Annotated in this window: 108 protein-coding genes, 3 tRNA genes and 4 pseudogenes (2 of these 115 only partly in view); 66 read left to right on the plus strand and 49 right to left on the minus strand. The window is 63.8% G+C overall.

Annotated elements, in window-relative coordinates:
* Together rnpA and rpmH are read right to left on the minus strand one after the other, a co-directional pair.
* Positions 1–401, minus strand: the 5' portion of a protein-coding gene (rnpA, locus tag XH80_RS41080; protein WP_271603544.1) for a ribonuclease P protein component. 10 nt of this gene lie to the left of the window's left edge; only the first 401 of its 411 coding nucleotides appear in the window; its start codon is at positions 399–401; its stop codon lies beyond the left edge, outside the window.
* Positions 402–429: 28 nt separating this feature from the next.
* On the minus strand, positions 430–564 hold the full coding sequence (gene rpmH / locus XH80_RS41085; RefSeq protein WP_008542748.1) for a 50S ribosomal protein L34: 135 nt from the start codon (positions 562–564) through the stop codon (positions 430–432).
* 382 nt (positions 565–946) lie between these two features.
* Between rpmH and XH80_RS41090 the strand changes: the two genes are divergently transcribed.
* Together XH80_RS41090 and XH80_RS41095 are read left to right on the plus strand one after the other, a co-directional pair.
* Entirely contained in the window at positions 947–2,485 is a 1,539-nt protein-coding gene (locus tag XH80_RS41090; RefSeq protein ID WP_083514284.1) for a sensor histidine kinase, read from the plus strand.
* A 297-nt stretch (positions 2,486–2,782) separates the two neighbouring features.
* Positions 2,783–2,859: transfer RNA gene (locus XH80_RS41095), tRNA-Arg, on the plus strand.
* Positions 2,860–2,888: 29 nt separating this feature from the next.
* On the opposite strand, the gene XH80_RS41100 is transcribed toward XH80_RS41095, so the two are convergent.
* The 6 genes from XH80_RS41100 to XH80_RS41125 form a co-directional block, all read right to left on the minus strand.
* On the minus strand, positions 2,889–3,272 hold the full coding sequence (locus XH80_RS41100) for a hypothetical protein (protein ID WP_271603545.1): 384 nt from the start codon (positions 3,270–3,272) through the stop codon (positions 2,889–2,891).
* A 35-nt stretch (positions 3,273–3,307) separates the two neighbouring features.
* Positions 3,308–8,131: an NAD-glutamate dehydrogenase gene (locus XH80_RS41105; RefSeq protein WP_271603546.1), complete on the minus strand. Its 4,824-nt coding sequence runs from the start codon at positions 8,129–8,131 to the stop codon at positions 3,308–3,310.
* Positions 8,132–8,442: 311 nt separating this feature from the next.
* Positions 8,443–8,727, minus strand: coding sequence for a GYD domain-containing protein (locus tag XH80_RS41110; protein WP_271603547.1), 285 nt, complete (start codon positions 8,725–8,727; stop codon positions 8,443–8,445).
* A gap of 266 nt (positions 8,728–8,993) precedes the next feature.
* Positions 8,994–9,929, minus strand: coding sequence for a sensor domain-containing diguanylate cyclase (locus XH80_RS41115; RefSeq protein ID WP_271603548.1), 936 nt, complete (start codon positions 9,927–9,929; stop codon positions 8,994–8,996).
* A 222-nt stretch (positions 9,930–10,151) separates the two neighbouring features.
* Entirely contained in the window at positions 10,152–11,819 is a 1,668-nt protein-coding gene (locus tag XH80_RS41120) for a tetratricopeptide repeat-containing glycosyltransferase family protein (protein ID WP_271603549.1), read from the minus strand.
* Positions 11,816–11,959, minus strand: a complete 144-nt coding sequence (locus XH80_RS41125; RefSeq protein ID WP_271603550.1) for a hypothetical protein — start codon at positions 11,957–11,959, stop codon at positions 11,816–11,818. The genes XH80_RS41120 and XH80_RS41125 overlap by 4 nt, the downstream gene beginning before the upstream one ends.
* 128 nt (positions 11,960–12,087) lie before the next feature.
* On the opposite strand from XH80_RS41125, the gene XH80_RS41130 reads away from it, so the two are divergent.
* A complete protein-coding gene (locus tag XH80_RS41130; protein ID WP_271603551.1) occupies positions 12,088–13,776 on the plus strand; it encodes a methyl-accepting chemotaxis protein in 1,689 nt (562 codons plus the stop codon).
* A gap of 12 nt (positions 13,777–13,788) precedes the next feature.
* Here the strand turns inward: XH80_RS41130 and XH80_RS41135 are convergent, their stop codons facing one another.
* From XH80_RS41135 to XH80_RS41155, 5 genes are all read right to left on the minus strand, one after another.
* Entirely contained in the window at positions 13,789–16,920 is a 3,132-nt protein-coding gene (locus tag XH80_RS41135; RefSeq protein ID WP_271603552.1) for an efflux RND transporter permease subunit, read from the minus strand.
* Positions 16,917–20,102 carry an efflux RND transporter permease subunit gene (locus XH80_RS41140; protein WP_271603553.1) on the minus strand — a complete coding sequence of 1,062 codons (3,186 nt, stop codon included), beginning with the start codon at positions 20,100–20,102 and terminating at the stop codon, positions 16,917–16,919. The genes XH80_RS41135 and XH80_RS41140 overlap by 4 nt, the downstream gene beginning before the upstream one ends.
* A gap of 8 nt (positions 20,103–20,110) precedes the next feature.
* The gene (locus XH80_RS41145) at positions 20,111–21,343 is read right to left on the minus strand and encodes an efflux RND transporter periplasmic adaptor subunit (protein ID WP_271603954.1); all 1,233 of its coding nucleotides are present in this window, start codon (positions 21,341–21,343) and stop codon (positions 20,111–20,113) included.
* A gap of 210 nt (positions 21,344–21,553) precedes the next feature.
* Positions 21,554–22,651 (minus strand): glycoside hydrolase family 3 N-terminal domain-containing protein, encoded by a 1,098-nt coding sequence (locus XH80_RS41150; RefSeq protein ID WP_271603554.1) that lies wholly within the window; start codon positions 22,649–22,651, stop codon positions 21,554–21,556.
* Positions 22,652–22,852: 201 nt separating this feature from the next.
* Entirely contained in the window at positions 22,853–24,163 is a 1,311-nt protein-coding gene (locus XH80_RS41155; protein WP_271603555.1) for an MFS transporter, read from the minus strand.
* Positions 24,164–24,250: 87 nt separating this feature from the next.
* On the opposite strand from XH80_RS41155, the gene XH80_RS41160 reads away from it, so the two are divergent.
* The 3 genes from XH80_RS41160 to XH80_RS41170 all read left to right on the plus strand — a co-directional run bounded on the left by XH80_RS41160 (position 24,251) and on the right by XH80_RS41170 (position 25,803).
* Entirely contained in the window at positions 24,251–24,847 is a 597-nt protein-coding gene (locus tag XH80_RS41160; protein ID WP_271603556.1) for a TetR/AcrR family transcriptional regulator, read from the plus strand.
* A 265-nt stretch (positions 24,848–25,112) separates the two neighbouring features.
* Positions 25,113–25,334, plus strand: coding sequence for a hypothetical protein (locus tag XH80_RS41165; RefSeq protein WP_271603557.1), 222 nt, complete (start codon positions 25,113–25,115; stop codon positions 25,332–25,334).
* A gap of 7 nt (positions 25,335–25,341) precedes the next feature.
* The gene (locus XH80_RS41170) at positions 25,342–25,803 is read left to right on the plus strand and encodes a hypothetical protein (RefSeq protein WP_271603558.1); all 462 of its coding nucleotides are present in this window, start codon (positions 25,342–25,344) and stop codon (positions 25,801–25,803) included.
* A gap of 68 nt (positions 25,804–25,871) precedes the next feature.
* Here XH80_RS41170 and XH80_RS41175 read toward each other — a convergent pair whose 3' ends face one another.
* From XH80_RS41175 to XH80_RS41205, 8 genes and pseudogenes are all read right to left on the minus strand, one after another.
* Positions 25,872–26,300, minus strand: a complete 429-nt coding sequence (locus tag XH80_RS41175) for a hypothetical protein (RefSeq protein ID WP_271603559.1) — start codon at positions 26,298–26,300, stop codon at positions 25,872–25,874.
* Between the two features lie 20 nt (positions 26,301–26,320).
* Positions 26,321–26,674: a hypothetical protein gene (locus XH80_RS41180; RefSeq protein WP_271603560.1), complete on the minus strand. Its 354-nt coding sequence runs from the start codon at positions 26,672–26,674 to the stop codon at positions 26,321–26,323.
* A gap of 61 nt (positions 26,675–26,735) precedes the next feature.
* Positions 26,736–27,272: a hypothetical protein gene (locus XH80_RS41185; protein WP_271603561.1), complete on the minus strand. Its 537-nt coding sequence runs from the start codon at positions 27,270–27,272 to the stop codon at positions 26,736–26,738.
* Positions 27,269–27,430, minus strand: a complete 162-nt coding sequence (locus XH80_RS41190; protein ID WP_271603562.1) for a hypothetical protein — start codon at positions 27,428–27,430, stop codon at positions 27,269–27,271. Before XH80_RS41190 ends, XH80_RS41185 begins: the two co-directional genes overlap by 4 nt.
* 235 nt (positions 27,431–27,665) lie before the next feature.
* Positions 27,666–27,777: pseudogene (locus XH80_RS44180) on the minus strand (LLM class flavin-dependent oxidoreductase); the annotation flags it as partial.
* Between the two features lie 14 nt (positions 27,778–27,791).
* Positions 27,792–28,403: a pentapeptide repeat-containing protein gene (locus XH80_RS41195; protein WP_271603563.1), complete on the minus strand. Its 612-nt coding sequence runs from the start codon at positions 28,401–28,403 to the stop codon at positions 27,792–27,794.
* Positions 28,404–28,666: 263 nt separating this feature from the next.
* Positions 28,667–29,689, minus strand: coding sequence for an LLM class flavin-dependent oxidoreductase (locus XH80_RS41200; protein ID WP_271603955.1), 1,023 nt, complete (start codon positions 29,687–29,689; stop codon positions 28,667–28,669).
* A 120-nt stretch (positions 29,690–29,809) separates the two neighbouring features.
* Positions 29,810–30,025: a hypothetical protein gene (locus XH80_RS41205; protein WP_271603564.1), complete on the minus strand. Its 216-nt coding sequence runs from the start codon at positions 30,023–30,025 to the stop codon at positions 29,810–29,812.
* A gap of 476 nt (positions 30,026–30,501) precedes the next feature.
* Between XH80_RS41205 and XH80_RS41210 the strand changes: the two genes are divergently transcribed.
* The gene (locus tag XH80_RS41210; RefSeq protein WP_271603565.1) at positions 30,502–30,978 is read left to right on the plus strand and encodes a histidine phosphatase family protein; all 477 of its coding nucleotides are present in this window, start codon (positions 30,502–30,504) and stop codon (positions 30,976–30,978) included.
* Between the two features lie 73 nt (positions 30,979–31,051).
* Positions 31,052–32,215 carry a hypothetical protein gene (locus XH80_RS41215; protein ID WP_271603566.1) on the plus strand — a complete coding sequence of 388 codons (1,164 nt, stop codon included), beginning with the start codon at positions 31,052–31,054 and terminating at the stop codon, positions 32,213–32,215.
* Between the two features lie 68 nt (positions 32,216–32,283).
* On the opposite strand, the gene XH80_RS41220 is transcribed toward XH80_RS41215, so the two are convergent.
* Both XH80_RS41220 and XH80_RS41225 read right to left on the minus strand, forming a co-directional pair.
* Positions 32,284–33,639: a hypothetical protein gene (locus tag XH80_RS41220; RefSeq protein WP_271603567.1), complete on the minus strand. Its 1,356-nt coding sequence runs from the start codon at positions 33,637–33,639 to the stop codon at positions 32,284–32,286.
* 208 nt (positions 33,640–33,847) lie between these two features.
* A complete protein-coding gene (locus XH80_RS41225; RefSeq protein WP_271603568.1) occupies positions 33,848–34,525 on the minus strand; it encodes a hypothetical protein in 678 nt (225 codons plus the stop codon).
* Positions 34,526–34,783: 258 nt separating this feature from the next.
* Here XH80_RS41225 and XH80_RS41230 point away from each other — a divergent pair, with 258 nt between their 5' ends.
* Positions 34,784–35,872 (plus strand): FAD-dependent oxidoreductase, encoded by a 1,089-nt coding sequence (locus XH80_RS41230; protein ID WP_271603569.1) that lies wholly within the window; start codon positions 34,784–34,786, stop codon positions 35,870–35,872.
* 150 nt (positions 35,873–36,022) lie between these two features.
* On the opposite strand, the gene XH80_RS41235 is transcribed toward XH80_RS41230, so the two are convergent.
* The 4 genes from XH80_RS41235 to XH80_RS41250 all read right to left on the minus strand — a co-directional run bounded on the left by XH80_RS41235 (position 36,023) and on the right by XH80_RS41250 (position 39,737).
* Complete coding sequence (locus XH80_RS41235; protein WP_271603570.1) at positions 36,023–36,847, minus strand: class I SAM-dependent methyltransferase; 825 nt, start codon at positions 36,845–36,847, stop codon at positions 36,023–36,025.
* A 179-nt stretch (positions 36,848–37,026) separates the two neighbouring features.
* Positions 37,027–37,545 carry a nuclear transport factor 2 family protein gene (locus tag XH80_RS41240; protein WP_271603571.1) on the minus strand — a complete coding sequence of 173 codons (519 nt, stop codon included), beginning with the start codon at positions 37,543–37,545 and terminating at the stop codon, positions 37,027–37,029.
* A 118-nt stretch (positions 37,546–37,663) separates the two neighbouring features.
* Complete coding sequence (locus XH80_RS41245) at positions 37,664–38,656, minus strand: cysteine synthase A (protein WP_271603572.1); 993 nt, start codon at positions 38,654–38,656, stop codon at positions 37,664–37,666.
* 487 nt (positions 38,657–39,143) lie between these two features.
* Positions 39,144–39,737, minus strand: a complete 594-nt coding sequence (locus XH80_RS41250; protein WP_271603573.1) for a hypothetical protein — start codon at positions 39,735–39,737, stop codon at positions 39,144–39,146.
* Positions 39,738–40,274: 537 nt separating this feature from the next.
* Here XH80_RS41250 and XH80_RS44185 point away from each other — a divergent pair.
* From XH80_RS44185 to XH80_RS41275, 5 genes and pseudogenes are all read left to right on the plus strand, one after another.
* On the plus strand, positions 40,275–40,748 hold the full coding sequence (locus XH80_RS44185) for a class I SAM-dependent methyltransferase (protein WP_442869212.1): 474 nt from the start codon (positions 40,275–40,277) through the stop codon (positions 40,746–40,748).
* 831 nt (positions 40,749–41,579) lie between these two features.
* Positions 41,580–41,834 (plus strand): annotated as a pseudogene (gene fusA, locus XH80_RS41260) (elongation factor G); the annotation flags it as partial.
* Positions 41,835–41,887: 53 nt separating this feature from the next.
* Positions 41,888–42,448: a GNAT family N-acetyltransferase gene (locus tag XH80_RS41265; RefSeq protein WP_271603575.1), complete on the plus strand. Its 561-nt coding sequence runs from the start codon at positions 41,888–41,890 to the stop codon at positions 42,446–42,448.
* A gap of 620 nt (positions 42,449–43,068) precedes the next feature.
* Positions 43,069–43,656 (plus strand): MarR family winged helix-turn-helix transcriptional regulator, encoded by a 588-nt coding sequence (locus XH80_RS41270; RefSeq protein WP_271603576.1) that lies wholly within the window; start codon positions 43,069–43,071, stop codon positions 43,654–43,656.
* Positions 43,657–44,086: 430 nt separating this feature from the next.
* Complete coding sequence (locus tag XH80_RS41275) at positions 44,087–44,380, plus strand: hypothetical protein (RefSeq protein WP_057751877.1); 294 nt, start codon at positions 44,087–44,089, stop codon at positions 44,378–44,380.
* 16 nt (positions 44,381–44,396) lie between these two features.
* Here the strand turns inward: XH80_RS41275 and XH80_RS41280 are convergent, their stop codons facing one another.
* The gene (locus XH80_RS41280; RefSeq protein WP_271603577.1) at positions 44,397–46,418 is read right to left on the minus strand and encodes a YgiQ family radical SAM protein; all 2,022 of its coding nucleotides are present in this window, start codon (positions 46,416–46,418) and stop codon (positions 44,397–44,399) included.
* A 262-nt stretch (positions 46,419–46,680) separates the two neighbouring features.
* On the opposite strand from XH80_RS41280, the gene XH80_RS41285 reads away from it, so the two are divergent.
* The gene (locus XH80_RS41285; RefSeq protein ID WP_271603578.1) at positions 46,681–46,845 is read left to right on the plus strand and encodes a hypothetical protein; all 165 of its coding nucleotides are present in this window, start codon (positions 46,681–46,683) and stop codon (positions 46,843–46,845) included.
* Between the two features lie 7 nt (positions 46,846–46,852).
* Here the strand turns inward: XH80_RS41285 and XH80_RS41290 are convergent, their stop codons facing one another.
* Both XH80_RS41290 and XH80_RS41295 read right to left on the minus strand, forming a co-directional pair.
* A complete protein-coding gene (locus tag XH80_RS41290) occupies positions 46,853–47,530 on the minus strand; it encodes a GntR family transcriptional regulator (protein WP_271603579.1) in 678 nt (225 codons plus the stop codon).
* 8 nt (positions 47,531–47,538) lie between these two features.
* Positions 47,539–48,951 carry an FAD-binding oxidoreductase gene (locus tag XH80_RS41295; RefSeq protein WP_271603580.1) on the minus strand — a complete coding sequence of 471 codons (1,413 nt, stop codon included), beginning with the start codon at positions 48,949–48,951 and terminating at the stop codon, positions 47,539–47,541.
* A 168-nt stretch (positions 48,952–49,119) separates the two neighbouring features.
* On the opposite strand from XH80_RS41295, the gene XH80_RS41300 reads away from it, so the two are divergent.
* On the plus strand, positions 49,120–50,004 hold the full coding sequence (locus tag XH80_RS41300; RefSeq protein WP_271617977.1) for a dihydrodipicolinate synthase family protein: 885 nt from the start codon (positions 49,120–49,122) through the stop codon (positions 50,002–50,004).
* Here XH80_RS41300 and XH80_RS41305 read toward each other — a convergent pair.
* The 4 genes from XH80_RS41305 to XH80_RS41320 are packed head-to-tail and all read right to left on the minus strand — an operon-like array spanning position 50,001 to position 52,634.
* Positions 50,001–51,242, minus strand: coding sequence for an MFS transporter (locus XH80_RS41305; protein ID WP_271603582.1), 1,242 nt, complete (start codon positions 51,240–51,242; stop codon positions 50,001–50,003). The two genes, XH80_RS41300 and XH80_RS41305, sit on opposite strands and share 4 nt — an antisense overlap.
* The gene (locus tag XH80_RS41310) at positions 51,239–51,568 is read right to left on the minus strand and encodes a hypothetical protein (protein WP_271603583.1); all 330 of its coding nucleotides are present in this window, start codon (positions 51,566–51,568) and stop codon (positions 51,239–51,241) included. The genes XH80_RS41305 and XH80_RS41310 overlap by 4 nt, the downstream gene beginning before the upstream one ends.
* On the minus strand, positions 51,565–52,134 hold the full coding sequence (locus tag XH80_RS41315; protein WP_271603584.1) for an isochorismatase family protein: 570 nt from the start codon (positions 52,132–52,134) through the stop codon (positions 51,565–51,567). Before XH80_RS41315 ends, XH80_RS41310 begins: the two co-directional genes overlap by 4 nt.
* Before the next feature lie 35 nt (positions 52,135–52,169).
* On the minus strand, positions 52,170–52,634 hold the full coding sequence (locus XH80_RS41320) for a MarR family winged helix-turn-helix transcriptional regulator (protein ID WP_271603585.1): 465 nt from the start codon (positions 52,632–52,634) through the stop codon (positions 52,170–52,172).
* Positions 52,635–53,023: 389 nt separating this feature from the next.
* Between XH80_RS41320 and XH80_RS41325 the strand changes: the two genes are divergently transcribed.
* Together XH80_RS41325 and XH80_RS41330 are read left to right on the plus strand one after the other, a co-directional pair.
* On the plus strand, positions 53,024–55,357 hold the full coding sequence (locus tag XH80_RS41325; RefSeq protein WP_271603586.1) for a TonB-dependent siderophore receptor: 2,334 nt from the start codon (positions 53,024–53,026) through the stop codon (positions 55,355–55,357).
* Positions 55,358–55,359: 2 nt separating this feature from the next.
* Entirely contained in the window at positions 55,360–56,592 is a 1,233-nt protein-coding gene (locus tag XH80_RS41330) for a PepSY-associated TM helix domain-containing protein (protein ID WP_271603587.1), read from the plus strand.
* On the opposite strand, the gene XH80_RS41335 is transcribed toward XH80_RS41330, so the two are convergent.
* Positions 56,506–57,369, minus strand: a complete 864-nt coding sequence (locus XH80_RS41335; RefSeq protein WP_271603588.1) for a LysR family transcriptional regulator — start codon at positions 57,367–57,369, stop codon at positions 56,506–56,508. The two genes, XH80_RS41330 and XH80_RS41335, sit on opposite strands and share 87 nt — an antisense overlap.
* Before the next feature lie 135 nt (positions 57,370–57,504).
* On the opposite strand from XH80_RS41335, the gene XH80_RS41340 reads away from it, so the two are divergent.
* The 5 genes from XH80_RS41340 (at position 57,505) to XH80_RS41360 (ending at position 63,891) form a co-directional block, all read left to right on the plus strand.
* Positions 57,505–58,404, plus strand: a complete 900-nt coding sequence (locus XH80_RS41340) for an alpha/beta fold hydrolase (RefSeq protein ID WP_271603589.1) — start codon at positions 57,505–57,507, stop codon at positions 58,402–58,404.
* 213 nt (positions 58,405–58,617) lie between these two features.
* Complete coding sequence (locus tag XH80_RS41345) at positions 58,618–59,850, plus strand: rhodanese-like domain-containing protein (protein ID WP_271603590.1); 1,233 nt, start codon at positions 58,618–58,620, stop codon at positions 59,848–59,850.
* 99 nt (positions 59,851–59,949) lie between these two features.
* Positions 59,950–61,194, plus strand: a complete 1,245-nt coding sequence (serA, locus tag XH80_RS41350) for a phosphoglycerate dehydrogenase (RefSeq protein ID WP_271603591.1) — start codon at positions 59,950–59,952, stop codon at positions 61,192–61,194.
* A gap of 219 nt (positions 61,195–61,413) precedes the next feature.
* Entirely contained in the window at positions 61,414–62,433 is a 1,020-nt protein-coding gene (locus XH80_RS41355) for a patatin-like phospholipase family protein (protein WP_271603592.1), read from the plus strand.
* Positions 62,434–62,436: 3 nt separating this feature from the next.
* Entirely contained in the window at positions 62,437–63,891 is a 1,455-nt protein-coding gene (locus XH80_RS41360; protein ID WP_271603593.1) for a GntP family permease, read from the plus strand.
* A gap of 79 nt (positions 63,892–63,970) precedes the next feature.
* On the opposite strand, the gene XH80_RS41365 is transcribed toward XH80_RS41360, so the two are convergent.
* A complete protein-coding gene (locus XH80_RS41365) occupies positions 63,971–65,593 on the minus strand; it encodes an MDR family MFS transporter (protein WP_271603594.1) in 1,623 nt (540 codons plus the stop codon).
* On the minus strand, positions 65,535–66,797 hold the full coding sequence (locus tag XH80_RS41370) for an HlyD family secretion protein (protein ID WP_442869209.1): 1,263 nt from the start codon (positions 66,795–66,797) through the stop codon (positions 65,535–65,537). The genes XH80_RS41365 and XH80_RS41370 overlap by 59 nt, the downstream gene beginning before the upstream one ends.
* Positions 66,798–66,887: 90 nt before the next feature.
* Between XH80_RS41370 and XH80_RS41375 the strand changes: the two genes are divergently transcribed.
* The 7 genes from XH80_RS41375 to XH80_RS41405 all read left to right on the plus strand — a co-directional run bounded on the left by XH80_RS41375 (position 66,888) and on the right by XH80_RS41405 (position 74,529).
* On the plus strand, positions 66,888–67,547 hold the full coding sequence (locus XH80_RS41375) for a TetR/AcrR family transcriptional regulator (protein ID WP_271603595.1): 660 nt from the start codon (positions 66,888–66,890) through the stop codon (positions 67,545–67,547).
* Between the two features lie 47 nt (positions 67,548–67,594).
* Complete coding sequence (locus XH80_RS41380) at positions 67,595–68,068, plus strand: MarR family winged helix-turn-helix transcriptional regulator (RefSeq protein WP_271603596.1); 474 nt, start codon at positions 67,595–67,597, stop codon at positions 68,066–68,068.
* Positions 68,069–68,080: 12 nt separating this feature from the next.
* Positions 68,081–68,851, plus strand: coding sequence for an enoyl-CoA hydratase (locus XH80_RS41385; protein WP_220001485.1), 771 nt, complete (start codon positions 68,081–68,083; stop codon positions 68,849–68,851).
* Between the two features lie 126 nt (positions 68,852–68,977).
* A complete protein-coding gene (locus tag XH80_RS41390) occupies positions 68,978–71,059 on the plus strand; it encodes a methyl-accepting chemotaxis protein (RefSeq protein WP_271603597.1) in 2,082 nt (693 codons plus the stop codon).
* A gap of 112 nt (positions 71,060–71,171) precedes the next feature.
* Complete coding sequence (locus XH80_RS41395; RefSeq protein WP_220001487.1) at positions 71,172–72,110, plus strand: dihydrodipicolinate synthase family protein; 939 nt, start codon at positions 71,172–71,174, stop codon at positions 72,108–72,110.
* Positions 72,111–72,436: 326 nt separating this feature from the next.
* Entirely contained in the window at positions 72,437–73,837 is a 1,401-nt protein-coding gene (locus XH80_RS41400; RefSeq protein ID WP_271603598.1) for a selenium-binding protein SBP56-related protein, read from the plus strand.
* An 83-nt stretch (positions 73,838–73,920) separates the two neighbouring features.
* On the plus strand, positions 73,921–74,529 hold the full coding sequence (locus XH80_RS41405; RefSeq protein ID WP_271603599.1) for a hypothetical protein: 609 nt from the start codon (positions 73,921–73,923) through the stop codon (positions 74,527–74,529).
* Here XH80_RS41405 and XH80_RS41410 read toward each other — a convergent pair.
* The 3 genes and pseudogenes from XH80_RS41410 to XH80_RS41420 all read right to left on the minus strand — a co-directional run.
* Positions 74,507–75,232: a DUF1045 domain-containing protein gene (locus tag XH80_RS41410; RefSeq protein WP_271603600.1), complete on the minus strand. Its 726-nt coding sequence runs from the start codon at positions 75,230–75,232 to the stop codon at positions 74,507–74,509. The genes XH80_RS41405 and XH80_RS41410 overlap by 23 nt on opposite strands.
* Positions 75,233–75,250: 18 nt before the next feature.
* On the minus strand, positions 75,251–76,444 hold the full coding sequence (locus XH80_RS41415; protein ID WP_271603601.1) for an alpha-D-ribose 1-methylphosphonate 5-triphosphate diphosphatase: 1,194 nt from the start codon (positions 76,442–76,444) through the stop codon (positions 75,251–75,253).
* Positions 76,441–76,587, minus strand: a pseudogene (locus tag XH80_RS41420) (chloramphenicol acetyltransferase); the annotation flags it as partial. The gene XH80_RS41415 and the pseudogene XH80_RS41420, both read right to left, overlap by 4 nt.
* 151 nt (positions 76,588–76,738) lie before the next feature.
* Here XH80_RS41420 and phnC point away from each other — a divergent pair.
* From phnC to phnE (XH80_RS41440), 4 genes and pseudogenes are all read left to right on the plus strand, one after another.
* Positions 76,739–77,548, plus strand: coding sequence for a phosphonate ABC transporter ATP-binding protein (phnC, locus tag XH80_RS41425; protein WP_271603602.1), 810 nt, complete (start codon positions 76,739–76,741; stop codon positions 77,546–77,548).
* Between the two features lie 64 nt (positions 77,549–77,612).
* Positions 77,613–78,540, plus strand: a pseudogene (gene phnD, locus XH80_RS41430) (phosphonate ABC transporter substrate-binding protein).
* Between the two features lie 71 nt (positions 78,541–78,611).
* Complete coding sequence (phnE, locus tag XH80_RS41435) at positions 78,612–79,496, plus strand: phosphonate ABC transporter, permease protein PhnE (RefSeq protein ID WP_271603603.1); 885 nt, start codon at positions 78,612–78,614, stop codon at positions 79,494–79,496.
* Positions 79,493–80,338, plus strand: a complete 846-nt coding sequence (gene phnE, locus XH80_RS41440; RefSeq protein WP_271603604.1) for a phosphonate ABC transporter, permease protein PhnE — start codon at positions 79,493–79,495, stop codon at positions 80,336–80,338. Before phnE (XH80_RS41435) ends, phnE (XH80_RS41440) begins: the two co-directional genes overlap by 4 nt.
* 300 nt (positions 80,339–80,638) lie before the next feature.
* Here phnE (XH80_RS41440) and phnF read toward each other — a convergent pair whose 3' ends face one another.
* A complete protein-coding gene (gene phnF / locus XH80_RS41445; RefSeq protein WP_271603605.1) occupies positions 80,639–81,367 on the minus strand; it encodes a phosphonate metabolism transcriptional regulator PhnF in 729 nt (242 codons plus the stop codon).
* Between the two features lie 118 nt (positions 81,368–81,485).
* Here phnF and phnG point away from each other — a divergent pair, with 118 nt between their 5' ends.
* From phnG to XH80_RS41500, 11 genes are all read left to right on the plus strand, one after another.
* Positions 81,486–81,950: a phosphonate C-P lyase system protein PhnG gene (gene phnG, locus XH80_RS41450; protein WP_271603606.1), complete on the plus strand. Its 465-nt coding sequence runs from the start codon at positions 81,486–81,488 to the stop codon at positions 81,948–81,950.
* Between the two features lie 4 nt (positions 81,951–81,954).
* A complete protein-coding gene (gene phnH, locus XH80_RS41455; RefSeq protein WP_271603607.1) occupies positions 81,955–82,563 on the plus strand; it encodes a phosphonate C-P lyase system protein PhnH in 609 nt (202 codons plus the stop codon).
* Positions 82,564–82,567: 4 nt separating this feature from the next.
* On the plus strand, positions 82,568–83,683 hold the full coding sequence (locus tag XH80_RS41460; RefSeq protein WP_271603608.1) for a carbon-phosphorus lyase complex subunit PhnI: 1,116 nt from the start codon (positions 82,568–82,570) through the stop codon (positions 83,681–83,683).
* The gene (locus tag XH80_RS41465) at positions 83,680–84,576 is read left to right on the plus strand and encodes an alpha-D-ribose 1-methylphosphonate 5-phosphate C-P-lyase PhnJ (RefSeq protein ID WP_271603609.1); all 897 of its coding nucleotides are present in this window, start codon (positions 83,680–83,682) and stop codon (positions 84,574–84,576) included. Before XH80_RS41460 ends, XH80_RS41465 begins: the two co-directional genes overlap by 4 nt.
* Positions 84,569–85,366 (plus strand): phosphonate C-P lyase system protein PhnK, encoded by a 798-nt coding sequence (gene phnK / locus XH80_RS41470; RefSeq protein ID WP_271603610.1) that lies wholly within the window; start codon positions 84,569–84,571, stop codon positions 85,364–85,366. Before XH80_RS41465 ends, phnK begins: the two co-directional genes overlap by 8 nt.
* Before the next feature lie 8 nt (positions 85,367–85,374).
* Positions 85,375–86,073, plus strand: coding sequence for a phosphonate C-P lyase system protein PhnL (gene phnL / locus XH80_RS41475; protein WP_271603611.1), 699 nt, complete (start codon positions 85,375–85,377; stop codon positions 86,071–86,073).
* 5 nt (positions 86,074–86,078) lie between these two features.
* Entirely contained in the window at positions 86,079–87,236 is a 1,158-nt protein-coding gene (locus tag XH80_RS41480) for an alpha-D-ribose 1-methylphosphonate 5-triphosphate diphosphatase (RefSeq protein WP_271603612.1), read from the plus strand.
* Positions 87,233–87,829 (plus strand): phosphonate metabolism protein/1,5-bisphosphokinase (PRPP-forming) PhnN, encoded by a 597-nt coding sequence (phnN, locus tag XH80_RS41485; protein ID WP_271603613.1) that lies wholly within the window; start codon positions 87,233–87,235, stop codon positions 87,827–87,829. Before XH80_RS41480 ends, phnN begins: the two co-directional genes overlap by 4 nt.
* A 23-nt stretch (positions 87,830–87,852) precedes the next feature.
* Positions 87,853–88,464: a pyridoxamine 5'-phosphate oxidase family protein gene (locus tag XH80_RS41490; RefSeq protein ID WP_271603614.1), complete on the plus strand. Its 612-nt coding sequence runs from the start codon at positions 87,853–87,855 to the stop codon at positions 88,462–88,464.
* Positions 88,465–89,032: 568 nt separating this feature from the next.
* On the plus strand, positions 89,033–89,227 hold the full coding sequence (locus XH80_RS41495) for a hypothetical protein (protein ID WP_271603957.1): 195 nt from the start codon (positions 89,033–89,035) through the stop codon (positions 89,225–89,227).
* Positions 89,228–89,255: 28 nt separating this feature from the next.
* Positions 89,256–90,209 (plus strand): aliphatic sulfonate ABC transporter substrate-binding protein, encoded by a 954-nt coding sequence (locus tag XH80_RS41500; protein WP_271603615.1) that lies wholly within the window; start codon positions 89,256–89,258, stop codon positions 90,207–90,209.
* 6 nt (positions 90,210–90,215) lie between these two features.
* Here the strand turns inward: XH80_RS41500 and XH80_RS41505 are convergent, their stop codons facing one another.
* The 4 genes from XH80_RS41505 to XH80_RS41520 form a co-directional block, all read right to left on the minus strand.
* Positions 90,216–90,716 carry a DUF6496 domain-containing protein gene (locus tag XH80_RS41505; RefSeq protein ID WP_271603616.1) on the minus strand — a complete coding sequence of 167 codons (501 nt, stop codon included), beginning with the start codon at positions 90,714–90,716 and terminating at the stop codon, positions 90,216–90,218.
* 68 nt (positions 90,717–90,784) lie between these two features.
* Positions 90,785–91,567 carry an alpha/beta fold hydrolase gene (locus XH80_RS41510; protein ID WP_271603617.1) on the minus strand — a complete coding sequence of 261 codons (783 nt, stop codon included), beginning with the start codon at positions 91,565–91,567 and terminating at the stop codon, positions 90,785–90,787.
* Between the two features lie 4 nt (positions 91,568–91,571).
* Positions 91,572–92,867 carry an O-acetylhomoserine aminocarboxypropyltransferase gene (locus XH80_RS41515; RefSeq protein ID WP_271603618.1) on the minus strand — a complete coding sequence of 432 codons (1,296 nt, stop codon included), beginning with the start codon at positions 92,865–92,867 and terminating at the stop codon, positions 91,572–91,574.
* A gap of 262 nt (positions 92,868–93,129) precedes the next feature.
* Positions 93,130–94,137, minus strand: coding sequence for an LLM class flavin-dependent oxidoreductase (locus tag XH80_RS41520; RefSeq protein WP_271603619.1), 1,008 nt, complete (start codon positions 94,135–94,137; stop codon positions 93,130–93,132).
* A gap of 185 nt (positions 94,138–94,322) precedes the next feature.
* On the opposite strand from XH80_RS41520, the gene XH80_RS41525 reads away from it, so the two are divergent.
* Genes XH80_RS41525 through XH80_RS41540 form a run of 4 tightly spaced genes read left to right on the plus strand, consistent with a single transcriptional unit; the run spans position 94,323 to position 96,670 of the window.
* Complete coding sequence (locus tag XH80_RS41525) at positions 94,323–94,823, plus strand: hypothetical protein (RefSeq protein WP_057759808.1); 501 nt, start codon at positions 94,323–94,325, stop codon at positions 94,821–94,823.
* 50 nt (positions 94,824–94,873) lie between these two features.
* Positions 94,874–95,449 carry a ferric reductase-like transmembrane domain-containing protein gene (locus XH80_RS41530; protein ID WP_271603620.1) on the plus strand — a complete coding sequence of 192 codons (576 nt, stop codon included), beginning with the start codon at positions 94,874–94,876 and terminating at the stop codon, positions 95,447–95,449.
* A gap of 46 nt (positions 95,450–95,495) precedes the next feature.
* Positions 95,496–95,984: a Crp/Fnr family transcriptional regulator gene (locus tag XH80_RS41535; RefSeq protein WP_271603621.1), complete on the plus strand. Its 489-nt coding sequence runs from the start codon at positions 95,496–95,498 to the stop codon at positions 95,982–95,984.
* Positions 95,981–96,670 carry an HAD-IA family hydrolase gene (locus tag XH80_RS41540; protein WP_271603622.1) on the plus strand — a complete coding sequence of 230 codons (690 nt, stop codon included), beginning with the start codon at positions 95,981–95,983 and terminating at the stop codon, positions 96,668–96,670. The genes XH80_RS41535 and XH80_RS41540 overlap by 4 nt, the downstream gene beginning before the upstream one ends.
* A 1,085-nt stretch (positions 96,671–97,755) precedes the next feature.
* On the opposite strand, the gene XH80_RS41545 is transcribed toward XH80_RS41540, so the two are convergent.
* Positions 97,756–97,830, minus strand: a tRNA-Thr gene (locus XH80_RS41545).
* A 315-nt stretch (positions 97,831–98,145) separates the two neighbouring features.
* Here XH80_RS41545 and XH80_RS41550 point away from each other — a divergent pair.
* The 15 genes from XH80_RS41550 to XH80_RS41615 all read left to right on the plus strand — a co-directional run bounded on the left by XH80_RS41550 (position 98,146) and on the right by XH80_RS41615 (position 109,060).
* Positions 98,146–98,328, plus strand: a complete 183-nt coding sequence (locus XH80_RS41550) for a hypothetical protein (RefSeq protein ID WP_271603623.1) — start codon at positions 98,146–98,148, stop codon at positions 98,326–98,328.
* 88 nt (positions 98,329–98,416) lie between these two features.
* The gene (locus XH80_RS41555) at positions 98,417–100,081 is read left to right on the plus strand and encodes an FAD-dependent oxidoreductase (RefSeq protein WP_271603624.1); all 1,665 of its coding nucleotides are present in this window, start codon (positions 98,417–98,419) and stop codon (positions 100,079–100,081) included.
* Between the two features lie 114 nt (positions 100,082–100,195).
* A complete protein-coding gene (locus XH80_RS41560) occupies positions 100,196–100,504 on the plus strand; it encodes an EthD family reductase (RefSeq protein ID WP_271603625.1) in 309 nt (102 codons plus the stop codon).
* Positions 100,505–100,689: 185 nt separating this feature from the next.
* Positions 100,690–101,199, plus strand: a complete 510-nt coding sequence (locus XH80_RS41565; protein ID WP_271603626.1) for a hypothetical protein — start codon at positions 100,690–100,692, stop codon at positions 101,197–101,199.
* 136 nt (positions 101,200–101,335) lie between these two features.
* Positions 101,336–102,160 carry an alpha/beta fold hydrolase gene (locus XH80_RS41570; RefSeq protein WP_271603627.1) on the plus strand — a complete coding sequence of 275 codons (825 nt, stop codon included), beginning with the start codon at positions 101,336–101,338 and terminating at the stop codon, positions 102,158–102,160.
* A gap of 157 nt (positions 102,161–102,317) precedes the next feature.
* Positions 102,318–102,767, plus strand: a complete 450-nt coding sequence (locus XH80_RS41575; protein WP_271603628.1) for a DUF2948 family protein — start codon at positions 102,318–102,320, stop codon at positions 102,765–102,767.
* Between the two features lie 148 nt (positions 102,768–102,915).
* Positions 102,916–104,211 (plus strand): histidinol dehydrogenase, encoded by a 1,296-nt coding sequence (gene hisD, locus XH80_RS41580; protein WP_271603629.1) that lies wholly within the window; start codon positions 102,916–102,918, stop codon positions 104,209–104,211.
* Entirely contained in the window at positions 104,208–104,705 is a 498-nt protein-coding gene (locus XH80_RS41585) for a UPF0262 family protein (RefSeq protein WP_271603630.1), read from the plus strand. The genes hisD and XH80_RS41585 overlap by 4 nt, the downstream gene beginning before the upstream one ends.
* Positions 104,706–104,710: 5 nt before the next feature.
* Positions 104,711–105,178 carry an arsenate-mycothiol transferase ArsC gene (locus XH80_RS41590; protein WP_271603631.1) on the plus strand — a complete coding sequence of 156 codons (468 nt, stop codon included), beginning with the start codon at positions 104,711–104,713 and terminating at the stop codon, positions 105,176–105,178.
* Between the two features lie 147 nt (positions 105,179–105,325).
* Positions 105,326–105,955: a Maf-like protein gene (locus XH80_RS41595; RefSeq protein ID WP_057759775.1), complete on the plus strand. Its 630-nt coding sequence runs from the start codon at positions 105,326–105,328 to the stop codon at positions 105,953–105,955.
* A 126-nt stretch (positions 105,956–106,081) separates the two neighbouring features.
* On the plus strand, positions 106,082–106,264 hold the full coding sequence (gene yacG, locus XH80_RS41600; protein ID WP_271603632.1) for a DNA gyrase inhibitor YacG: 183 nt from the start codon (positions 106,082–106,084) through the stop codon (positions 106,262–106,264).
* 174 nt (positions 106,265–106,438) lie between these two features.
* Positions 106,439–106,514, plus strand: a tRNA-Phe gene (locus XH80_RS41605).
* A 16-nt stretch (positions 106,515–106,530) separates the two neighbouring features.
* Positions 106,531–106,713: a phage integrase central domain-containing protein gene (locus XH80_RS44190; RefSeq protein ID WP_442869213.1), complete on the plus strand. Its 183-nt coding sequence runs from the start codon at positions 106,531–106,533 to the stop codon at positions 106,711–106,713.
* Between the two features lie 132 nt (positions 106,714–106,845).
* Complete coding sequence (locus tag XH80_RS41610) at positions 106,846–107,961, plus strand: ion channel (RefSeq protein ID WP_271603633.1); 1,116 nt, start codon at positions 106,846–106,848, stop codon at positions 107,959–107,961.
* Positions 107,962–108,427: 466 nt separating this feature from the next.
* Positions 108,428–109,060 (plus strand): LabA-like NYN domain-containing protein, encoded by a 633-nt coding sequence (locus tag XH80_RS41615; RefSeq protein ID WP_271603958.1) that lies wholly within the window; start codon positions 108,428–108,430, stop codon positions 109,058–109,060.
* Positions 109,061–109,807: 747 nt separating this feature from the next.
* Here XH80_RS41615 and XH80_RS41620 read toward each other — a convergent pair.
* Entirely contained in the window at positions 109,808–110,533 is a 726-nt protein-coding gene (locus XH80_RS41620; RefSeq protein WP_271603634.1) for a hypothetical protein, read from the minus strand.
* A gap of 342 nt (positions 110,534–110,875) precedes the next feature.
* Between XH80_RS41620 and XH80_RS41625 the strand changes: the two genes are divergently transcribed.
* A complete protein-coding gene (locus XH80_RS41625; RefSeq protein WP_057759758.1) occupies positions 110,876–111,214 on the plus strand; it encodes an H-NS histone family protein in 339 nt (112 codons plus the stop codon).
* A gap of 200 nt (positions 111,215–111,414) precedes the next feature.
* Here the strand turns inward: XH80_RS41625 and XH80_RS41630 are convergent, their stop codons facing one another.
* Entirely contained in the window at positions 111,415–111,705 is a 291-nt protein-coding gene (locus XH80_RS41630; RefSeq protein WP_271603635.1) for a hypothetical protein, read from the minus strand.
* A 130-nt stretch (positions 111,706–111,835) separates the two neighbouring features.
* On the opposite strand from XH80_RS41630, the gene XH80_RS44195 reads away from it, so the two are divergent.
* Positions 111,836–112,213 (plus strand): phage integrase central domain-containing protein, encoded by a 378-nt coding sequence (locus XH80_RS44195; RefSeq protein ID WP_442869210.1) that lies wholly within the window; start codon positions 111,836–111,838, stop codon positions 112,211–112,213.
* Here the strand turns inward: XH80_RS44195 and XH80_RS41635 are convergent.
* On the minus strand, positions 112,203–112,479 hold the final stretch of the coding sequence (locus XH80_RS41635) for an ABC transporter substrate-binding protein (protein ID WP_271603636.1). It continues 698 nt past the right edge of the window; 277 of the gene's 975 nt are visible here — the last part of the coding sequence; the start codon falls outside the window, past its right edge; it ends in the stop codon at positions 112,203–112,205. The genes XH80_RS44195 and XH80_RS41635 overlap by 11 nt on opposite strands.

Consider the following 112,479-nt stretch of genomic DNA (forward strand, 5'->3'; position numbering starts at 1 on the left):
TTGCGGCTGGCGGCTGGGCCGGGCCTTGGATTTGGCCGGCGTCCCTTGTCAGATCCGTTGTCAGATCCTTTGGCCGTATGCCGCGCGGGCTTCGTGATCGCTATGCGCAGATCGTCGAGCATGGTCGTGAAGTCGCGCGAGAGCGCGCCCCTGCGTCCGACCAGCACGTAATCATGATGGGGTTGCATCGATACCGGGTCGAGCCGCTTCACCAATTCGCGAAGTCGGCGCCGGATGCGATTGCGTTCGGGAGCGTTGCCGTTCTTTTTGGTAACGGTGAAGCCGATCCTGACAGGACCGAGGTCGTCGCGACGCCGGCTTTGCAGGACGAACGCGGGACTGTTCACCCGCGCGCCATTGGCAACGGCGAGGAAATCCGCTCGCTGCCTCAGCCGATCCATAATGAAATCCCGGTAAAGGGGGTCCGGCTCAGGCGCTCAGACGCTTGCGGCCGCGGGCGCGGCGGGCGGCGAGAACCTTGCGGCCGCCGGCAGTGGCGAGACGAGCACGGAAACCGTGACGGCGCTTGCGCACCAGTTTGCTGGGTTGATAAGTCCGCTTCACGGGTTTTTCTCCGCTGACCGGGCAATTTGCCTGTAGAATTGATGATAAAGTCCGTAAAGATGCGGCCCAAAACGGGCCGTTTCCGGCCCCAGAAGAGCCGCTCCCGGTGTCGCACCGGGTCATCGCGGACAATTTGCGCGGCTTATAAGGGAGCGTCTTGTTTTCGTCAACGCCGCAGGACCGCGCAGTTCCGGTGAATATCGCTGTTTCCTTCCTGTTTCCTTCCTGTTTCCCTTGGGGTTTTTAACCCTTGAGGTGGCGGATAGCGATATCAGCGCCTACATCCCACCTTGGCAGATTAGCGATCTGTAATTTGACCGCCCCGGGGGGCGGTCGCATCCTCCATCACCAAGCTCTCAGAAGGCCAGCAGGGGCGAACTTCGTGGAAGCGACGGACCTTCAGCAGCCGGCCCAGAATCCGGATCAAAGCCTGGATCGAGATCTGGATCGGCCAGAGGACCAGCCGGGTTCGCCGGCGACGCGGTCCCGTGGCCCGGGCGGGCTTGGGCTATCGGGCAAGCTGCTGCTGCTGACCGTCCCCCTGGTCATGATCGCAGCCGTGCTGCTTTACGTCCCCGCGATCGCCAACTTCTGGGTCAACCGCCTCAACGACCGCGTTGCGGCGGCCAACACCGCGGCACTGGTGCTCGACGCGGCGCCGCTTGGCATGGTGCCGGACTCGCTGTCGCGGGAAATCCTCAAAAGCATCAATGCGCGCGCCGTCGCGATCAAGATGGGCCAGCAGCGCCGGCTGCTTGCCAGCGACAATCTGCCGTCCGCGATCGAGCATGACGTCGATTTGCGCGACATGACCGTGTGGGAGGCGATCACCGGCTCGTTCCAGATGATGCTTGAGACCGGCAACCAGCCGATCCGCATCGTCGGTCCCGGTGTCGGCAATGCCCAGTTCGTCGAGATCGTGACCGACGAATTGCCGCTGCGGCAGTCGATGTACCGCTTCTCCCGCAACGTCGTGGTGGTCGCGCTGATCATCGGTGTTTTGACCGCGGGTCTCGTCTATCTCGCCCTGCACTATCTCTTCGTGCGGCCGATGCGGCGGCTGACCGCGAGCCTGGTCGGCTTCCACGAGAATCCGGAAAGCTCGGCCCGGATCATCGTGCCGAGCCAGCGCAGCGACGAGATCGGCGTCGCCGAGCGCGAATTGTCCGACATGCAGCGCGACCTGATGTCGATGCTGCATCAGAAGAGCCGGCTCGCCGCGCTCGGTCTTGCCGTCTCCAAGATCAACCATGATCTGCGCAACCTGCTGGCTTCGGCGCAGCTCTTGTCGGATCAGCTCGCCAGCGTGCCCGATCCCCGGGTGCAGCGCTTCGCGCCGAAGCTGGTGCGCTCGCTCGAACGCGCCATCGCGTTCTGCCAGTCGACGCTATCCTATGGCCGCGCCCAGGAGGCCGCGCCCGACCGCCGCATGTTGCTGGTCGAGCCCGTCGTGCTCGAGGTGCGCGAGACCGCCGGTCTTGCCAACGACGCCACGATCGCCTGGGTCGCCGCGATCGAGCGCGGCCTTTCGGTCGACGCCGATCCCGACCAGCTGTTTCGCGTGCTGCTCAACCTCGTGCGCAACGCCGCCCAGGCGCTGGAGAGCCATGCCTCCGGCGACGGCGGCCCGCAGCAGATCCGGATCACCGGCAAACGCGAGGGCGCCGTCGCCATCCTCGAGGTGTCCGATACCGGCCCCGGCGTACCCCAGAAGACCCGGGAACACCTGTTCGAGGCCTTCCAGACCTCCGGCCGCCCCGGCGGCAGCGGGCTGGGCCTCGCCATCGCCGCTGAGCTCGTCCGTGCCCATGGCGGCGACATCCACCTCGTCGAAGGCACCATCGGCGCCACCTTCCGGATCGTCATCCCCGACCGCCCGGTGGAACTCCTCTCCATCCGCAGCGAGCGGCAGCGGGCGTAGGTCGGCCAAAGGCCGACTGAGCTGCCAGGGGGCCAACCCCTCATCCGTCATTCCGGGGCGCGACGAAGTCGCGAGCCCGGAATCCATCGGGCCGCATACGCTGAGGCGCAATGGATTCCGGGCTCGCCGCTTCGCGTCGCCCCGGAATGACGGAGATAGGCACGAAAATACGCCAAAATCTCTCCCTCCCAGACCTTGCCAACGCCGGCAAGAGCAGTTAGTCAGAGCGCTCTTCGCACCCCTCCGGCGCTGTCCGGAGGCTGCGTGCGGGCCTGGCCCGCACGAGCAGCGAAAAACGCGCCCGTAGCTCAGCTGGATAGAGCATCAGACTACGAATCTGAGGGTCGGACGTTCGAATCGTTCCGGGCGCGCCATTTTTGGCCATTCGTTGCGAGGCCCTCTCCTAGCGTTGACCACGGCTCTGGTTCGGAATTCTTGCCGCGACGTTCGGCCGGTTTTTCTCGAGCCAGGCCACGGCTTCGGGTCCGTTGACGACGCACTCGAACGTTTCCCAGGCCGGGTCCTCGATCTTGTCGGGTTGCAGTCGCTTCGCCGCATATTCAACGAGATCATGCAGGCCTTCGTATCCGCGTCGGCGCTCGAGGGAGTCGACAATCGCCGTGCTGGCCCAGCCTCGTTGGGCCAAATCGACAATGCTCGGAACGTCAGCCTCGCTGAACCAGGGCGTAGCATCGAACTCGAGGCAGCGGATGTTGTCGGCGGTATGGCAAGTCGCGTGGATCATCGGGTCCCTCCATTCGCTGGCTGACAACCATTCACCTGACATTGCATTCCAGATTCGCTCGTGCAGCCGTGCGCCCGTCAGCCTTTGACCAGGTCGCTCAGCAAGTTGGCCGCCACCATCAGCTTGGCAAGCGTCAGGCCACCAGCGGCAATCTCCTCGACCGCTCGGCGGATGCGCGTGGCTTCAGGATGAGCCACAAGCCACGTCTCGGCAGCCTGCTGACCGGATTGGCCGATGGTCAGCATGTCTGCGGCCAGTCGTCTTTCGGCAGCTGCGATCAGGTCGACGGCACGGTCGATGGCGAGGCGTTCGAAATGATCGCTTGCCGGCACGTTGCGCGCAGCGGCGGTGATGCGGTCGAGACGGAAATTGGCCTCGGCGGCAAAGAACGTCGCTGCGGCATCGCCGATGCTGCGACCGGTACCCTCGGCGACGGTCACGATATCAGGCGCCGAGTGCAGGGCATCGAGGTCGGCAAGATCTCCGGCGAGTCCGCTCGGGACGCCGGCATCGGTCAGCTCCTGCCGGCGCTTGGCTCGCGCGGCCTGCATGTCCGGCGGCAGGGCGTCGTCGAGCGAGGCTGCAACGTCGCGGACGGCAGGGCCAAACCGGGCGATGATTGCGCTCAGCCCATCCTTGAAATCGACGTTGCGCACATACCAGACCATGCGGGAGAGCAGCAGATCCTGGATCGCCGCGTAGAGGCTGAGCTGCAACTGCCCGTCGATGAGGGTGTCGAGCGCGTCGATCCCGTCGTTGAGCCGCCTGAGCTCGTAGATCGCGTCCACCGCAACCTGCGCCATGACGATGGTCGAGACATCGGCGTCGGTTTCGTCGGTCAGGCGCACGATGCAGGCTGGGCCGCCGCGATTGATCACGGCATTGACGAGACTGGTCGCGATGATCTCGCGTCGCAGGCGATGGAGCTCGACCGCGGTCGGGAATTTATCGAGAACTTCGCGCGGAAAATACAGGGACAGTCTGCGGGCGAGATAGGGATCATCAGGCACGCCCGTGACGAGCAGGTCCTCGTAGAGCGTCAGCTTGGCGTAGGCGAGCAGCACTGCAAGCTCGGGCCGTGTCAGGGCCTGGCCGCGCCGCGTGCGCTCAGCGATCGCGGCGTCGTCGGGCAGGAATTCGACGGCACGGCTGAGCAGGCCGCGCTGCTCGAGCGACTGCATCAGGCGGGTGAGGAAGCCGGTCTCAGCCATGCCCTTGCGTTCGGCGAGCGAGAGCGCCAGCGTCTGCAGATAGTTGTTGCGCAGCACCAGCGTGCCGACCTCGTCGGTCATTGCGGCAAGCAGGTTGTTGCGGTCGGCGAAGCTGAGGCGTCCCTCGCGTTCGGGGCGTGCCAGCGCGATCTTGATGTTGACCTCGACGTCGGACGTGTTCACGCCGGCCGAATTGTCGATGGCGTCGGTGTTGAGCTTGACGCCCTTCTGCGCCGCTTCGATGCGGCCGCGCTGGGTGACGCCGAGATTGGCACCTTCGCCGATGACCTTGGCGCGAACCTCGGTCCCGGTGATGCGGATCGGATCGTTGGCGCGGTCGCCGGCCTGATCGTCGCTTTCCGTCGACGCGCGGATGTAGGTGCCGATGCCGCCGAACCACAAGAGGTCGGCGCGCGCCTTCAGGATCGCCGTCATCACCTCGAAGGGCGTTGCCTGCTCCTTGTCGAGATCGAGCAGGCTGCGCACTTCCGGCGCGAGCGGGATCGCCTTGAGCGAGCGCGAGAACACGCCACCTCCTTCCGAGATCAGCGATTTGTCGTAGTCCTGCCAGCTCGATCGCGGCAGGTCGAACAGGCGCTTGCGCTCAGCGAAGCTGGTCGCGGGGTCGGGGGATGGATCGATGAAGATGTCGCGGTGATCGAACGCCGCAACGAGCTTCGTCGCCGGCGAGAGCAGCATGCCGTTGCCGAAGACGTCGCCGGACATGTCGCCGACGCCGACCACGGTGAACGGCATGGTCTGAATGTCGGTGCCGAGCTCGCGGAAGTGGCGCTTGACCGCCTCCCAGGCGCCGCGCGCCGTGATCCCCATCTTCTTGTGGTCGTAGCCCTGGCTGCCGCCGGAGGCGAAGGCATCGCCGAGCCAATGGTTGTTCTCGGCCGAGATCGCATTGGCGACGTCGGAGAAGGTGGCGGTGCCCTTGTCGGCGGCGACGACCAGATAGGGATCGTCGCCGTCGTGCCGCATGGTCAGGTCGGGCGGCACCACGATGTCGCCGTCAAGATTGTCGGTGAGTTCGAGCAGCGAGCGCACGAAGATGCGATAGGCTTCGGTGCCCTCCGCGAGCCACGCCTCGCGATCGGAGGGCGGCGGCAGGTGCTTGGGCACGAAGCCGCCCTTGGCGCCGACCGGCACGATCACGGCGTTCTTGACTTGCTGCGCTTTCACGAGGCCGAGGATCTCTGTACGGAAATCCTGCGGCCGATCGGACCAGCGCAAGCCACCGCGCGCAACCTTGCCGAAGCGCAGGTGAATGCCTTCGACGCGCGGTGAATAGACGAAGATTTCGTAGAGCGGTCGCGGCGCCGGCAAATCGTCGATCTTGCGCGCGTCGAACTTGAAGGAGATCACCGGGCGCGGATGTCCATCCGGGCCGAGCTGCCACAAATTGGTGCGGATGGTCGATTGCACCAGATTGGTGAAACGGCGCAGGATGCGGTCTTCATCGAGCGAGGCGACGGATTTGAGCTGCTCCTCGATCTCGGCAACGAGAGTTATCTCGCGCGCCGAACGCTCGCGATCGGTCAGGACAAGGCGCGGATCAAGGCGCGTCTGGAACAGCGCGACGAGGTTCGCCGTGATGGCGGCGTTCTTGCGCACCGTCTCCCACATGTAATCCTGGGTGAACGGCGTGCGAATCTGGTGCAGATAACGCGACAGCGCCCGGATAGACGAGACTTCCCGCCAGCCGAGCGCAGTGCGCAGGATCAAGGCATTGTATCCGTCGGATTCGGCGCGGTCGGTGACAACAGCCATGATCGAGGCCTCCAGGCGATGGCTGAAGTCCCGGCTGATCTCGATCGGCTGGCCGTCGCTGGTCTCAATCGTCATGTCGTGCAGCCAGACCGGCTCGGGCCTGTTGCCGGGCACGATCTGATAGGTGCGTTCGTTGACCACGCGCAGGCCGTGATTTTCGATCACGGGCACGCGGTAGGACAGCGATAGAGGCGCGGCATCCGAAAACACCCTGAGGCCGAAGCGCCTGGGATCGTCCTTCTCGAAGCGGTGAACCGAAATCGTCACCGGGCGGGCTGGTGTGAGCTTCTCGATAGTGGCGATGTCGGCGACCGCCTGTTCGGCCGTGGAAGCCTCGGTATAGCCGCCGCTGAAGGCCTGAGCGTAGCGATTTGCGAGCATGCGCGCCCGCATGCCGTCGGTCGACGCAGCCAGCGCCGCCTTCAGCTTGTCGGCCCAGGTCGCGGCAATGGCGCTGATCCCGGCTTCAAGCGTGGCGCGCTCGACGGCGGGAGTCTTACCTTCATAGCGTCCGATGATGAATTGGACTCGCGCCAGGGCGCCTTCCGGGAACGAGACGTAGGAAGCGGACAGGGTCCCCTTGTAGGCCTGCGCCAGGAAGGCTCCGACACGCGTACGGACGTCGGTGTCGTATTTATCGCGCGGAATGAAGGTGAGGATGGAGACGAAGCGATCGAACTTGTCGACCCGCGCCAGCGCCCGGACGCGGGGACGCTCATAGAGAATCAGGATCTCCATGACGAAATTGAAGAGGGTATCGACGTCGATCTGGAAAAGTTCGTCGCGTGGGTATTCCTCGAGAATATGCTGGAGAGCTTTGCCCGAATGGCTGTTCGGGTCGAAGCCGGCGCGCTGGAGCACCCGCGATACCTTGTGGCGAACATAGGGGATCTGTCGTGCCGAGCGCGTATAGGCACCCGAGGTGAACAGACCGACGACTCGCAATTCACCCTCGAGCCGGCCGTCGGGCGTATAGAGCTTGATGCCGACGTAATCCATCCGGATGCGGCGATGAACGCGGCTGCTCACATTGGCCTTGATGACAATGAGCAGGGTCGGCTCGCGCATGAACTCGCGAATCTCCGACGTCATCACCACCATTTCGCTGCCGCGGCGCAGGACCTTTACGTCGGGATCGCGGAGGATACCGAGGCCCTCGCCGGTCGTGATGTCGTCCGACGCATCCCGCCCTGGCAGGAAGCGATATTCGCGCACGCCGAGAAAGGTGAAATTGTCCGCGCACAGCCATTGCAGGAACTGGTTGGCTTCGGCGACCTCGTCGATCGGCAGCGGCGGCGGATTGGACGAGAACGTCTTGACCGCGTCCTCGACGCGGTCGCGCATGGCGCGCCAGTCCGCGACGCAGGCGCGCACGTCGCCGAGCGTCCTGGTCAGGCCGTCAATCAGCCTCTCGCGGTCCGCGTCGGCGTCCAGGCGGGTGATGTGGAGATGAATCAGGCTCTCTCGCGCGCCCTTTTCCCCTTCCGGCAGTGCCTCGCCGTAGAAGCGCAGGAGCTTGCCCTGCTCATCGCGCTCCACCGCGATGATGGGGTGAGCGACGAGGGTGACTTCGATGCCCTGCTCGGTGAGCTCCGCCATGGTGGAATCGAACAGGAAGGGCATGTTGTCGTTGAGGATTTCGAGCACTGAGATCTCGCGCCCGTCCGGCATCAGCGGATTGACGACGCGGATATCGGCACGCCCCGCCGTGCGCCGCTGCACATGCTCCCAGGCTTGCTCCGCCAGGAAGGCAAGCGAGGAGGCATCGTGACTGGCGAGATCCTCGACATTGGTGAAGGCGAACAAAAGCTCGGCAAAGCTTCGGGGGGCCTTTCCCGGCTGCACGCTTCCTGCCGCCTCGCGGATCAGAGTTGCCCGGGCCTTGTCGTCACGCCACGCCATCGCGTCCTCCATCTCCCACCGACGATCCGCAATGACGGTCGGGCATTGTGTTCTTGGAGTGCGCCTCTTCGAGCGCATCTTCTTGACCGTGTTTCAATCGCCTCGGCGAAATCTTCGGTCCTGCGGCTTCCGCGATATTAGCATTCCGCAGCCGTCATGGCGCGCGGAGTTGTGGGGCGCGCTTTGGGGCGGAACCGGTGCCGACGACCATCGTGCCGTTGGGTGCCCTGCAAAATGACGAGGAATCTCAATTGCGTCAAAGTAGCTTGAACGGCCGGGCCGTTTCGGCTGCCCGGCCGTCGCCTCCGTGAGCCAGCAAGCGCTCAGCCCGCTGCGTTCTTGATCGCGGTTTCGAAGCTCTTTGCGTCGAAGGCCGGCATACTTTGGATCCGCCCTAGACCTTGGGTCGAGTACCAGACGGAGAACGCGAGCACCGCTTCCGCATTCGGGGCATCAACGACGTCGACGAAATCGTAGTAGCCCTGCGTGTAGTGGATCGACTCGATCTTGATACCCAGATTGTCGAGCCTTGCCTTGGCCTTGCCGATCCGTTCCGATTGCCTGCTCGCCCACTCCGGGCTCAGATTGCCAAGCAGTACATATTTCATTGGCCACCTCCACGTCATGTTGATCATCGCGCGCGAAGGAACCTGACAACTATACGCCTTCCCGCGCCCTGCGTACATGCCGTTCCGTGGCGAAGGCGGCATGGGAGCCGGGCCTGGGAGGAGATTGCCCGATGACCCCTGGTGCAAATTCGAAGACTAGCCCTGCCATTGGCGACCGGACCGTGTCCCAGGCCACAACATCATAGCGCAACAGCGAGCACGCAGTGCCCATCTTCATCGGCCGTGGCGCGCCATTTCAATCTGCGCTAAGCCGCCAGGCCCCGCTTCTCGTCCCCGATCAGGTGGACCCGGTTACGGCCGGCGGCCTTGGCGTCATAGAGCGCGATGTCAGCTTCGGCGAACAGTTCGGCGATCGGCCGGCGGTGCGGGCGGCCGATCAGGGCAGCTCCGATCGAGGCGCCGACTTCGAGGCGAAGACCGTTCCAGAACAGCGGGCGGCTCAGCATCATTAGGGTCTTTTGCAACACACGTGCGATCCGCGCAGGGTCCTTCGGGGCGCGCAGGATGATCGCGAATTCATCGCCACCGAGCCGGCCGACCAGGCCGGCATTGTGGAAGGCCCGCCGCAAACGCTGCGCGACCTCGCACAGGCATGCGTCTCCGGCCAGATGGCCGAATGTATCGTTGAGCTGCTTGAAGCCATCGAGGTCGATCAGCACCAGCGCCGAGGCGAATCCGTGATTTAGGCTGTCGTTGACCACCTCGCGATAGCGGGCCTGAAAAACCGAACGATTGGCGAGACCGGTCAGCGGATCGGTTTCGGCTTGCTGCCGCATGCTCTCGAGAGCCTGCCGGTCGGAGGTGACGTCCTGCTTGCAGCCGAAGATCCGCACCGGCCGGCCGCCCTCGTGCACCGCGTTGATCGAGAGGCGCATCCAGCGCCGTTCGCCGCGCCAGGTTCGGATCTGGGCATCGAGCGTCACAGGCGAGCCGCTCCGGATCACTTCGGCTCGCGCGAGCTCCATGTGGCGCCTGGATTCGTCGATGTAGAGGTCAACGATGTCAGCGCGCCGCAGCGGGTTGCTCTCGGGAAAGCCGAAGATGTCGTAGACGCCCTGGGTCCAGCTCAGGCGCTCGGTCTCGAGCACGCATTCCCACGCGCCGATGCGCGCGGCATTCAGGGCCTGATCATAGAGTCGTACGCGAACCTCGTCCGGCAAGGTCGCATGGTCTTCTGTCATCGACGGTCCGGCAGCGTATCGCGATTTTGCCCAAAGACTTAAGGAAGCGCTCAAAGGCTAGGGCGTCTGCGTTAACGAATTCTGTATGTCGATGGGAGCAGGCCAAGGGAGCAGGCCAAGGGAGCAGGCCAAGGGAGCAGGCCAAGGGAGCAGGCCAAGGGAGCAGGCAAAGGGAGCCACAAACATGTGCCGGCCGGCGACGTGCGCCGCCTCTCGGGGGACTCAACCTCCGAATGCGGCGGCGAGGACCCGCAATTCGTCCCTGAGGCGATCAAGCACGGTCTCATAGTCACGCGTCTCGGTCTGGCGAAACAGCCGCACGCTCGGATACCAGGGGCTGTCGGTGCGATCGAGCAGCCAGCGGTAGTCGGGCGTCCATGGCAGCAGGATCCAGGTCGGTCGACCAAGGGCGCCGGCGAGATGGGCGACGCTGGTGTCGACCGTGATGACGAGATCGAGACAGCTGATCAAGGCGGCAGTCTCGGTGAAGTCGGTGAGTTCTGCGGTCAGGTCGAGAATGTCGCTTCTCTCGCGCAACACCGCCGCATCGTGCGGCCGCGGCGCCTTTTGCAGGCTGACAAAGCTGACATCGACGTCGAGGATGCGCGACAGCGTTCGCAACGGAATCGAGCGCGTCTCGTCGTTCACGTGCGAAGGATCGCCGGACCAGACCAGGCCGACCCGGAGCCTGGTGCGAGGACCAAGCCTGCTGTCCCAGGCCTGAACGCGGCTCTCCGGCGGAGTGGGCAGATACTGTCCGGACGGGATCGTGTCGAGACGGGTGTTGAAGGCGAGGGGAAGGCTCGAGATCGGGCAGTGCAGATCGAAATCAGGCAGCGTGCCCGTCGCCGACATCGGCACGCAGACAGATGCACCGCTCAAGTCAGACATCAGCCGATGCAGCGGATCCTGAACGGCAAGGAGAACGCGCGCACCGCGCGCGGCCAGCATCGGGACGTAGCGGGCGAAGTGAATGGTGTCGCCCAATCCCTCGTCCGCAGCGATCAGGATCGTCTTGCCTTCAACGTTCTCGTCACCAAGCCACATCGGTTGCGGAAAGGGAGGATATTTTGACGAAGGCAGCTTCGACCGCGTCTGGTGCCCGAGCCAGCCGGCTTCGAAATTGCCGGTCAGGAGCTGGGCCAGCGACACATTCCACGCGGTCACCTCATTGCTTAAGCCCAGCGAAATCATGCGGTCGGACAGCGCGAACAGCTCGTCGAAGCGATGAAGGTGAAACAGCGCGACCAGTCTGTTGTCGAAGGCATCGGCAAAGCGCGGCGCCAGCGCGATGGCCTTTTCGAACCAGACAAGCGCCTCTTCGTTGCGGCGAAGCCGCCTGAGCGCAAGGCCGAGATTGTTGCAGATCTCGGCATCACCGGGGTCGAGCCGGTGCGCCCGCGCGCCTTCGGTCGCGGACTCCTCGTACCGCTTCAGGCCATAGAGAACCCATGCACGCGTCCGCAGCGTCTGGGCATGGTCCGGCAACAGCCTGACGCTCTCGTCAAGACGCGCAAGAGCCTCCTCGCTGCGCCCGAGCTTGTGGAGCAGAATTCCGCTTTGGCCCCATAGGCCAGCATCCTCACGCCGAAGCTGGATAGCCTTGTCGAGCACCGCCAGTGCTTCGTCGCAACGTCCATGCAGCTGCAGCACGGTTGCGAAGCTCGCGAGATATTCCGCCTTGGGGGCGCGCCGGATAGCGCGGACGATCCATTCCAGGGCGTCGTTGTATTGCCGGGCCTGAAGATGCAGCAGCCCCATGAGATGCTGGGCGTCGGTATGCTCGGCATCGATTCCGAGGGCCTGCTGGTAGCAGGCACGCGCGTCGAGATGCCGTCCGGCCTGGAAATGCGCAAGGCCCGCTTCGCAGAAGGCGGCGGCTGTGCTCATTGCTGCTCGGTCCCATGAATGGCGAATGGCCACCTCAGCAGCACGAGATTGCGCGAGGCTTGCGGCCGCTCCGGACGGTCGATTGCGGCCATCGTCTCCCGCGCCGCCGACAAAAGCGACAACAGCGACGCGGCGCTCATGCGGATTTATCCACGAGGACGGACCAATTCTCAATCGCTCTCGAGGGTGGAAGTCGTATCCTTAACGTAGATGTAATGAGTGCTCCATATTGGTTCTCGCGCCACAAACCTGGCACCGGAGCGCAATGATGAAACTGATCAACAATCTCCCGATCGCGGCAAAATTGGGCGGGCTTATCGTCCTCGCATTGCTGGGCTTGGGGGTTGCGGGTCTCCAAGCTGCTCGCCTGATGAGCGACCAGCTCCTGGCCGACCGGACTGAGCAAGCGCGCACGATCGTGGATATCGCCAAGAATGTCGCGCTGGAGCTCCAGAAGCAGGTCGATGCCGGTCGGATGACCAAGGAGCAGGCGATCCAGGAATTTGCCAAGCGCACGGCAAGCATGACCTACGACAAAGGCGAAGGTTACCTCTTCGTGTACACGATGGACGGCGTGCTGCTGGCGCATCCTGACTTGAAGCTGATCGGCACCGATCGGCTGGATGCCGTGACTGGCGGGCGCAAGCTGATTCGCGAGTTGCGCGACGGCGTGGCCTCCAAGGGCGAAGTCACCTTGAGCTATGAGCACACAAAGACGGGCGAGACCCGGCTGTCGCGCAAGTTGACGTATGCGGCCGGCATTCCGGCATGGAGCGTGTTCGTCGGCACAGGCGCTTACCTCGACGATTTGGAGGCCAAGCTTTGGCCGATCATCCGATCGTTGGGCTTCTCGATGCTCGTGATTGCCTGCGTCACCGGGCTCGCCGCCTGGCTCACCGCACGCGGGATTACCGTTCCACTCGGGCTGCTGCGAGACAGCATGCGCAAACTCGCGAGCGGCGATCTTCAGGTAACGGTTTCCAACGGGGGGCGGCGTGACGAGATCGGCTCGATGGCCGAGACCGTTCAGGTGTTCAAGGACAACGCCATCCGTATCCGAGGGCTTGAGCAGAAGGAGGCTGAAGCGCAGCAGCAAGCCATCGCCGATCGCCGTGCGGCCATGGCGGCGCTTGCCGACGGGTTCGAACGCAGTGTCGACGGCGTGGTGCGCGCTGTCGGCCTCTCCGCGGGTGAAATGCAGACCGCCGCAGAATCCATGACGGCGACTGCCGGCGACGCCAGCCAGCGCGCGGCTACCGTAGGTCAGGCTTCGGAAAAGGCACTCGGCAACGTACAAGCCGTTGCTGCGGCGGCCGAGGAGCTTTCGGCCTCCGTCGCCGAGATCTCACGCCAAATGCTGCAATCGAGCGAGATCGCGCGCCGTGCTGTCAGCGAGGCTGAGCAGACCAATTCGACGGTGCAGCAATTGTCGGGTGGCGCCGAGAAAATCGGAGCGGTCGTCCAACTGATCCAAAACATTGCCGAGCAGACCAATTTGCTGGCACTCAACGCCACCATCGAGGCTGCGCGCGCCGGCGATGCCGGCCGGGGCTTCGCGGTGGTCGCATCCGAGGTCAAGGCACTGGCCACTCAGACCGCCAAGGCGACGGAGGAAATCTCGACCCAAGTGTCGAGCATGCAGGCGACAACCGGCGAAGCGGTCGTGGCGATCAATGGTATTGCAGGGACCATTGGCAAGATGAGCGAGATTGCGATCGCGATCTCATCTGCGGTGGAAGAACAAGGCGCGGCGACGCAGGAGATCGCTCGCAACATTCAATCCGCCGCGCAGGGCTCGAGCGAGATCACGAGCCATATCGGCGGGGTGAGCAAAGCGGCCACGGCTACCGGCTCCGCTGCGTCCGAAGTGTTGCGCGGCGCGCGCGAACTCGACCAGCAGGCCGGAACGCTGCGCATGGCGGTTGACGGATTCCTGCGCCAGGTTCGAGCGAGCTGAAAAGCTGAGGCGTCAGGTCTGAGGGCGCGCCGCGGTTCCGACCTGGTCAACTGGACGCGCGGCATCGAAAGTTTGGCCGTCCATTCCGAGGTCCTGACCCGCGCGCATCTTCTTTCGCCGGAGCCCGTCCAGGATCAGGTACATCGCCGGCGTCGAGTACAGCGTGAACAGCTGGGCGACGACCAGGCCGCCCATGATGGTGATGCCGAGCGGCTGGCGGATCTCGAAGCCGGGGCCGGTGCCGAGCGCGATCGGGACGGCGCTTAAGAAAGCCGCCAGCATCGTCATGGTGATGGGGCGCGCCCGCAGCCGTGCCGCGAGCAGGATGGCGTCGCGCGCAGCGAGGCCGCGATTTCGCTCCGCATCGAGCGCATAGTCGACCATCATGATCGCGTTCTTCATCACCATGCCGACCAAAAGGATGCAGGCGATGGTGGTCACCAGCGTGAACTGCGTTTTGGTCGCCCACAGCGCGACCAGTGCGCCGAAGGCGGTCGGCGGCAAGGTCGAGAGAATCGTCAGCGGATGGACATAGCTTTCGTAGAGCATGCCGAGCGCGAGGTAGATCGTGATCAGCGCTGCCGCGAACAGCGCCGCCTGCTTGACGATCGATTTGTCCGCTTCCTTGGCCTCGCCGCGGAATTCGGCCTTGATGTCGTCGGGCAGTTTTGCAGCAAGCTCTTCCTTGCGGATCGAGGCGATCGCGTCGCCGATCGAGGTGCCGGGCTTGATGTCGAACGAGATCGTCGCGGCCGGAAACTGGGCGCTGTGACGGACCCACATCGCCGCATGCGCGCGCTGCGGCCGGGTCAGGGCCGTCAGCGGCACCGCTTTGCCGCTGGCGCTCGGCACGTAGATCTGGCTGATGGACTCGGGGCCGGTTGCTGCCCGCGGCTCGACCTCGAAGATCACGCGCGAATAATTGGTCGGCAAGAACAACAGATTGACCTGTCTCTGGCCGAAGGCGTCATTGAGCGTGTTGTCGATCGCAACAGGCGTGACGCCGAGCATTGCGGCGCGAACGCGGTCGATGGTCAGCCCGGCCTGCAAGCCGCCGGTTTCCCAGCTCGGGATGATGTCGATGATTTGAGGTATGCCGCGGACGCGGCGGATCATGTTTTCCGCGGCGCGTATCACCTCGTCCTCGTCGATGCCCCAGAGCGTATATTGATAACGCGAGCCGCTGGACTGAACGCCGAGATTGAGATCCTGCAGCGGCACGAAGAAGACGCGGACGCCGTCGATCCGGTCCATGCGCTCGCGCAAGCGCGCGATCACCTGCTGGATCGACAGCTTGCGCACGTCGGGCGCCTTGAGCGCAACCAGCATCTGCCCGACGCTGAGCGCATTGCCATTGCCCTCGCCGATGAAGGACGTCAGGCCCGATATCGCGGGATCCTGCAGGATCGCCTCGCCGACGGCGCGCTGCCGGTCCTCCATGGACAGGAACGAGATGTTGGAAGGAGCCACCGTCCGCACGAACATCACGCCGGTGTCCTGGGTCGGCATGAAACCTTTCGGCAGTTGCAGATAGAGCCAGACGCTGGCCCCGGTCAGGGCTGTGATCACAAGGGCGGTGAGAAAACGATGACGCAGCGTCCAGTCGAGGCTGCGCGCATAGAAGGTGCGTCGCTCGGGGAGCGCGTCGGGATTGTGCAGCCGCCGCCGGCCGCGATCGAGCAGATGACCGCACATCATCGGCGTCAGCGTCAGCGAGATCACCGCGGAGGATACGATGGCGACAACCAGCGTCACGCCGAACTCGCGGAAATAGCGCCCGACCACGTCGGGCATGAACAGGATCGGGATCAGCGCCGCGATCAACGCGACGGTAATGGCAACGACCGTGAACGCCATCTGTCGCGCGCCGTTGATGGCAGCCTGCAGCGCCGGCTCGCCCTCGGACATGCGGCGGATGATGTTCTCGATCATGACGATGGCGTCGTCCACGACGAAGCCGGCGGCGATGGTCAGCGCCATCAGCGACAGATTGTCGAGGCTGAAGCCGCACAGGCTCATCACGAACAGGGTCGCGGCCAGCGAGACTGGAATGGTGACGCTCGGGATCACGGTCGCCCAGAACCGCCGCAGGAACAGCGCGATGACCAGCACGACCAGCACTGATGCGATCACCAGCGTGAGCTTGACGTCGTTCACGGCGGCCCGGATCAGCGTGGTGCGGTCGTAGACCGTGTGCAGCTTGATGCCGGGCGGCAGCCAGCGCTGGATTTCCGGCAGCTCGGCCTTGATGGCATCGACGGTCTCGACGATGTTGGCGTCCGATTGCTTGTAGACGAACAGGACGATGCCGCGCTCGGTGCCGTACCATCCGGCAAGGCGATTGTTGATGACGCTGTCGGTGACCGATGCGACGTCGCCGAGTTTGACAGGGGCGCCGTTGCGCCAGGCCAGCACGATGTCGCGATAGTCGGACGCCTGAAGCAACTGGTCGTTGGCCTCGATGGTCAGGCGCTGACCGTCGACCGACACGGCGCCCTTCGGCAGGTTCTGCGATGCATTGAGGACCGCGATGCGCGCCGCTTCCAGCGACAGGTTCATCGCGGCGAGCCGGGCCGGTGACGCCTGGACGCGCACCGCGCTTCGCTCGGCGCCGCTGACGACGATGCGCGCGACGCCCGGAAGCTGCGACAGTTTTGGCGAGATCACGCCGTCGGCGAGACTGTACACTTCGCCCGGCGTGAACACGTCGCTGGTCAAGGCGAGTGCCACGACTGCAGCGCCCGCCGGGTTCGCCTTCCAATAGGTCGGCGGCCACGGTCCCTTCGGCAGGTTGGGACCCGCCGCGTTGATAGCGGCCTGGACCGCGCCGGCGGCGGCGTCGAGGTCGACCGAGAGCTCGAACTGCACCGTGATGCTGGTGCCGCCCATGGCGCTGAACGAGGTGATTTCGGTGACGCCGGGGATCAGCGCGAGCGTGGTCTCGAGCGGCTGCGACAGCGCATTCGCAACCGTTGCCGGGCTGGCGCCGGGGAACGGTGCGTAGATCCCGATCGTAGGCCGCTCCACCGCCGGCACGGAGGCGATCGGCAGGCGGAAATAGGCGACGCAGCCGAGCAGGAACACGCCGATCATCAGCAGCGTCGTCGCCACCGGCCGCAGCACGAATTGTGCGGTGATGCTCACGGCACCGGCCGCTCCGCCTGCGGCAGCGCCGCCGGACTATCGGCGGGTGCGGAACGCCATCCGAACCGGGTGCGCAGCGAGGCAAATGCCAGATAGACAACGGGCGTCGTATAGAGCGTGAGGATCTGGGAGACGATCAGTCCGCCCACGATGGAAATGCCGAGCGGCTGGCGCAGCTCCGAGCCCGTGCCCGCGCCGATCGCCAGCGGCAGCGCGCCGAACAGCGCCGCCATCGTCGTCATCATGATCGGACGGAAACGGAGGATGCAGGCCTGCCTGATCGCGTCGAACGAGGACGCGCCCTCCTCGCGCTCGGCCGCGAGCGCGAAGTCCACCATCATGATGGCGTTCTTCTTGACGATGCCGATCAGGAGGATGATGCCGATCAGCGAGATCAGATTGAGATCCTGCCGGTACAGCATCAGCGCCAGCAATGCGCCGATGCCGGCCGACGGCAATGTCGACAGGATCGTGATCGGATGGATGTAGCTCTCATAGAGCATGCCGAGGATCAGGTAGACGGTCACGATCGCGGCCAGCAGCAGCCACTTCTCGTCGCTGAGCGAGTTGGCGAACTCGGCGGCGGTGCCGATCAGCTTGGTCGTGACCGCATCCGGCAGTCCGATGTCGCGCTCGGTCTTGCGCAGCGCCTCCGTCGCCTGGCTCAGCGACACGCCGTCGGCCAGGTTGAAGGAAATCGTCGTGGCGGGAAACAGGCCCTGGTGCGAGATCAATAGTGGGGCGTGCTGCCGCTCGATCCGCGCGAAAGCCGACAGCGGCACCGGCGCGGAGGCCTTGCTGAAGGCGCCGCTGAAGCCGCCGGTCTGCTGATCGATGGTGCTGGCCTGGGCCGCGGCCGCAGTCAGATAGATCTTGCCGAGGATATCAGGATCGTTGCGCAGCGCCGGATCGACCTCGATGATCACGTGGTACTGCGTCAGCGGTCCGAATACCGTTGCGATCTGGCGCTGGCCGAAGGCGTCATACAGCGTCTGGTCGATCGTGTTGAGGCTGACGCCGTAGCTCGCCGCGAGCTGGCGGTCGATGGTGACGGACATCTGCAGGCCTTCGTCCTGGCGATCGTCGGCGACGTCGGCGAGCTCAGGGCGCTTGCGTAAGCCGTCGACCAGGCGGCGGCTCCAGAGCCGGAGCTCGTCCTCGTCGAGATCCTGCAGCGCATATTGGTATTGCGTGCGTGCGACGCGCGACTCGATCTGAAGGTCCTGCGCCGGCTGCAAATGCAGCGTGATGCCGTGAACGCCCTCGACAGCATGTTGCAGCCGCGCCATCACGGCCGCCGCGGACGATTTCCGCGCGTCGGGGCTGCCGATATCGATATAGAGCCGGCCGCTGTTCAAGGTCGTGTTGACCGAGCCGATGCCGACGAAGCTGCCGACGGTGACGACGTCGCCATCGCGCGCGATCACGGCGGCGAGCTGTTGCTGCCGCTCGGCCATCGCCGCAAAGGAGATGTCCTGGGCCGCATCGGTGGTGCCGATCAGAAGACCCGTGTCCTGCAGGGGCAAGAAGCCCTTGGGGATCGCGACGTACAGCATTCCTGTCGCGACCAGCGTGAGCACGGTGAAGACCAGCGTGAGGCCACGGTGCCGCAGCACCCAATCGAGCCCCCAGAGATAAAAGCCAGCGGAGGCGTCGAAGCCGCGCTCGCTGATCCGGTACAGCAAGCCGTGACGTGCATCGGGGTCCTCGCGTCGCAACAGCTGTGCGCACATCATCGGGGTCAGGGTCAGCGAGACGAGGCCTGAGATGACGACGGCAATGGACAGCGTGATGGCGAATTCCCGGAACAGCCGGCCGACCACGCCGCCCATCAGCAACAGAGGGATGAACACGGCGATCAGCGAGATCGTCAGCGAGACGATGGTGAAGCCGATCTGCCGCGCGCCCTTCAAGGCTGCTTGCAGCGGCTCCTCCCCGTCCTCGACATAGCGCGCGATGTTCTCGATCATCACGATGGCGTCGTCGACAACGAAGCCTGACGCAATCGTCAGCGCCATCAGCGAAAGATTGTCGAGGCTGAAGCCGCACAGCGCCATGACGCCGAAGGTCGCGATCAGCGACACCGGCAGCGTGACGCTCGGGATCACCGTCGCCCACAGCTTGCGCAGAAAGATGAAGATGACAAGCACCACCAGTGCGACGGTCAGCACCAGCGTGAACTGCACGTCGTGGATTGCGGCGCGGATCGTCGTGGTGCGGTCGCTGACGACGGAGATCTTCAGCGCTGCGGGCAAGGAATCCTGCAGCTTCGGCAAGACGCTCTTGATCGCGTCCACGACCTCGATCGTGTTGGCGCCGGGCTGGCGCTGGATGTCCAGCAGCACGGCGCGCTCGCCCTGGAACCAGGCCGCCTGCTCGGAATCCTCGACACTGTCGATGGCGGTGCCGACATCGCGCAGCAGCACCGGCGCGCCGTTGCGATAGGCGATCACCGCGTCCTGATAAGCCTCCGCCGTAAAGAGCTGGTCGTTGGTGTCGACGTGAAACGCCTGCCTCGGACCATCGAGCGAGCCCTTGGGATTGTCTGCGGTGGTCGCGGCGATGCCGCGGCGGACGTCGTCGAGCGAGAGGCCGAGCCCGGCCAGCCGGGTCGGGTTCATTTGCAGGCGCACCGCGCGGGTCTGCCCGCCCTCGATGCTGACGGCGCCGACGCCCGGAATCTGCGACAGCTTCGGCACCAGAATGGTCGCGGCGTGATCATTCGCCTCGTGCAGCGCCATCGTCTTCGAGGTCAGCGCCAGGATCAGCACCGGCGTATCGGCCGGATTGACCATGCGATAGGTCGGCGGGCTCGGCAGCTGCTCGACCGGAATCCAGCCCGCGGCCGCATTGATGCGCGCCTGCACGTCCTGCGCGGCCGCGTCGATCTTGCGCGAGAGGTCGAACTGCAGCGTGATCTGGCTGTAGCCGTAGGAGCTGGTCGAGCTCATGTCGGTCAGCCCTGAGATCGTGCCGAAATAATGCTCCAGCGGCGCGGTGATCGAGGTTGCGACGACGGTTGCCGAAGCGCCGGGATAGCGCGTCACCACCTGGATGGTGGGAAAGTCGACATTCGGCAGCGGCGCGATCGGCAGCTCACGATAGCCGAGCATGCCCAGCAGCACGACCGCGACGATCATCAGCGTCGTTGCGATCGGCCGGAGGATGAAGGGCGCGGACATGGCGGACCTCAGTCAACCCGCGGCTCGGAACGCGGCTGAGCGGTGGGCTGCGCCTTGGCGGTCGGCATCTGGCCCTCGATGGTGATGCGGGACCCGTTCTCGAGTCGGTAATAACCGTCGGTGACGACGCGCTCACCCCTCGCGAGGCCCTTGTCGATCAGCGCGCGCCCGTCAAAGATCTGCCCGACCGTGACGGGGCGGAAGGCGGCGGTGTCGTCCGCCTTCGCGACCCAGACGAAGTCGCCGCGCGGCCCGTGCCGCACGGCAATCGCGGGCGCGGTGATCGCGTTCTTGCGCGTGTCCACCGTGATCCGCCCGTTGGCGAAATTGCCCGGCCAGAGCTTGAGCGCCTTGTTGGGAAAGCTCGCCTTCAGCTTGATCGTGCCGCTGGCCTGGTCGACCTGGTTGTCGACCAGCGTGATCGTGCCCTTGTCGAGCTCGACCGAGTTGTCGGCGGTGAGCGCGACCACCGGAGCCTCGGTCTGGCCGAGGCTGAGCCGGGTCTGACCGACCGCGACTGCGGCGAGCGTGTAGATCACCGAGATCGGCTGCAATTGCGTCACGGTGACGATGGTCGTCGGCGACACCGCGCGCACATAATTGCCCTGGTCGACCAGGCGGATGCCGAGCCGGCCGCTGATCGGCGCGCGAATGTTGGTGAAGCCGAGCTGGGTGCGCGCATATTCGATCTGGGCGTCGTCGTTGCGGACCTGCGCCTTGTACTGCTCGACCAGCGCATGCTGCTGGTCCACGACCTGCCGCGAGATCGCGGCGGTCTTGATCAGCGCGTCATAGCGCTCCATGTCGATCTGGGCGCCGTCGAGCAGCGCCTGGTCCTTCTGCCGCACCGCGATCTGCTGATCGAGCTGGGCCTGGAACGGGCGCGGATCGATCACGGCGAGAATGTCGCCCTGCTTGACGTCCTGGCCTTCCTGGAAAAGGATTTGCACGATCTCGCCGTCGACCCGGCTCTGCACGTTGACGGTGTTGGAGGCCTGGATGGTGCCGATACCGGTCAGGTAGATCGGCACGTCCTCCGCCTTCGCGGCGGCGACCTTCACCGCGACCGGCGGCCTCGGCGGAGGCGCCGCGGCGGGACCTTGCTCGGCTTCTGCCGCCGGCATGAAGGGCACCGCGAAAGGGAGCTTGAGGCCCTTGATGTCATCTCTGAAATGATAGGCGGCATAGCCTGCCGGCAGCACGACCAGCGCGCCGATGAGGAGTTTTGCTGCGCGTTTCACGTTCAAACCCATCACCTGAGCTGACCAGACGCCGGGTCCGACGAATCCGGACGGCGCTTCCCTGGCACGAAGCAACCTGACATTGCTGTCGCCAGGGTCCATGTGCTACCGTTAGTAACATTAACACGTGTAGCATATCGAGATCAACGGTGCTGGCGTTGATTGAACGCTTGATTGGCTGATCGACTGTGACGGGGCGGGCCGCTGACTCTAGACGACTTCGACGGTCGCAGCGTCGAACTGGGTGCCGGCCGTGCGATGGCGGCCGAGCACTTCGGCAGGCAGCTCCGTGACTGCGTTTTGCGCGGTGCCGTCCAGCATCGCGTGGACGCGCCTGGCTGAAGCCTTCAGCATTGCCGGATCGAGCTTGCCGGAATCGACGCCGTTGATGATCGACTGGGCGAGGAAGCGCGCGCGCTCGGTGTCGGTCAGATGCGAGCAGATCATCAGCATGTCGTTGCCGGCGGCCATGAAGCGCGCGCCGGAGTCGGGCGCATCCAACCGGCCCGCCATTGCGCGCATGCCGACGTCGTCGGACACGATCACGCCGTCGAACTTCATCGCCTCGCGGAGCAGCCCGTGCGTGATCGCGCGCGACAGCGTCACGGGATCGTTGCGATCGAGCTTCCGGTACAGGATGTGCGACGTCATCATCATGCCGATGCCGCCGGCGATCGCGGCGGCGAACGGCTTCAGCTCGCGCGCCTTGATCTGCTCGAGGTCGAGATCGAGCACCGGCAATTCGTGATGCGAATCCACCTGCGTGTCGCCATGTCCGGGGAAATGCTTGCCGCAGGCGCGCACGCCGCGGCGCTCCATCGCCCTGGTGAAGGGCAGCATCGACTTGATGACGTCATCGGCGGTGCGGCCGAAGGCGCGCTCACCGATCACAGGGTTGGCGGGGTTGCTGTGAATATCCAGCACCGGCGCGAAATTCAGGTTGCAGCCGAGCGAGGCGAGCTCGGCGCCCATGGCGTCGCCGACCTGCTCCGCGGTGCCGGCCCAGCGCGCCGCATAGGAGAAGCGCGTGATCGGCGCCGGCGTGCGGCAGACGCGCCCGCCCTCGTGATCGATCGCGATGAACTGCTTGTCGCGCCGCGAGGCGTCGCGGATCGCAGCGATCAGGTCGCGGTGGACCGAGAGCCAGTCCCGATAGGGCAGATCGTGGCGGAAATTGCTCTTGTAGAGAATGACGCCGGCGGGCCTGAGATCCCGCAGCAGCGCGCGGTCGCGGTCATCGAGGACGCTGCTCGGCCGCAGGCCAAGGAAGAAATGGTCACCGACCGTTGCAAGAAGGGAATCGCTCATCCGCTAGCGCCGCCACAGATTGTCAGGGTTGATTGAGATGGAGCTGGACGCAACGCGAACTCTTGAAGCTCCGGCGCGGGCCTGACGAGTCGCCCGCTTCGTCACCACATTATTTCAAATTCCTTAACGGAATCAATCTTCGAATCCAGCGTACGAGGAACCGGCGCCGGCAAGGTGAGTGCCTTGCCGGCGCCCCATTTTTCACGCCGCAGCCAGCTGCGGCTGCACCGGCCGCCTGCCGATCATCAAGGACAGCACGGCGGCGACGATGCCGGTCGCACCCGCGATCATGAAGGCTTGCAGGTAGTCGCCTTGCGACGAGCGCATGAAGCCGGCGAAGAACGCGGCGCAGGCTGCGCCCAGCTGATGGCCTGCGACCACCCAGCCGAAGATCAGCGGCGCGTTCTTGTCGCCGAAGGCCTCGTTGGCGATGCGCACCGTTGGCGGCACGGTCGCGATCCAGTCGAGGCCGTAGAACACGGCGAACACGGAGAGGCTGACGAAAGAGAAGTCCGAGTAGGGCAGGTAGATCAGCGACAGGCCGCGCAGGCCGTAATAGAAGAACAAGAGCTTGCGCGGATCGAAGCGGTCGGTGAGCCAGCCCGACAGCGTGGTGCCGAACAGGTCGAAGAAGCCCATCAGCGCCAACAGGCTCGCCGCCTGCACCTCGAAGATGCCGTGGTCGCCGCAGAACGCGATCAGATGGGTGCCGACCAGGCCGTTGGTGGTGAAGCCGCAGATGAAGAAGGTCGCGAACAGGAACCAGAAGGTCGGCGTCCTCGCGGCGCGGATGAGGTTGCCGATCGCCGCGACGAACGGATTGCCCTGCGCAGGCGCGGCCGGTTGATCCTCATGGGTGCTGCCATAGGAGCGCAGGCCGATCGCAGAGGGGCGCTCCGGCACCAGGAAATACACCAGCGGGATCAGCGCCGCGCAGCAGGCGGCGACCGTCAGCACCACCGGCTTCCAGCCGCCATATTCGACCAGCGACGCAAGGCCCGGCATGAAGATCAGCGTGCCGGTTGCGGTGCTCGCCGTCAAAAGTCCCATGACAAGGCCGCGATTGGTCGTGAACCAGCGATTGACGATGGTGGCGCCAAGCACGTTGGCGACCGCGCCCGAGCCAATGCCGGAGAGCAGGCCCCAGCTCATGAACAATTGCCACGGCGCGGTCATGAAATAGCTCATGGCCGTCGAGACCGACATCAGCATGAGCGCGCCGAGCACGGTACGGCGGATGCCGAAGCGCTGCATCACCGCCGCGGCGAAGGGACCGGCGAGGCCATAGAGGAAAATGCCGACAGCAGCCGAGGATGAGATCACGCTGACGTCCCAGCCGAAGGCCTTCTGCAGCGGCAGCATGAGGACACCAGGCGCGGCACGCAGGCCGGCCGAAGCCAGCAGCGCCAGGAAGATCACGGCAACGACGACGAAGGCGTAGTTCTGGCCGAACGGCCGCCGCAAGACCGCGGAGGATTGAACGGAGGCAGGTTGAATAGGGGATGGGGGCATGTTACTTACCGGTACGTATGGCGATGCGGTATTTGTACGTACCGGTCAGTAACATTGTCAAGCCTGTCTTGGAGGCACGGGAGTCAGATGACGAAAAAAGCCGAGAAACCCGCCAACGCCCCGCTGCGGGCTGCCGACCGCATCCGCGCCTCCGCCAGCGAGCTGTTCTACCGCGAGGGCATCCGCGCCGTCGGCGTCGACGAGGTGGTGGACCGCGCCGGAGTGACAAAACCGAGCCTTTATCGCAGCTTCGCCTCCAAGGACGATCTCGCCGCCGCCTATTTGCGCGACTACGAATTGAACTTCTGGGAGAATTTCGAGCGCCCCGGCGGCAAGAGCTACAGCAATGCGCGCGACCATGTGCTTGCCTATATCGGCCAGCTTGCGCAGCGCGCGGTGGCCAAGGGCTATCGCGGCTGCGGCCTCAGCAATGCCGCGGTGGAATATCCCGCGCGCGGCAATCCCGCCCGGCAGGTCGCCGAAGCGCACAAGAAGGTGTTCCGCAAGCGCCTGCGCGAACTCGCCGCGCAAATGGGCGCGCGCCAGCCGAACGTGCTCGGCGACGCGCTGCTGCTCCTGATCGAAGGCATCTACGTCACCGGCCAGCAATCCGAAGACGGCCCCGCCCAGTCGGCGCTCGCCGCCGCGAAGCTGCTGATCGATGCAAGCGTGAAGGCGGGGTGAGGAATCCCGTGAACGCTGCGTCAGGCGGCGGATAGCCGCACCCGGAATTTGCTGCCGGTCGCCTCGACGTAGCGCAAATTGTCTTTGTGCTCGGTAGCGTCTGTCCGCTGTCGAGCCAGGCAATCGTCGACTGGCTGGTGCCCGTTCGCTGGGCCAGCTCGGTCTGGGAGAAGCCGGCTCTCGACAACGAGCATTCCTGGGTGACAGGAACTTCCATTTTTTCCCGACGTTAGACCGGCGGCGCGCACGAGCGGCCGGCTTCGACATGAAGAACTTTGCCAACGCGGAATTTTCTCCCGAGGTGATCGAGCTCATGACCACCGCCCTGGAAGCTGCGGTCGCGACCCTGCCGGAGCCCGTGCATTCCGCCCATGTCAATGCGCTCGCCGAGTCGATCCTGCGTACGGCCGGAGCGGGCGAGCGCGATGTGACGAACTTGCAGAGGATCGCCTTGCTGGAGCTGCAGCTTGCGCCACGAAACCGATGAGGCTGACATGAAGACGAGAGCTGCAATTGTCATCGCACTCTTTGCGGCATGGGCCGTTCCAGCGCAGGCGAGCAACTGGACCACCTATCGCATTCCCGAATCCGGAACCTCCATCGACATTCCCACCTCGATCTTTACCGAGCAGGCCGGAAAGCCCGACGGATACGGCCAGCAATTTCGCACATCCGACGGTGCTGCCGATCTCACCGTGCAGGCCGTTCCTCGCCAGCCCGGGATTTCGCCCGCCGCATTCCTCAAAGCGAAACAACCACCGTCGGGAATCGTCTACAAACGGATCGCGCCTGATTTCTTCGTCGTCTCCAGCATCAAGCGTGACAAGATCTGGTACGACCGCTGCAACTTCACCAGCCGTTACGTGCATTGCGTGCTGATCAATTATCCCGCGACCGAGAAGCGGCAATGGGACGACGTGGTCACGCGCATCAGCCACAGCCTGAGTGGCGGCTGACCGAAAGCAAAAAGGCTGCCCGAGCAGGTCGGGCAGCAGGTCGTGAGGACCAAATTGCTTGCGCGGATCTAACGCACCGTCGTCGACGTGGTTGACATGCTCGGCTTCGAGCCGGGCGTGTGCGACATCGTCTTGGTGGTCGAGCCCACCTCTTCGCCGGCCTTGACCTTGGTGCGGGTGTGCGAACGGCTGAACGTGCCGCCCTCATGGGCCTGCGCCCGGGCGTTGGAATTCAGCACCGGGCCGTTGCCCTTGTTCATGCTGACGCCGGTGTGGGATTTGCCGTTGACGGAAGCGGCGCTTCCGCCCGCAGCGATCGACGAACCCGTGCTGCCGGTGGCTGAGGTGGAGGTGCCGCCGGTGCCGACCGTGGAAGCGGAAGTGCCGCCCACTGCGGCCGAGCCGCCAGTTCCGCCTGTCATGCTCTTCTGCGCGAGGGCGGGCGATGCGGCGCCGAGCAGAAGTGCGAGCGCCGCGATGGTCAGATGTGTTCTCATGTTTCAATCCTCAACAAATCTTAAGGTGACGAGGTCGATATCGTGCAGCCGTTGACGGTGATGGTGCTGGCACTTGCGGAGCCGGGACCGCCCGCCGTTGAGGACGAGCTCGATACGTTGCCGCCGCCCGCCTGCACATGCACCGACGATCCGCCCGCCGAGCTGGAGCTCGACAGCGAGCCGCTGGATGCGGTCGATCCGGTCGTGCCTGAGCCCGACGCGCCCACCGCGCTGATGCTGCCGTCGGCATGCTTCTCGACCTTGACCTTGCAGGTTTCGCCCGACGCGGTCGTGCCTGACTTCTCGGTGGTTTCGGCAACAGCGGTGGAGCCCATCAAGGCCACGGTTGCGATCGCAATGATTGATCTGTTCATGCGAGTTCTCCTCAACACAGACGAAGGAGCGGCATTGCTGCCGCTCCGGAAAGTCAAGGCATCAATCCTTGTCCTTCTTCATCTCGTCCTTGTGGTGGCCCTTGCCTTTTTCCATGCCCGTGTCGCTGGCATGACCCGCAGACGAGCCGGCCGCGCCGACGGTCGAGCCGCTCTTGCCACCGCCCGCGGACGAGCCGCCGGTGCCTACAGTCGATGCCGAGTTGGATCCCGAGCCGGCCGCGGAGCCACCGGTGCCGACGCTGGACGAGCTCTTGCCACCGCCCGCGGACGAGCCGCCGGTGCCGAGCGTCGAGGCCGAACCGCTGCCCGAGCCACTGCCGGCCGCAGAGCCGCCGGTGCCCACACTGGACGAACTCTGGCCGCCGCCCGCGGACGAGCCGCCGGTCCCGAGCGTCGAGGCCGAGCCCGAGCCGCTACCCGATCCCGCCGAAGAGCCGCCCGTGCCGATGGTCGAGTTGCTGGTGCCACCGCCGGCCGAAGAGCCGCCGGTGCCGACCGTCGAGCTCGATTGCGCAACGGCGAGAGCCGTGCCGGCCAACAGAGCAGCCGCAGCCGCAGAAAGTTTCCAAATCCTCATCTTTCGTCTCCTCCAGTTTCTTTCAAAGAATCGCCATGCAGGCACGGGATAAATTGGCAATCGCGCAAACGTTCCTGCGGCGCGATGTCTGCAGCTGATGTTCCGAATTTGAACTTTTGCAACGCACCGAGCGCGACGACATCATCGCGTCTATTCATCTGATGTTCATTCGCTGCCTCACGGCGTGCGAGAGCGAAACGAACTCAAGGTGCACGGCTACTTTCCGCCGGCGACGTGGAAAATCAGGGAGCCTGATATCGAAAGGCTGCTGGCGCTGCCGCTCTTTCAGCAGGAGCTGACGAGTCTCGAAGTCCGATATGCCAGGCATCCACGTTTGACGGCCTCGCTCGGGAAGATCAGGCAAGTCCTGCGCCGTGGGGCGGCGGGCTGCCCTCACCGCCGCCCGAGCGCCGGCGCCACATGCTTCAAGATCGCCTCGATCGCGTGCGCGCAGGAGTCGATCCGAGCTGTTCGGGATTGTCAGCAGCGGCGTATCCGCCTCGGCGGGCCTCGGTCCGGCTATCGGTCCCGCACCCGAACCGTGATCCCGAGGGCATCCAGCAGCCGAAACATCTGATCGTCGTTGATCTTCAAGCCGGCAAAGTCGGCAAGTCCCATCAGATTCAATCCGCTTACCTCGGCTCCCGTGAGGTCTGCGCCGGCGAGCTTCGTGCCGTCGAGAACCGCCTGGAACAAATCGCAGTCCGTCAGGTCCGCGTCTGTCAAATCCGCGCCTGACAAATCGGCTTCGCGAAGACGGCAGCCGGCAAGGTTGCAACCGGCCAGCTTCGCTTCGGAGAGGTCGACGAAGTCCATCTTGCAGGCGAGAAAATTCGCTCGCGTTGCGGTGTGCTTTCGGCTCAGGACGCGGCTGAAGTCGACCTTGTTGAACGTCGCTCCCGTCAGATTGCAATCGCGCATCTCGACGGCAAAAAGCTCCGCTCGGTCGAAGCTGGCCAGAGAGAGATCGCAGGACGCGAACGCAGCCCGTTGCAGATCGCTGAAGGCAAAGCTGCATCCTTTCGCGCCGTCACCCGCAAAGCTGCACCTCTCGAAACCGGCGCCCGGGAGTTCGGCGTGCGAAAAGCGGCACGATACGAACCGGCAGTTGTTAAAGCGCGCTTCCGCCATGACCGGGTTGGAGAACTGAACCCGCTCGAACACGCAATCAACGAACGACACACTCTCGCAATCGAGGTCCGGCCAGCTATCGTCGACCATCCGCAGCGACCGGACGGGGTTGCCGGCGCCGATCTCTCGCGCGAGCTCGTCAATCTCCATACCTATTCCCTGCGCGGTAGCAAATGACCGGCCTTATCGGTCCTGAGACGATCTTTCCGGGATCGAGCCGAGTCCGTCAACTCGCGAATCCGCGCCTCTCGGCCTGGCTGCGGTCACCGCCACCCCAGCGCCGGCGCCACATGCTTCAGGATGGCCTCGATCGCATGGGCGCAATAGTCGACGCCGAGCTGGTTCGGAATGGTCAGCAGCAGCGTATCGGCTTCCGCGATCGCCTCGTCCTGCCTGAGTTGCTCGATCAGCACCTCAGGCTCCGCCGCATAGGAGCGGCCGAAGATCGCCCTTGTCTGTGGGTCGATGAAGCCGATCTGGTCCTCGCCGCCGCGCTCGCGGCCGAAATAGGCGCGGTCACGATCATCCATCAGCGCGAAGATGCTGCGGCTGACCGAGACGCGGGGCTCTCTGGCATGACCGGCTTCTGTCCACGCGGCGCGATAGGCACGGATTTGCGCGGCTTGCTGCACGTGAAAGGCTTCGCCGGTCTCGTCGTTCTTCAGCGTCGAGCTCTGCAGGTTCATGCCGAGCTTTGCCGCCCACACCGCAGTCGCGTTCGAGCCAGCGCCCCACCAGATGCGTTCGCGCAAGCCGGCCGAATGCGGCTCGAGCCGCAACAGGCCCGGCGGGTTCGGAAACATCGGCTGCGGATTGGGCTCGGCGAAGCCTTCACCGCGGAGCAGGTCGAGAAACACCTCCGCGTGGCGTCGGCCCATGTCGGCATCGCTCTGGCCCTCCGCCGGGCGATAGCCAAAATAGCGCCAGCCGTCGATCACCTGCTCGGGCGAGCCGCGGCTGATGCCGAGCTGAAGCCGTCCGCCGGCAATGAGATCGGCGCTGCCTGCGTCCTCGACCATGTAAAGCGGGTTCTCGTAGCGCATGTCGATCACGGCCGTGCCGATCTCGATCGTGCTGGTCCTGGCGCCGACGGCGGCAAGCAGCGGGAAGGGCGAGGCCAGCTGCCGCGCGAAATGATGGACGCGGTAATAGGCGCCATTGGCGCCAAGCTGTTCGGCCGCCACCGCAAGCTCGATCGATTGCAGCAACGTGTCCGCCGCCGAGCGCGTCTGCGACTGCGGCGAGGGGGTCCAATGTCCGAAGGACAGAAATCCGATCTTTTTCATCAGCGTCATTTAATGCTGGCAGCAGCGGCGTCAACCGCCCGCGCCGGCGGCGCGGCTATGCGTTGTAGCGGGCACAAAGTGCCCGGCGCGCGTCGCGACCAGATAACACGGCAGCCACAATCAATCTCCGACCTCGGGTATTCTGGTTTCCTTCCATGGATTTTTTGCGCGCTTGAGCTTCTTTGCAGAATCTGTACCGGCTATCAGCCTTTGAAGAAGGCACTTCACCAAATCCTCGCGCTCCGATTTTTTCTTGAGCGAGTAATGCTTGATGGTGATCTCGAGGCGATCTCGCTTGGGATGGTATTCATGTTGAATGGACGGCCTTTTCGACATTGTTGACCCTCTTGGTTCGTCTAAGCATGATTCGGAAAAGTGTGAAGCGGTTTTCCCTCGCGACATCAGCGGAACGCGTTTGCGCGGAGATCATGCTCAAACAAAGAGCTAAAGCGCGATGACGGTTCAACCGAATCTCATCGCGCTTTAGTCGTCGCGCAATTCAGTTCCACCACTGCGCCCGAAGTCTCCGCGACGGGACATGAACCGATCATCCGTCATGCATGCTTGAGTGTACGATCGGCAGCCGTTCGGCACTGTGATTTAGCTTACATTAGCTCGAGCGAAGTCCTGCTACACAAGACCTGCTGAAAGAGCACCGGGGCATCGACCTTGGGCCAGGCTGTGCAGTCGTCCGCGGCCACGCAGCTGAAAAGGCAAGAGTTGAAATCACGGAACGTCAGGAATCTTCGCGTGCTACAGCGATCACGCGAGGAGGACCCGTGTTCTATTCCCCTTTCGGGAGCTTTTCTATCATGAACGCCAAGGTGATTTTGGTCATGCGGCACGCCGAAAAGTCGGACGATCCGCTTGATCCCGACCTCACTCCCGCCGGCAATGCCCGCGCGCAACGGCTGGCTCAATACATTCCAGCGACATTTGGAGCGCCGAAGTGGTTGTTTGCAACCGCTGCTTCAAAGCACAGTCGGCGTCCAATTCAGACGCTGGAGCCTCTTGCCAGGCAATGTCACCTGACAATTGATGAAACCTACGCCGATCAGGACTACGGCGCGCTGGCGCACCACCTTCGCAAGAGCGACGCCTTCGATGGCGCGCTCGTCGTAGTCTGTTGGCATCACGGAAATATCCCGCCGATGATGCATGCGCTGAAGGCATCGGCGGACGCTTATCCGGACCCTTGGAAAGGCGATGTTTTCGATCTCATTCTTCAAGTCAAGTTTGCGAAGGATCGGGAAACGCCTGAGGTCACGAAAGTGCGGGAGCCGTTCTGACGTTGCGCCTGCCGCCGGGCCGGTGAGTGAAAAGTCAGATCGACCGTCGCGGTGAACATTGCGAGAGGAAACAATGGGTCGGTTGCCGAAGCAGCGAACGGCTATTCTGGTGACAGCAGCGTTTTGTCTGGCGGCTTTGGCTGCGGCTGATGTGCCGGCTCCCTTGCGCGCCGCGCCGCCCGGTTACGAGATCCAGAGCTTTCCTGTGCTGGAAGCGCTCCAGTCGGAGGGCCGGTCGCTTTCGGCGGACAGCAAGGATTGGATGAAGAAGTGGAGGGGAATGAACCTCGAGGATAGCGCCCTCTATACATTCAAGGAGCTGTCCGGTTCGACGTCGATCAATATGAAGATCGAGAAGATCGATGCGTCGGATCCGAAAGGCTACAAGTCGCGCGGATCCTTCGTCCCACGGAATAGTTCCGCCAATCCCGACATCGAGATAGCGGCTTTCAATCTCAGTGCCATCCTTGGATACGACCAGATCTATCGACCCGCCGCGCGCTACGAGCTTGGTCCGATCGCGAGCCAGGCGTTGAAATCCCTCATCGGAAAGTACAACTTTCATGGTTCCGCGCGGTTGGCCAACAAGGCCCGAATATTGAAGGCCATAGACTCCGGGTCAGCCCTGAAGGGATGTGTCAAGGCCAAGAAGGACGACACGGGCGTCGCGTTCGACGCGATCGCCAACACCCACGCCGCGTCAAATGGCGCCCCGAACGCCGGTCACCCGATCATTCGGTTCCTGCAGGCGGCGAATGAGAAACCGACGGCAGGCAAGAGTCTGACTTTGAAAACCGGCTATGACGGCGACGAACTCGAGCTCGCGCGGGAGTATTCGGTCATCATGACGATCGACGCCATCACCCAGCAGTGGGACCGGTACAGCGGCGGCAACGTGGCGATCCGGAAAGACGATCAAGGTCGCGCTCATTTCTACATGACCGATAACGGCGGAGCCGATCTCAGCGACAGTTGGAACGCGCGGAATCTGACCTGGTTCAGCCGCTTCGATCGCGGCGTCATCCAGAAACTGGCCGATCTGAAACGATTCCTCGACACCCCCGCGACCGGCTATCTCGGCTATTCCGATCCTGAAGTGTTCGTCACCGACCTTGGTCTCTATTCCCAGAACAGCGCGGCTATCAATGTTCAACGGCTCAGAAGGAACCTGGGCCTTGTGCTGGACTATGTCCGAGCGACCGAAACCAAGTTCGGCGATAAAGCCTTCTTCGACTGAGTCTGCCATCGACAATCAAATGGCGCAGCTGATCGGATTCGCCTGCGGCTGCTGCGGCAGCGGAGCTCTCACGGCTCGCAACTCCTGACTTTGACTGTTTGGGTCGAGAAATGGGCCTGCAGATCCAGGTCGAGCTTCAAGACGCCTTTGAGGCATGCTTGATGCAGCTTGGTCGCAAGGTCCTTCAGATTCCTTCGGATGTTGGCGTAATCGTCGGCCGTAAAAACCAATTCCCGGACGAAGAAATCCTTCGTTTCAGTCGAATCGGCAACGGCGTCAAATTGCTGGAGAAGCAGGTAGGTCTCGGGATCAATGTGCGCGATACGATCGGCCAGGCCGACTCGATTTGCAATATTCTCCTTTGCGACCCCGCAGTCATTGTCTTTCAGGAGCATCTTCTTGAGCTGAACAGCTCCCAGTCTCGCAGCCTCTTCGGGCGTCAAGTCCTTGCTCGACTTCAGCTTGGCGCTGCCATCCCCTGCAAGGTCCGCTGCATCGAGGTAGTAGTAGGTCGTAAGATAGTGGATATTGCCGAAGCGATCCTGCTGGTTCATCAGCGTGTCGATCACAATCAAGTCCGCGGCATCCTTGAGCTGCACCATCTTCTGAACGTTTTCGGTGGTGAAGCTTCGTCCCACCAACGTATTGATGTCGACGTTGCGGGCCAGCATTTGCACGACCGGGTTCCTGTCGCGGAAATTCAACGCGCGGGCTACGTTGTTGGCTCCGCCGTTGAAGAACTCCTTGTAGAAGCTTTCATGCTTTGGATTTTCGCTAAGGGCGCCATACGACTGGGTGAAGTCGTCGGTCAGCAGAAAATCCCGCCTTTTGCCGTTCGCGCCTGCTGTCAATTGCGCCATCAGGCTTGCCCAGGTCTGATGAATAAGACCGTTCGAGGCGGTCTCCGCCAGTGCCGCGCGACCGAGGGCAATATGGTTTTGCAGGTCGAACGTGCGCAGAACTGCCGGAGGTACGTCAGCGATGCCACCAAGCATGCGCGACAGATGGTAGTAGCCGAGGATGGATGGCGTGTAGCTGCAGCTGGAGCTCAGCTTGTATTTGGCTATCTTGTGCGCGCCGGCAGTGTTGCAACGAGCGGCCTCAACCTGTTCGGGAGTGCCTCCTTGAGGGAGTGAATAGAAGTCAAGACCCGGATTCGTGCTGTTGAGTTTCGGACAAACAGCCGAATTCTTGTGCTCATCGATATTGCAAAGCCGAATCTCGATCTCGCTGTCCTTGTCGAAATATCTCCCACCGGCGAGATGCTTGGGAACGACGCAAATCTCGGCATGTCTGCCTGGCACCGGAATCTGCAGGGTCTGTTCGCCGCGCGCAGGGTCGACGGATAGACCGGCATGGGCGTATGCCGGAGCCAGCAGCTGCAGCGGCAGCAATAGCAGCTGAGTGAAACGCACAGGTCTCATGGCGTGTCTTCCCAGTCTGGCGTGGCACGTGGAGGAAAACCCGCGGAGCGAGGTTTCCGATCGGTTTGCAGGCGCAACGTCCATCCGCTGCGCCGACCGCGGCGACTGGCTTCAGTTCAGCGCGGAGCGCCCGCAGCGGGAATTCCTTCGCTGTCCGCGGCTCCTTTGCATGTTTGCGGTGGGCGCATGGAAAACGTTCCTGGAAGCCTCAATGATATTGCGGACAAACGCGAGCCGCGTCCTGCTCGGAGATTTGCAGCTCCGGATCGGTGAAGCGGATGAAATTCGCGACCTCGTCGTGCTCTTTTGGATAACGAATCTTGGGCGGGATCACGCTATCCCAATATTCGGCTGCTTTGCGGGAATCCCATCCCGCTGGAGCGCAAAATTGAGCGAGGGAAGCGGCCGAGATAAAACCGGACGCGTGCAGGCCATACCAGCAATGGACGTACATCGCACCCTTGCCTTGAGTGATGATCTCATGGAGCTTGGTGAACACCGTCTTCAACGCCGCGCGGTTGTCCCACTGGTGATAGTCATATTGGAGCGAATTGCCGACGCAGCTGACATTCTCGGTACCGTTCCATCCGGTTCGATACGCGTACACCGCCTGCGAGAAGCCGGCTTTGCAAAGTGCCTGAAGAGACTGATTTTGCAGCGGTCGGCGTGGACCGTCGACACCAGCGCGAGACCCTTCGGTGCCGCCGCGATAGAGGACCCCGGGCATGACGACGCGAAAGTGCGTCAGTCCTACTCCGTTTCCAACTGGAAAGAGCTTCTCTTTCTTCATATCGGCGTCGTCGGTTCCCACAGGCTGCGCAAGAGCGCTTGCTGCAACTGACAGTCCCAACAGCAGAACCGAACAAAATCCTGGGATCTTGGACATGGCGTCTCCTCACCAAAGATAGTCAGTCTTGACGTCGCGTCGGACCTTGATTCCCTCCTGAAAGCGAAAAGAGCGAGGTGGCTCCAGCGCATCCTCGGCAGTTCAGCAGATCGCGCTGGTCTCGACGTTAGAGCAGCCAGCGACCAAAGGTTGTGAACCACTTCACATGGCCGGAAAATGCGATTGAGCTAAAGTTGCAATCTCAAGTGAAGGTCGTTTGGTGCAGACCTAGGTTCATAGGTTTCGCGAGGACCGGACATGCCAGCAACGCCCAATTTGCCGACGCCCGATTTCAGCTTCGATGCCGACCAGCCCGGCGCATGTATCGCTGGCGTACGGCCGTATCGCAATGGATCCTACCGTCTCGACGCCGAGACGATCTCCAGCAAATTCTTCGTCCATAATTACGGGCATGGCGGCGCCGGCATTACGTTGAGCTGGGGCTGCGCCTCCAAGGTGCGGGATATCGTCAGGAGCCATCTGGTTGGCTCGCCCGATACGAAGGTGGCCGTCCTGGGTGCAGGGGTGATGGGCCTGACCGCCGCCACGCTGCTTGCCGATCTCGGTCTGACGGTCAGGATCTATTCGGACCGCCCGCCGCTGCAGACCACGTCATCCAAGGCCGGCGGCCAGTGGGCGGTGTCGGTGGTGGAATTCGCGGGCAAGCAACAGGAACTCACTGACATCATCAAGTTCGCATACACGACCTTCAAAGCCAGCATCGGCCAGGGCTTTGGCGTCAGCGAGCGGCCGAACTATTCGGCCACGCCGTCGCATAATCTGGATGTCGTGATCCAGCTGGCGCCCGGTCTCATCAAGCCAAGGCAATCGCTTCCAAGGGAGCCGTTCGAGGGCCATACCAAGCCTGGCTTCGTCTACCAGACCTTGTTGATCGAACCGCCGATCTTCCTTGCGAAGCTCGAAGCAGACCTGCGGGCGCGCGGCATTACGTTCGTGAACAAGAGATTCGTCGACAGGTCGGATATCATCGCGTCGGTGCCGGAAACGATCGTCGTCAATTGCACCGGGCTCGGGTCGATGATGTTGATGAGCGATCCGAAGATGGTCCCGATCAAGGGGCAGTTGGCGATGTTGCCGCCGCAGCCCGCGTTGCAATATTTGTATGGTCAGGACGGATATTTGTTCCCGCGCGCCGATCACGTCGTCATCGGCGGGACGTTCGAGGTCGGCGTGAACAATGAGACGCCAGACAAATCCGTGTGCCAGGATCTCGTTCGTCACATCGCCTCCCAATTTGGCAAGGCGTCGGCGAAGCCTCTTCCGGACATCCATATCCACAACCCGGACCACGCGCCGATCGTCAATCCGCAAATCCCGGAGGTCTGAGTAGCGAGGTCTCGTAGGGTGGGTTAGCCCTGAAGTTGCGCGGAGCGCATCTGCAGGGCGTAACCCACCAGCTTCGGCGCGCTCGCGGCGATGCAGGTTGGCGCTCCACCCCCTACGAGCTTCAGTCTATGACCCGAGCTGACTTGGCGGCTAGATCCCCAGATGATCCTTCCGCGCTCTCAACGAGAACGACAATGGAAGGCGGGGATGTGCATCTGGAAGGCGCCAACGCCGATCGGATGAAGGAACCATCATCGGCAAAGCGCGCCAGGGCAGAACTTCATGTTCATGGAACATCCTGATTGTTAGTCCGGCCTCGATCAACGCGCCAAGGATCGCGGACATCGAATGGATCCATTCGCGGGTCGATTGATGCGTCATCACGGTTGGATCACCAGTGTAGGTTCTCTCGCTTGTGAATTCGAGTGGACGATCGACGGGCGTTTGAAAATCGTAGGTCGGCTCGAGCCTGCCTTCCCGTTCCTCCATGAGCACGAAGCTCGGGTGGGCATCTGCGCAATACAGTTCTCCGCCCGGCGCAAGGACTTTCGCAATGCCACGCGCCCAAACCGTGAGGTCCGGCAGCCAGCAAATGGCTCCCCACGTGACATAGACCAGATCGAAAGGTCCCGGCGTCAGCTCAGGCGCGTCGTCCACTCGGCCCACCACGAAGTCGGCTTTGACCCCGGCCTCGTCGGCGAGCCGTCTCGCCGTGCGGATGGCTTCGGCGGAGAAGTCGAGACCGATGGCGCTCGCACCCAGCCGCACAAGGCGCAAGGTGTCGGTCCCGATGTGGCATTGAAGGTGAAGGACCTTTTTTCGAGAAATGTCTCCGAGTTCGGCGGCTTCGATAGAGTGCAACCGGTCATCATCGGATCGCACGCGATCAAGCCCGTAGAACCCCGTCGTATCCCGCGCATGAATGGCTGCACGTTCATCCCAGTTACGACGATTGATTTCGATCGGATCAGTCATGAACGGATGCTCGATTTGCCGCAGCGAGGTCTCGTAGGGTGGGTTGGCCCTGCAGATGCGCGAAGCGCATCTTCAGGGCGTAACCCACCAACGTCGTCCCGCCTACGCTGAAGCACGGTGGGTGACGCCTTCGGCTAACCTACGCGCTGCCTGCCGCATCGCCAAATCGGGTGGCCCGCTCAGGTGTCCTTCAGAAAAATGGGATCGATCTCCATTGATGGAGGGGCAGCGGCGCTCATGAATACGGGCTGGAGCGTGTGTGACTTGAACCGCCACACATTGTCTTCGTCGAGCACGCACTCATTGGTCAGATCCGCCACCATCATGGGAGGATTTGATTGACGCGTGGATGGATAAGTGAGGCCACCGTAGAAGACAATGATGCCCAGCACGGTCGCGGAGCGTTCGCGGCTCGATGCCACGTGCAGGTTGGTGATCAGGTGGCGCACGGCCTTCACACCGCTGATCCCCAGTCGATCCACGGCGCTCTCGCCGATCTGACTGGCCCGCCACTCATAAAACGCCCGGATCTGCTCACGTCCTTCGAACCGGTTGTGACCCACTATCTTCACGCCATCAGGCGTGAAGAATTCATGGGCCGTGCGCCCATCGTTGAAGTCGACGTCATGCCAATACGTCACCTCGATGCGGTGAAGGGCATGCCAGAGAAGGAGGTCGTCGTGCGGCGTCATTGGCATCTGGGCTACTCCCGAGAGTTGGCTGCGGAGAGTTGGCTGCCCCGCTGCCGGCCTGTTCGCGCGAGCGGACGCGAGACCATCTATTCTCCACCACAAATCGCGCGGCGAATTGCTCGAATTATGGCGCCTCCATCCAGCGTGGAACGGGCAAGTTTTTCTGGCGCAGGAATTCCGGGTTGAACAGCTTGGATTGATAGCGCTGTCCGCCGTCGGCGAGGATGGTCACGATGGTCTTGCCGGGACCGAGGTCCCGCGCAAGTCGCATGGCTCCGGCGATGTTGATGCCGCTCGATCCACCGAGCACCAGTCCTTCGTGCTCGATCAGGTCGAACAGAACTGGCAGCGCCTCCTCGTCCGTGATCCGGTACGCCGCATCGATTGGCGTGCCTTCAAGATTCCTGGTCACACGCACTTGTCCTATCCCTTCGGTAATGGAGTTTCCTTCGCTCGTCAGCTCGCCCTTGGTGAACCAGTTGTAGAGCGCGGCCCCCATGGGATCGCTGAGCGCAATCCTGATTGCTGGATTTCGCTCCTTGAGGGCTCGTGCGACCCCACCCAGCGTTCCGCCACTGCCGACGGCACAGGTAAAGCCGTCGATCTTTCCGCCCGTTTGTTGCCAGATCTCCGGCCCGGTCGTGCGGTAGTGGCCCTCGCGATTGGCAACGTTGTCGAACTGATTGGCCCAGAACGCACCGAGCTCTTCGGCGAGCTGGCCGGAATAGCGCGCGTAATGACCGGGATCCGAATAGGGAACGGCAGGGACCAGTCGCAGGTCTGCACCGCAGAGGCGCAGCATATCCTTTTTCTCCTGGCTCTGCGTGTCAGGCATCACGATCACGCTTCGATAGCCGCGTGCATTCGCCACGAGCGCAATGCCGATGCCGACATTGCCGGCCGTGCCTTCGACGATGACGCCGCCCGGTGCGAGCTTGCCGCTTCGCTCGGCATCATCGACCATGGCGAGCGCCGCACGATCCTTGATCGACCCACCTGGATTGAGAAATTCGGCCTTGCCGTAGATCTCGCAGCCCGTGGCCTCCGAGGCCATTCGCAGCCTGATCATTGGCGTATTGCCGATGGAGTCCAAAAATCCGGTTCGGATGTCGTTCATCGCCTGCCCACCTTCGCGCGCTCGTGCAACTTTAGGCTGGCAAGCAGACAATTCCGTTCCCTAGTTTGGGCGATATGGGCAACGACTTTGGCGTTCAAGCTACTCGATCGGCAATTCCATTCCTGCGCCGTCTTTCACTCCGCTGCCGACCCAAAGCCGCTGCGTCCGCGTGTCCAACAGGCGCGAAACGCGAGCGCTGCGCCGGATTGCGACATCGTCGACGGCCTGTCGCGCCTTGCGGGATGCATCGCAAGGTCACCCGCCGGGTCGGTGTCGGCGACCACACTCTGATCATCACCGAAGCCTGTATGCGGTCACCATGCGGTGAGGCGGGGAGCGTCCCTTACGCCGCTTTTTCCGACTGGGCGAGATTAGGCTGTGTACTCACCAAGGCTAGCCGTCTGATGTCCGCTCACCCCGAACGGCAGCGGAGAACCGGACATCTCCGGATGTCGCAGAAGGGCCAGAAGCCGACCTCGCGATTGGTTTATGGGCCTGGCACCATCATGGTCGGCTCTTCCAGCAGGGAAAAGTCGTAGCCCTCGCAGCTAACATTCGGGTTGGTGGGCGCAAACATGCCGAGCGGGTTCTCCTTGAACAACCAGGCATGCAAATCATAATGTACAAACTCCTTTGGAATGAGCGGCCAGTGTCCTTCCATCGGGCCCATGAAGGGTTGGTCGAAGAGAGAGGGGCGCTGCTTGGTATCTGCCGTCAGAGGCACCAGCCACTCGACAGCCACGAGCTTCAATTCCTTGCCCACGGGTTCGTAGATCAAAACGTTGGGCTTCATCGGATCGGGAGCGCCCTGCACTGTAACATTGGCAAAGTGCACTCCCATAGCGCCTTTGGCATACTCCATGTGGTGCGGTAGTTTCTCACCAGAATAGTGCACGCAGCCCACCGTCGACAGGTAACGGTCGCGCACGGCTGCCTTGTAGTCCTGATATTTCTCCAGCGATTTTCGCAACGTGTCGAGTTGAGCCTTGTAAGGCTCTTCGGCTGCAATTGGTCTGAGGGTTGCACCGATAAAGGCAAGACCTAGCACGGCGACAAAGGTACCACGGACAGATTTGCGCATGTTCCCTCCTGGCTTTTCATCAATGCGATGTCGGAATGAGCTGCCCTAACGAGACCGCGCCCCAGCGCCAGCAATGGCATCAGCTGAAGCCCCATAGCCGCGATCAGCGAAATCCAACCCAGGACCAGCACGCCACAAGTCCCCCTTGCAGTCCCCGAACCAATTATTGCGCCTATGAATGTGAGTACGTTTCGGCTGCTGCGAGGTTCACTTATCAACTCAAGGCGCAGCACCCGTTGCGATTTCGACCCGACTGATGTCGGCTCGGGGTCAAAGGCTGCCCTCGACAGCCAGCATGCCCTTGGTCGGGTCACCTCTCAGGAGCCGACATCGCCGCGCTCCGGACTGAGGTCAGCCAAGGGCCACGTCCGGACGCCGAGGATGCTGCCGCTCGCCGGAGCTGTTATGATGATGCGGTTTTGGGGATGGATCGTCCGGAAGAGGTAATGATCATGTCTTCAGAAGGATTGTCGAGCAGCGATGCCGAACGACTGCGTGCTTTCGAACGCCAAGGTCATGACGCTCTGGCAAGGAGTTATGTACGAATTTTTTGCAGCGGTGACCACTCTAGCTACCGAGCCGCTTCTCGACGCCGTACGTTTGCAACCGGGCGCAAATCTGCTGGATGTCGCGAGCGGGCCCGGTGCTCTTGCGGCGGAGGCGGCAAATCGCGGCGCGCGCGCCGTGGGCGTTGACTTGTCCCAACGGATGGTAGAGCTGGCACACCAACTGCATCCTGCCATAGAATATCGTGAGGCAGACGTAGAGCATCTCCCATTTCTCGATCATATGTTCGACGCGGTCGTCTGCGCCTTTGGGCTTGGACATTTTCCCCAGCCGGAACTTGCTGTCGCAGAGTGCGTCCGAACCTTAGCGCCAGGCGGACGCATTGCGTTCGCTTGGTGGGATGATCCGGCGCGCCAGCGGATCCAAGGCCTCTTCCGTGAAGCCATTGCCGGGGGGGGGGGGGGGGGGGGGGGGGGGGGGGGGGGGGGGGGGAGATCGGAGTAGCGTTACCGAAGGACGTCCCACAGGGCCACAATGTGTTTCGTTTCTCGGACTCGGACGAATTTCTTCGGTTACTAAGAGGAGCTGGGCTCACGGCGGTGGCGGTCACCGGGCATGCAGCCTCCTTTTTCGTTCCGGACACGGAAACTCTTTGGCGAGGTGGGTTAGGCAGCCTCGTTCTAACTGGCGCTGTCATCAGGCACCAAGATCAGGCAACTCAAGACTTGATCCGAACCGCGTTCGAACGTCGCGCTAAAGTCTACAAATCTGCCCATGGGCTGACGCTGCCCATCGCGTTCAAAATTGGCTCCGGCCAACGACCGACTTGAAGGGTGCTCAAGCGAAAGGTCGGCTACGGGTCAAACTGAGAAAAGCTCGACGCGAGCATTTTGCGTCCGCTTGACCAGGCGGAGCAGACCTCAAATCGGCGAGCCGCGACTTCGCCGAAGGGCCAAGGCACAAAGTCGCTGCGCTCCAGCCCGCTGCGCGGGAGCAAGAGCCGAGAGGCCGGTAGCCAGTTGAGACGATAGTGGTAGCACGGGACTTGATCCGAACCGCGTTCGAGCGCCGCGCCAAGGTCTACAAATCGGCCCATGGGCTGACGCTGCCTATCGCGTTCAAAATTGGCTCCGGCCAGCGATCGACTTGATGGGTGCTCAAGCGAAAGGTCGCCTTTGGCTCAACTGCGTCTTCAACTCTGTTCGAGCGCTGTCGGACGCAGCCAGGTTCGCGTGGAGATCAGCAGCGGGCCAAGCTAGACCTTTTGAGTTAACACCGCTAACCTTAGGTTGATCTCGAGCTTGCCCAGTTCAAGCGCGGAGCGAATTTTTGAGCGTTGAGCCGGTCATGAAGATTGAAGTGGTGACCCCGGAAGATTGCACGGGCACCGTCATCAGCGACCTGAATGCGCGGCAGGCCCGGATTCGGGGCCAGGACGTGCGCGGCAACGCAAGCGTTATCACTGCGATGGTGGCACTCGCTGATATGTTCGGCTACGCCGATAGCCTGCGCTCTTTGAGCCGAGGGCGTGCGACTTTCACGATGGGTTTCGACCACTATGCTACGCCCAAGCCATCGAACGACGCTTAGGCCATCGAATTCCGACGCCACATTTGATTGGACGCGCGACTAGCGAGAGCATGATGTTGATAACCAAAGGACGGAATTTTCCCTCACTGTCCACAAAGCGCCTGGTGCTGCGCGCCATGAAACCCAAAGATGCCACCGCCTTCGGAGCACTCCTGTCGATACCGGAAGTAACCCGTCATTCAAACTGGCCGGATAAACCCAGCAAAATTCAAAGCGAACGGTATGCAAGGTGGATGGTGAAGCTTTACGCCTCCGGCAAGGGCTGCGCGTGGATCATCGAAGACCGAAAGTCGGAATCCCTCATTGGCGCGATCCGCTTCAATAGCTTTGATAGAAAATGGAGTTCCGGCGAGATCGGGTACGAGCTGCACCCGCAATTTTGGGGAAAGGGCCTGATGTCCGAGGCGGTCTCCGCCACGGTGGCATGTGGTCACGAGATTTTTGGGCTCAACCGCATTGAGGCCTGGACGCTTCCCGGAAACTCGGCGTCAGACCGGGTCCTGGAAAAATCCGGATTTCGATACGAGGGCACCCTTCGACAGAAGGCCTGGTTCAAAGGTGCGTATCATGATTTCCGAATGTTTGGACGGATTGCGGGCGACCCACCGGATTAAATGGATCGGTTACGCGGCTCTTTTGCGGAACGGCGCCGACAACTTCTCAGGCGGAATCACGGTCGTTTGCACCTTGGAATTTGTTTCACTCGTCCGGTAGCAATTCGGACAATGGAATAGATGCGCGATGGTATCCGAGGCGACCAGCGCGGACCTCGTCCATCTCATTTCAATGTGACAGGCAGGGCAGATTGGCTGCTCCAATTGCTCCAACGCCTGTTTAAGCTTGTCCACCACGGCAACGCGCCCGTTTCTTATCCCCTTACCTCTCCAATAATTTAGAACACTCACAAATTCAACTTAGCGGTACCCGGCGGGAATCCTGATCAGGACAGCACCGCCAAGGGCCAGGGACTGAGCTCTCGATCCGTGCCGCATTGGTCCTGGTTGGTTCACAGCCGTATTACTACGGTGTTCCTCGCTGGGAACAGTAAGGCTATCGAAATTCGGCAGTTCGGGCGGAGATCGCCGCGTTCGCAGGCATGGAGTTACATGTGCCCACGCACGCCCTCCACGGCACGGTATGCCGGAAGCAACGAAGTCCCGACACTAGCTTTCCGCCACCATGTCCAGGCCGCCGCGCCCAATGCGGTCTTCCGGGCTAAGCAGTCCTGTCATCAATGAAACTGGAAATCGAAGTCGTGGAGCTGCTGGTGCAAACGGCCAACGCTTGGCTGTTTGAAGGTCAGCATTCGGGTCTCAGCGACCGCGAATGGATGGCGCTGCGTTTCCTGGGCCGTGCAAACAGGTTCTCCAGGACACCATCTGGTCTCGCCGGGTTTCTCGGGACGAACCGTAGCGGAGCATCGCAAATCGCAGCAGTTCTAGAGAGTAAGGGATTGGTGACCCGTGAGCCATCTCCGGAAGACAAGCGGTCAATAGTTTTGAGCGTTACATCTCAAGGCAAGAAATTGCTTGAGCGTGATCCGGTAAATGTCCTCCGAGATCAGATCGCGACCCTCGCTGTTGACGATCGATCCCGAATGCGTGACATGCTCCGACATGTTCTGTCTCGACATGACGTTGTGCGGGGCCGCCATCACGCCGACGTTTGCAGCGAGTGCATATTCCTGGCCGAAAGTGGATCGGGAAGTGATCGCCAGTTCAAATGCCGGTTCTTCCGGAAATCCGTTTCCTCAAAAGACACATCATTGCTGTGCAGCCATTTTGAAGGGAAAACGCCGAGCACTGTCCCCACAACCGAATAGCCCCCGGGTCGCTCTGACCGGATCTGGTTGATCCTGCTCGCCGTCATGTCGAAGGTTTCTCAGATGGTGTCGTGCGGAATGCGGCTCGGCTCATCACGCATTTGCTGATTGGATCGGCGAGCAGATTGGTGTCCAGCCGTCACGGGAGCGGGGACTTGCCGCAGGCCGCGATGATGCCATCCTACACCTGTTTTGCCCGACGCCTCAAGCGATTTTCGGTTTTGCGTAAATTTTGTGCGAGCCGACCCGCTCGGGCGCGATGACGACGCGACTCGGCCTCTTTGCGCTTCAAGCCCTTGATTTCGCTGTCGCCGGCTACTGTGCATGGGGTTGTTTTCGACTTTTCGTCGCGAGGGTGCAAATATCTGCCCGAGCCCGAAATGGTCCGGCGCTCGCGTTTTTCAATCAATCCATTTTCAGGAGACGCACCATGCAGGTTTACAACGTGGTGAAGTTCAAGGTGAAGGCCGGCGAGGAGGCCGCCTTCCTCGATGCGCACCGCGGCGGCAAGGCGAAATGGCCGGGCCTCGAACATGGCGTCATCATCAAGACCGGCGAGCAGACCTTCTGCCTGATCGGCCGATGGTCCAGCCAGGACGCGATGGTCGCGGCACGGCCGGCGATGATCAAGACGCTCGACAGTTTCAGGTCGGTGCTCGAGGACCAGGGCCAGGGGCGTGGCGTCACCGATGCCGTGTCAGGCGCGGTGGTGCTCGATCTCTAGCAGGCGCGATAGCCTGCTACTTCATCAGCCGTATGCCCTTGGTCGTGAACTTCTGCGTCCTGCCGCCTGATCGAACGGGGCGCCTGGTGCCGGCGGCCTTGCCGGTGCCGGGCGGCTGGTGCGCCGGGACCAGCTGGTGCGGCTGCGAGCCGATCAGGTCGCGGCGGCCCATCTCGATCAAGGCCTCGCGCAGCACCGGCCAATTGTCGGGGTCGTGATAGCGCAGGAAGGCCTTGTGCAGGCGGCGCTGACGCAGGCCCTTGATCGCCTCGACCTTGTCGCTGCCGCCATGGCGCACGCCGCGCAAGGGATTGACGCCGGTGTGGTACATCGCCGTGGCGGTCGCCATCGGCGAGGGCAGGAAGGTCTGCACTTGATCCGCGCGATAGCGGTTCTTCTTCAGCCACAGCGCGAGGTTCATCATGTCCTCGTCGGTCGTGCCCGGATGCGCCGCGATGAAGTAGGGAATGAGATAGTATTTCTTGCCGGCCTTTTCAGCCGCTTCATCAAACATCCGCTTGAACTTGTTATAGGCGCCGATGCCGGGCTTCATCATCTTGTCGAGCGGGCCGCGCTCGGTATGTTCAGGCGCGATCTTCAGGTAGCCGCCGACGTGATGGGTAACGAGCTCCTTGATGTATTCGGGGCTCTCGACCGCGAGGTCGTAGCGCACGCCCGAGGCGACCATCACCTTCTTGATGCCTTTGGTCTCGCGCACCTTGCGATAGAGACGGATGAGATCATCATGCGAGGTGTTGAGGTTCGGGCAGATCTCTGGGAAGACGCAGGACGGCCGGCGGCACGCGGCCTCGACCTTCGGGTCCTTGCAGGCCATCCGGTACATGTTGGCGGTCGGGCCGCCGATGTCGGAGATCACGCCGGTGAAGCCCGGCGTCTTGTCGCGGATCTTCTCGATCTCGCGCAGGATCGAGCCTTCCGAGCGGTTCTGGATGATGCGGCCCTCATGCTCGGTGATCGAGCAGAAGGTGCAGCCGCCGAAACAGCCGCGCATGATCGTGACCGAGAACTTGATCATGTCCCAGGCGGGGATCTTGGCATCGCCATAGGAGGGATGCGGCGCGCGCGCGTAAGGCAGGTCGTAGACCGCGTCCATCTCCTCAGATGTCAGCGGGATCGGCGGCGGGTTGAGCCAGAGGTCGCGATCGCCGTGACGCTGCACCAGCGGCCGCGCATTGCCGGGATTGCTCTCACGATGCAGCACGCGTGAGGCGCGGGCATAGGCTTCCTTGTCCTGCTCGACCTGCTCCAGCGCCGGCAGGCGGATCACGGTCAGCCCCTTCTGGCGCGTGGCGCCTTCGTCGGCGGAATCGAGATCGTCGGCGTGCAGCTCGGTGTAGTCTTCAGGCACGCGGCGAAACAGCGCGACGCCCCTGATGTCGTCGAGTTCGCGCGGCGCCTCGCCGGCGGCGAGCCGATGCGCCACCTCGACGACGGCGCGCTCGGCATTGCCGTAGAGCAGGAGGTCGGCCTTGGCGTCGGCCAGCACCGAGCGACGCACCTTGTCCGACCAGTAATCGTAATGCGCGATCCGGCGCAGCGAGGCCTCGATGCCGCCGAGCACTACAGGCACATCCTTGAACGCCTCGCGGCAGCGTTGGGCGTAGACGATGGTGCAGCGGTCCGGCCGCTTGCCGCCTTCGCCGCCGGCGGTGTAGGCGTCGTCGCTGCGGATGCGCCGGTCCGCGGTGTAGCGGTTCACCATGGAATCCATGTTGCCGCCGGTGACGCCGAAGAAGACCTTTGGCTTGCCGAGCGCCTTGAATGGCTCGGCCGAGTGCCAGTCCGGCTGCGCAATGATGCCGACCCGGAAGCCCTGAGCCTCCAGCAGGCGCCCGATGATGGCCATGCCGAAGCTCGGATGGTCGACATAGGCGTCCCCGGTCACCAGCACGATGTCGCATTCGTCCCAGCCGAGCGCGTCCATCTCGGCGCGGCTCATCGGGAGGAACGGCGCGGGCTTGCGCGGGCGCGCGCTCGCCATCAGGGGCTTTTCGGCGGTGATGATCTGGGTGTCCATGGCGCCAAGGCATAGGACTCCGGCCGCGCGAATACAACCGACGCTCGCGTGAAAGATGCCGGTTCCGTCCTCATTCGGGCGCATTAACCCTTCGCCTACCCGGCCGGGCTCGGGCGCCGTGGCTGGCTCGCCTGCCGCGGTTCATTTGCAGGAACGATCCGGCTCCGCGCACATTCTGACTTACGGGATCGTGGCGAGCCCCGCTTGCGCGCGCCCGTGTCCGGGATCTGCCTCGATATTCGCCTCGGGCGATGGGGGAACTGTGAGTACAGTCATAGAGAACTTGCTGTCGCGGAAGCAGAAGCTTGTCGAACAGCTCGAGAAGGCGCAGGCGGTCGAGGACCGCGACAAAATTGAGCACCAGCTCGAACAGATCAACACAGCGCTGGATTTCCTCGACAGGCCGGGGCCGGAGAGCGGGAAGTAGAAGCCGCTCAATTCGCCGGCGTCTCCACCTTCAACGCTTTGGCGTAGACCACGCCGGAATTCGTGATGTGCGTCGTCATCGTCGCTTCGAACGCCGCAAATTCGCCGCGCGCGAACAGATCGAGCAGCTTGCGGTGCTCATCGAATGACGAGCGGGTGCGCACGTCGATCGGTGAGGTCAGGTTGGTGCGCAGTGCCGCCACGCGCCCCGAGACGAGCTGGTAGGATTCGGCGAGGTAGCGGTTGCCGCAATGCACGAACAGGCCTTCGTGAAAGGCGGCGTCGGCGCGGCCATAGGCGATGTTGTCCCTGGCCTCGACCGCCGGCTCCATCGCCGCGATCGCATCGCTCAGCGTCGCGATGGCGCCGTCGCGATCGTGGCGGAACGCGAGCTCTGCGGCCTTGGGCTCGAGCGCGATCCTGAAAGTGCAGAGCGCGGTAATGTCCTCCGCGCTCGGCGTGAACACGAAGCTACCCACCTGGGGCCGGATCACAACCAACCCCTGTGCCTGCAACTGGCCCATCGCCTCGCGCACCGGCGTGCGGCTGACTCCGAAAGAGTTCGCCACCATCTCCTCGGAGATGGCAGCCCCGAGCGCGAACTCGCCGTCGATGATGGCCTGCCGCAGCCGTAGCATCACCCGCTGCGACAGCGATTTCGGCGTATCGAGCCTGAGCGATCGCATGGATGCTCTCAGATCACCTTGCCGGGGTTGAGAAGATGATCGGGATCGAGCGCGGCCTTCAGCGTCCGCATCAGCGCGATCTCCGCCTCGCTGCGGGCGTGGCCGAGCCACTTCTTCTTCAGCGTGCCGATGCCGTGCTCGGCCGAGACGCTGCCGCCCAGCTCGCGCACGAGGCCATAGATGATCGCGTCCATCTCCTCCTTCGGCTGCTGCTCGACGGGAAGGCCCGTGACCCAGGAGACGAGGTGCAGATTGCCGTCGCCGATATGGCCGTAATAGACGCTTTCGCAGTCCTTGATGCCGTCAGCGAGCGCTGCCTTGCAGCGCGTGACGAACTCGTCCATCCGCGCCACCGCAAGACCGATATCGTAGGAGATGTGCGGCCCCAGCACCTGGCCGAACTCGGCGCAGATGTCGCGCACGCGCCAGAACGCCTGCGTCTGCGCCAGCGATTGCGCCACGGCCGCATCGACCAGCAGCCCGCGCTCCATCAGCTCTTCGAGCCAGGCCTGGAAGCGCGGCGCATCGACGCTCTCGTCGGTGCCCTGCGCCTCGACCAGCACGTAGAGACCCTGGTCCGCGGCGACCGGCGGCTTGACGCCGGCGCGGGTCGTGATCGCGTCCCAATAATCCGGCCACATCACTTCGAATGCAGAGAGCAGCGGGCCCAGTCCGCTGCGGGCGGCATCGAGCAGCGCGATGACGGCGGCATAGTCCTTCAATGCGCACAGCGCAGCCATGGTCGAGCGCGGCTTCGGAAACAGTTTCAGCACGACGCGGGTGATGATGCCGAGCGTGCCTTCCGAGCCGATGAAGAGATGCTTCAAATCGTAGCCGGCATTGTTCTTCATCAGCTTGTTGAGGCTGGTGATGATGGTGCCATCAGGCAAGACGACTTCGAGGCCGAGCACCAGCTCGCGCGTCATGCCGTAGCGGATCACGCGGTTGCCGCCGGCATTGGTGGAGAGGTTGCCGCCAATGGCGCAGGAGCCGCGCGAGCCGAGGTCGAGCGGAAAGAAGAAGCCGGCCTCGTCAGCGGCTTTCTGGATCGTCTCGAGCGGCGTGCCTGATTTGACGGTCATCGTCATCGACGCGCGGTCGATCTCCTCGATGCCGGTCATCCGCTCCAGCGAGATCGCGACCCAGCCCGCCTCAGGCGAAGCGCCGCGGCAGAGCCCGGTCAGGCCGCCCTGCGGTACGAACGGCAGGCGCGCCTGCCGGCAGGTCGCAATCGCATCGGCAACGCCCTGCGCATCGAGCGGGCGGATCACCGCAAGCGGCGTTTGCGGCAGGCTCGCGCTCCAGTCGTTGCAATTGCGCGCGGGCACTTCGCTGCCGGTCAGCACGGCCGCAGCGCCGAGCTTGTCGCGCAAGGCGGCAAGCAACGGCTCCGGATGTCCGACGGGGCTCACCATATTCATGCGAGACCTCCTCCAAATTTGGCTGCGCCTCATGCGCGCCGTGACGGCTGAAATGGTTTGCGTTCATCTTGTATGTAAGGTACAAGACGAAAAGTAAAGAAAAAACAAGGTCGATAAGCCCTCGACGATCGCGAGTTTATTCGGGGAGCTGCAACAATGGGTGGCGCTATGACGGAGGCAATTCGCGGGTTCTGGGTGGCGTCGGCAACGCCGCTGGCGGCAGACGGCAGTGTAGATTCCGTCAAGCTTGTCGCCCATGCCCAGCAGCTGTTCGGCAAGGGCGTGGACGGCGTCGTGCTGTTCGGAACCACCGGCGAGGGCACCTCCTTCAACGTCACCGAGCGTGTCGCCACCATCGAAGCCGTGCTCAAGGCCGGCGTGCCGGCGGAACGCATTGGCATCGGCGGTGGCTTTCCTGCCATCAGCGACAGCATCGCACTGACGCGCGCCGTGCTCGGTCTCGGCCTGCGGCACGTTCTGATCCTGCCGCCGTATTTCGATCGCAGCGCCACGCCTGAAGGTATCGAAGATGCCTTCGCCGCCGTCATCGACGGCGCAGCCGATGATCGCCTGCGTGCCTATCTCTATCACATCCCGCAGATATCAGGCGTCGCGATCCCGACACGCGTCGCCGCGAGTCTGCGCAAGCGTTACGGCAAGGTGGTTGCGGGCCTGAAGGACTCCAGCGGCGACTTCAAACAATTCCAGGCCTTCCGCGCAGCGGCGCCCGAGCTCGCCATCACCGTCGGCAACGAAACCGACATCGCGCGCGCGATCGCTGGAGGCGGCGCCGGCACCATCTGCGGCATGGCCAATATCGCACCGGAGCTGGTCAAGGCGATGATCGACGGCAAGGACGTCGAGGCGCGCATGCAGGCCGCTGTCGATATCGTGGTGAAGTCGCCGTCTTTCCTGACGACGCTGAAGGCCATCCTCGCCGCGCAGACCGGGGACGCCGGCTGGCTCCGCGTGCGTCCGCCGCTGCGCGCTTTGTCTGACGGAGCCGCGCTCAAGGCAAAGCTCGACGAGCTGACCCGGCCTGCGCTGGTCTAAGCGCGCGCTTGATCGCTCTGATCAACCGCAGTGCTCGCCGACATGGCGCGGGCCACGACCAGCGCCGCCGCAAAACCGGCCACAGCCCCCACGCCGAGCGCCCAGCGCGGGCCGAGATGATCTGCGACCCATCCAACGATTGGTGCGCCGATTGGCGTGCCGCCCAGCGCGACGCCGAGCCGCAGCGCCATCACCCGCCCCCTCATGTGCGGCTCGGTGGAGAGCTGCATCACGGCGTTCGAGGTATTGGTGACCGTCAGCGCCGCGACTCCGATCAGGACCAGCGTGCCTGCGAACAGCCAGTAGCTCGGCGCAAGCGCGGCCAGCGTGCACCCCGCCCCGAACGTTGCGGCGCCCATCAGCAACGAGATGAAACGCGGCTGGGCGCGCCCGGCGGCCAATAGCGCGCCGGAGATCGTGCCGACCGCCATCGTCGACGACAACAGCCCAAAGCCGCGTGCGTCGGTGTGGAAGACGCTGACCGCCATGGTCGAGATGAAAATCCGGAAGTTCAGCCCGAACGTGCCGATCAGGAAAAGCATGATCATGATCGCCCTGAGATCCCTGCGCGACCACACGTAGCGAAACCCTTCCGTCATGCCGCCCTTGATCCGGTGCGCGCGTGCATTCGGGCGAAGCTCCGATTTGCGCAGCAGTGCGAGCGAGCAGGGCACCGCCACGAAGGATGCGGCGTTGAGCAGGAAGGCCCAGCCAGTGCCGATTGAAGAGATGACGATCCCCGCGATCGCCGGCCCGACCATGCGCGCAGCATTGAAGGACGTCGAGTTCAAGGCGATCGCATTGGAGAGCTCCCCGTCACCGACGAGCTCGGCCACGAAAGTCTGGCGCACCGGGGCATCGAAGGCCGCGGCACAGCCGAACAGGAAGGCGAACACATAGACGTGCCAGAGCTGCACAAGGCTGGTGACCGTGAGAAGGCCGAGCACCAGCGCCAGCAGTCCCATCGTCGCCTGCGTAGCAACCAGAAGCCGCCGCTGATTGAAGTGGTCGGCGGCAAAACCGGTCCACGGCATCAGCAGGAGCTGCGGTCCGAACTGGAGCGCCATCACGATGCCGACGGCCTGCGCATTGTGTCGTGTCAGGTCGGTGAGAACGAGCCAGTCCTGAGCCGCGCGTTGCATCCAAGTTCCGGTGTTGGATACCAGCGCCCCTGCAGCCCATACACGGTAATTGTAGTTCCGCAGTGAGCGGAATGTGCCCGCGCCCGGCAGGCTCACGAACCCGTGGGCAGGTTGCCACCATGGAACCTGCCGAACCGCCGCGCGAGAAAGAGGCTCAGAAGCAGCGCGCCGAGCCCGAGCGCGATGACATCGCCGGTGTCCAGCAAGGCGAACTCTCCGACGCGGCAGACGAGGAGATATCCCACGATCAGGTTGAAGGATCCCCAGAGCACATTCACCGTCGACGAAGACAGTCCTTCTCCCGGCGGCTTCGCGAATGGCGTCTGGAACGGTTCCCCGCGCTGGCCGCTGACGAGATGAGGAACCGCGTTCGCAAGAAATGCGCCGCCCCAAAAATAAGAAATGAGATGAAGCCAGTTCATGCCTGCGCACTCCGTGTTGCCAGAAAATCGATGATCGCCTGTGTCGGGCCGCTCTCGCCGAGCCGCGGAAAAACATTTGCGATGCTGTAGTCGTGCGCCTCGGCGCGCCGATCGGTCATGGCGTCGATGGCGAGGGTAACATTGAAGCCCGCTTCGTAAGCCTGCCGAGCAGTGGATTCGACGCCGGTGCCGGTAGCGATACCGGCGATGACGACCTGCGTGACGCCGCGCCGCCGCAGCTGGTCCTCAAGGTCGGTGTTGACGAATGCGCCCCAAGTCCGCTTGGTCACGATGATATCGCTTGGCTGTTGATCGAGTTCGGGAATGAGATCGGTCCATCCGCCGGGGAATGGACCTCCGGGACGCGGCCGCTCGGTGCGGCCCGGCGCGCCGCCGGCGACATTCACCAGCACGACCGGCAGGCGATGCCGCCGAAACGTGGCCGCAAGCGTGCCGGCGCGCGCGATGACATCTCCGATGGGATGGACGGACGGGAGACCGACGATGCCGCGTTGCAGGTCGACGATGATGAGCGCGGTGATCGGGTCGAGCGTTGTTAGTACCATCGTGGCGTCCTTCCGGTAGCTGCAATGAGGCAGCTTCAATCGTCGACGAGCCGCTTGAGCAGGGAGACGGCGGCGGCGAGTTCGTCCTGCTCTCGCGGTGACAGCCGGGCCGAAATGGTCCGTGAGAGCCAATCCTGACGGGCGGCGCGACCAATCCGGATCCACTCGCGGCATGCCTTGGTCAATGACAGGATGGTTTGACGGCCGTCGCTCGGATCGGGCGCGCCACCGACGAGGCCCGCGGCCAGAAGTGCGGCGACCGCGGTGCTCATCGATTGCGGGCGCATCTTCTCCGATCGCGCCAGGCTCGACACCGTGGCGGGGCCATCCTTTTCCAGGCGCAGCAGGATCGACACCTGGGATGGCGTCAATTCTTCTGGGCCTGCCTGCTCGCGGAGCCGGCGCTTCAGCTTTCCGACCAGGGAACGGAGGTCTTCTGCAAGTGCGCCCGCGCGCGCGGACGGGCGTTGGTCCGATGAGCCGATCATCGTCGAATGCATGGCATATGTGAAGATAATCTGCAAAGCTTAGCTGAGCAGTTATTCTGAACAAAAAGACGTGAGGCGGGCGCCCGCCGGCGCGGAGGCGCCGGGTAGCGCTTGCGCGAGCGCGCGGGGCTTGCGGAGCAGAATGCGGCACCGTCTCGCGTCATTGACGTAACGTCAGCCTCGACAATGAGCAGATGCGCTTGGTTCATGCGTGCCTCATTTGCGGATGCTGCAATTCGCGCCCGCGCGTCGCGACTACGGTCAGCGCGTCATCATGCGATCGTGCCCGTTGTTAGAACCATTCAACACTAGAGCTATTCAAGTCCGCCGACGGTTCTCTTCATTCGCAGCCGCTGCTAGATGCGCGAGCGCCAATGCTGTGACTTGGAAGTGAATCGAAAGTGCGTGCCCTTGTGGATGGCTCTCGCGTCAGAGGTCATCGAAATCGCTGCGGCAGGAGCCGCGCCAGCCTGCTCGTCGGCGCAGCCTTGCTGCTCGCTGAAATTCCTCTCAACCGCGCGATCGCGCAGGCGCAAACAGCGCTCCCGCCGGTGAATGTGGATGCACCGGCGCCGCGGCCGAAACCGTCGCGCGCGTCGCAGCAGTCCCGACAACGGACGCAGGCGCTTGCGCGCCGCACCCCAACGGTCATTCCGCCCGCGCTCCCGACATTGTCGGAACGCGCCGCGGCGGAAGCAGCCGCACAGCAGGCCGCAAGGCTCGGCTATCGCGCGATGCCGAGCGCGAGCACGTTGCGCTCGGGCGCATCTCCGCTCGACACCTCACAATCCGTCAACGTCGTGCCTGCGCAGGTCCTGAAGGATCAGTTGCCCCGCAATATCGACGATGCGCTGGTCAACATCAGCGGCATCACCCAGACCAATACGCTCGCCGGAACGCAGGATGCGGTGATCCGCCGCGGCTTCGGCGACAATCGGGACGGCTCAATCATGCGCAACGGCATGCCGCTGGTGCAGGGGCGCAGCCTGAACGCAGCCGTCGACAGTGTCGAGGTGCTGAAGGGACCGGCCTCGCTACTCTATGGCATCATGGATCCCGGCGGCATCGTCAACACAATCAGCAAGCGTCCCGAGCTTTACCAGCACGGTTCGGTCACGCTGCTCGGCTCGACCTACGCCAACAACCGCAACGGCGCCGACGGCACGCTCGACGTCACCGGCCCGATCGGCGATGGCGGGCTCGCTTATCGCTTCATCGGCTACGGCGTCAGCGAAGACTATTGGCGCAATTTCGGCCGTCACCGGGACATGCTGGTGAACCCGTCGCTCGCCTGGTACGGCGAGACCACGACGGTCCAGCTCACTTATGAGCATCGGGAGTTCATCACCCCGTTCGATCGCGGCACCGCTTTCGTCAAGGGCGCGCCGCTGGCGATCCCGGCGACGCGCCGGCTGGATGAGCCCTTCAACAATATGTGGGGCTCGTCCGATCTGGTGCAGGGCTCGGTCGAGCAGAAGCTCGATGATCATTGGAAGGTCACGACGGCCTACAGCTACAACACCGAGACCTACAGCGCCAATCAGCTCCGGATCACCGGCATCAATGCTGCGACCGGTATTGAGACCCGCAGCAATGACGGCACCCAGAACTCGCTGAGCAACGTCAGCTACGGCACCTCCTACATGCAGGGGGACGTCTGGGTCGGCGGCTTCCGCAACGAGGTCCTGTTCGGCGGCGAGGCAATGTATCGCACGATCGATCGCCACGATTTGATCCGCCAGGCGACGCCGAGTTTCAATTTCTACAACCCGGTCTACGGGCGCGTCATACCCGGCACGACCATCTCGGCGACCGACAGCGAGCAGACCGACAAGCTCGGCACCCGCGGCTTGTTCGCGCAGGACACGTTCCATCTCACCAACTGGCTGTCCGTCGTCGGCGGCGTGCGCTGGATGCAATACGAGCAGCTCGCCGGAAAGGGCCGGCCTGTCTTCGTCACCAACACCAACCTTTCCGGCGACAAGGTGCTGCCGCTCGGCGGTGTCATCGTCAAGCTGAACGACGAGCTCTCTTACTATCTGAGCTACACGCAGTCGCTGAAGCCGACCTCGACCATTGCGCTCTTCACCGGTGCACCTATCGGCTTCGTCGTCGACTCCACCATTGCGCCTGAAGAAGGCACGCAATGGGAGACCGGCGTCAAGTTCGACGTCAACAAGCGGCTGTCCGGCACGCTTGCGGTCTACGACATCGAGAAGAAGAACGTGCTGGTCGCCGATCCCTTTAGCAGCGGTACGGTCTTGGTACGAACATCCGCGAAGGCGCGGTCGCGCGGTGTCGAGCTGGACGTCACCGGCCGGCTGACCGACGAATGGAGCATGATCGGCAGCTACGGCTATACCGACGCACGCCTGATCAACGATCCCGTCGTCGGCAACGCAAAATTGCTGAACGCCGCGATGAACACGGCCTCGCTCTATCTGGTCTACGATTTCGGCGACCGGCTCCCCGGTCGCCTGCGACTCGGCGGCGGCGCACATTATGCCGGTGACAGGCCGGGCGACTCCGCCAACACGTTCTTCCTTCCCGCTTATACCGTCGCGGACATCTTCGCGACCTACGACACCAGGGTCGACAAGGTGCCCGTGACCTATCAGTTCAACGTCAAGAACCTGTTCGACAAGGTCTACTACACCTCCACCACCGGAAACGCCCTGAACGTCGCGATGGGCGATGGCCGCCGAATCTCGCTGTCGGCGACGGTGAATTTCTAGCCATGGCGATACGACATCAGGCCGGACGCAAGATCAGCGCCGCGCTGCTCCAGGTCCATTCCATCGCGGGCCTCGTCCTCGCGCTGCTGCTCTCCTTGATCGCGCTCACCGGCGCGGTCATAAGCTTCGAGGACGAGATCGTCGACCATCTGAACGCCGGCATCATGCAGGTCGCGCCGCGCGCGATGCCGGCGCTGTCACCGGACGAGCTGGCGTCGCGCCTGAAGGTCGTGCCAGATGTTGGCAGGGTCGCCGGCATGACGCTCTCGAGCGATCCTGCGGCCGCCGTGCACATTCGCTTCGCGCGCGACGAGCCCGGCGGGCGGCCGTCGTCGCTCTATGTCGATCCCTATGACGGCCACGTCCTGGGTGTCCCGCGTGGCGAGGAATTTTTTGCGACGGTGCGCCGGCTGCATCGCTGGTTGCTGATATCAGGCGATGGCAAAGGATGGGGACGCCAGATCACAGGTGTTGCGGCGCTGGGTCTGATCCTGATGCTGGTCTCGGGCCTCGTTCTGCGCTGGCCGCGTCGCGCGAGCAGCATGAAGATGTGGCTGAAGCCGAATCTTGCGCTCAGCGGCCGTGGCCTGCACCGTTCGCTGCATGCCGTCATCGGCACCTGGGTGCTGCCGGTCTATCTGGTGATGGCCATCACAGGCCTCTGGTACTCGTTCGACTGGTACAAGGACGGCGTCGTCTGGTTGCTGGCACGCCCCCACGTGGCGGCGGCGAAGATGCAGCCGAAGCCGCCGCGTCCAGCCGGCCGGGCCGAGACGGCCGAGGCCGTCGGGTTCGATCGCGCGTGGGCGACCATCCAGCGTGAGAGTGGCGGTTTCGCCAGGGTTCAGCTCATCCTTCAGGCAGGTCCGGGCACGGTGATGCGGATCCGGTCGTGGCCAAAGGGCTCCACGCTCGAAAGCGAGCGCGACGAATTCCGCATCGACGCTGCGACAGGCCAGGTGATCTCCTCGGAACGCTACGCCGACAAGACGCTGGGCGAAAAAGCCATCGCAGGCGTGTTCGACATCCACCGCGGCGCGATCCTGGGCTGGCCCGGCAAGCTTGCGTTCATGATTGCCGCGGCGCTGATGCCACTGTTCGCGGTCACCGGCGTGCTCCTGTACCTGTCGCGCCGGAAGCTGCGGCCGTCACGCCAGCGCGCAGCGCTCGGCGATGATGCCGCCGATGGCGCGGGCGAACGGCAGGTTGCAGCCCTCGGCAATACCAAGAGCTAGCTCGACGGCGTTGAGTCGCGGCAGGCCCGCCAGATCACTCGCCTGCTGCAGCGATTTGCGCGCCCCGAGCTTGACCGGCAGCGCGGCATAACCAAGGCCGGCATTGACGGCGCCGACCAGCGCGGAAAGGCTGCGCGCCTCGCAGGCGACGCTGCAATCCCGTCCCATCAGGCGCAGGCTGCGCAGGGCTTCGCCACGATAGGCGCAGCCGTCCGCAAAGGCCACCAGCGGAACGGTATCGTCGGACCGGTTTGGCGCCGGCACCTTGCCGAACCATGCCATTGGTTCGAACGCGATCGCGGCGTCCGCGGCGTTCGAGGGGGCGCGCTTGTAGAAGGCGAGATCGAGCCGCCCATGATCGACGTCTTCGGCGAGTCGAGCCGACAGGTCGGTGCGCACCGATAGTTGTGCCTTGGGAAAGCGCGAGCGGATCTCGCCGACGGCAGACGCGAAATCGCGCTCGAGAAAATCGGCGGGCATGCCGAGCCTGATCGGCGCGTCCGAGGCCGGCCGGCGCATCGCGGTAACTGCACGCTCGTTGAGCGCGATCATCTCCCGCGCATGCGCGACGAGCTCGGCGCCCTTCACGGTTGGCCCGAGCACCCGGCCGCGCGCCCGCTCCAGCAAGGGACGGCCGACCATGGCTTCGAGCCGGGCGATCTGCAGGCTGATCGCGGATTGCGATCGCCCCAATCGCTCCGCCGCGCGCGAAAAGCTGTTGAGCTCGACGATGGCGAGCAGCGCGCGGAGCGTATCGAGATCGAGGGTTGTCGGCATGGAAAGCTCCGGCGCGGCGGGCGGTCAGAATGAGATTTATCAATCAAGCCATTGCAGAAATCAATTTCTCCCATGAGGCAGGCGCGCGCTATCAGGCATGCGCGCCAGTCGCAACCAGAGGCGCGGGGGAAACACATGCAGCGCCGCAACGTCCTGAAGGGTCTGGGTCTGACCGCTACCGCCGCCATCACGAACACTCCGGCGTTCGCGCAAGGCGCGGGAAGCGCTGCCAGCACTTCGCCATCGCCCTGGCCTTCACCGCAACTGGCGACCGGCAACCGGCTCGGCCATTGCCGCATCGGCAACGGATCCACGGTGTGCGTGGTGCTGCACGAATGGCTTGGCGATCACGTCAATTGGGAGCCGGTGCTGCCTTATCTCGATCCGGCACGCTGCACCATCGTGTTTGTGGATCTCAGGGGTTACGGCTGGTCGCGCGGCGAAAGCGGCAGCTACACGCTGGATGAGGCTGCGGCCGACGTGCTGCGTACCGCCGATGAGCTCGCCATCACCCGTTTCCATCTTGTCGGTCACTCGATGTCCGGTCTGGTGGCGCAGAAGATCGCGCTTCAGGCCGGGAGCCGGCTTCAGACCGTGACGCTGTTCTCGCCGGTGCCACCGACCGGCTTCCGCGCCGACGAGGCGGCGATGAAGGCGCTCAATGCCGTCATCGATGAGGACGAAGCGGCCGGGCGCGCGATCACGGCCCGCACCTCCAGCCGCTATGGTGCCGGCTGGTTGCGCCGCAAGCTCGCCATCGCGCGCGAGGCCTCGACGGTCGAGGCCAAGCGCGGCTATCTCACCATGTTCACGTCCTCCGCCATATCAGGCGAAACCCATGGGCTGGCCGCACCCCTGCATGTCGTGACCGGCGCGTTGGATATTCCGTTCTATCGCGGCGAGCCGCTACGCAATGCCTTTGCGCTCGCTTATCCCCGCGTTACCTTTGAGACCATCGACGACGCCGGACATTATTCCATGCTGGAGACCCCGGTGCGGGTTGCCAGCATCATCGAGAAGCAGTTGGCGGGCTGATCGGGCCGCCATGCGGCCGAATGACTAAAGCGCGATGAGATTGGGCTGAATCGTCATCGCGCTTTAGCTCTTTGTTTGAGCATGATCTCCGCGCAAACGCGATCCGCTGATGTCGCGAGGGAAAACCGCTTCACACTTTTCCGGATCATGCTCTAGCCAAGCTCGCTGCAATCGTTCAAAAGCCCATGGCCTGTCCTTACCAGGGTTCACGCCATGAAGCTTACGACCGTCACTCCCGCCGATGTCCGCCGCGCGCTCTTGTTGCGCGAGGAGATTGCGCTGCTCGATGTCAGGTTCGAGGCGGCCTTCGCCACCGGTCATCCGCTGTTTGCCGCCAACATGGCCGTGGACCGGATCGCGATCGAGGCCGCGGTGCGGCTGCCGCGCAAGAACGTGCCGGTGGTGCTCTATGACGATGGCGAGGGGCTGGTCGCTGCAGGCGCCGAACGCCTCGCCGCGCTCGGCTACGGCAATGTCCGCGCGCTCGATGGCGGGCTGAGGTCCTGGCGTGCGGCGGGCTACGAGGTGTTCGAGGACGTCAATTCCTATTCAAAGGCGTTCGGCGAGCTGGTCGAGGCGCGCCGTCACACGCCCTCGCTCGGCGCCGACGAGGTGGCAAAGCTGATCGCGGACAAGGCCAACATTGCCATCCTCGATGTTCGCCGCTTCGACGAATATGCGACCATGAACATCCCGGGCTCGATCAGCGTGCCCGGTGCCGAGCTGGTGCTGAGGGCCGGGCAGGCTGCGCCCGATCCAGACACCACCATCATCGTCAATTGTGCCGGCCGCACCCGCTCGATCATCGGCACCCAATCGCTGATCAATGCCGGCGTGCCCAACAAGGTGCGGGCGCTGCGCAACGGCACGATCGGCTGGACGCTGGCGCGGCACACGCTCGATCACGGCGCGGACAGGCGCGGCGCGATCGGCTCGTTCGAGGGCGGCCCGGCCAATGCGCGCGACGTCGCCTATCGCGCCGGCGTCCGCCATGTCGGCGCGAACGAGATGGCGGCGCTGGTCGCCGATACCAGCCGGACGCTCTATCGCTTCGACGTGCGCGGCGCCGAGGAATATGCGGCCGGTCACCTGCCGGGCTTTCGCCACTATCCCGGCGGCCAGCTGGTGCAGGAGACCGACATGGCGGCTCCGGTGCGGGGCGCGCGCATCGTGCTGACCGACGATAAGGGCGTGCGCGCCGACATGACGGCGTCCTGGCTCGCGCAGATGGGCTGGGAGGTTTATGTCCTCGAAGGCGGCTATGATGGCCCGCTCGAGGCCAGCCCGCCGCTGGTGCTGCCGAAGCCCGATCCGGCGCATCGCTACCGCCGGCCCTATGAGGGCACGGATGTTGCGGAGCAGGCGATGCAGGCCTATCTCGACTGGGAATATGGCCTCGTCGAGCAGCTCCGCCGCGACGGCACGCACGGGTTTTACGTGATCTGACTACCACCAGGCCACGATATTCCCGTATCCAAACCCTATTGTGCTCGGCCTCGTCCACGGTCTAAGAGCTGCGGCAAAGCCGTCATTTCAGGAGATTCCATGCCAGCCGCAGGCCAAAGCCCTGAGCGGAGCGCGAAGGCGCTGCTGCTTGAAGGTGTCAACGATAGCGCCGTGGATCTGTTCAAGGGCGCAGGCTTCACCAATGTCGAGCGTCTGACCAAGGCGCTGGATGGCGAGGCGCTGCGCCAGGCGCTCAAGGGCGTGTCGCTGCTCGGCATCCGCTCCCGCACCCAGATCACCGACGAGGTGCTGGAAGCGGCTGACGGGCTGCTCGCGGTCGGCTGCTTCAGCGTCGGCACCAACCAGGTTGATCTGCTGGCGGCGCGCAAGCGCGGCATTCCCGTGTTCAACGCGCCGTTCTCCAACACCCGCAGCGTCGCCGAGCTCGTGATCGGCGAGATCGTGATGCTGCTGCGGCAGATCTTTCCACGCTCGGTATCGGCCCATGGAGGCGGCTGGGACAAATCCGCGGCCGGCAGCCGCGAGGTGCGCGGTCGCACGCTCGGCATCATCGGCTATGGCAATATCGGCTCGCAGCTCTCGACGCTCGCCGAAGCCATGGGCATGCGGGTGATCTATTACGACCGCACCGACAAGCTCCGCCACGGCAACACCGAGCCGGTGGAGAAGCTGGAAGAGCTGCTGGCGCAGAGCGACATCGTCAGCCTGCACGTGCCGGAGACGCCGGAAACCGCGGGCATGATCGGCGAGAAGGAGCTGCGGGCGATGAAGTCTGGCGCGTTCCTGATCAACAACAGCCGCGGCACGGTGGTCGATCTCGATGCGCTCGCGGGCGCCTTGCGCGATGGCCACATCGCCGGTGCCGCCATCGACGTGTTTCCGGTCGAGCCGTCGTCGAATTCGGAGCGCTTCAAGAGCCCGGTACAGGGCCTCAACAATGTCATCCTCACTCCGCATGTCGGCGGCTCGACCGAGGAGGCGCAGGAGCGCATCGGCGGCGAAGTGGCGCGCAAGCTGGTCGACTATTTCATCACGGGATCGACCATGGGCGCGGTGAATTTCCCGGAGGTGCAGCTGCATCTGCGCCCCTCGGGCGCGCGCTTCAGCCACGTCCATCGCAACGTGCCGGGCATGTTGCGCCGGCTGAACGAGGTGTTCCTCCAGCGCGACATCAACATCGCCGCGCAATATCTGGAGACTGCCGGCGACCTCGGCTATGTCGTGCTCGATGCCGATCTCGGCGGCCAGGACTCCGGCGCGCTGCTGGCGCAGATCCGCGCCCTCGAAGGCACGGTCGGCGCGCGGCTGGTGTTCGAGCACTAGAGCATGATCCGGACCCGAAGGACCGGGTTAGCGCAAAGTGTGAAGCGGTTTTCCGAAAAGATCATGCTCAAACAAAGAGCTAAAGCGCGATGACGATTCTCGCGCTTTAGGTCTCGTCACGTTCCGGTTGCATTGTCCGGCCTAAACTCTCTAAACTGTACCGGCTTCGACGTGTTCCAATCACGTCGAATTTGAGCTTCAGTTGCGCGAGTGTCCGCCATGGAACGCGACGCCGTCCTGATCGATCTCGCACTTCAAGGCGGCGGTTCGCACGGCGCTTTCTCCTGGGGCGTGCTCGACCGCCTGCTGGAGGAGAACTGGCTCACCATCGCCGCGATCTCCGGCACGTCGGCCGGCGCGATGAATGCGGCGGTGCTGGCGGACGGCTGGACCGCCGGCGGCGCCGAGGGCGCGCGCAAGGCGCTTGAACGATATTGGCGCCGTGTCTCGAAGGCTGCCGCCTTCAGCCCATTGCAGCGCTCACCGCTCGACCGGCTGATGGGACGCTGGACGCTCGATACCTCGCCCTTCTACATCCTCACCGACCTGATGTCGCGGGTGCTGTCGCCCTACGACCTCAATCCGACCGGCTACAATCCGCTGCGCGCGGTGCTGGCGGAGAGCATCGACTTCGAGCGGCTCGCGCGCTCGCAGATCCAGCTCTTCGTCACCGCGACGCGCGTGCGCACGGGTCGCGGCCGCATCTTCCGCAACGCCGAGATCACGGCCGACGTGCTGCTCGCATCGGCCTGCCTGCCGACCATGTTTCGTGCGATCGAGATCGACGGCGAGCCTTACTGGGACGGCGGCTATGCCGGCAACCCGACCATCACGCCGCTGGTTCGCGAGAGCGACGCGCATGACACGATACTCGTTCAGATCAATCCAACCGAACGGCCGGAAGTGCCGCGCACCGCGGCGGAGATCCTCAACCGGCTCAACGAAATCTCCTTCAACTCGCCGCTGATGAAGGAGCTGCGCATGATCGCGCTGCTGCGCCAGGCCGCCGATCCCGGCAGCGGCGAGGGGGCGCGCTGGGCGAAGATGCGGACGCACCGGGTCAAGAGCGACATGCTGGCGAAGTTTGGCGCTTCGTCGAAGCTCAACGCGGAATGGGAGTTTGTCTCGTTGCTCCGCGCCGAGGGACGCCTGGCCGCGGATGCGTTTCTCCGCGAGCACGGCGCCGATGTCGGCCGGCAATCGACTGCCGATCTCGATGTTCTGCTGGCGGAGTGTTGAGGCATGGGTCTTCTCGGCCTGCTCGTCGGGCTCGGCCTGCTGGTGCTGTTCGCCTTTCGCGGCTGGAGCGTGCTTCTGCTCGCGCCCTTCGCCGCGCTGGTGGCGGCGTTGTTTGGCGGCGAGCCGCTGCTGGCGAACCTCACCCAGGTCTTCATGACGAATGCGGCAGCATTCCTTGCGCAGTTTTTTCCGATCTTCCTGCTCGGCGCCGTATTCGGCAAGCTGATGGATGACAGTGGCGCGGTGACATCGGTGGCCGACTTCATGGCCAAGCGTCTCGGTGAGCGCCGCGTGATCCTGGCCGTGGTGCTGGCCGGCGCCGCAGTGACTTACGGGGGTGTCAGCCTGTTCGTCGCGTTCTTCGTCATCGTGCCGATGGCCCGCTCGCTGTTTCGCGCGGCTGAAATTCCGCGCCGTCTGATTCCCGCTGCAATCGTGCTGGGGACGTCGACTTTCACCATGTCGGCTTTGCCGGGCACGCCGTCGATCCAGAATGCGATCCCAATGCCGTTCTTCGGCACGACGCCGTTTGCCGCGCCGGGCCTCGGGATCGTCGCATCCCTGATCATGCTCATGACCGGTTTGTGGTGGCTGCATCGCGCGGAGGCCAAGGCCAGGCGCGCCGGCGAGGGCTATGGCGACGAAGTCGAGGATGTGACCGAGCGCGCCGCGTCCGACGAGTTCGTGCGCGAGCGTGCGACGACGGCGCGCGAGTTCGATCCGGCGGAGCTGCAACATGGCCATCGCAGCGACCGAGCGTCGCCGATCCTGAACGCCGTCCTGCCGTTGATCGTCGTCGTCGCCGTCAATCTCCTGATGTCGCTCGTGGTGCTGCCGCGGCTCGATGTCAGCTACCTTGCCGAGCAACGCTTTGGCGAGACGTCGCTCGCAGCGGTTGCCGGCGTCTGGTCGGTCGCCGTGGCGCTAACCGCCGCCATCGTCACGACCATCGTGCTGAACTGGTCCCGCCTGCCGGCGTTGCGGCAGACCATGGACGCCGGCGCCAACGCCTCGGTGCTGCCGGCATTCAGCGTCGCGAGCCTGGTCGGGTTCGGCGCGGTCGTTGCCGCGCTGCCGGCGTTCACGACCGTGCGTGACTGGGTGCTGGCGATCGAAGGTGGCCCGCTGGTTTCGCTGGCGGTCGCGACCAACATCCTGGCCGCGCTGACCGGCTCGGCGTCAGGCGGCCTGACCATTGCCCTCGATGCGCTCGGCCAGACCTATGTGGAGCTGGCGTGGCGCACCGGCATCGACCTTGCCCTGATGCATCGCGTCGCTGTGATCGGCTCGGGAACGCTCGACATCCTGCCGCACAATGGCGCGGTGGTCAGCCTGCTCGCGATCTGCGGCCTGACGCATCGCGACAGCTATTTCGACATCGTGATGGTCGGCATCGTGACGTCGCTGCTGGCACTGGTGGCCGTGATCGCCCTGGGCAGTATGCTGGGATCGTTCTGAGACGATTGCGCAGGCGGTGGCGGGCGGCCTCGGCGGCCGTCAAGCGTGACGGCCGCGACAATTTCGTGGTTGTTTTCTGCTAGTGCGCGCCGCCCCCGCCGGCCGCCTTCACCCGCCGCGTCAGCAGCACCGCGATCGCGGCCAGCACCAGCACCACGCCGATCACCGCAAAGGTGTCGGAGAAGCCCATCACCAGCGCCTGACGCTTCACCGTCTTGCCGAGCGCGATGATCGCCTGCTCGCGTGCGGCGTTGGGGTCGGGCACGCCGTGGGCGATGAAATAGTCCGTCATCTGCGCGATGCGGGTGCGGACTTCCTCGCGGCCGAGCGTCACGGAATGGCCGATGATGTTGGAGTGGAACTGTTCGCGCTTGGTGACGATCGTCGCCAGCACGGCCGTGCCGATGGCGCCGCCGAGGTTGCGCATCATGTTGGAGATGCCGGAGGCCGCGGGCGCGTCCTGCGGCGCGACGCTGCCGAGGCTGAGCGCGGACAGCGGCGCCAGCGTCAGCGCTTGGCCGACGGCACGCACGACGTTCGGTATGAAGAACTGGTCGCCGGAATAGTCGAGCGACATCTCGATGTTCAGGAAAGAGCTCACCGCGAACAGCAAGAGGCCGACGGTCGCGATGTAGCGCGCGTCGAAGCGCTGCATCAGCTTCGGCACGAGCGGAATCAGCAGCAGCTGCGGCAGGCCGGTCCAGGCCAGCACATTGCCGATCTGCTCGGCATTGTAGCCCTGCACCTGGCCGAGATAGGCCGGCAGCAGATAGACCGAGCCGAACAGCGCAAAGCCGAGGAACACCGCGGCGATGGTGCCGACGCCGAAATTCCACTGCGTCAGCAAGCGGAGGCGAAGCAGCGGCTTCTCGACCACGAGCTCGATGGTGATGAACAGCGACAGGCTGATCGCGGCGATGACCGCGAGCCGCACGATGAAGGGCGAGCCGAACCAGTCGTTCTTGTTGCCTTCCTCGAGCACGGCCTGCAGCGAGGCCAGGCCGACCGCCATGGTGGCGATGCCGAACCAGTCGCCTTCACGCAGCAAGGCGAGATTTAAGGGCGCACGCTCCAGGGTGAGGAACAGAATGCTCACCATGACCGCCGTCGGCAGCACGTTGACGAAGAAGATGGTCTGCCAGCCGTAATTCTCGGTGAGATAGCCGCCGATGGTCGGGCCGATCGCAGGCGCGAACGTCACGGCCAGCGAGAACATCGCGAGCCCGATCGGCTGCTGGCCCTTCGGCAGCTTGGTGAAGACAAGCGTGAAGGCCATCGGGATCAGCACGCCGCCGAAGAAGCCCTGGAAGCCGCGCATCGCGATCATCGACGGCAGATCGTGGGTGAAGGCACAGGCGACCGAGAACGCCGCAAACAGCGAGGCAAAGCTCAGCATGATATTGCGGAACGAGAACACCCGCGACAGATAGTCGGTCAGCGGAATCACGATGATCTCGCCGATCAGGTACGACGTTGAGATCCAGGATCCGTTGTCGACACCGGTGCCGATGCCGCCCTCGATATTGAGCAGCGAGGCATTGGTGATCTGGATGTTCAGGATCGCCATGAAGGCGCCGATCATCGCGGCGAAGACGGCGATCCAGACTGTGGCACTGGCCCTGTTGGGATCGGCGGCGACGCGATCAGGCGTCGCGGCCGGTATGGTGGGCGCTGACGTCGAGATTGCGAGGCTGTTGGACATGGCACGACCCTCCGGAAACAAGCTTGGCTTTGGACTGGGTTGAGGGCGTCGTTGCCGCTTGCGCGGTCGGCGCTGAACGGGTTGCGATCGTCGGGATCACGGACATGCCGGGCCGCAGCTCGATCGCTGGCTGCGTTTCGGCATCCAGCGCGATCTTCACGGGGATGCGCTGCACGATCTTGGTGAAATTGCCGGTGGCGTTGTCAGGCGGCAGCAAAGCAAATTCCTGGCCGCTGGCCGGCGCGATGGAATCGACGTGGCCATGCACCACCTGGCCCGGGAACGTATCGACCTCGATCTCAACCTCTTGTCCGGCGCGGACGTGGGTGAGCTGCGTTTCCTTGAAATTGGCGACGACATAGGCGCCCTCGACGGGCACGATCGACATCAGCTGCGTGCCGGCCTGCACGAACTGGCCGACGCGCAAGGTGCGGTTGCCGATGACGCCGTCGATCGGCGCGACGACCGTGGTGTAGCCGAGATTGAGCTCGGCCTGATGTTGAAGCGCGGTGGCGCGGGCGGCGGCGGCATTGGCCTGCGCGATCTCGGCCTTCAGCAGCTCGACCTGCTTGAGGGCTGAGGCGAGATTGGCGGTATCGCGCTGGATCGCAGCCTCGGCGCCGGCGTTGCGGGACTGCGCCTGCTGCGCATTCTGCACGCTGCCATAGCCGGTCGCGGCGAGATCGGTGTAACGCTTGTTCTCCTGTTGCGCGAAGATCTTTGCGGCGGTGTCGACATCGATGGTCGCCCGGGCTGCGTCGATCACCGCATCTTGAACCTCGAGCTGCGCCTGCTTGCTGGTGATCGTCGCATTCGCGGCGGCGACATCGGCCTTGGCCTGGTCGAGCGCGACGCGGAAGTCGCGGTCGTCGATCCGCGCCAGCACCTGGCCAGCTTTCACATGCTCGTTATCGCCGACCAGGACACGGTCGAGATAGCCGCTGACCTTCGGCGCGATGGTGGTGTTGTCGGCCTTCACATAGGCGTCATCGGTGGAGACCAGGAAGCGGCCGACGGTCCAGTAATCGTAGCCGTACCAGCTCGCGCCGGCGAGGGCGGCGAGGGCCACTCCCGCAAGCAACAGCTTGCGAAGGTTGAGCTTTCGGCTCGGGGCGGCGGTCGGCGTGGTGGGCATCACGCCCTCCGGCACGGGAGTTGGAACCACGGCGCCTTCGGATTTCGCTGGATTGGTATGGACGGTCATGGCCGCCTCCCTGAATTAGGAAACTTGACGATTTCCAAAATAGGAATAGCTTTTAGACTGTCAATGGAATGACAGGCATCATTTAAAGACATGGCTCAGACAAAATCGTCATCAGAGGTTCGTCCGCGCGGACGGCCGCCGGTGCGCAGCGACGAGGAGACGAAGCGGATCGTCCTCGAGGCCGCGAGGCACGCCTTTGCCGTCGATGGTTACGCAGCAACCAGCACCGAGGAGCTGGCGCGTGGCGCCGGCATCTCCACCAAGACGCTCTACCGGTTGTTTCCGGGCAAGGCGGCGCTGTTCGAGGCGATGTGCGCTGACAGGCTCGAGCGGCTGCTCTCCGACGTCAATCTTCAGGCCAGCAACCAGGCCGACATCGAAACAAATCTTGCTGCCGTCCTGGTCGCTTGCGCCGATCTTGCGCTCGATCCTGAAGTGGTGGCGCTGCAGCGCATGGTGCTGCAGCAATCGGCGACGTTCCCCGACCTTGCCGCGAATTTTTATCGGGATGGCATCGCCCGCACCGCGGCGGCGCTCGCGGGCTGGCTCCGCGATCAGGTCAGGAAGCAGCGCCTCGCGCTCGACAATGTCGATGAAGCGGCCGGCATGATGATCGGCATGATGGTATCTGCGCCGCAACGCGCAGCGATCTACGCAAGCGTGACGCTGCCCTCCCGCAAGGAGATCGAGCGGCGGGCAAAGGCATGCGCCGCAATTCTGCTTGACGGCTGCCGCGGGCCGTCGCGCTAGCGACGGCAGGCTTTGACAATCCGACGAAGCTGGATTATCTATTTCGCATGCGAAATAAATCGCCTGAGGCGAAGCATCATCGGCTGATTTATTTATTGAACGTTGCGCAGCGGCGCTTGCAGCGCTGGATAGCGGCGCAGCGCTCGAGCGAAGTGACGCCGGCGCAGGCGGGGCTACTGTTTATCCTCGGCAAGCAGGATGGCGTTCTGATGGGTGAAGCGGGCGCCGCCCTAGACATGGGACCGGCCGGCATTTCTGGTCTGGTCGATCGCAGCGCTGCGGCAAGATTGGTCGAGCGGCGAGCTGACCGCGAGGACGGCCGCGCCTTTCGCGTGTGGCTGACGCCGAAGGGCCGCACTGTGCTGGCGCAGGCGAGGGCCGATACGGCTGCGATCAATGCCACCCTGACGGAAGGATTTACCAGCGCCGAGATCGATATCGTCGCGCGCTGGTTGACCAGCATTCAGGACAAGTTTCCAAGAGACTCCATAAGAGACATCGCAAGAGATCCAGAGGAATAAGAGGAGACACTCATGACCGAGCATGTGCGAGTTGAAAACAACAACGGAATTCTCACCCTTACCCTGGCGCGCCCCGACAAGAAGAACGCGCTGACGGACGCGATGTACGGCAAGCTCGCCGACACCATCGAAGCCGCCGAGTCCGATCCCTCCGTGCGCGTGCTGCTGATCCGCGGCGAGGGTGACATGTTCACCGCCGGCAATGACGTCGGCGAGTTTGCGGCCGTCGCATCAGGCAAGTCCGAAGGCAGCCGCAATGTCGGACGCTTCATCCAGTCGCTGGCGCGTTGCACGCGACCTCTTGTTGCAGCCGTGCAGGGCCGTGCCGTCGGCGTCGGCACCACAATGCTGCTGCATTGCGATCTGGTCGTGCTGGCCGAGAATACGCAGCTGTCGACGCCCTTCGTCAGCCTCGCACTGGTGCCGGAAGCTGCCTCCAGCCTCCTGATGCCGGCGCGCATCGGTTATGCCCGCGCCTATGAGATGTTCGCCCTCGGCGAGACCGTGCCGGCCAAGTCTGCGCTGGAATGGGGCCTCGCCAACCGCGTCGTGCCGCTTGACAGGCTCGATGCCGAGGCGCTCGCGCTGGCCCAGCGTCTGGCCAAACAGCCGGCCGGCGCGCTCATCGCGACCAAGAAGCTGATGCGCAATGGCGAGGCGCTGGTCGCGCAGATGAATGCCGAGGGCGAGCAGTTCGCCAGGCGTCTGCGCACCGCCGAGGCGCGCGAGGCATTCACGGCCTTTGCCGAGCGGCGCCCGCCTGATTTCACGAAGGTTTCGTGACATCTGGGCCAACCTCAAGGGGGGCTGGCAAATCGCGAACACCCGCATTTCACTAAAACCTTAACGGAACATTGGCATGTCCCGATGCAAGGTGGCCTCTCCTGGACAAAGGCCCCCTTGTGACCCATGGCAATGTTTAAGAAATCGGTAAGCTCGCTGCTCCTGACCTTGATGGCCCTGTTGGCGGCCGGCGCGCTCGCCTCCACGGCGATCCAGATGGTCGGGGCCTTCGGCCGCTATAACGACAGTCTCGAGACGGCGCGGCTTGCCGCCGCCGACAAGGCGATCTTCCACGGCGTGGTAGCGCTCCGCCAAAATCGCGGCGACGCCCAGAGCGCGATCCTCGGCGAGGACGACCCGCGCGCAAAGCTCGCCGAGGCGGAGAAGGCGGAGCAGGGCGGCTATGAAGGTGTCATCGCCGCGATGGCCAGCGTCGACTTTGCCCGCCGGGACGAGCTGGCGACCAAGCTGAAGCAGGGCTGGAGCGAGGCCGCCCCGCAATTCCAGCTGTTCTATGATGAAGCCAAACGTCCGCGCGCCGAGCGCAAGATCGAGCGCGGCAACCCCTGGTACGATGCCGTCACCAAGGTCATCGACACGGCGAACCTCGCCTCGACCGCGGTGTCGAACCAGGCCTGGATGAACGATCCCTTCATTGCCCGCATGGTCCAGGTCCGCCGCCTCGCCTGGCAGGTGCGCGACCGCTATGGCATCCATTGCTCGTCGCTGCGCTCGAACGTCAACAGCAGCAAGCCGCTCGACGACACTCAAAAGCGATCAGTGGCACAGTGGGACGGCACCATTGCCTCCAGCTTTGCCGGCATGGCCGAGTTGCTGGCAGCCCCCGATGTTCCTTCAGAATTGGTTAGCGCAGCAAGGGACGCGCAGGCCAAGACCGACGGTGTTCTCAAGCAGATCGGCGATCTCACCAGGAATTTTGATGGCAGCGGCAAGCCGGCGATGGCGGCGGCGGATTGGAATGCGCTGTGCCAGTCGCCGTTCCCGCTCATTGTCGGTATCGCGACCACGGCGCTCGACCAGTCGATCGTGCGAGCCGAGACCGTTCAGGCCAAGGCGCTGACCAATCTCATCGTGCAGTCGCTCGCGTTCCTGCTGGCGCTGTCAGTGACGCTGGCCGGTGTCTATGTCGTGCGCAATCGCCTGATGCGTCCGGTGCGCGCCATTCTGGAGGCGATCGCCCGGATCAGCGCGCGCGACTACGCGACGCCGGTTCCGCAATCCCGCTATCCCGACGAGTTCGGCACCATGGCCGCCGCGCTCGAAAGCCTGCGCGAGAGCGCGGCCATTGCGGAACGGCTCGGCCAGGAACGCGAATCGCAGCAGGCGCTGCAGCTCGCCCGCTCCGGCGCCGTCGACGAGGCATGCCGTAGCTTCGACGACACCGTGCAGGCGGTGATCCAGAGCGTCGCGGCATCGGCCAAGGAGCTCGATGCCACTGCGACCGACGTGCGCACGCTGACGTCGGAATCGAGCAGCCAGACGGCCGCGGTGTCGTCCGCCGCCGAGCAGGCGACCAACAATCTCGAAAGCATCGCGGCCGCGACCGAGGAGCTCTCGGCTTCGGTCGGCGAAATCTCCGCGCAGGTGCAGTCCAGCGCACGCGATGCGCGCGAGGCGGTGGCGCAGGTCGAGCAGACCAACGCCACCGTCGAGATCCTCGACCAGACCGCCGGCCGCATCAGCGAAGTCGTGAAGATGATCCACGCCATCGCCGGCCAGACCAATCTGCTCGCCCTAAACGCCACCATCGAGGCGGCGCGCGCCGGCGAGGCCGGGCGCGGCTTTGCGGTGGTTGCCGGCGAGGTCAAGAGCCTGGCGTCGCAGACCGCGACCGCCACCGAAGAGATCTCGCGCCAGGTCGAGGAGATCCAGAGCGCGACCGGCCAGGCCGTTGCCGCCATCCGTTCGATTGGGGGCGCCATCAGCGGCATCGACGAGAAGATGACGGCCATCGCCGCCGCCGTCGAACAGCAGCGCGCGGCCACCACCGAGATCTCGCGCAACTTCCAGCATGCCGCCCAGGGCACCCGCGAGGTCACCGACACCATCGGCAGCGTCGCCCAGCTCAACCAGGAGACCGGCAATGCCGGCACGGTGCTGTTCCAGTCCGTGACCAAGATGTCGGCCGACGCCGACCGCCTCCGCGTCGCGGTGGAGGGCTTCCTCGGCGCCGTGAAGTCCGCCTAGGGCTTCTTTCCCAGCTTGATGGAACGTGGATCGGCATTGCCGGGCCTGGCTGCGACCTGTAAATGGTAGCGGTACCAAGCTCCAACGACAGGACGACAGGGAGATGTCTTCGATGCCGGTCACCCCACATAAGGCCCAGCGCCCCTATCGCGGCGTGTTTCCGGTCGCACCCACCATCTTCGATGAGCGCGGCGAGCTCGATCTCGAGGGCCAGCGCCGCTGCATCGATTTCATGATCGACGCCGGCTCGAACGGCATCTGCATCCTCGCCAATTTCTCCGAGCAGTTCGTGCTGACCGATGCCGAGCGCGAGGCCGTGATGCATGTGGTGCTGGAGCATGTCGCCGGCCGCGTGCCCGTGATCGTCACCACCACCCATTTCAGCTCGGCGGTGTGCGCGGCGCGCAGCAAGCAGGCCGAGGCCGCCGGGGCCGCCATGGTGATGGTGATGCCGCCCTATCACGGCGCCACCTTCCGCGTGCCGGAGAAGGGCATCGTCGAATTCTTCAAGGTGCTCTCGGGCGCGATCACCATCCCCATCATGATCCAGGATGCGCCGGTTGCGGGCACGCCGCTGTCGGTCGAGCTGCTGGCGCGGCTGGCGCGCGAGCTCTCCAACATCCGCTATTTCAAGATCGAGGTGCCGGGCGCGGCGTCAAAGCTCCGCAGCCTGATCGAGGCCGGCGGCAAGGACATCGAGGGCCCCTGGGATGGCGAGGAAGCCATCACGCTGATGGCCGATCTCGATGCCGGCGCGACCGGCGCGATGACCGGCGGCGGCTATCCCGACGGTATCCGCCAGATCATCGATCCCTATTTCGCGGGCGACCGGGAGAAGGCGAAGGCCGCCTATGAACGCTGGCTGCCGCTGATCAATTACGAGAACCGCCAATGCGGCCTGATCGCCTGCAAGGCGATGATGCAGGCCGGCGGCGTGATCAAGTCCGACGCGGTGCGCCATCCGCTGCAACCGCTGCATCCGGCAACGCGCGCAGGATTGCTGGAACTAGCCAAGGAGCGCGACGCGCTGGCGCTGCGCTGGGGAAAGTAATTCTCTCCCTCGTTATTGCGAGCGGAGCGAAGCAATCCAGGAATGTGTCCGCGGAGACAGTCTGGATTGCTTCGCTTCGCTCGCAATGACGGGGTCTGCCAATTTCGGCTGTGAGGCGTCGAATTATCGCGGTTACGCCAGTTTCGCGCAGCCCGGCGATGGCATATTGTACGCTCGCCAACCGGCCCTGCGGAGAATCCCAAGTCATCGCGTAACAAGTCATCGCGTAACAAGTCATCGCGTAACAAGACATCGCGCAACAGCTCTTCTTTTGCCGTTATCCCGAGCCAGGTTGGAGCGAACCGACAGAACAGGGAGGCAGTGCCATGACGATGAGGCCGGATCCCACCTTTCACGCATCGCCCAGGCTTGCGATGGAAGCGCCTGCGGAGAACTTTGCCTACACCTTGCTGCTCAGTCCGGATTTCTCGAAGCCGGACGCTCTCGCGGTCATCGACGTCAAGCCGGGATCGCCGACCTATAGCCAGATCGTCCACACCGTGACGATGCCCAACAAGGGCGATGAGTTTCATCACTTCGGCTGGAATGCCTGCTCCTCGGCCTTGTCGCCGCTGGCCGGACACGCCTTCATCGAGCGGCGTTATCTCATCATTCCCGGGCTGCGCTCGTCGCGGATCTACATCATCGATACCAAGCCCGATCCGACCAAGGCCAAGATCCACAAGATCATCGAACCCGAGGAAGTCTTCAAGAAGACCGGCTACTCGCGGCCGCACACCATTCATTGCGGGCCGGACGGCATCTATGTGAGCACGCTGGGTGGCGGGGGCAAGGATGGCACCAATGGCCCTCCAGGCGTCTTCATCATGGATTGCGAGACATTCGAGGTCCTTGGACGATGGGAGATCGACCGCGGTCCGCAGACGCTGCACTATGATTTCTGGTGGAACCTGCCGCGCGACTACATGGTGACGAGCGAATGGGGGTTACCGCCGCAGTTCGAGAACGGGATCGTCCCGGAGGATCTGCTGTCGAACAAATATGGCCATCGTCTCCACTTCTGGGATCTCCGCGCCCGGCGCAACGTCCAGACCATCGACCTCGGCGCCAATCATCAGATGGCGCTGGAGGTGCGGCCCGCGCACGATCCGGTTCGCGAATACGGCTTCGTTGGCGTTGTGGTCGACACCACCAACCTCGAAGCATCGATCTGGACCTGGTGGCGCGAGGGTGGAAAATTCCATGCCGAAAAGACGGCCACGATCCCTCCCGAAGCCGCGCCAAAGGAGAAGCTCCCGCCGCTGCTGCAGGGATTTGGCGCCGTGCCGCCGCTGGTGACGGACATCGACCTGTCGATGGACGACCGGTTTCTCTATGTCTCGTGCTGGGGCACGGGTGAAATGCGCCAGTACGACGTCAGTGATCCCAGAAAGCCGAAGCTTGCGGGCTCCGTCCACATCGGCGGCATCGCGCGGCGCACGCCCCATCCGAACGGCAAGGCCTTTGCGGCGGGTCCGCAGATGGTCGAGATCAGCCGCGATGGCCGGCGCGTATACTGGACCAACTCTCTCTATTCCACCTGGGACGACCAGTTCTATCCCGACGGGGTTCCGGCGGTGGAAGTCATGGCCAATGTCGGTCGCAACGGCGGCATCGAGCTCGACAGGGACTATTTCGTGAGCTTCCCCGACGGATATCGTGCGCACCAGATCAGGCTCGAGGGCGGCGACTGTTCGACCGACTCCTTTTGCTACCCGTCGGTCTAGATGGGACGCATGCGGGCCCGGCGGTTGGCTGGCTGTGGCTCGCGCTTGCTGCGAGCGGTTTCTACCACGGAGTCAATCCGGGAATGGGATGGCCGCTCGCAGTTTCAGCCGGGCTCATGGACAAGAGCCCGCGCGCGCTCTTTCGTGCATTGTGGGCTCTGGCGGCCGGGCATCTCCTGGCAACGCTTCTCGTGCTGCTGCCATTCGCGTTTCTGTTCGTGCTGGCCGAGTGGCAGCGTCCAATCCAGCTCGGTGCGAGCCTTCTCGTCATCGGCTTTGGCGTCTATCGGCTGATCGAGCGTCGTCATCCGCGCGCGCTGGCCCGAATTCCGCCGACACAACTGGCGCTCTGGTCGTTTGCCGTCGCCATCGCTCACGGCGCCGCCCTGATGCTGGTGCCGATCTATCTCGGGCTCTGTCAGGCCTTCGATCTCGATGCCGGCCATGAGGCGGCGGGCGCGCTGATGAAGGCGAGCCCTATTGAGTCAAGCCTCGGGATGGCGGTGCTGGTGTCCTTGGTGCACGTGACCGCCATGGTCGGCGCCAGCGGGTGTCTGGCGTGGCTGGTCTACCGCCATCTGGGATTGAGGTTCGTCTCGCGAAGCTGGTTCAATCTCGATGCAGTCTGGGCGACCAGCCTCGTTCTGGTCGGCGCGGTGGCGCTCGCTTTCAATCTCGTGAGCTGGCGCTGAGTTCCAGCCGCGCCAGAGCCCACTCGCCGATGATGCGAAAGCGCGCCTTGGCATCATCCTGCCTGAACAGCGCGATGCGGTCGATCGCCAGCTTTTCCAGCTTCAGCCTCGCAAAGCTTGCCCGCAACATCTCCAGGATCGGGCCGCGCCGCCCGGCATCGAGCCGCCCCGTCAGCGTCATGTGGAAGCGGAATTCTTCCATCACGTAAGGGTAGCCCCAGCGATCGAGATAATCGCGCTGGCGCTCGCTGAGCTCTTCCGGCTTGCGCCGCGCGCGGTCTTCCGCGGTCAGGGGCTGGCGGAAGCAATCGAAATCGCGGACGCCGTCGGCGGCGAGCTGTTGCAGCGCGCCAACCGGCTCGGCTGGAATGACGGCGATGAAGCCGCTGATGGAATCGACGATTGGGCGGATCACCGGGATCTGGCGCGCCTTGCCGGCGAATGTCGCGCAGGCCGCGGCGAGTTCGGCCTCTGTCTTGCCCGCTGCCAGCGCCATCGGCGCCTTCAGCGTGCCGTGAAAACCGTATTTGCGGGGATCGGCGGTGACGTCGCGCCAGTCGGCGGCGACGCCCAGGGCGTCGCCGGGAAAGGGCAGTTCGTCGCCGGTGTAGGCATCATAGCCGAGCAGCTCGGCGCCGAAGCGGGAGAGCGCGTGGTCGGCGCCGGCGGCAAAATAGATCGCGTAGCGGGGAAAACCTGTCATTGCCCAAGCATAACTAATTTATGCTGCAACAATAGTCTCGCGCGGTGTCGCCGCGATGCCAGCCAGACGCGTCGCATCGGTGAGATGGACGAGCTTGCCGGCCGCGATCACCGCGACCAGCCGCGGCCGCAGCGGCATGCTGTCGTCGACGAGCACAATGTCGGCTCGATGGCCTGCGGCGAGCGTGCCGCGATCGGTGAGGCCCGTTGCCTGCGCCGGCGCCGACGAGATCAGCTTCCAGGCCGCTGCCAGCGGCAGCACGCCGTCGGCGGCGAGGCGGAATGCGGCGAGCAGCGGCGCCGGATAGTAATAGTCGGAAGCCAGCACCGTGCAGAGCCCCTTGGCGATCATGTCTGAGGCTTTGGTCCAGCCGGTGTGGCTGCCGCCGCGCACGACGTTCGGTGCACCGTAGACGATGGCATCGCCATGATCAGCTGCCTCGCGCGCCGTCTCCTCGGTTATCGGAAACTCGGCGAGCCTCACGCCCATGGCGCGAAAATTCCGGCGCATCGCCGGCGTCGCATCGTCATGCGACAGCATCCGCACCTCGGCCGCGCGGGCCGTAGCAGCGAGCCGGACGATCGAGGCCGGAACCTCGGCTGCGCGCGACACGATATGCGCGACAAGCTTGTCGAAATCCTCGCCCGACAGGCCGGTGCGCTCCACCATGCGGTTGCGCTTGCGCGGATTCGAGATGTCGGCAACGACCCCGTCCATATGGTCGTTGAAGGCAAACAGGTCGACGCGGCCCTCGGCCAGCCACTGGCCGATCTCGTCCTCGGCATCGAGATTATAGGTCTCGTGGCGCAGGTGAAAACGGGTGTCGGCAGCAAAGTGCGGACGCTGCCGCTCGATCGCCTCGAGCAGGCGCCTGGCATTGTCGCCGCTGCGCAGGCCCGGCTCCCATGACCAGGTGGTGGCGTGGAACACCGTGGTGATGCCGTTGCTGATGACCTGGCGGTCGGTGTCATCAAGCGCGACGTCTATCGGAAGATCGACGCCGGCGCGCGGCATCATCTGCCGCTCGAAGGCATCGCCATGCAGGTCGACGATGCCGGGCAGCACCAGCAAATTACGCGCATCGATCGCCAGCCGCGCGCGACCGCGTGCCGCATCGATCTGCGCAATGTCGGTTCCGGATACGGAGAGGGAAGTTTCGGCGAGCTCGGAGCCAATCAGGGTCCGGCCGCCCTCGATGAAAATGTCTGTCACGCGACCGCACTTCGTTTGCTGGAAGGAAGACTTGTCCCTGCTTCGTATGCCGACAGGAAATCTTCAATCGCGAGCGTGCGGAAATCGGGCAGCGCCGCACGCAATTTGTCGTGATCCCAGTCCCACCATGCCAGCCTGGCCAATGTCGCGTCTCTTCGAGCGGCACAATGACGGTGTCATGACGATATGATGACAGGGGATGAAGTGTGTAGGATCGCCACGCCGCATTGCACGTGTCATACAAGTGTCAACCGCCGGGGATAGCGGTGGGCTCCAGCTACTCTGGAGCCCTGCATGCTGGTGGTTGAAGGTCTGACGTGCCGCTTTGGCGCAAAAGCCGCGGTGGACGAGGCTTCGTTTCAAATCTCCCCCGGCGGCTTCGTCGGCGTGATCGGGCGCTCCGGCGCCGGCAAGTCGACCCTGCTGCGCGCCATCAATCGTCTGGTGACGCCGACGCAGGGCCGCATCCTGTTCGAAAGCCTCGACGTCACCGCGCTGCGCGGCAAGGAGCTGCGGCAGTGGCGGGCGCGGTCGGCGATGATCTTCCAGCAGTTCAACCTGGTCGGCCGGCTCGACGTGCTGACCAACGTGCTGATGGGCCGTCTTGCCGCCATGCCGGCCTGGCGCTCGCTGTCGCAAGTATGGCCCGAGCAGGACAAGGCGCTGGCGATGTCGGCGCTGGAACAGTTCGACATCGCCTCGCTCGCGGCGCAGCGCGCCGATCAGCTCTCCGGCGGCCAGCAGCAGCGCGTGGCGATCGCACGGGCGCTGGTGCAGCAGCCCGACATCATCCTCGCCGACGAGCCGATCGCCTCGCTCGATCCGCGCAACACCAAGATCGTCATGGATGCGCTGCTGCGCATCAACAAGCATTTCGGCATCACCGTGCTCTGCAACCTGCATTCGCTCGATCTGGCGCGCAGCTATTGCGATCGCCTGATCGGCATGGCGGCGGGCCGAGTGGTGTTCGACGGCGCGCCGTCCGCGCTGACCGACCTTGTCGCGCGTGAGCTCTACGATCTCGAAGCCGCCGATGTCATGGGCGGCACGCCTGCGCCGGTGCCCGAGGGGGTCCCGGCACTCGGAACGGCTGCGGCGGCCTGAGCCGCGTCGCATCCGTCATGACCAGTTTTTGCGTCAACCGCTCCTATCAGATGAAGAGGGCATCATGATCACTCGCAGATTAGTTCTTGCCGGCGCCGCCGCGCTGACCTTTGCCGGATCCGCTTCCGCCGAAGACTGGAGGGCGAAATATCCGGAGATCACCTTCGCCGCGATTCCGGCCGAGAACGGTTCGGGCGTGACCGAGCGTTACGCCCCCTTCATCAGCTATCTGTCCAAGGAGCTCGGCGTCAAGGTGACGCTGCGTGTCGCCAACGACTACGCCGCCCTCATCGAGGGCCAGCGCGCCGGCAACATCCACATCGGGTATTACGGCCCGGCCTCGTTCGCGCGTGCCCGGCTTACCGGCGTCAAGACCGACGCCTTCGTCATCGACGTCAACTCCGACGGCTCGAAGGGTTATTACTCGGTGTTCTACGTGCTGGCGAAATCGCCGTACCAGAAGATCGAGGACCTCAAGGGCAAGAACCTGGGCCTGGTCGATCCGAACTCGACCTCGGGCAACAACATGCCGCGCTTCAAGCTGAACGCGCTCGGCATCGATCCCGATGCCTACTTCTCGAAGGTCGTCTTCACCGGCAGCCACGAGAATGCCGTTCTCGCACTTGCGCAAGGAACCGTGGACGTCGCTGCCAATTGGTGGAACGCGGACGACGATTCCAACCTGACCCGCATGCTCAACAAGGGTATGGTGAAGTCGGCCGACGGCACGCTGATGAAGAAGGAGGACTTCCGCATCGTCGTGAAGTCCGACCTCATCATCAACTCGCCCTACGCCTATGAGCGACCTGCCTGAGGACATGAAGGCGGCCATCAAGAAGGCCTTCCTCGATGCGGCGACCAAGGACCCCGAGGCGTTCAAGAAGCTCTCCGACGGCAAGAACAAGCCGTGGGAGCCGATTGCGAACGACGATTACAACAAGACCATCGATCTGATCAGGTTCGTCGATAATCTGCGTAAGAAGGCGTCCTGAGCTCGTCGGGACGAGGCTACTCGAGCCGGGTCGATGGACCCGGCTCTTTTCTTGATGGATCTGTGCCTTCGATGACGGTTGCGGTTTCGATCCTTCCCGAGCAGCAGCTCGCCGCCCTCAACGCCGCCTATCGCGAGGCAGTCGCACGCAAGCGCCTGCGCCTGCTGGCGGGCTTCACGTTGTTCGTCGCCGCGCTGATCGTGGCCTCGATCGGCGCCGAGGTGAATTTGCGCACCTTCTTCACTTATTTCGGCAACTTCGTCAGCTACTTCAATCGCATCCTCACCCTCGACAGCGGCCAGCGGGTCTGGACCGATCTCGGCGAGTGGTTCTGGGGCCTGCACAAATGGCTGAAGCTGCTCGGCGAGACGCTGCTGATCTCCTATGTCGGCACGCTGATCGGCGCCGTTCTTGCCTTCCTGCTCAATTTCTTCTCCGCCGAGAACACCTCGCCCGCGCCCTGGCTGCGCTTCACCGTCCGGCGCCTGCTTGAGTTCGCGCGCACGGTGCCAGGCATCGTGTTCGCGCTGATCTTCGTCATGGCCTTCGGCCTCGGTCCGGTCGCGGGCGTGCTCGCGATCGCGATTCATTCCACCGGCGCGCTCGGCAAGCAGTTTTCCGAGATGGTCGAGAACGCCGACATGAAGCCGGTCGAGGGCATCCGCTCCACCGGCGCGAGCTGGGTGTCGTGCATGCGCTTTGCGATCCTGCCGCAGGTCTCGGCGGGTTACGCCAGCTACGCGCTGCTGCGTTTCGAGATCAATGTGCGCGAGGCCTCGGTGATGGGCTTTGTCGGCGCCGGCGGCATCGGGCAGGAGCTGATCGTCGGGATCCGAAAATTCTACTACTCCGACGTCAGCGCCATCCTCGTCACCATCATCGTCACGGTGTTCCTGATCGACATCACCACCGGCTGGGTGCGCGGCCGCCTGTTCGGCAAGGAGGCGCGGAATTGAATAAGCCGCAGGACGTCAACACCGAGAAGCTCCGCGCGCGCTACCCTGACGTCTTCGACCGTCCGGTATCGGCACGCCTGGCGACGCCGGCGATGCTCATCGCGGCTCTTGCGATCTTCGTGTTCGGCCTGGTCGATCTCGATTTCTCGCCGGCGCGTTTCATCTCGGGCCTAAGCCAGCTCGGCTGGATCAGCATGATGATGATGCCGCCCGATCCCGGATCGTCGCTCCCGCTCTATCTCAAAGCGCTGGGCGAGACGCTGTCGATCGCGCTGCTCGGCACCACGCTGGCCGCCTTGCTGGCGCTGCCCGTCAGCCTGCTTGCGGCCCGCAATATCGTCCCTAACATCGTCCGTTTCCCGGTGCGGCGGTTCCTGGATTCGATCCGCGGCGTCGATACGCTGATCTGGGCGCTGGTGTGGATCAATGTGGTCGGGCTCGGCCCGTTCGCCGGCGTTCTCGCGATTGCCGTGGCGGATTTCGGTGCGTTCGGAAAGTTGTTCTCGGAGGCGATCGAAGGCGCCGATCAGAAGCAGGTCGAGGGCATCCGCGCCTCCGGCGGCAGCGCGCTGCACGAGATCCGCTTCGGCCTGATGCCGCAGGTGCTGCCCGTCATCGCCGGCCAGGTGCTGTATTTCATCGAATCGAACACGCGCTCGGCCACCATCATCGGCATCGTCGGCGCCGGCGGCATCGGCCTCCAGCTCGCCGAGCAGATCCGCGTGCTGGAATGGCAGAAGGTGTCGTTCCTGATCCTGATGATCCTGGTCGCCGTCGCGGGAATCGATTTCATCTCGGGCAAGCTGCGCTTTGCGATCATTGGTAAGCGGGCAGTGGCCTGAGCACCGCTGCCGTAGGGTGGGTTAGCCGTAGGCGTAACCCACCACTGTCCGTCTCCGCGGAGACAAAAGAGGTGGGTTACGCCTTCGGACTGCGCTTCGCGCAGCCGCAAGGCTAACCCACCCTACGGCTCTGCGGTTCGCGATCATTGGGCGAAGGGCGGCGGCCTGAGCACCGCTGCTTTAGGGTGGGCAAAGCAAAGCGTGCCCACCATCTCTAGCGATCGAGAAAGACGTGCGCACGGCGCAAGAGCGCCTTTGCCCACCCTACGGCTCCGTTTTCCTGGAGAGAGCGAGCTCCCCCTACGGCTCCACCAAAAACTCCACCCGCTCTGCGGCAAAGCGCGAATGCTTCGTCACCAGCGGCTTGCCCTCGAGATCGAGGTCCGTCGCGTCGACCACCAGGATCGGCCGTCCCAGCGGCAGATCGAGCCGCGCGGCATCGGTCGCATCGACGATGCCGGCGGTGATCCTGGTGGCGCCGCGGCGGTAGTCGCGGATCCCGTAGTGCTCGAGCATCTTCGTCATCGAGCGCGTGGCTGAGAACACCGTGCCGGCGCCCGGAAATCGCTCCGCCGACAGCCAGGTGGTGGAGACGCAGATCGGCGTGCGGTCGGCGAGGCGGATGGCTTCGATCCGCACCAGCGGCGCGCCGGTCTTCACGCCCAATTCCCGTGCAAGCTCGCGCGTTGCGGCATCCTCTGACGCCTCGATCAGCCGGCCATGCGGCTCGCGGCCCTCGGCGCCGACGATCTCCGAGAAGCGCGTGCGCGAGCGCAAGGGATAAGCCAGCTTCTGCGCCTCGACATAGGTTCCGCTGCCGCGCTCGGCGCGCACGATGCCGCGTTCGGCAAGGGCTGCGAGCGCGCGCCGCACGGTGTGGCGGTTGACGCGATAGGTTTCGGCGATCTCCATCTCGCCCGGCAATTTGTCGCCGGCGGCAAAGCGGCCGTCGGCGATGCCGCGCTCGATGCCGTCGGCAACGAGGCGCCACAGCGCGACGCCCGAGGAAGCGGTGTCCTGCATGCTCATCTCGGCGATCAGCCTAGCCCTAAAATCACACGCTTGTCACGAAACAGTCATGGCGTTTCCGTATGAAGTTGTCTATTATCATAGACAACTTCAATTCGGCAAGTTTGGTGGAAGGCCGGTGGATTCGGTGACCCAGCACAATACCCAGCAAGCCCAGCGCAAGGCCGCCATGGCCGTGCTGGCGCACGCGGAGGCAGGCGAGATCGCCGCTTGCCTCCGCACGATTCCATTGCCCGGCCATCAGGATTTGCGCGAACCGGAAAACGGCCTGGTGATGCTGCGCGGCCGAGTCGGCGGCGATGGCGCGCCGTTCAATCTCGGTGAGGCGACCGTGTCGCGCGCTGCGGTGCGGCTTGCCAGCGGCGAGGTCGGCTTCGGCTACACGCTCGGGCGCAACAGTGAGAAGGCACGGTTGATCGCGCTGTGCGACGCGCTGGTGCAGTCGCCCGATTTCGGCGTCGCCGTCGAGCGCGACGTAATCGCTCCGTTGCGTGAGCAGCTTATGGTCAGACGCAAGCAGCAGGCCGAAGAGACGGCTGCGACCAAGGTTGATTTCTATACCATGGTGCGCGGTGAAGGGTGAGGCCATGACAACGATTGCGGAACTGCCGCCGGGATTCGCCGACAAGGTGTTGTCGGCGCAATCGACCTTTCGCTCGGTCATGGACGCAATGGCACGGCCCGGCACGGTCCAGCGCATCGTGCCGATTGCGGGAACGCCCGATACGATGATGCGCGGCACCGCCGCGATTGCGCTGACGCTGTTCGATCACGACACGCCACTATGGCTCGATGCGCGCATGGCCGAGAGCACCGACGTTCTGAAATGGCTCAAGTTTCACACCGGTGCGCCGGTGGTGCAGGATTCGTCGATCGCAGCCTTCGCGCTGATCGGCGACGGCGTGTTGCTGCCCAATCTTACGCGGTTCGCGCTCGGCACCAACGAATATCCGGATCGTTCGACCACCGTGATCATTCAGGTCGAGAGCCTGGACGCAGGACAAAACTTCGAGCTCCGCGGTCCCGGCATCGACTGCGTCGCGACGCTTGAGGCGTCGTTCAAGCCGTTCGACCTGTTCGAGCAGCTGCGCTTCAACGAGACGCTGTTTCCGCGCGGCATCGACGTGGTGCTGGTCGCCGATGATGCCGTGGTCGCGATCCCGCGCACGACCCGAGTTGCGAGCAAGGGAGGCTAGAGGCATGTATGTCGCAGTCAAAGGCGGCGAACGCGCCATCGAGAACGCCCATCGCCTGCTCGCCAATGCCAGACGCGGCGATCAAAACGTTGCGGAAATCTCGCTCGACCAGATCTCCGAACAGCTTGGCCTCGCCGTCGATCGCGTCATGAGCGAGGGCTCGCTCTATGACCGCGAACTCGCGGCGCTCGCGATCAAGCAGGCGCGCGGCGATCTGATCGAGGCGATCTTCCTGGTCCGGGCCTTCCGCGCCACCCTGCCGCGCTTCGGCGCCAGCGAGCCGGTCGACACCGGCGCGATGCGGGTGCAGCGGCGGGTGTCCTCGACCTTCAAGGACATTCCCGGCGGCCAGATCCTCGGGCCGACCTTCGACTACACGCATCGCCTGCTCGATCCCTCGCTCGCCCAGGGTTTTGTGCCGGAAGCTCCGGCCGTGGGCGAAGCCTCAACGGCGCCGACGCCGCGCGTGACCGACATCCTCGGCCGCGACGGGCTGATCGAATCCTCGCCACAGGCTGAAGACGGTGCCGTCGTCGGCGATCTCACGCGGGAGCCGCTGAACTTTCCGGCGGACCGCGACCTGCGCCTGCAAAATCTCGCGCGCGGCGACGAAGGCTTCTTGCTGGCGATGGGCTATTCCACCCAACGCGGTTACGGCCGCAATCACCCCTTCGCGGGCGAGATCCGCTTCGGCGAGGTTGAGGTCGAATTCGCAGCTGAGGACGTCGGCTTTGCCGTGCCGCTTGGTTCGATCGAACTGACCGAATGCCAGATGGTCAACCAGTTCAAGGGCTCGGCAACCGAAGCGCCGTGCTTCACCCGCGGCTATGGCCTCGCCTTCGGCCAGAGCGAGCGCAAGACCATGTCGATGGCGCTGGTCGATCGGGCGCTGCGTTCCCGCGAGCTCGGAGAAGAGGCCCTCGCCCCGGCGCAAGATGAAGAATTCGTGTTGTCGCATTCGGACAACGTCCAGGCGACCGGATTCGTCGAGCATCTGAAGCTGCCGCATTACGTCGACTTCCAGTCCGAGCTTGGCCTCTTGCGCAAGCTGCGCAAGGAATTTGCCGAAGCTTCTGCCGAAGCCAATACGCCCGATGCCATGAAGGAGGCCGCGGAATGAACGCGCCCGCCTACAACTTCGCTTATCTGGACGAGCAAACCAAGCGGATGATCCGCCGCGCCATCCTGAAAGCGATCGCGATCCCCGGTTATCAGGTGCCGTTCGCCAGCCGTGAAATGCCGATGCCCTATGGCTGGGGCACCGGCGGCGTGCAGGTGACCGCCGCGATCCTGGGACCTGGGGACGTGCTGAAGGTGATCGATCAGGGCTCGGACGACACCACCAACGCGATTTCGATCCGCAAATTCTTCGCCAAGACCGCGGGCGTCGCCACCACGACGTCGACCGACGAGGCGACCGTGATCCAGACCCGTCACCGCATCCCGGAGACCGCGCTGCACGAAAAGCAGGTGCTGGTCTATCAGGTGCCGATCCCCGAGCCGCTGCGCTTCCTCGAGCCGCGCGAGACCGAGACCCGCCGCATGCACGCACTCGCCGAATATGGCCTGATGCATGTGAAGCTTTATGAGGACATCGCCCGCTTCGGTCACATCGCGACTGCCTACGCCTATCCGGTCAAGGTGAACGCGCGCTACGTGATGGACCCGTCGCCGACGCCGAAATTCGACAATCCGAAGATGGACAATTGCCCGGCCTTGCAATTGTTCGGCGCCGGCCGCGAGAAGCGCATCTACGCGATCCCGCCCTACACTCAGGTGGTGTCGCTCGATTTCGAGGATCACCCGTTCGAGCCGTATCGTTTCAACGCGCCCTGCGCGCTGTGCGGCGCCGAAGACTCTTATCTCGACGAGATCGTCACCGATGACAAGGGCAGCCGCATGTTCGTCTGCTCCGACACCGACTATTGCGAGGGCCGTCAGGCCGCCGGCCATCACGGTGCCCTGAGCGCTGCGCCCTACAAGGACAAGGCGCCGGAGGCATCCAATGGCTGATCAGGATATTCAGGAAGCCGATCAGCCATTGCTGATCGCAAACTCCCTCAGCAAGTCCTACGGCCGCATCGCCGCCTGCCGTGACGTGTCGTTCGCGCTCTATCCGGGCGAGGTGCTGGCGATCGTCGGCGAATCCGGCTCCGGCAAGTCGACATTGCTGCAAATGCTGTCGGGCCAGCTCGCAGCGAGCGACGGGCAGGTATTCTATCGGATGCGCGACGGCGTCACCCGCGATCTCGCCTCGCTCGGCGAGGCCGAGCGTCGCCTCTTGTTTCGCACCGATTGGGGCTTTGTGCATCAGGACCCCGCGCAGGGCCTGCGCATGGCGGTCTCGGCCGGCGCCAATGTCGGCGAGCGATTGATGGCCGTGGGCTGGAACCATTACGGCCGGATTCGCGAAAGTGCTTCCGATTGGCTCACCCGGGTCGAGATCGACGTCGCGCGTATCGACGATGCGCCGCGGACCTATTCCGGCGGCATGCGCCAGCGCCTCCAGATCGCGCGCAACCTCGTCACCGGGCCGCGGCTGGTGTTCATGGATGAGCCGACCGGCGGTCTGGATGTCTCCGTGCAAGCGCGCCTGCTCGATCTCCTGCGCAACCTCGTCGCCGAGTTGCATCTCGCGGTCGTTATCGTCACCCACGATCTCGCGGTGGCGCGTCTCCTCTCGCATCGCGTGATGGTGATGAAGGGCGGCCGCGTCATCGAGACAGGTCTCACCGACCAGGTGCTCGACGATCCGCGTGAGCCCTACACCCAGCTCCTCGTCTCCTCGATTCTGCCGCCATGAGCTCTGCAATGACCGCCATGATCGACATCGCCGACGCCGGCAAGACCTTTACGATGCACCTGCAAGGTGGCATCGAGCTGCCTGTCGTGCGCGGCGTGACCTTTCAGGTCCAGCCGGGCGAGTGTGTCGTGCTGTCCGGCCCGTCAGGCGCCGGCAAATCCTCGATCCTGAAGATGATCTTCGGCAATTACCGCTGCGATTCCGGCCGCATCGGCATCCGCCATCGCGGCGAGGTGATCGATCTCGCCACCGCCGAGCCACGGCAAGTGCTCAACGTCCGTCGCGCCACCATCGGCTATGTCAGCCAGTTCCTGCGCGCGGTGCCGCGGGTGGCGACCATCGACGTCGTCGCCGAGCCGCTGATCGCTGGTGGGATGAGCCGAACCGATGCGCAAGCCCGCGCCGGCGAGCTGCTGCATCGCCTCAACATCCCTGAAAGGCTCTGGCGGCTGCCGCCCGCGACTTTCTCCGGCGGCGAGCAGCAGCGCGTCAACATCGCGCGCGGCTTCATCTCGGACCTGCCGATCCTGCTGCTGGACGAGCCGACCGCGTCGCTCGACGCTGCCAACCGCGCCGTCGTGGTCGCGCTGATCGCCGAGAAGAAGCGCCAGGGCGTCGCCATGGTCGCCATTGTCCATGACGACGAAGTCAGGCATTTGATTGCCGACCGCATCGTCGACGTCACCAGCTTTGCCGCCGCGGCCTGAAGGACATGGAAATGAAGCCGAAGGACACAGTGATTGCCAACGCCAGGATCGTGCTGGCGGACCGGGTGATCGAACAGGGCTGGCTTGCGCTTGCCGACGGACGCATCGCCGGGATCGGTGAGGGCAGGGCGCCCGCGGGTGCGGAGGATGCCGGCGGCGATCTGATCATGCCCGGCCTGATCGAGCTGCACACCGATCATCTCGAAGCGCATTACGTGCCGCGCCCAAAGGTATTCTGGAATCCCGTCGCGGCCGTGATCTCCTATGACGGCCAGCTTGCGACCTCAGGCATCACCACCGTGTTCGACTCGCTCCGTGTCTGGCGCGAGGACGGCGCCGAGGAGGTCGATGGCCGCGCCGGCGTGCTCGCTGCGGCCATCACGACCGCGCGCGATTCGCATCTGTTGCGCGCCGACCACTTCCTGCATCTGCGCTGCGAAATCCCGATGCCGAGCGTGGTCGAGGAAGCCAAGGAGCTGATCGACCGGCCCGACGTCAAGCTGATGTCGCTGATGGACCATACCCCCGGCCAGCGCCAGTTCCGCGATGAAGTGAAGCTGCGCGACTATTATCGCGGCAAGGGCGGCGGCATGACCGACGCCGAGCTCGACGAGCTGTTCGCAAGGCGCTTCGATTATCAGAAGAAATACGGCGCGGCCAACATGCGCGAGATCGTGGCGCTGGCGCATCGGTACAGGATTCCGCTGGCGAGCCATGATGACACCACCGCGGAAAACGTCGCCGACGCCGTGCGTGACGGCGTCGCGGTGGCGGAATTCCCGACCACGCTCGAGGCCGCGCGCGGCCTGCACCAGGCCGGCATCGACATCCTGATGGGCGCGCCCAACGTGGTGCGCGGCGGCTCGCATTCCGGCAACATCGCCGCGATCGACCTTGCCCGCGAAGGCCTGCTCGATATCCTGTCGTCCGACTACATCCCGTCCAGCCTCTTGATGGGCGCGCTGCAATTGCCCGAGCATGCGCCGTCGATCAGCCTGCCGGCGGCGGTGCGCACCGTGACCAAGGCGCCGGCTGATGCGGTCGGCCTCACCGACCGCGGCGAGATCGCAATCGGCAAGCGGGCCGATCTGATCCGCGTCCATGTCGCCGGCAGCGTTCCCGTGGTGCGCAGCGTCTGGCGCGAAGGGGGCCGCGTCGCATGAGCGAGACCACGGCCACGGCGCAGGGCAAGGCGGCGGCGATTGGCCCCGGCCGCCTCGTGCTCGTGGTCGGGCCAAGCGGCGCCGGCAAGGACACGCTGTTGCGGCTGGCGCAGGCAGCCTGCGCCGATGATCACGATATCGTCTTCCCGCGGCGTGTCGTGACGCGTGCCGCCTCGGCCGACGAGGACAATATCGCAATGAGCCCGGACGAATTCGCCCGCGCGCGCGAGCACGGCGATTTCGCCGTGCATTGGGACGCGCACGGGCATTCCTATGCACTGCCGCTGGAGATCAACGACGACATCCGCGCCGGGCGTGCTGTCGTCGTCAATGTCTCGCGCACCGTGATATCAGCCTTGCGCCAGGCCTATGCCAATGTCATCGTGGTCGCGATCACGGCGCCGCCGGACCTGCTGGCGCAGCGACTTGCCGCGCGGGCGCGAAACAGCGACGGCAACATCGCCGACCGGCTCGCGCGCAACGTCGATGACACGGCGGCGCAGGCTGATGTTACAATCTTCAACGCCGGCAGTGCCGATGATCACAGCCGCCAGCTCGTGCGCGTGATCAGGGATGAAGGCTGGCGCGAATAGCGGGCAGAACGGGAGAAAATGGAATGACGGTGATCAAGACGGTCGAGGAGTTAGAGGCCATCTACGGCGCCACCAACGACGCCTCGACCGTGAAAGTCGCCGACCACGTCACCCCGCTCTACCGCGTCTTCATTGAGAAGGCGCCGTTCGCGGCGCTCGCCACCATCGGCCCCGAAGGCATCGACTGCTCACCGCGCGGCGATCTTCCCGGCTTCGTTCGTATCCACGATCCCAAGACGCTGATGCTGCCGGATCGCCGCGGCAACAACCGAATCGATTCCTTGCGCAACATCGTGCGTGACCCCCGCGTGTCGCTGATGTTCCTGATCCCCGGCTCCGGCAACGCGGTCCGTGCCAACGGCCGCGCGCATCTCTCTGTTGATCCGGAGCTGCTCTCTTCGTTCAAGGTTGAAAGCAAGGCGCCGCGCAGCGTCATGGTGATGCATGTGGACGAGATCTATTTCCAATGCGCCCGCGCCATCGTCCGCGCCGACCTCTGGAATCCCGACAAGCGCGTCGACCCGAAGACCTTGCCGACGCCTGGGCAGATCCTTGCCGAGATGAGCGAGAACAAGGTCGGCGGCGCGGAGTATGACCGCCTCTGGCCGGAGCGCGCCGCCGCGACGATGTGGTGAGCTCTCTCCACGAATTCGGAATCGTAGGGTGGGCAAAGGCGCACTTGCGCCGTGCCCACCACCCGTTCGACATCGCAATAGAAGGTGGGCACGCTTCGCTTTGCCCACCCTACGGCAATCTCCGAGCTTGGAAGAGGGTGCCTTCAGATTGACCACGATGGCGTGGCCGCCCTGCCGTGTCGTCCTCCCGCGTTTCTCTGCGGCCCCTCTGGGCAACGGTACCACGCTAGGGACCCCCTGCGTGTTGACATCATCGCGAGATGATTTCGGCTGCGGCGGCTTGCGCGCAGAGAAGCGCGCACACGCGACCGCGGCAAATATGGATAGCCATTTCATTGACCGATCGGGTCAATCCCTCGATATTCGAAACGTCGGAACTGCATCGTCGAGCCGAAGGCTGCCGGATGACATCGAATGACCAGCGAGTGAGAGGCGACATGCGCAAGCGCATGATGCGTCGCTGCGTCTCGGCCGCGACCGGCGCCTGTTGTTGCTGCTGATCGCCGAGCCAAAATCCCGATCGCAGTCTCTTGACAGGAACGCCGACCCGTTCGGCGAACGAGCAGCCATGCCCAAAGCCTATATCATCGAAGTTCACGACCGCACCGCCGGCATCATCGCCAGCGACGAGCGCGGTTTCCGCTTCTTCTCCTCAGAACGCCTGTTCGACAGCCTCGAGGGCCGCCAGTTCCGGTCGGCCCGGGATGCCGAACGCGCCGCACGCGCCGTGTTCGCGGAGCGCCGGCACCTTGTCACAATCTGAGCACCAGCAGACCGAAAGGACTTTGCAAATGATCACGCGACGACACATCATCGCCGGCGCTCTGTTGCTGGCAGGTGCGGCGGGTTCGCCCGTGCGCGCCGAGGACAAGCCGGCCGAAATCCGCATCGGCACGCAGAAGGGCGGTTTCTTCCCCGCCGTACGCCAGCGCCAGACGCTGGAGAACGCCTTCAAGCCGCTCGGCATCGAGATCAAGTGGATCGACTTCCAGTTCGGTCCACCGCTGCTGGAAGCCATCAATGTCGGCAGCGTCGATTTCGGTTATGTCGGCGATGCGCCGCCGATCTTCGCGCAGGCCGGCGGCGCCAGGATCCGCTACGTCGCTGCGGTGAAATCGGAAGGCAACACCCAGGCGATCATCGTGCCGAAAGACTCGGCCATCAAGACGCTGGCCGATCTCAAGGGCAAGCGCGTCGCCTTCGGCAAGGGATCGAGCGCGCATAATCTGCTGGTCGCCGCGCTCGAAAAGGCCGGCCTGTCCTGGTCCGACATCACGCCCGCGCCACTCGCGCCGGCCGATGCGACGGCGGCCTTCGTCAAGGGCTCGGTCGATGCCTGGTCGATCTGGGATCCGTATCTGGCGCTCGCCGAATTGAAGGAGAACGCGCGCGTCATCGCTTTCGACAAGGACGTGCACAAGCCGAACGCCTTCTACATCGCGAATACCGATTTCGTGGAAAAGTATCCGTCGCTCGTCGCGAAGCTCAACACCACCTTTGCCACCGAAGGCGCCTGGGCCAACCAGCACCACGAGGAGGTCGCCAGGGCACAGGCGGAGGCAACCGGCGTCGATATCGAGGCCGTCAGGCGCTTCGTGGATCGCTCCAACTTCCGGGTCGTGCCGCTTGATGCCGAGGTGATCGCAACCCAGCAGGCCGTGGCCGACCGCTTTGCCAAGCTCGGCTTGATTCCGAAGCCGGTCACCGTCTCCGACATCGTCTGGAAGTGGACGCCGGGCTCCTGAGGCGGATCAACTCCGGCGGCGCGCCCTGGTGCGCGCCGCCTTCTTTGCGGCGGCGGAGCGGACCCTGGCACCCTTGGTTTGGCTCGCTTTGCGCGCAGCCGCCGAGCGGGACGCAGCGGACCGCCGCTTTGCGGCGCTTTTGCCCTGCTTCGACAGCGCGCTCCGCGATGCGGTCGAGCGTGGCTCCTTCTTCAGGACCCTCTCGACGGCGCGCGACACTTTCGGCCGGCGCTTCGGCGTGCGTTTGCCCTGACCGACCTCATAGGCATATTCTGCGCTTCTGCGCGTCGACTTCTTTGCGCCTTTGCGCGGCGGCGGCAGATCGACCCCGGCGCGGCGCGCCTCGGACAGGCCGATGGCAATGGCCTGTTTGGTCGAGCGTGCGCCGTGCTTGCCTTTCCTGATCTTGTCGATCTCGTCCTTGACGAATTCGCCGGCCTGCGTGCTGGCCGATTTGCCGGCGCGCTTGTCCTGCTTGGCTTTGCGAATGATTTCCTGTCTTGGCATGCGTCGAGTTCCCTTTTGCAGTCGCAGGGATGTTCGACAGCAACGCGCCGACGCGACAATTGATCCGATCAGCCTTTCAGTGCCGCGAGCAGCTCATCCGGACGCTCCGCCATGATCATATGGCCCGCGCCCGGCACGACGACGGTCTTCGCATGCGGGATCGCCGCCGCAAGCGCCTTGCCTGCCTTCGCGGGGGTCATCATGTCCCGTTCGCCAAGGATCAGCGTGGTCGGAACCTTGACGGTCGCGGCCGCCGCAAGCGCATTCGCATAGGCATTGCAGGCCGACAAATCCCTGAACAGCACGCCCGGCTCGCAAGCTTGCAGCACAGCCTGCGCGCCGCCATGCATCCACAGGCCCGGCGCGAGGCTGCCGCCGAGCTCGGCCTTGAAGCCAAGGCCCCAGATCGAGACCATGTCGTTGGCATCCTGCGAATTGGCCTCGGCGGCCTTGAGCAGGTCCGGGCCAACCGTCATGGTCGCCGCCGTGCCGATCAGGCTCAGCGCCGAGACCTTGTCGGGATGACGCGCGGCCGTCTCCAGCGAGATCAGCGATCCCATGGAATGGCCGATCAGATGCGCTTTCGCAGCTCCCGCCGCATCGAGCAGCGCCGCTGTCCAGTCGGCCATGTCAGCAATGCTTCCGAGCGAGGGTCCCGCCGAGCGGCCGTGACCGGGCAGGTCAGGCGCGATCACGCCGAAACCATGATGGGCGAACCAACGGGTATGCAGCGCCCAGCTCGAATGGTCGAAGCCGGCGCCATGCAGGAAGACCACCGTCGGCAGGGATTTGTCGAATTCACGGCCGCCGGTCGCGGCAAATATTTCGGCGCCGTTGACGGAAAGCATCATGGTGTCAAACCTTCTGCGAGATGCGCAGCGCCTGCGCGAGATCGTCGATGATGTCGGAGGCGCTCTCGATGCCGACCGAGAGCCGCACCAGTTCCTCGCCGATGCCGGCAGCCCTGAGCTGCTCGGCATCCATCTGCTGATGCGTCGTCGAGGCCGGGTGGATCACCAGCGTCTTGGCGTCGCCGACATTGGCGAGATGGCTGATCATGCGCAAGCTTTCGATGAATTTCCGGCCGGCGGCCCGGCCGCCCTTGATGCCGAAGGAGATGATCGAGCCGGCGCCGCGCGGCAGCAGCGTCTTGGCGAGCTGATAGTCCGGGTGATTCTCCAGCGCGGGATGCAGCACCCAGTCGACCGCCTTGTTGGACTTCAGCGCCTCCAGCACGGATAGCGTATTCTGCATGTGCCGGTCCATGCGCACGCCCAGCGTCTCGACGCCCTGCAGCAGCTGGAACGCGTTGGTCGGCGATAGACACGCGCCGAAATCGCGCAATCCTTCCGTGCGTGCGCGCATGATGAAGGCCGCGGTGCCGAACTGCTCGTCGAAGACGATGCCGTGATAGCCGCCATAGGGCTCGGTCAGCACGCCGAATTTTCCGGAGTCGCGCCAGTCGAAGCGGCCGCCGTCGACGATGGCGCCGCCGATCGCAATGCCATGGCCGCCGATCCATTTGGTGGCCGAATGCATGACGATGTCGGCCCCTAGCTCGATCGGGCGGCTGAGATAGGGCGTGGCAAAGGTGTTGTCGATCAGCAGCGGGATTTTGGCCTCATGCGCGATTGCCGCGACCTTGGGTATGTCGAGCACCTCCAGCCCTGGATTGCCGATGGTCTCGCCGATCACCAGCCTGGTGTTCGGTTTGATCGCGGCGCGGAACGCGTCGAGATCGCGCGGCTTCACGAAACTCGTGGTGATGCCGAAGCGCGGCAGCGTATGCGCCAAAAGGTTGATGGTGCCGCCATAGAGCGAGCTCGACGCCACGATGTGGTCGCCCGCGTTCAGCAGCGTCGCGATGGCGAGATGCATCGCCGCCATGCCGCTCGCGGTACAGATCGCGCCGACACCACCTTCCAGCGCCGCAAGCCGTTCTTCCAGCACGCCGGTGGTCGGGTTGGAGATGCGCGTGTAGATGTGGCCGGCGCGCTCCAGATTGAACAGCGCCGCCGCATGGTCGGAGTCCTGGAACACGTAGGACGTGGTCTGGTAGATCGGCACCGCGCGGGCGCCGGTGGCTGGATCCGGATGCTGGCCCGCATGCAGGCTCAGGGTCTCGAAGGCAGGCGGTTTTGGCGCGGGCATGCGTGGCCTCAAAGGTCGGTCGGTGATAGCGGCCCTTGTGCCACAAAAACATGCGCGACGTCAGCCCATTGCTGGATTGAAGTGAGCTCCAGCTACGCGGGCAGTGCGCTCCCTCTCCCGCCTGCGGGAGAGGGTCGGGGTGAGGGCTCTTTCCTCAGGGGATTGTCCCATCGCGGAGACACCCGCTCCCCAACCCTCTCAGCGCGAGCGAAGCTCGTCGCGCCGCAAGCGGGGGAGGGAGCGCACCTTCATCGCTGTACGATCACGCCGCCCGCTGCTTCGCAATCCGGTCCCGCACTTCGGCCGCGATCTCGAACGAGCGCAGCCGTGCGGCGTGATCGTAAATCTGGCCCGTGGTGATCAGCTCGTCCGCCGCGGTGTCGGCGATCAGCGCCTTCAGCTTCTCCTCGACCACCGCGGGCGAGCCGACGGCGGAAATCGCCAGCGACTGCGCGACGCCGGCTTTCTCGGCCGGCGACCACAGCGCATCCATGTCGTCCACCGGCGGCGGCAAAGGTCCGGGCGTGCCGCGGCGCAAATTGATGAACTGCTGCTGCAGCGAGGTGAACATCCGCTGCGCCTCGACATCGCTGTCGGCGGCAAACACATTGACGGCGACCATGGCATAGGGTTTTTCGAGCTGAGCCGACGGCTCGAACCGCGCGCGATATTCGCGCAGCGCCGGCATCAGCATCTGCGGCGCGAAATGCGAGGCGAACGCGAACGGCAGCCCGAGCATCGCCGCAAGCTGTGCGCCGAACATGCTGGAGCCGAGGATCCATAGCGGCACCTTCGTGCCCATGCCGGGCACGGCGCGGATCGCCTGGTTCGGCTTGGGGTCGCTGAGCAGCGCCTGCAATTCCAGCACGTCATGCGGAAAGTTTTCGGCAGCCGTCGCCAGGTCGCGCCGCATCGCCCGCGCGGTGAGCTGGTCGGTGCCCGGCGCACGGCCGAGGCCAAGATCGATCCGGCCGGGATAGAGCGACTCCAGCGTTCCGAACTGCTCGGCGATGACAAGCGGCGAATGGTTCGGCAACATCACCCCGCCGGAGCCGACGCGGATCGTTTTCGTGCCGCCCGCGACGTGAGCGATCACCACAGAGGTCGCCGCGCTCGCAATCCCCGTCATGTTGTGATGCTCGGCGAGCCAGAACCGCTTGAAGCCCCATTGTTCGGCGTGCTGCGCCAGATCGAGCGAATTGCGAAACGCCTGCGCGGCGTCGGAACCCTGTTTGATGGGCGCGAGGTCGAGCACGGAGAAGGGCATCATGGGGGACTACCGAAGTGTGGGAACCGCGCGTCTGAGAGAGCGACATGTAGTGTCGCGGCGCGGGATGGGTAGAGCCTCCTTCACAACCCTGTTATGGCGGCCCATGACGCCCGTCGTCTCAGCTGGGCGTTTCGTGCCTGTTGGTGTAGCCTCTGTGCCGCGCCACCGTTGCCAGGAGGACAGACATGACCCTTGTCGTACTCAACCGCCGCAACCTGCTCATCGGCGGCGGCTCCGTGCTGGCGTCGGGCGTCCTGGCCGCCGGCGCATCCGGGCTGCTGCCTGCCCGCGCGGAAGGCCTCGCGCCGACGGAGTCGATGACCGGCGGCGCCAACAACTACCGCAAGGGCGCGCCGATCGTGGAGCGCATCGGCAAGGGCGGCTTCTGGATGAGCGGCACCGTGCGCCGCGCCGGCGATGGAGCACCGCTCGCCGGGCAGCGCATCCAGATCTGGGCGCACACGGTCGAAGGCCAGGAGCACGAGCCGCAGAGCCACGGCGCCACGCTCACCGACAAGGACGGCGCCTTCCGGCTCGAAATGCCGCAGATCATTCCGATCTTCGGCCAGCCGCATGGTCACCTCGCCTATGACAGCGGCGAGTTCAAGACCGTCTTCCTGCGGCCGATCATGCGCAGCGCCAAGGACACCAGCCTCGAGGCGCACTTCGTGCTTCAGCCGGCCTGACCGGGTTGCAGGTGAAGGGCGGAAGATTTCTGATCTGGCCCGCCCTCGCTGTGGCCGTCGGCGTGCCGATCGCACTCGCCGCGACGAGCGAGCAGCTCGCATGGCGCGGCCCGGTCTACATCCTCGCAGGTTTCGCTGGCATCGTCGCCCTCGCTTTGGTGCTGGTTCAGCCGCTGTTGATCGGGGGAGTTCTGCCGGGACTATCGGCCTATCGCAACAGGCGCGCCCATCACTGGATCGGCGGCGCGCTGGCCCTGGCCGTGGTGATCCACGTCGCCGGCCTCTGGTTCACCAGCCCGCCCGACATGATCGACGCGCTGACTTTCTCATCGCCGACCCCGTTCTCTCCCTTTGGCGTGATCGCCATGTGGGCGATCTTCGCCGTCGCGCTGCTGGCACCCCTGCGTCGGCGGCTGGGCCTGCGCCTGCGCACCTGGCGGTTCATCCATATCCCGCTCGCGATCGTCATCGTCGTGTGCGGCGTGGTCCATTGCCTGCTGATCGAGGGAACGATGGAGACCATCTCGAAGGCGGCACTGTGTGCGCTCGTGCTCGCGGCAACCGGCAAGGTGATGGTCGACCTGTGGCGAAAACGCACGCTGCGCGGCGGTGAGTTGAGTTCGTAGCCGCTGCCATCTTGCCGCAACTGATGAGGAGACTTATCCTCGCGCCATGACGGCCAGCTCCCCCGATCTGAAAGCGTTCCTGCTCGCGACGCCGTTCTTCGGCGGCCTCACCGACGCGAGCCTCGACCTGCTGATCTCGATGCTGGTGGAGTGCCGCTTCGATGCCGGCGCGACCGTGGTGGCGGAGGGGGAGCAGGGCCGCTCGATGTTCATCGTCAAGTCCGGCCGGCTGGCGGTCAGCAAACGGGCGGATTCGGGAAGCGTCATCCCGATCTCCGTCCTGGAGCGTGGTGATTTCTTCGGCGAGATGACGCTGATCGAAATGCAGAACCGTTCCGCCACGGTGGTTGCGGAGAGCGAGACCGTGCTGTACGAGCTTTCAGCGCAAAAGCTCTACGCCTGCTACAAGGCCGACATCCACGCCTATGTCATCGTCCTGCAAAACATCAATCGCGAGCTGTGCCGGCGGCTAAGGCGCGCCGACAATCGCATCACGAGGCGTCAATTGGGCGGCGAGGACACCTCCGCGAGATGAATCTACGCGTAACTCCCGAGCTCATTATTTTCGATTCTGATGGCGTTCTGGTCGATAGCGAGATCATCGCCCTCACGGTCTTCGCCCGCGTCGCAGCCGAGGAGGGCGTCGCGATCAGCGTCGAGGACGCCATCCGGTCATTCCGAGGGGTGAAGATGGCCGATTGCGTGAGCGAGATCGAGCGTCGTCTCGGCCGCGGCGTCAGGGAGACGTTCGTTGCCGACGTTCGACAGGCAACGGCGCTGGCGTTTGATGCCGAACTGAAGCCCGTCGAAGGAATTCATGGCGCGCTGGCTGAGATCAAAGTTCCGGTCTGCGTGGCGTCCAACGGGCCGATGTCGAAGCTCACGCATGCGCTCGGATTGACGCAGCTTCTTGCGCACTTCCAGGGCCGCATTTTCAGTGCCTACGAGGTCGGCTCGTGGAAGCCGGATCCCGGCCTGTTCCTGCATGCCGCGCAAACGATGGGTGCTCATCCCTCGGCCTGCGTTGTTGTCGAGGATTCGTTGGCCGGAGCCCGCGCAGCAAAGGCCGCGGGAATGAAAGTCTTGGGTTTTGCCGGCGGTCATCCGGACGCCGCGCAGGAGTTGGCCGCGATCTGCGACGACGTCTTTCACCGCATGGGCGATTTGCCGGCGTTGCTGGCAGGTCCCTGGAGAGAGAGCGTAGTGCGTAGGATGGGTTGAGCTCTAGCGAAACCCATCATGCTTTGTTGCCGAACGAGAGGCTGATGGGTTTCGCTTCGCTCTACCCATCCGACGAAGCTACGAAGCAGCTCGCTGATCCGCCTACAGCAGCGCCAACGAGTGCAGCGAATTTCTATGAAGGCCGAAGGCCACCAGGCCGGAGAGAAGCAGTGCAGTCCCAGTCACGATCAGGCAAAACGCAAACACTGTCGGAAGCCCCTGGTTCGTCTTGAATGGCCGGGACGATAATGGATAAAATTTTACCGACAATCGAAAGGAACAATTAACCTTACCTGGGCGGTCGAACACGCGGTGCGTGGGATGGGTAGAGCGCAGCGAAGCCCATCGTGTTCGTAGCCCGGATGCAGCGAAGCGCAATCCGGGAGGACCAACCCGTCGGGCAAAACACCCCGCTTTCTACCAAACCCCGTCAATCCCCTCCCGCAAAAATATTCCACTTTACCGAAATTCGGTTTTACGGCATTCTCTCGCCATCCCGGCCCGGTGGAGAGGGGCGATCGTACGTCGTCACGAACGTGGGTCGGGGAAGCGGTGGACGCAGCAAGCGCCGGCGCGGATGTGAGGGCAGGGGCGGAGGATTGAGCCGAACCCCGTGAGCCCGGCACAAGCCGTGTCGTACGAACGGCGCCTGTATCCGGCGACGCTCTCGGCCCAGGCCGGCTTGTCCGGCGAGGCCCTCTTGGGCGAAGACGGGCTGCGTACGGCAAAACCGTGTGGTCTCGGCCGTCGTCGCTACGGTCAAGCCTCGCGAATGCGGCATTGGCGTCAACCGGCGCGGTGGCGGTGAATTTCGTGAGGTGACGGAGGCAAAGGGAATTCGTCTCCGGGGAGAGCACGGCATAAGCCGTCCAACCATCGCGCAGGGAAGGCCGCGTGTTCGGCGTCACCTGTATGCTGCTGTGCGGTCTCCTTGCGCTACACTTTCGCGCAGCGGACCGCGGGTGCCCGTCGGCACCCGGTCTTCCCTGCGCCCTCTTCAAGGAAGGAGGGCAATGGAGACGCGCAAACTCGGGCGTTTCGTGCCGCGAGAATGCCTGCTCACGCTCATTTTCGAAGATGAAAAATGGTGCTGCCAGACAGGATTGAACTGTCGACCTCTCCATTACCAATGGAGTGCTCTACCACTGAGCTACGGCAGCATGTGCTGGGATCAGAATCGGCCGCTACGGGGGGCCTACCAAGCGGGCCGATATCTGCCACAGGCCTCCCCGCTGTGCAAGCTTGCATGACCCGTCCAAACGAGAAAATCGGGCCGATATCGGGGTTATTACGGCTGTTTCGGCTCGAAACGACCGACTTTTCGGCCGATTTCGGTTCCGGCCCCGCCAACTGGCCAGTTGGCCGGTGCGACGGATTCGCCCCATTTTGGATTTCGCACGATTGGGACCATCAGGGCCTCTTGAGCTGCCGCAATCGCTGGGCATGTTACTGCGGACCCGCTGTATGGACCCGCGATGGCTGACCAGACCGACAAGACGACGAGACAGGACCGCACATCGCGGGACGATCGCCTGAAGTCGGCGCTGCGGGAGAACCTGAAGCGGCGCAAGGCGCAGGCGCGCGAGCGCGCCGCAAGCGCCGACCCCTCGCAAGATGGCGATGGGTCCCTAGATGAGGGCACCGCCGGCAAGACCTGAGACTGAAAGCGGGCGGCTGAAAATTCTTGGAGTGCATGCAGTGACCACGGGGCAAGACGAATCACACCGAACCGATCGCGACGCGCAGATGGCGCGTTTCACCCGCCCCGAGCAGACGTTTCCGACGCTGACGCCTGCCGAGATCGAACGTCTCAGGAATTTCGGCGAGCTTCGCACCTACAAAGACGGCGAACTGCTGTTCGAGACCGGCAAGCCGGGGCCGGGCATGTTCGTCGTGCTGAAGGGCGATGTCGCCATCAGCCAGCGCGATGGACTCGGCAATGTGTCCCCGGTGATCGACCAGGGGCCCGGCCAGTTTCTGGCCGAGCTCGGCCAGCTCTCCGGCCGCCCGGCGTTGGTCGATGGCCGCGCCGAAGGCGAGGTCGAGACGCTGCTGTTGCCGCCGGAGCGCCTGCGCGCACTGCTGGTTGCCGAAGCCGAGCTCGGCGAGCGCATCATGCGCGCGCTGATCCTGCGCCGGGTCAATCTGCTGCAGGCCGGCGTCGGCGGCATCGTGCTGATCGGCCCGTCGCATTCGGCCGGCGTGGTGCGTTTGCAGGGCTTTCTCACCCGCAACGGCCAGCCGCATCATCTGCTCGATCCCGACAAGGATCGCGACGCCGCCGAGGTGATCGCGCGCTATTCGCCCAAGCCGGAGGACTGGCCGCTGGTCGTCACCCCCGACGGCGCGGTGCTGCGCAACCCCGGCGAAACCGAGCTTGCGCGCGCGATAGGCATGATCGGCGGCCCGCGCAATGACCGCATCTACGACGTCGCGATCGTGGGCTGCGGCCCGGCGGGGCTTGCGACCGCCGTGTATGCGGCGTCCGAAGGACTATCGGTCGCCGTGCTCGATATCAGAGCCTTCGGCGGCCAGGCCGGCGCCAGCGCCCGCATCGAAAACTATCTGGGCTTTCCGACCGGGATTTCCGGCCTGGCGCTGACCGCGCGCGCCTTCAACCAGGCGCAAAAATTCGGCGCCGACATCATGATCCCTGTCACCGCGAAGTCGCTCGACTGCTCGCGCAAGGACGGCGCGTTCGCCGTGGCGCTCGACGGCAGCGATCCCCTGCGGTCGCGCTCGGTGGTGGTTGCCAGCGGCGCGCGCTATCGCCGGCCTGATATCGCCAATCTCGACAAGTTCGAGGGCCGCGGTGTCTGGTACTGGGCCTCTCCGGTCGAAGCAAAACTGTGCGCCGGCGAGGAGGTGGCGCTGGTCGGCGCCGGCAATTCGGCGGGACAGGCGGCGGTGTTTCTCTCGGGCCACGCCCGCAAGGTGCTGATGATCATCCGCGGCGGCGGCCTTGGCGCCAGCATGTCGCGCTATCTCATCGAGCGCATCGAGGCGACGCCGAACATCGAATTGCTGTTCAACACCGAGATCACGGCGCTCGAAGGCGACGAGGCCTCGCTGCTGCGGCGGATCCGCTGGAAGAGCCGGCTGTCCGATGACGAGGATTCCGCCGATATCAAGAACCTGTTTCTGTTCGTCGGCGCCGACCCCGCCACCAGCTGGCTCGACGGCTGCGGCGTGACGCTCGATCGCGGCGGGTTCGTGGTCACGGGCGCGCAGTCCGAGCTGAACCAGGGCAGGCCGGTGGCGCCGCTCGAGACCTCGGTGCCCGGCGTCTACGCCGTCGGCGATGTCCGCTCCGGCTCGGTCAAGCGCGTCGGCGGCGCCATCGGCGAGGGCGCACAGGTGGTGGCCTCGCTGCACGCCTATCTCGGCGACGCCGCAAAACCGGCGCTTTAGTCAAGCAGAAGACAAGCAGACGGCAAGTCGAATGAGGCTTGCAGTTTTGTCGTCAACTGCAGACTATCTCCTCACCATGAGGAGCTAAAAACAAAACGCCAACGGGAGGACTCAATGGCCGAACTCGTCGTGCTCTACAAGACGCCCAAAGACGCTGCCGCCTTCGACAAGCATTATGCCGAAACCCACATTCCGCTCGCCAAGAAGCTTCCCGGCCTGAAGAAATACGCCGTCAGCACCGGGCCAGTCGGCTCGCCCGCAGGCGCCTCGGGCATTCACCTCGTTGCCATCCTCACCTTCGACACCGTGGGCGACATCCAGAAAGCGTTCGGCAGCGAACAGGGCAAGGCGGCAGCCAGCGACGTGCCGAAATTCGCCAGCGGCGGCGCCGACCTCTTGATCTTCGACACTAAGGAAGTGTGAGCGCTCCATCCGAGCTACAAACTGCTGCCGTTCGTGACAGCGCTGCAAAAAATTCAGCCATGCGTTTGTCGATTCGCACGATCACGCATGGCTGGACGCTCATGTGTGATCGTGCCGCATGTGGCAATTCGATGAGGAGCGTAATATCAATCCTTTGATCTCAACGCAGAGATAGGAGAGATGCCATGGTTCTCGGGATGAGCCTGCAAGCCTTCACACTGGTCCATGTCGTCATCAGCCTGATCGCTATCGCGGCCGGCCTCGTCGTGATGTTCGGCCTGCTCGGCTCGAAGCCGATGCCGGGCCTCACCGCGATCTTCCTGCTCTTCACCATCCTGACCAATGCCACGGGCTTTTTGTTCCCGTTCAAGCAGCTCTTGCCCTCCTACATCATCGCCGGCATCTCGCTGGTGCTGCTCGCGATCGCCTGCATCGCGCTCTACGGCATGAACCTCAAGGGCGTCTGGCGGCCGATCTACATCGTGACCGCGATGATCTCGCTCTACTTCAACGTCTTCGTGCTGATCATCCAGTCGTTCCTGAAGATCCCGGCTTTGGCCGCGCTCGCACCCGCCGTGCCACCGGCGCCGCCGTCGGGCCCCGTGTTCGCCGTGGTGCAGGGCCTCGTGCTGGTGTTCTTCGTGGTGCTGACCATCGGCGCCTGGCGCCGCTACAAGCCGATGGCGTTCGCCTGATCGCCAGCTCGTCGTCATTCCGGGGCGTCGCGCAGCGACGAACCCGGAATCTCGAGATTCCCCGGTGCGCAATTGCGCACCTGAGGTTCACGCTTCACGTGCCCCGGAATGACTAAACTTACTAAAGGAACCCCCAATGCCCACCATCACCACCAAAGACGGCGTCGAGATTTTCTACAAGGATTGGGGCTCGGGCCAGCCGATCGTGTTCAGCCATGGCTGGCCGCTGTCGTCGGACGACTGGGACGCGCAGATGATGTTCTTCGTCACGCGCGGCTATCGCGTCATCGCCCATGACCGCCGCGGCCATGGCCGCTCGGCACAGGTCGCCGACGGCCACGACATGGATCACTACGCCGACGATCTCGCGGCGCTGACCGCGCATCTCGACCTCAGGAACGCCCTCCATGTCGGCCATTCCACCGGCGGTGGCGAGGTCGTGCATTACATCGCCCGTCATGGCGAGTCTCGCGTGGCGAAGGCCGCGATTCTTTCTGCGGTGCCGCCGCTGATGCTGAAGACCGAGGCCAATCCCGGCGGCCTGCCCAAGAGCGTGTTCGACGGCTTCCAGGCCGCGCTCGCCGCCGGCCGCTCGGCGTTCTATCGCGACATCGCGGCCGGTCCCTTCTATGGCTACAACCGTCCCGGCGCAAAACCGTCGGAAGCGGTGATCCAGAACTGGTGGCGCCAGGGCATGATGGGCGGGGCGAAGGCGCATTACGACGGCATCGTCGCGTTCTCGCAGACCGATTTCACCGAGGATCTGAAGAAGATCAACGTGCCGGTGCTGGTGATGCATGGTGACGACGACCAGATCGTGCCTTATGCGGATTCGGCGCCGCTGTCGGCCAAGCTGCTCAAGAACGGCACGCTGAAGACCTACAAGGGTTTTCCACACGGCATGCCGACGACGGAAGCCGAGACCATCAACGCGGATCTGCTGGCGTTCTTCAGGAGCTGAGCGGATCGCTCTGCTTGCGGGCGGGGGTGGGATGTCTCAGCGACGCTGACCAGTGTATCCTTCGAGCTCGCAGCCGCCGCGCCGGCTGCGAGCTTTTGGATATTTCGGCGCCGGCGCGCGTTGAGGCCTGTTCGCCCCTCGAGGAGAAGTGCCGGTGATGTCTCCCCCGCTCAAACTGATCGCGCTCGATGCCGACGATCTTGCCGTGATCTCGACCCATGTGCAGGACGCCCGCGTCCAGCCGTCCGACATCATTTGGCGGCAGGGCGAGAAGCGCCTGGTGGTCGGCATGAGCCGGCTGGACTGGGAGCAGACGCTGGCGGGCGAGACCGAGCCGCGCCGGCTGGTGTCGGCGCTTCGTTTCGACCGGGTGCTGGCCTGCAAGTCGCGCAACATCGACCTGGCCGCGCCGGACAAGATCCTGGACCTCGTCGGCATCGAGTTTCATCCCCAGGACGGCCGCAACGAGGAGCCTGGTGGTAGTGCATTGCTGCTGTTCGCCCAGGGCGGCGCCATCCGCCTCGACGTCGAATGCCTGGAGTGCGAGCTGACCGATCTCGGGGCGGACGAACTGGGAACGGGGGTAGGGATCGAGGGGGAGGGGTGAGGCGGCCGGTATACCAGTGCAAGCAGCTCAGGTTGCCGCCGAGCCTGCCAAGGGTTGCAAAGGGTTGACGCAGCTTCCCCGCCGCGCCATTGAGCAGGGGGCCGGTGAGCCGGACTGCGCCCCCTAAACCAGCAGAAGCCAAGCCAAAATGCCCGTTCGTCTCGACCGCAGCAGTGCCGATTTTGACCAGCGATTCGCAGCCTTTCTCGCCACCAAGCGCGAGGTCTCGGCCGACGTCGAGGCCGCCGTGCGCGCCATCGTCGACGATGTGGCAAGGCGCGGCGACGCCGCCCTGCTCGAGGCCACGGCCAAGTTCGACCGGCTGACGCTGGATGCATCCGGCCTTCGCGTCTCGGCCGCCGAGATCGACGCCGCGACAAAGGCCTGCGATGCGGCGACGCTGGATGCGCTCAAGTTCGCGCGCGACCGTATCGAGACCTATCACCGCCGCCAGCTGCCGAAGGATGAGCGCTTCACCGATCCGCTCGGCGTCGAGCTCGGCTGGCGTTACACCGCGATCGAATCCGCCGGCCTCTACGTGCCGGGCGGCACTGCCGCCTATCCGTCCTCGGTGCTGATGAATGCGGTGCCGGCCAGGGTTGCGGGCGTGTCGCGCCTCGTGATGGTGGTGCCGTCGCCGGACGGCAAGCTCAATCCGCTGGTGCTGGCAGCGGCCTCGCTCGGCGGTGTCACCGAGATCTACCGCGTCGGCGGCGCGCAGGCTGTCGCCGCGCTCGCTTACGGCACCGCGTCGATCGCGCCGGTCGCCAAGATCGTCGGCCCCGGCAATGCCTATGTCGCCGCCGCCAAGCGGCTGGTGTTCGGCAAGGTCGGCATCGACATGATCGCCGGCCCCTCCGAAGTGCTTGTCATTGCCGACGACACCGGCAATGCCGACTGGATCGCCGCTGACCTGCTGGCGCAGGCTGAGCACGATGCCAGCGCGCAGTCGATCCTGATCACGGATTGCGCGCGCCTGGCCGCCGATGTCGAGAAAGCCGTTGAAGCGCAGCTGAAGACGCTGCCGCGCGCCGCGATTGCCGGCAAGTCCTGGGCCGATTTCGGCGCCGTCATCATGGTGAGGAATCTCACCGACGCCATCCCGCTTGCGGACACGATCGCCGCCGAGCATCTCGAGATCATGACCCGCGATCCCGACGCGCTCGCCGCAAAAATCCGCAACGCCGGCGCAGTGTTTCTCGGTGCACATACGCCGGAGGCGATCGGCGATTATGTCGGCGGCTCCAACCACGTGCTGCCGACGGCGCGCTCGGCACGATTCTCTTCGGGCCTTGGGGTCGCCGATTTCATGAAGCGCACCTCGATCCTGAAATGCGGCCCGGACCAGCTGCGTGCGCTGGGGCCGGCTGCGATGACGCTCGGACAAGCGGAGGGGCTGGACGCCCATTCGCGCTCGATTGGATTGCGCCTCAATCTGTCATGACAAAGCCGCCCGAACAGGACGACTCGACCAATCGCATCGTTGCGGTCACCCTCGACGAGGACTCGATCGGCCGTTCCGGGCCCGACATCGAGCATGAGCGTGCGATCGCGATCTATGATCTGATCGAGCAGAACCTGTTCGCGCCCAACGGCGCCGAAGGGAAGGGCCCGTTCACGCTGCATATCGGCATCAGCGGCAACCGGCTGATGTTCGATATCCGCCGCGAGGACGGCACGCCCGTGGTCGCGCATCTCTTGTCGTTGACGCCGTTCCGGCGGATCGTGAAGGACTATTTCATGATCTGCGACAGCTACTACCAGGCGATCCGCACCGCGACCCCCGACAAGATCGAGGCCATCGACATGGGCCGCCGCGGCATCCATGACGAGGGATCGCGCACGTTGCAGGAGCGGCTGAAGGGCAAGGTGCGGGTCGATTTCGAGACCTCGCGCCGGCTGTTCACGCTCATCACTGTCCTGCACTGGAAGGGTTAGGTGCGATGGCGGGTCCGCCACGCGCACGCGATCCGCAATCGGTGCTGTTCGCCTGCGCGATGAACAGCGTGCGCTCGCCGATGGCCGCGAGCCTGCTCCAGCATATGTTCCCGCAAGGCCTCTACGTAAAGTCCGCCGGAGCCAGGAAAGGCGAGCTCGATCCGTTCGCGGTCGCTGTCATGGCCGAACTCGGCCAGGACATCTCCAGCCACAAGCCGCAGACCTTCGAGGAGCTGGAGGACTGGGAGGGGCTGAATTTCGACCTCATCATCACGCTGTCTCCGGAGGCGCATCACAAGGCGCTGGAGCTGACCCGCACGCTCGCCGCCGACGTCGAATACTGGCCGACGCAGGATCCGACCACGATGGAGGGCAGCCGCGACCAGAAGCTCGCCGCCTATCGCGAGGTCTGTGACCAGCTCCTGATGCGGATCCGCCGGCGTTTCGCGAAAGTGGGCGCCGCGAGCGGATAGAGGCCGTAACACCTGCGTCACAGACCAAGGGCACACGCATGTCGGAAACCTCGAATCAGCAAAGTCCGGGTTCCGGGTTGTGAAATCAGCCCCCTTCCGATAGGTTCCGCGCGCAATTCACCCCTGCCTGATCCCCCAAATCACCTGATGCTCGGCCGCCCCAAATTCGTACTTGCCTCCGGTTCGCCGCGGCGCCTGTCGCTGCTCAACCAGGCCGGCATCGACCCCGATGCGCTCCGGCCGGCCGACGTCGACGAGACGCCGCGGCGGGGCGAGCTGCCGCGCGCCTGCGCCAACCGCCTCGCGCGGGCCAAGGCCGATGCCGCGCTCAAATCCGTGCAGCTCGACGACGAGCTGCGCGGCGCCTTCATCCTCTCTGCCGACACTGTGGTGGCGGTCGGCCGCCGCATCCTGCCCAAGGCGAACCTGGTGGACGAAGCCGCGCAGTGCCTGCGGCTGCTGTCGGGCCGCAACCACCGCGTCTACACCGCGATCTGCCTGGTGACGCCGCGCGAGGCCTTCCGCCAGCGCCTGGTCGAGACCCGCGTCCGCTTCAAGCGGCTCTCGGAGGACGACATCCAGGCCTATATCGGCTCCGGCGAATGGCGCGGCAAAGCCGGCGGCTATGCCGTGCAGGGTATCGCCGGCTCGTTCGTGGTGAAGATGGTCGGCTCCTACACCAACGTGGTCGGCCTGCCGCTCTACGAGACCACGACGCTGCTCGGCGGCGAGGGCTTCCCGATCCGCTTCGGCTGGCTCAACGCCACCACGGTCTGACTGGAATCTCGAAAACAACCCCATGCACAGTAGGATCGGCCGGCGCGGATTCTGCGCAGCGGCCCGAGAAACCCGTTTGCTGCCGGGCCCTTGAACGCCCCGACCTCGTGTACAGCTATCCCGACCATGGACGACCAAATCAAAAAGCCCACCTCGCCCCTCAAAACCTGCCCGATCTGCGGCAAGCCGCAGGCGCAAGCCACCCGCCCGTTCTGCTCCTCGCGCTGCCGCGACGTCGATCTGAACCGCTGGCTGAAAGGCTCCTACGTCATTCCTGGCAGGGATGACGAGGTGGATGATGTAGAATAGCAAGCAATATCAATATCTTATTTTGGCGGCCGGCATGCGGCGGCAAGCCCGCCCGAGCTTGTACACAGCCGGGCCGCGCCCCGCGAAGCCGAAGGCGAAGCGTGGGTGGACAGGCCGCTCCGAGCCCACTATAAACCGCCCGCTCGATGGGCTTTGGCCCCTCTCTTGGAGCACGCCCAGGTAGCTCAGTTGGTAGAGCATGCGACTGAAAATCGCAGTGTCGGTGGTTCGATTCCGCCCCTGGGCACCAGCACCTCCTCCAGCGGATCGAAAAGAGCGGACGGCAGGAGACCGCTCATCGCCTTCGCGGAACGCTCGCTACCGTTTTCCGATACGCCGTTAGAACTCTCCGTGCGCCCCTCGATCCTGCCTCAGCGCGAAGAGGCGCTCTCCTAAAGGTCGAAGTGACCCACCGCCCGTCTATCACAGATGAGGTGAAGCTTGGCTGAATGCCACAAGCCGAGGGCTCGTCCTGACTCGCAAATGTCGAAGATAGAACGTGTAGGCGAATGACGGTCTCGATTTCCAGACGACCCATCTAGGCCGTCTGGACGCTCCCAAAAGCTAGAGGGGAAAGCGAGATGGACGGCCCAACGCGAGCACTGCTGAAGTCGACCGGAATGAATGCGGCGTGGCTGCTTTCGAGCGGGCTCTGCTATTGGCTCGTGACGCCCTCGCCCGCGACCGCCATCGTTTCACTCATCGCAGCGATTGGCTCGGGTCTGCTGCTTCGGCTGGCCATCCGGATTTTTTTGCGGTGGTTCGAAAGCATAAAACAACATCCGCCAAGCAATTTCGCTGTGCCGGCGATCACTCTCGTTATCTATTTCTTCCTTCTGATCGCCATGTGGTCTTACTTCTACGTTTTTCTCGCGCGGACGGCAGAGGACTTTCCGTTCTGCTCCGGCGCTGACCCGATTGATCCGAAACAGTTTGGTCTCCCCGAATCGTTCTATTTCACCGTCATCTCGTTTGCCACGGTCGGCTACGGAGATATCTACGCGTGCACGAGCGGATCGCGATGGGCGGTCGTGGTGGAACTTTCGAATGTCGTGATGATCGGTTTCATCGGGCTTCCTGCCCTTGTCAACCTGGTGATCGATCTCGCCCAGCGGAGGTTTGAAAGCATCAAATCTGCCGATGGCGACACCGACATACCCCTTGCCACCCTGACCATCGTCGTCGGTATGGCTATCATTGCCTCGGCTGAGCCGCTGACATACAACCTTCTGGCTGCGGGAAACACGGCGGATGGCGAGATAGTGCAGATATACGCTGGGATCAGCGCTGTGATGCTCATCGGCATTGCGTTCGGCGCGCTGATCGTGGCCACCAACCGGATGCTCGGCGGGCATGACACGCGATCGATATCGCTCACACACGCGATCCAACTTGTCGTCTTGGCCTACGTGCTTTTTGTCGAAGGCTTCGCTTACCTCTACCTTCTCATTGATCGACCTGGCGCGAATGCCTTCGCCTTTGCACGAAGCACCGAGCATCGACTCGATTTCGGGAGTGCAAGCTACTTCAGTCTGACGACGCTCACGACGACGGGTTTTGGCGACATCGCGCCACTATCGCCGACAGCGCGGATCGCCGCGATCGGGCAGATCACGATAGGGATTATGTTTACCTTGTTCGCTTTCGGGCTCGTCACCTCAGCCATCGTGAAGCAGCGCGCGCAAACACGCGCTTGAACCAAACGCCCTGTTTCCAGTTCGCCTTTTGGGACAGGAGATCCTCATCGCATCGCAAGGCACTGGATCCGACAGAAAAGAGCCCGCCGGAGCGGGCTTTTGTAGTCTAAGCTGTTAGTGCCGCGGACGACGTTGTTGGGCACGTGGTTGCCCGATGTCCCGTCTCATTGCAGATCGAGCATTTGGGACCGCGGCGCTCGCGAGCCGCGCCACCAAGAAGCTCATTGAGCTCGGTATCCAACTCCTCACGCTTCGCGATGAGTTCCTTCACTCGCGCGATCTTTCCGTCCAGGTCCATGTGCACGGAGAACAATCGATAGTGCTGACGCCAACTCCTGGGCGGACATACCTATGTATAGCTTTGCGAGGTCAAGCTTCGATGAAAGCCTTAGAAGTGCCGTTTCATTTGGCGGGTTCACCCGCGCTGGGCCCGCAGCATGGCACTTGCGGCCAGAGATCGTCCATCATGTCAGGTCCCAGCAAGATTGCGCTTTTCATCGACGGAGCCAATCTCTATGCCACGGCGAAGACACTCAACTTCGACATAGATTACAAGCGCCTACTCAGTGAATTTCAAAGTCGCGGGACGCTGCTGCGGGCATTCTACTACACTGCCATTATCGAGGATCAGGAATATTCCTCGATCCGTCCGCTGGTCGACTGGCTAAACTACAATGGCTACACCGTCGTCACCAAGGCCACCAAGGAGTTCGTCGACCCCGCCGGGCGCCGCAAAGTCAAAGGCAACATGGACATCGAACTCGCCGTAAACGCCATGGAGCTCGCCGAGCACATCGATCAGATGGTGCTATTCTCGGGTGACGGCGACTTCCGCCCCCTGGTCGAGGCCGTCCAGCGCCGGGGCGTGCGGGTCACGGTGATCTCCACCATCGCCAGCCAGCCGCCGATGATCGCCGACGAGTTGCGCCGCCAGGCCGACGTCTTCACCGACCTTCTCGAACTCCAAGCCAAGATTGGTCGCAATCCGTCTGAACGGCCGGCACCCCGTGAGCGCGAGTCGCGCTATCGCTCGCACCAGGTCCCAGAGCGTGAGGCCACCCCAGAGCTCAGGGGAAATGATAGCGCGCTCGAGGACTGAGCTACGAAGCGAGATTGCTCGTGTGATCCCAAAGCCATATGACCGGCTCCTCCGGCGCACGTGCTCGCTCCTTGGAGCTGAGCCGCGAAGACGGGCGCAACGAATAAGCCCGGCATTTGCGCCGGGCCGATCGCTAATATGGTTCGGTTCTGAGCAACGGACCAACTAGACAAGACTCGGTCGCGTCCAGTCGGTTCGGATTCCGACATTACAATGCTTGCCCACGAGCTTCGCATAGCTTGTTGTTACTCCGCGCGCCGCCCGACACCCGTCTCGCGATTGCCGGCAGGTGCGCTTTGACGCGCAGGAAGGTCCCAGCAAGTAGCATCCGAAAGTGATGTGAAGCTCGAACCGAAAATGGTTCCGGCAAGCTGCGTCGAGGGAAGCTAACTGACCGCCGCTACACGACAAATTAGGTTAGCGACGAGCCGATCGCTTTCCCAAAGCTCAACGTCGTGCTCGCCATACATATGCTCGGCTCGACATCTCGCAGCCTGCTCATCGATGCAATCGAACTTCGCGGCGCAGATCACTCGCCGGCTGCTGTCCACCACGAACACTTTGTACCGCATGACCACAGTCCCATCCCAACGGGGTCGTCATCCGTAGTCAATGTCCGCCTGAGGCAGCACCAAACTCAACGAATGCGCGCGGAACCTTTGTACCTGTGGCCATTTGGTATACGGGCGCCTGGAACTCTTCCGTCGCACGGCAGCGCGTCAGGTACTCTGCCCAAGCGTAGCGGCTTCAGTAGCGCAATCTCACCGCATGCCGAAGCGAGCGGCTCGTGCTTAAGATGGAGAGCATCCCCAGCATCATCAGGAGTACGCCGAGCCAAGTTGCCGTCCGGCTCGCCGCCTCGTTACCAGCCTCCGCGAGGCGTACGCCGATCGGCATAATCGGAGGTTCGGACGAAGTCACCACATCGGTTGCCGGCGCGGTCGCGAGAAGTTGCTCGACATCGATTTGGCCGGGCACGAGGGGCGTCGGCCGGCGGCCATGCGCAGAGATGAGGTCCGCCGACATCAGAGCGATGTCTCTATCGAGATCGGAGTCAGCATCAGCTACCTTGACTTCAGGGTGAGGCGGCTGAGACGGCTCGGCCGGTGCCGAGCTCAGCAACTCCGCGCGCGCACCAACGACCCCGATCTGCCGGGGCCGCACGGTCCCGCTCCGGTCCAAACTGGCGGTGCTATCTTTGGCCACGCGCCGAGGAACGGTCTTCACCTTCGCGGTACTCTCGGTCAGGAACCAGCATTTGCGGTGCCCGTCCATTCGATAGACCCAATGCTGGCCGGCGGGGCTCGAGCTGCCGGGGCGTGCCACGCATTCCGCTTGCGGCGGAGAGGGCACAGCAGGTTGTGGTGCAGCGGTATTGAAGATGTCCGCAAGAGGATTGGAGGACGCAGGCGCCGTCGAAAGAATTTCAACAAGAACCAAGCTGACGAAGCACAATCGCAAATAACCGGTCATCGAAAACTCCCGGTGTTGCGCCCCCGGCCAGCATCACCGTTCGCGCCAACCTGGGCCATCATGCGGCTTAAATCTGGCCGCACAATGAATTAATTGTGCTCTCGATCTTCGATTTAATACGCTCGCCCTAGCGCTAGGCTGCTACACGCTGCATCACAGCTCGCCTGTAGTCGCCCCGCACCAAATAAATGCGCCGCCATGATATTACCCCCGTCCTGCCTTTCTCCGATTACCTCCCGGAGTTAACTGTGGCTGTGCGACCAAGAGGAATGGAGATTTGTCTGCTCGTTAATTCCCAAATTGTCTGCGCGGGCTTTCTCTCCAAAGAATTCGGATTGAGCCATGGACACTGAGCATTTCAATTCGCTCTCCCTTGAGGAGCTCTGGAGTCTGCATCAACAAGTTGTCGCCAGCCTCGCTGAGAAACTCTTGCTGCAAAAAGCGCGGTTGGATGAACGGCTGCACAAGATTGGCTTGGCTGATGCGGTCACACGGTTCGACCGCAAGCGCCGACCGTATCCACCCGTCCGACCCAAATATCGCAATCCGAAGAACCCGGCGGAGACCTGGTCGGGACGCGGCAGGCTGCCCAGGTGGCTGCGGCCGCAACTTCGGAGCGGCCGGAAATTGGACGATTTCCTAATCGACCAGGCTGCGGCTCAAAAGCGGCAGGCAAATTGATCGCCCAGTCCCGATGATACTGGGAAGAACAAGCCAACGAGCAAATCACGTAGCGTTACTCATACAAAGATGGGTTGGAAGAAAACGAGACCTTTCCGCGCTTGAGCTCGCAGCTGGGATTGCGGTCCACGTCGGCAACCGCTCGCATGATGGCGTCCCGGCAGGTCATAGTATCGTTCCAGCAAGCGAAGGCGCGTCCATCATCGCAGACACGTTGTTTGCGGTGCGGCGACGCTCTCTGAATTGATCGCGTCTTGCTCGAACGCTGGAATGTGCTTCGCAATCAGCTCGGCAAGGCTTTGCTTGTTCGCGCATCCGTAGCACTCGTCACGGACCGATCGTGCGACTTGCCATAGATAGCAATTGTCCACGACGCCGATCACGAGCTCTTTGATTTCCTCCTCGCTGATGCGGGCGTGGAAACCGTCGAGTTCTGTGTTCTCGCGGAAGCACAAATTCGCCATCCACTTCGCCAGTCGTTTGCGGATCACCCATCACTTATCAGTTTGTCGAATTGATCGGGGGACATAATTCTAAGGCGACGGAGCTCCATGACAGCACACATCTGGACGGGTAGGAGTATGGGTAGGGGATTTCTAGTCGGCAGAATTGTGAAGTTATATGAGTGGTTTTGGCGCCCAAATATGGTCCGCCCCTGCGCACCAGCACGTCCTCCAGCGGATCGAAAAGAGCGGACGGCGGGAGACCGCTCATCGCCTTCGTGGAACGCTCGGTACCGTTTTTCGATACGCCGTTAGAACTCTCCGTGGGCCCCTCGATCCTACTGCAGCGCCAAGAGGCGCTCTCCTAAAGGTCGAAGTGACCCACCGCCCGGCTATCACAGATGAGGTGGAGCTTGGCGGTCTTATGCTCGCAATCGACGAGTACGATGGCTGGCCCACGCTCCCTGAAGCTTCGCAACCTCAGCTTCCGCGTTCCGGACCGGATAGACCGAGCGCCACCCGGCAACAGACTACGATTGTTTTGGCTACTCGATGACCTTATCAGCACGGCCCAGCAATGTTGGAGATATGGTGAGGCCTAACGCCTTCGCCGTCTTGAGATTGACAACCAATTCGAATTTTTGGGCTGCCTGAACCGGCAGGTCTGCCGGCCGGGTACCACGAAGAATGCGATCGACGTAGTCTGCTGTCTGCATGATGGTATCGCTGCGATCGATACCATAAGTCACAAGCGCTCCCGCGTATGCGTGGGCCTCGAATGCAAATATTGTTGGCATGAAATTGGCGGTCGCCCGCTGGATT

It is taken from the genome of Bradyrhizobium sp. CCBAU 45384, from assembly GCF_028128665.1.
Taxonomy (GTDB): domain Bacteria; phylum Pseudomonadota; class Alphaproteobacteria; order Rhizobiales; family Xanthobacteraceae; genus Bradyrhizobium; species Bradyrhizobium manausense.

Excerpts from the sequence above, each read along its gene's own strand:
- XH80_RS41100 (WP_271603545.1), bottom strand. The coding sequence starts at position 3,272 with ATGTCAGGTGAATGGTTGTCAGCCAGCGAATGGAGGGACCCGATGATC.
- XH80_RS41105 (WP_271603546.1), bottom strand. The coding sequence starts at position 8,131 with ATGGAGGACGCGATGGCGTGGCGTGACGACAAGGCCCGGGCAACTCTG.
- XH80_RS41110 (WP_271603547.1), bottom strand. The coding sequence starts at position 8,727 with ATGAAATATGTACTGCTTGGCAATCTGAGCCCGGAGTGGGCGAGCAGG.
- XH80_RS41115 (WP_271603548.1), bottom strand. The coding sequence starts at position 9,929 with ATGACAGAAGACCATGCGACCTTGCCGGACGAGGTTCGCGTACGACTC.
- XH80_RS41120 (WP_271603549.1), bottom strand. The coding sequence starts at position 11,819 with ATGAGCACAGCCGCCGCCTTCTGCGAAGCGGGCCTTGCGCATTTCCAG.
- XH80_RS41125 (WP_271603550.1), bottom strand. The coding sequence starts at position 11,959 with ATGAGCGCCGCGTCGCTGTTGTCGCTTTTGTCGGCGGCGCGGGAGACG.
- XH80_RS41130 (WP_271603551.1), top strand. The coding sequence starts at position 12,088 with ATGAAACTGATCAACAATCTCCCGATCGCGGCAAAATTGGGCGGGCTT.
- XH80_RS41140 (WP_271603553.1), bottom strand. The coding sequence starts at position 20,102 with ATGTCCGCGCCCTTCATCCTCCGGCCGATCGCAACGACGCTGATGATC.
- XH80_RS41150 (WP_271603554.1), bottom strand. The coding sequence starts at position 22,651 with ATGAGCGATTCCCTTCTTGCAACGGTCGGTGACCATTTCTTCCTTGGC.
- XH80_RS41155 (WP_271603555.1), bottom strand. The coding sequence starts at position 24,163 with ATGCCCCCATCCCCTATTCAACCTGCCTCCGTTCAATCCTCCGCGGTC.
- XH80_RS41160 (WP_271603556.1), top strand. The coding sequence starts at position 24,251 with ATGACGAAAAAAGCCGAGAAACCCGCCAACGCCCCGCTGCGGGCTGCC.
- XH80_RS41165 (WP_271603557.1), top strand. The coding sequence starts at position 25,113 with ATGAAGAACTTTGCCAACGCGGAATTTTCTCCCGAGGTGATCGAGCTC.
- XH80_RS41170 (WP_271603558.1), top strand. The coding sequence starts at position 25,342 with ATGAAGACGAGAGCTGCAATTGTCATCGCACTCTTTGCGGCATGGGCC.
- XH80_RS41175 (WP_271603559.1), bottom strand. The coding sequence starts at position 26,300 with ATGAGAACACATCTGACCATCGCGGCGCTCGCACTTCTGCTCGGCGCC.
- XH80_RS41180 (WP_271603560.1), bottom strand. The coding sequence starts at position 26,674 with ATGAACAGATCAATCATTGCGATCGCAACCGTGGCCTTGATGGGCTCC.
- XH80_RS41185 (WP_271603561.1), bottom strand. The coding sequence starts at position 27,272 with ATGAGGATTTGGAAACTTTCTGCGGCTGCGGCTGCTCTGTTGGCCGGC.
- XH80_RS41190 (WP_271603562.1), bottom strand. The coding sequence starts at position 27,430 with ATGAATAGACGCGATGATGTCGTCGCGCTCGGTGCGTTGCAAAAGTTC.
- XH80_RS41195 (WP_271603563.1), bottom strand. The coding sequence starts at position 28,403 with ATGGCGGAAGCGCGCTTTAACAACTGCCGGTTCGTATCGTGCCGCTTT.
- XH80_RS41200 (WP_271603955.1), bottom strand. The coding sequence starts at position 29,689 with ATGAAAAAGATCGGATTTCTGTCCTTCGGACATTGGACCCCCTCGCCG.
- XH80_RS41205 (WP_271603564.1), bottom strand. The coding sequence starts at position 30,025 with ATGTCGAAAAGGCCGTCCATTCAACATGAATACCATCCCAAGCGAGAT.
- XH80_RS41210 (WP_271603565.1), top strand. The coding sequence starts at position 30,502 with ATGAACGCCAAGGTGATTTTGGTCATGCGGCACGCCGAAAAGTCGGAC.
- XH80_RS41215 (WP_271603566.1), top strand. The coding sequence starts at position 31,052 with ATGGGTCGGTTGCCGAAGCAGCGAACGGCTATTCTGGTGACAGCAGCG.
- XH80_RS41220 (WP_271603567.1), bottom strand. The coding sequence starts at position 33,639 with ATGAGACCTGTGCGTTTCACTCAGCTGCTATTGCTGCCGCTGCAGCTG.
- XH80_RS41225 (WP_271603568.1), bottom strand. The coding sequence starts at position 34,525 with ATGTCCAAGATCCCAGGATTTTGTTCGGTTCTGCTGTTGGGACTGTCA.
- XH80_RS41230 (WP_271603569.1), top strand. The coding sequence starts at position 34,784 with ATGCCAGCAACGCCCAATTTGCCGACGCCCGATTTCAGCTTCGATGCC.
- XH80_RS41235 (WP_271603570.1), bottom strand. The coding sequence starts at position 36,847 with ATGACTGATCCGATCGAAATCAATCGTCGTAACTGGGATGAACGTGCA.
- XH80_RS41240 (WP_271603571.1), bottom strand. The coding sequence starts at position 37,545 with ATGCCAATGACGCCGCACGACGACCTCCTTCTCTGGCATGCCCTTCAC.
- XH80_RS41245 (WP_271603572.1), bottom strand. The coding sequence starts at position 38,656 with ATGAACGACATCCGAACCGGATTTTTGGACTCCATCGGCAATACGCCA.
- XH80_RS41250 (WP_271603573.1), bottom strand. The coding sequence starts at position 39,737 with ATGCGCAAATCTGTCCGTGGTACCTTTGTCGCCGTGCTAGGTCTTGCC.
- XH80_RS44185 (WP_442869212.1), top strand. The coding sequence starts at position 40,275 with ATGTACGAATTTTTTGCAGCGGTGACCACTCTAGCTACCGAGCCGCTT.
- XH80_RS41265 (WP_271603575.1), top strand. The coding sequence starts at position 41,888 with ATGTTGATAACCAAAGGACGGAATTTTCCCTCACTGTCCACAAAGCGC.
- XH80_RS41270 (WP_271603576.1), top strand. The coding sequence starts at position 43,069 with ATGAAACTGGAAATCGAAGTCGTGGAGCTGCTGGTGCAAACGGCCAAC.
- XH80_RS41275 (WP_057751877.1), top strand. The coding sequence starts at position 44,087 with ATGCAGGTTTACAACGTGGTGAAGTTCAAGGTGAAGGCCGGCGAGGAG.
- XH80_RS41280 (WP_271603577.1), bottom strand. The coding sequence starts at position 46,418 with ATGGACACCCAGATCATCACCGCCGAAAAGCCCCTGATGGCGAGCGCG.
- XH80_RS41290 (WP_271603579.1), bottom strand. The coding sequence starts at position 47,530 with ATGCGATCGCTCAGGCTCGATACGCCGAAATCGCTGTCGCAGCGGGTG.
- XH80_RS41295 (WP_271603580.1), bottom strand. The coding sequence starts at position 48,951 with ATGAATATGGTGAGCCCCGTCGGACATCCGGAGCCGTTGCTTGCCGCC.
- XH80_RS41300 (WP_271617977.1), top strand. The coding sequence starts at position 49,120 with ATGACGGAGGCAATTCGCGGGTTCTGGGTGGCGTCGGCAACGCCGCTG.
- XH80_RS41310 (WP_271603583.1), bottom strand. The coding sequence starts at position 51,568 with ATGAACTGGCTTCATCTCATTTCTTATTTTTGGGGCGGCGCATTTCTT.
- XH80_RS41315 (WP_271603584.1), bottom strand. The coding sequence starts at position 52,134 with ATGGTACTAACAACGCTCGACCCGATCACCGCGCTCATCATCGTCGAC.
- XH80_RS41320 (WP_271603585.1), bottom strand. The coding sequence starts at position 52,634 with ATGCATTCGACGATGATCGGCTCATCGGACCAACGCCCGTCCGCGCGC.
- XH80_RS41330 (WP_271603587.1), top strand. The coding sequence starts at position 55,360 with ATGGCGATACGACATCAGGCCGGACGCAAGATCAGCGCCGCGCTGCTC.
- XH80_RS41335 (WP_271603588.1), bottom strand. The coding sequence starts at position 57,369 with ATGCCGACAACCCTCGATCTCGATACGCTCCGCGCGCTGCTCGCCATC.
- XH80_RS41340 (WP_271603589.1), top strand. The coding sequence starts at position 57,505 with ATGCAGCGCCGCAACGTCCTGAAGGGTCTGGGTCTGACCGCTACCGCC.
- XH80_RS41345 (WP_271603590.1), top strand. The coding sequence starts at position 58,618 with ATGAAGCTTACGACCGTCACTCCCGCCGATGTCCGCCGCGCGCTCTTG.
- serA (WP_271603591.1), top strand. The coding sequence starts at position 59,950 with ATGCCAGCCGCAGGCCAAAGCCCTGAGCGGAGCGCGAAGGCGCTGCTG.
- XH80_RS41355 (WP_271603592.1), top strand. The coding sequence starts at position 61,414 with ATGGAACGCGACGCCGTCCTGATCGATCTCGCACTTCAAGGCGGCGGT.
- XH80_RS41360 (WP_271603593.1), top strand. The coding sequence starts at position 62,437 with ATGGGTCTTCTCGGCCTGCTCGTCGGGCTCGGCCTGCTGGTGCTGTTC.
- XH80_RS41365 (WP_271603594.1), bottom strand. The coding sequence starts at position 65,593 with ATGTCCAACAGCCTCGCAATCTCGACGTCAGCGCCCACCATACCGGCC.
- XH80_RS41370 (WP_442869209.1), bottom strand. The coding sequence starts at position 66,797 with ATGACCGTCCATACCAATCCAGCGAAATCCGAAGGCGCCGTGGTTCCA.
- XH80_RS41375 (WP_271603595.1), top strand. The coding sequence starts at position 66,888 with ATGGCTCAGACAAAATCGTCATCAGAGGTTCGTCCGCGCGGACGGCCG.
- XH80_RS41380 (WP_271603596.1), top strand. The coding sequence starts at position 67,595 with ATGCGAAATAAATCGCCTGAGGCGAAGCATCATCGGCTGATTTATTTA.
- XH80_RS41385 (WP_220001485.1), top strand. The coding sequence starts at position 68,081 with ATGACCGAGCATGTGCGAGTTGAAAACAACAACGGAATTCTCACCCTT.
- XH80_RS41390 (WP_271603597.1), top strand. The coding sequence starts at position 68,978 with ATGGCAATGTTTAAGAAATCGGTAAGCTCGCTGCTCCTGACCTTGATG.
- XH80_RS41395 (WP_220001487.1), top strand. The coding sequence starts at position 71,172 with ATGCCGGTCACCCCACATAAGGCCCAGCGCCCCTATCGCGGCGTGTTT.
- XH80_RS41400 (WP_271603598.1), top strand. The coding sequence starts at position 72,437 with ATGACGATGAGGCCGGATCCCACCTTTCACGCATCGCCCAGGCTTGCG.
- XH80_RS41405 (WP_271603599.1), top strand. The coding sequence starts at position 73,921 with ATGGGATGGCCGCTCGCAGTTTCAGCCGGGCTCATGGACAAGAGCCCG.
- XH80_RS41410 (WP_271603600.1), bottom strand. The coding sequence starts at position 75,232 with ATGACAGGTTTTCCCCGCTACGCGATCTATTTTGCCGCCGGCGCCGAC.
- phnC (WP_271603602.1), top strand. The coding sequence starts at position 76,739 with ATGCTGGTGGTTGAAGGTCTGACGTGCCGCTTTGGCGCAAAAGCCGCG.
- phnE (WP_271603603.1), top strand. The coding sequence starts at position 78,612 with ATGACGGTTGCGGTTTCGATCCTTCCCGAGCAGCAGCTCGCCGCCCTC.
- phnF (WP_271603605.1), bottom strand. The coding sequence starts at position 81,367 with ATGAGCATGCAGGACACCGCTTCCTCGGGCGTCGCGCTGTGGCGCCTC.
- phnH (WP_271603607.1), top strand. The coding sequence starts at position 81,955 with ATGACAACGATTGCGGAACTGCCGCCGGGATTCGCCGACAAGGTGTTG.
- XH80_RS41460 (WP_271603608.1), top strand. The coding sequence starts at position 82,568 with ATGTATGTCGCAGTCAAAGGCGGCGAACGCGCCATCGAGAACGCCCAT.
- XH80_RS41465 (WP_271603609.1), top strand. The coding sequence starts at position 83,680 with ATGAACGCGCCCGCCTACAACTTCGCTTATCTGGACGAGCAAACCAAG.
- phnK (WP_271603610.1), top strand. The coding sequence starts at position 84,569 with ATGGCTGATCAGGATATTCAGGAAGCCGATCAGCCATTGCTGATCGCA.
- phnL (WP_271603611.1), top strand. The coding sequence starts at position 85,375 with ATGACCGCCATGATCGACATCGCCGACGCCGGCAAGACCTTTACGATG.
- XH80_RS41480 (WP_271603612.1), top strand. The coding sequence starts at position 86,079 with ATGGAAATGAAGCCGAAGGACACAGTGATTGCCAACGCCAGGATCGTG.
- phnN (WP_271603613.1), top strand. The coding sequence starts at position 87,233 with ATGAGCGAGACCACGGCCACGGCGCAGGGCAAGGCGGCGGCGATTGGC.
- XH80_RS41490 (WP_271603614.1), top strand. The coding sequence starts at position 87,853 with ATGACGGTGATCAAGACGGTCGAGGAGTTAGAGGCCATCTACGGCGCC.
- XH80_RS41495 (WP_271603957.1), top strand. The coding sequence starts at position 89,033 with ATGCCCAAAGCCTATATCATCGAAGTTCACGACCGCACCGCCGGCATC.
- XH80_RS41500 (WP_271603615.1), top strand. The coding sequence starts at position 89,256 with ATGATCACGCGACGACACATCATCGCCGGCGCTCTGTTGCTGGCAGGT.
- XH80_RS41505 (WP_271603616.1), bottom strand. The coding sequence starts at position 90,716 with ATGCCAAGACAGGAAATCATTCGCAAAGCCAAGCAGGACAAGCGCGCC.
- XH80_RS41510 (WP_271603617.1), bottom strand. The coding sequence starts at position 91,567 with ATGATGCTTTCCGTCAACGGCGCCGAAATATTTGCCGCGACCGGCGGC.
- XH80_RS41515 (WP_271603618.1), bottom strand. The coding sequence starts at position 92,867 with ATGCCCGCGCCAAAACCGCCTGCCTTCGAGACCCTGAGCCTGCATGCG.
- XH80_RS41520 (WP_271603619.1), bottom strand. The coding sequence starts at position 94,137 with ATGATGCCCTTCTCCGTGCTCGACCTCGCGCCCATCAAACAGGGTTCC.
- XH80_RS41525 (WP_057759808.1), top strand. The coding sequence starts at position 94,323 with ATGACCCTTGTCGTACTCAACCGCCGCAACCTGCTCATCGGCGGCGGC.
- XH80_RS41535 (WP_271603621.1), top strand. The coding sequence starts at position 95,496 with ATGACGGCCAGCTCCCCCGATCTGAAAGCGTTCCTGCTCGCGACGCCG.
- XH80_RS41540 (WP_271603622.1), top strand. The coding sequence starts at position 95,981 with ATGAATCTACGCGTAACTCCCGAGCTCATTATTTTCGATTCTGATGGC.
- XH80_RS41550 (WP_271603623.1), top strand. The coding sequence starts at position 98,146 with ATGGCTGACCAGACCGACAAGACGACGAGACAGGACCGCACATCGCGG.
- XH80_RS41555 (WP_271603624.1), top strand. The coding sequence starts at position 98,417 with ATGGCGCGTTTCACCCGCCCCGAGCAGACGTTTCCGACGCTGACGCCT.
- XH80_RS41560 (WP_271603625.1), top strand. The coding sequence starts at position 100,196 with ATGGCCGAACTCGTCGTGCTCTACAAGACGCCCAAAGACGCTGCCGCC.
- XH80_RS41565 (WP_271603626.1), top strand. The coding sequence starts at position 100,690 with ATGGTTCTCGGGATGAGCCTGCAAGCCTTCACACTGGTCCATGTCGTC.
- XH80_RS41570 (WP_271603627.1), top strand. The coding sequence starts at position 101,336 with ATGCCCACCATCACCACCAAAGACGGCGTCGAGATTTTCTACAAGGAT.
- XH80_RS41575 (WP_271603628.1), top strand. The coding sequence starts at position 102,318 with ATGTCTCCCCCGCTCAAACTGATCGCGCTCGATGCCGACGATCTTGCC.
- hisD (WP_271603629.1), top strand. The coding sequence starts at position 102,916 with ATGCCCGTTCGTCTCGACCGCAGCAGTGCCGATTTTGACCAGCGATTC.
- XH80_RS41585 (WP_271603630.1), top strand. The coding sequence starts at position 104,208 with ATGACAAAGCCGCCCGAACAGGACGACTCGACCAATCGCATCGTTGCG.
- XH80_RS41590 (WP_271603631.1), top strand. The coding sequence starts at position 104,711 with ATGGCGGGTCCGCCACGCGCACGCGATCCGCAATCGGTGCTGTTCGCC.
- XH80_RS41595 (WP_057759775.1), top strand. The coding sequence starts at position 105,326 with ATGCTCGGCCGCCCCAAATTCGTACTTGCCTCCGGTTCGCCGCGGCGC.
- yacG (WP_271603632.1), top strand. The coding sequence starts at position 106,082 with ATGGACGACCAAATCAAAAAGCCCACCTCGCCCCTCAAAACCTGCCCG.
- XH80_RS41610 (WP_271603633.1), top strand. The coding sequence starts at position 106,846 with ATGGACGGCCCAACGCGAGCACTGCTGAAGTCGACCGGAATGAATGCG.
- XH80_RS41615 (WP_271603958.1), top strand. The coding sequence starts at position 108,428 with ATGTCAGGTCCCAGCAAGATTGCGCTTTTCATCGACGGAGCCAATCTC.
- XH80_RS41620 (WP_271603634.1), bottom strand. The coding sequence starts at position 110,533 with ATGACCGGTTATTTGCGATTGTGCTTCGTCAGCTTGGTTCTTGTTGAA.
- XH80_RS41625 (WP_057759758.1), top strand. The coding sequence starts at position 110,876 with ATGGACACTGAGCATTTCAATTCGCTCTCCCTTGAGGAGCTCTGGAGT.
- XH80_RS44195 (WP_442869210.1), top strand. The coding sequence starts at position 111,836 with ATGAGTGGTTTTGGCGCCCAAATATGGTCCGCCCCTGCGCACCAGCAC.